The 113,749-nt window shown below is 62.0% G+C and carries 107 protein-coding genes, 1 other RNA gene and 1 pseudogene (2 of these 109 cut by a window edge); 76 read left to right on the top strand and 33 right to left on the bottom strand.

Annotated elements, in window-relative coordinates; all coding sequences use genetic code 11:
* From SFY93_RS26575 to SFY93_RS26540, 8 genes are all read left to right on the top strand, one after another.
* Positions 1 to 93, top strand: partial view of a DUF934 domain-containing protein gene (locus tag SFY93_RS26575; protein WP_120291737.1) — the final stretch only. It extends 420 nt beyond the left edge of the window; the window shows 93 of its 513 coding nt (coding positions 421–513); its start codon lies beyond the left edge, outside the window; it ends in the stop codon at positions 91 to 93.
* 207 nt (positions 94 to 300) lie between these two features.
* Positions 301 to 1,290: a sulfate ABC transporter substrate-binding protein gene (locus tag SFY93_RS26570; protein WP_320445206.1), complete on the top strand. Its 990-nt coding sequence runs from the start codon at positions 301 to 303 to the stop codon at positions 1,288 to 1,290.
* Positions 1,291 to 1,356: 66 nt separating this feature from the next.
* Positions 1,357 to 2,193, top strand: a complete 837-nt coding sequence (cysT, locus tag SFY93_RS26565; protein ID WP_089265418.1) for a sulfate ABC transporter permease subunit CysT — start codon at positions 1,357 to 1,359, stop codon at positions 2,191 to 2,193.
* Positions 2,194 to 2,199: 6 nt separating this feature from the next.
* Positions 2,200 to 3,093, top strand: coding sequence for a sulfate ABC transporter permease subunit CysW (cysW, locus tag SFY93_RS26560; protein ID WP_320445205.1), 894 nt, complete (start codon positions 2,200 to 2,202; stop codon positions 3,091 to 3,093).
* The gene (locus tag SFY93_RS26555; protein WP_089265416.1) at positions 3,083 to 4,123 is read left to right on the top strand and encodes a sulfate/molybdate ABC transporter ATP-binding protein; all 1,041 of its coding nucleotides are present in this window, start codon (positions 3,083 to 3,085) and stop codon (positions 4,121 to 4,123) included. Before cysW ends, SFY93_RS26555 begins: the two co-directional genes overlap by 11 nt.
* An 84-nt stretch (positions 4,124 to 4,207) precedes the next feature.
* Positions 4,208 to 4,717, top strand: coding sequence for a CAP domain-containing protein (locus SFY93_RS26550; RefSeq protein ID WP_093756814.1), 510 nt, complete (start codon positions 4,208 to 4,210; stop codon positions 4,715 to 4,717).
* Positions 4,718 to 4,827: 110 nt separating this feature from the next.
* Complete coding sequence (locus SFY93_RS26545) at positions 4,828 to 6,024, top strand: DUF3734 domain-containing protein (protein WP_320445204.1); 1,197 nt, start codon at positions 4,828 to 4,830, stop codon at positions 6,022 to 6,024.
* Entirely contained in the window at positions 6,024 to 6,812 is a 789-nt protein-coding gene (locus SFY93_RS26540; RefSeq protein ID WP_320445203.1) for a 3-hydroxybutyrate dehydrogenase, read from the top strand. Before SFY93_RS26545 ends, SFY93_RS26540 begins: the two co-directional genes overlap by 1 nt.
* Before the next feature lie 41 nt (positions 6,813 to 6,853).
* Here SFY93_RS26540 and SFY93_RS26535 read toward each other — a convergent pair whose 3' ends face one another.
* Positions 6,854 to 8,230 (bottom strand): flippase, encoded by a 1,377-nt coding sequence (locus SFY93_RS26535; RefSeq protein ID WP_320445202.1) that lies wholly within the window; start codon positions 8,228 to 8,230, stop codon positions 6,854 to 6,856.
* A 114-nt stretch (positions 8,231 to 8,344) separates the two neighbouring features.
* A complete protein-coding gene (locus SFY93_RS26530; protein WP_089265411.1) occupies positions 8,345 to 9,172 on the bottom strand; it encodes a protein-disulfide reductase DsbD domain-containing protein in 828 nt (275 codons plus the stop codon).
* A gap of 154 nt (positions 9,173 to 9,326) precedes the next feature.
* On the opposite strand from SFY93_RS26530, the gene SFY93_RS26525 reads away from it, so the two are divergent.
* Positions 9,327 to 9,965: a YqgE/AlgH family protein gene (locus SFY93_RS26525; protein ID WP_309948454.1), complete on the top strand. Its 639-nt coding sequence runs from the start codon at positions 9,327 to 9,329 to the stop codon at positions 9,963 to 9,965.
* A 40-nt stretch (positions 9,966 to 10,005) separates the two neighbouring features.
* Here SFY93_RS26525 and SFY93_RS26520 read toward each other — a convergent pair whose 3' ends face one another.
* Together SFY93_RS26520 and SFY93_RS26515 are read right to left on the bottom strand one after the other, a co-directional pair.
* Positions 10,006 to 12,882 (bottom strand): EAL domain-containing protein, encoded by a 2,877-nt coding sequence (locus SFY93_RS26520; protein ID WP_309948672.1) that lies wholly within the window; start codon positions 12,880 to 12,882, stop codon positions 10,006 to 10,008.
* 123 nt (positions 12,883 to 13,005) lie between these two features.
* The gene (locus SFY93_RS26515; RefSeq protein ID WP_120291731.1) at positions 13,006 to 14,001 is read right to left on the bottom strand and encodes an NAD(P)H-quinone oxidoreductase; all 996 of its coding nucleotides are present in this window, start codon (positions 13,999 to 14,001) and stop codon (positions 13,006 to 13,008) included.
* A 109-nt stretch (positions 14,002 to 14,110) separates the two neighbouring features.
* Here SFY93_RS26515 and SFY93_RS26510 point away from each other — a divergent pair, with 109 nt between their 5' ends.
* From SFY93_RS26510 to SFY93_RS26495, 4 genes are all read left to right on the top strand, one after another.
* Complete coding sequence (locus SFY93_RS26510; protein WP_089265408.1) at positions 14,111 to 14,302, top strand: DUF1192 domain-containing protein; 192 nt, start codon at positions 14,111 to 14,113, stop codon at positions 14,300 to 14,302.
* Between the two features lie 572 nt (positions 14,303 to 14,874).
* A complete protein-coding gene (locus tag SFY93_RS26505; RefSeq protein WP_089265407.1) occupies positions 14,875 to 15,387 on the top strand; it encodes a protease adaptor protein RcdA in 513 nt (170 codons plus the stop codon).
* A gap of 86 nt (positions 15,388 to 15,473) precedes the next feature.
* Positions 15,474 to 16,559 carry an acyltransferase family protein gene (locus tag SFY93_RS26500; protein WP_320445201.1) on the top strand — a complete coding sequence of 362 codons (1,086 nt, stop codon included), beginning with the start codon at positions 15,474 to 15,476 and terminating at the stop codon, positions 16,557 to 16,559.
* A gap of 323 nt (positions 16,560 to 16,882) precedes the next feature.
* Positions 16,883 to 17,716, top strand: a complete 834-nt coding sequence (locus tag SFY93_RS26495; RefSeq protein ID WP_320445200.1) for a MipA/OmpV family protein — start codon at positions 16,883 to 16,885, stop codon at positions 17,714 to 17,716.
* A 38-nt stretch (positions 17,717 to 17,754) separates the two neighbouring features.
* Here SFY93_RS26495 and SFY93_RS26490 read toward each other — a convergent pair whose 3' ends face one another.
* A complete protein-coding gene (locus SFY93_RS26490) occupies positions 17,755 to 18,378 on the bottom strand; it encodes a TetR/AcrR family transcriptional regulator (protein ID WP_320445199.1) in 624 nt (207 codons plus the stop codon).
* A 178-nt stretch (positions 18,379 to 18,556) separates the two neighbouring features.
* On the bottom strand, positions 18,557 to 18,787 hold the full coding sequence (rpmE, locus tag SFY93_RS26485) for a 50S ribosomal protein L31 (protein WP_089265403.1): 231 nt from the start codon (positions 18,785 to 18,787) through the stop codon (positions 18,557 to 18,559).
* 192 nt (positions 18,788 to 18,979) lie between these two features.
* Between rpmE and SFY93_RS26480 the strand changes: the two genes are divergently transcribed.
* Complete coding sequence (locus SFY93_RS26480) at positions 18,980 to 20,842, top strand: ABC transporter ATP-binding protein/permease (RefSeq protein WP_320445198.1); 1,863 nt, start codon at positions 18,980 to 18,982, stop codon at positions 20,840 to 20,842.
* Positions 20,843 to 20,863: 21 nt separating this feature from the next.
* On the opposite strand, the gene SFY93_RS26475 is transcribed toward SFY93_RS26480, so the two are convergent.
* Genes SFY93_RS26475 through SFY93_RS26465 form a run of 3 tightly spaced genes read right to left on the bottom strand, consistent with a single transcriptional unit; the run spans position 20,864 to position 23,360 of the window.
* Positions 20,864 to 21,310 (bottom strand): GNAT family N-acetyltransferase, encoded by a 447-nt coding sequence (locus tag SFY93_RS26475; RefSeq protein ID WP_320445197.1) that lies wholly within the window; start codon positions 21,308 to 21,310, stop codon positions 20,864 to 20,866.
* Between the two features lie 4 nt (positions 21,311 to 21,314).
* On the bottom strand, positions 21,315 to 22,346 hold the full coding sequence (locus SFY93_RS26470; RefSeq protein ID WP_116662601.1) for a peptidoglycan -binding protein: 1,032 nt from the start codon (positions 22,344 to 22,346) through the stop codon (positions 21,315 to 21,317).
* Positions 22,347 to 22,349: 3 nt separating this feature from the next.
* The gene (locus SFY93_RS26465) at positions 22,350 to 23,360 is read right to left on the bottom strand and encodes a flagellar motor protein MotA (protein WP_068735144.1); all 1,011 of its coding nucleotides are present in this window, start codon (positions 23,358 to 23,360) and stop codon (positions 22,350 to 22,352) included.
* 167 nt (positions 23,361 to 23,527) lie between these two features.
* Here SFY93_RS26465 and SFY93_RS26460 point away from each other — a divergent pair.
* From SFY93_RS26460 to SFY93_RS26450, 3 genes and pseudogenes are all read left to right on the top strand, one after another.
* Positions 23,528 to 23,764, top strand: a pseudogene (locus tag SFY93_RS26460) (class I SAM-dependent methyltransferase); the annotation flags it as partial.
* A gap of 236 nt (positions 23,765 to 24,000) precedes the next feature.
* Positions 24,001 to 25,215, top strand: a complete 1,215-nt coding sequence (locus tag SFY93_RS26455; RefSeq protein WP_089265398.1) for an efflux RND transporter periplasmic adaptor subunit — start codon at positions 24,001 to 24,003, stop codon at positions 25,213 to 25,215.
* 10 nt (positions 25,216 to 25,225) lie between these two features.
* Complete coding sequence (locus SFY93_RS26450) at positions 25,226 to 28,381, top strand: multidrug efflux RND transporter permease subunit (protein WP_320445196.1); 3,156 nt, start codon at positions 25,226 to 25,228, stop codon at positions 28,379 to 28,381.
* Between the two features lie 155 nt (positions 28,382 to 28,536).
* Here the strand turns inward: SFY93_RS26450 and SFY93_RS26445 are convergent, their stop codons facing one another.
* The 9 genes from SFY93_RS26445 to tkt (SFY93_RS26405) form a co-directional block, all read right to left on the bottom strand.
* Positions 28,537 to 29,328, bottom strand: coding sequence for an inositol monophosphatase family protein (locus tag SFY93_RS26445; protein ID WP_320445195.1), 792 nt, complete (start codon positions 29,326 to 29,328; stop codon positions 28,537 to 28,539).
* A gap of 102 nt (positions 29,329 to 29,430) precedes the next feature.
* A complete protein-coding gene (locus SFY93_RS26440) occupies positions 29,431 to 30,501 on the bottom strand; it encodes a tetratricopeptide repeat protein (RefSeq protein WP_320445194.1) in 1,071 nt (356 codons plus the stop codon).
* 7 nt (positions 30,502 to 30,508) lie between these two features.
* Positions 30,509 to 31,192 (bottom strand): thiamine phosphate synthase, encoded by a 684-nt coding sequence (locus tag SFY93_RS26435; RefSeq protein ID WP_320445193.1) that lies wholly within the window; start codon positions 31,190 to 31,192, stop codon positions 30,509 to 30,511.
* A 2-nt stretch (positions 31,193 to 31,194) separates the two neighbouring features.
* Entirely contained in the window at positions 31,195 to 32,220 is a 1,026-nt protein-coding gene (locus SFY93_RS26430) for a class I fructose-bisphosphate aldolase (protein WP_320445192.1), read from the bottom strand.
* A 166-nt stretch (positions 32,221 to 32,386) separates the two neighbouring features.
* The gene (gene fba / locus SFY93_RS26425) at positions 32,387 to 33,454 is read right to left on the bottom strand and encodes a class II fructose-bisphosphate aldolase (protein ID WP_315843266.1); all 1,068 of its coding nucleotides are present in this window, start codon (positions 33,452 to 33,454) and stop codon (positions 32,387 to 32,389) included.
* Between the two features lie 180 nt (positions 33,455 to 33,634).
* Positions 33,635 to 33,892 carry a hypothetical protein gene (locus tag SFY93_RS26420; RefSeq protein WP_320445191.1) on the bottom strand — a complete coding sequence of 86 codons (258 nt, stop codon included), beginning with the start codon at positions 33,890 to 33,892 and terminating at the stop codon, positions 33,635 to 33,637.
* Between the two features lie 62 nt (positions 33,893 to 33,954).
* On the bottom strand, positions 33,955 to 35,148 hold the full coding sequence (locus SFY93_RS26415; RefSeq protein WP_320445190.1) for a phosphoglycerate kinase: 1,194 nt from the start codon (positions 35,146 to 35,148) through the stop codon (positions 33,955 to 33,957).
* A 116-nt stretch (positions 35,149 to 35,264) separates the two neighbouring features.
* On the bottom strand, positions 35,265 to 36,275 hold the full coding sequence (gene gap, locus SFY93_RS26410) for a type I glyceraldehyde-3-phosphate dehydrogenase (protein ID WP_320445189.1): 1,011 nt from the start codon (positions 36,273 to 36,275) through the stop codon (positions 35,265 to 35,267).
* A gap of 128 nt (positions 36,276 to 36,403) precedes the next feature.
* Entirely contained in the window at positions 36,404 to 38,389 is a 1,986-nt protein-coding gene (gene tkt / locus SFY93_RS26405) for a transketolase (RefSeq protein WP_320445188.1), read from the bottom strand.
* 308 nt (positions 38,390 to 38,697) lie between these two features.
* On the opposite strand from tkt (SFY93_RS26405), the gene SFY93_RS26400 reads away from it, so the two are divergent.
* From SFY93_RS26400 to SFY93_RS26380, 5 genes are all read left to right on the top strand, one after another.
* Positions 38,698 to 39,027, top strand: a complete 330-nt coding sequence (locus tag SFY93_RS26400; RefSeq protein ID WP_089265387.1) for a DUF4164 domain-containing protein — start codon at positions 38,698 to 38,700, stop codon at positions 39,025 to 39,027.
* Positions 39,028 to 39,033: 6 nt separating this feature from the next.
* Entirely contained in the window at positions 39,034 to 39,417 is a 384-nt protein-coding gene (locus SFY93_RS26395; protein ID WP_068735170.1) for a cell division protein ZapA, read from the top strand.
* Between the two features lie 61 nt (positions 39,418 to 39,478).
* A non-coding RNA gene (gene ssrS, locus SFY93_RS26390) (6S RNA) lies at positions 39,479 to 39,638 on the top strand.
* 128 nt (positions 39,639 to 39,766) lie between these two features.
* On the top strand, positions 39,767 to 40,354 hold the full coding sequence (locus SFY93_RS26385; RefSeq protein ID WP_320445187.1) for a 5-formyltetrahydrofolate cyclo-ligase: 588 nt from the start codon (positions 39,767 to 39,769) through the stop codon (positions 40,352 to 40,354).
* 1 nt (position 40,355) lies between these two features.
* Positions 40,356 to 41,180, top strand: a complete 825-nt coding sequence (locus SFY93_RS26380) for a TIGR00282 family metallophosphoesterase (protein ID WP_320445186.1) — start codon at positions 40,356 to 40,358, stop codon at positions 41,178 to 41,180.
* 6 nt (positions 41,181 to 41,186) lie between these two features.
* Here the strand turns inward: SFY93_RS26380 and SFY93_RS26375 are convergent, their stop codons facing one another.
* From SFY93_RS26375 to SFY93_RS26355, 5 genes are all read right to left on the bottom strand, one after another.
* Positions 41,187 to 42,533: a c-type cytochrome gene (locus tag SFY93_RS26375; protein ID WP_309948436.1), complete on the bottom strand. Its 1,347-nt coding sequence runs from the start codon at positions 42,531 to 42,533 to the stop codon at positions 41,187 to 41,189.
* Complete coding sequence (locus tag SFY93_RS26370) at positions 42,530 to 44,734, bottom strand: xanthine dehydrogenase family protein molybdopterin-binding subunit (RefSeq protein WP_320445185.1); 2,205 nt, start codon at positions 44,732 to 44,734, stop codon at positions 42,530 to 42,532. The genes SFY93_RS26375 and SFY93_RS26370 overlap by 4 nt, the downstream gene beginning before the upstream one ends.
* A gap of 9 nt (positions 44,735 to 44,743) precedes the next feature.
* On the bottom strand, positions 44,744 to 45,205 hold the full coding sequence (locus SFY93_RS26365; RefSeq protein WP_320445184.1) for a (2Fe-2S)-binding protein: 462 nt from the start codon (positions 45,203 to 45,205) through the stop codon (positions 44,744 to 44,746).
* Positions 45,206 to 45,501: 296 nt separating this feature from the next.
* The gene (gene ppk2, locus SFY93_RS26360) at positions 45,502 to 46,428 is read right to left on the bottom strand and encodes a polyphosphate kinase 2 (RefSeq protein WP_320445183.1); all 927 of its coding nucleotides are present in this window, start codon (positions 46,426 to 46,428) and stop codon (positions 45,502 to 45,504) included.
* A gap of 604 nt (positions 46,429 to 47,032) precedes the next feature.
* Positions 47,033 to 48,733 (bottom strand): methyl-accepting chemotaxis protein, encoded by a 1,701-nt coding sequence (locus SFY93_RS26355; protein ID WP_414717159.1) that lies wholly within the window; start codon positions 48,731 to 48,733, stop codon positions 47,033 to 47,035.
* 62 nt (positions 48,734 to 48,795) lie between these two features.
* Here SFY93_RS26355 and SFY93_RS26350 point away from each other — a divergent pair, with 62 nt between their 5' ends.
* The 7 genes from SFY93_RS26350 (at position 48,796) to SFY93_RS26320 (ending at position 52,895) form a co-directional block, all read left to right on the top strand.
* Entirely contained in the window at positions 48,796 to 48,942 is a 147-nt protein-coding gene (locus tag SFY93_RS26350) for a hypothetical protein (protein ID WP_158596842.1), read from the top strand.
* Positions 48,943 to 48,969: 27 nt separating this feature from the next.
* Positions 48,970 to 49,716: a YebC/PmpR family DNA-binding transcriptional regulator gene (locus SFY93_RS26345; protein WP_068735184.1), complete on the top strand. Its 747-nt coding sequence runs from the start codon at positions 48,970 to 48,972 to the stop codon at positions 49,714 to 49,716.
* Positions 49,717 to 49,801: 85 nt separating this feature from the next.
* Positions 49,802 to 50,329 (top strand): crossover junction endodeoxyribonuclease RuvC, encoded by a 528-nt coding sequence (ruvC, locus tag SFY93_RS26340; protein ID WP_320445181.1) that lies wholly within the window; start codon positions 49,802 to 49,804, stop codon positions 50,327 to 50,329.
* Positions 50,326 to 50,943 (top strand): Holliday junction branch migration protein RuvA, encoded by a 618-nt coding sequence (gene ruvA, locus SFY93_RS26335; RefSeq protein ID WP_320445180.1) that lies wholly within the window; start codon positions 50,326 to 50,328, stop codon positions 50,941 to 50,943. Before ruvC ends, ruvA begins: the two co-directional genes overlap by 4 nt.
* Positions 50,940 to 51,440: a hypothetical protein gene (locus SFY93_RS26330; protein WP_320445179.1), complete on the top strand. Its 501-nt coding sequence runs from the start codon at positions 50,940 to 50,942 to the stop codon at positions 51,438 to 51,440. The genes ruvA and SFY93_RS26330 overlap by 4 nt, the downstream gene beginning before the upstream one ends.
* On the top strand, positions 51,437 to 52,480 hold the full coding sequence (gene ruvB, locus SFY93_RS26325) for a Holliday junction branch migration DNA helicase RuvB (protein ID WP_320445178.1): 1,044 nt from the start codon (positions 51,437 to 51,439) through the stop codon (positions 52,478 to 52,480). The genes SFY93_RS26330 and ruvB overlap by 4 nt, the downstream gene beginning before the upstream one ends.
* Positions 52,481 to 52,484: 4 nt before the next feature.
* On the top strand, positions 52,485 to 52,895 hold the full coding sequence (locus SFY93_RS26320; protein WP_320445177.1) for an NUDIX hydrolase: 411 nt from the start codon (positions 52,485 to 52,487) through the stop codon (positions 52,893 to 52,895).
* 361 nt (positions 52,896 to 53,256) lie between these two features.
* On the opposite strand, the gene SFY93_RS26315 is transcribed toward SFY93_RS26320, so the two are convergent.
* A complete protein-coding gene (locus SFY93_RS26315; protein ID WP_320445176.1) occupies positions 53,257 to 53,388 on the bottom strand; it encodes a hypothetical protein in 132 nt (43 codons plus the stop codon).
* Between the two features lie 423 nt (positions 53,389 to 53,811).
* Here SFY93_RS26315 and SFY93_RS26310 point away from each other — a divergent pair, with 423 nt between their 5' ends.
* Genes SFY93_RS26310 through cbbX form a run of 7 tightly spaced genes read left to right on the top strand, consistent with a single transcriptional unit; the run spans position 53,812 to position 61,766 of the window.
* Positions 53,812 to 54,849: a class 1 fructose-bisphosphatase gene (locus tag SFY93_RS26310; protein WP_320445175.1), complete on the top strand. Its 1,038-nt coding sequence runs from the start codon at positions 53,812 to 53,814 to the stop codon at positions 54,847 to 54,849.
* An 18-nt stretch (positions 54,850 to 54,867) separates the two neighbouring features.
* Positions 54,868 to 55,743 carry a phosphoribulokinase gene (locus SFY93_RS26305; protein ID WP_093757257.1) on the top strand — a complete coding sequence of 292 codons (876 nt, stop codon included), beginning with the start codon at positions 54,868 to 54,870 and terminating at the stop codon, positions 55,741 to 55,743.
* A 53-nt stretch (positions 55,744 to 55,796) separates the two neighbouring features.
* Positions 55,797 to 57,776 (top strand): transketolase, encoded by a 1,980-nt coding sequence (gene tkt, locus SFY93_RS26300; RefSeq protein WP_320445174.1) that lies wholly within the window; start codon positions 55,797 to 55,799, stop codon positions 57,774 to 57,776.
* A gap of 34 nt (positions 57,777 to 57,810) precedes the next feature.
* The gene (gene fba / locus SFY93_RS26295; RefSeq protein ID WP_320445173.1) at positions 57,811 to 58,896 is read left to right on the top strand and encodes a class II fructose-bisphosphate aldolase; all 1,086 of its coding nucleotides are present in this window, start codon (positions 57,811 to 57,813) and stop codon (positions 58,894 to 58,896) included.
* Positions 58,897 to 58,945: 49 nt separating this feature from the next.
* Positions 58,946 to 60,409 (top strand): form I ribulose bisphosphate carboxylase large subunit, encoded by a 1,464-nt coding sequence (locus SFY93_RS26290; RefSeq protein WP_089266271.1) that lies wholly within the window; start codon positions 58,946 to 58,948, stop codon positions 60,407 to 60,409.
* Between the two features lie 11 nt (positions 60,410 to 60,420).
* Entirely contained in the window at positions 60,421 to 60,846 is a 426-nt protein-coding gene (locus tag SFY93_RS26285) for a ribulose bisphosphate carboxylase small subunit (RefSeq protein WP_068729086.1), read from the top strand.
* Between the two features lie 5 nt (positions 60,847 to 60,851).
* On the top strand, positions 60,852 to 61,766 hold the full coding sequence (gene cbbX, locus SFY93_RS26280) for a CbbX protein (protein ID WP_320447859.1): 915 nt from the start codon (positions 60,852 to 60,854) through the stop codon (positions 61,764 to 61,766).
* Positions 61,767 to 61,960: 194 nt separating this feature from the next.
* On the opposite strand, the gene rocD is transcribed toward cbbX, so the two are convergent.
* Positions 61,961 to 63,178, bottom strand: coding sequence for an ornithine--oxo-acid transaminase (rocD, locus tag SFY93_RS26270; RefSeq protein ID WP_320445172.1), 1,218 nt, complete (start codon positions 63,176 to 63,178; stop codon positions 61,961 to 61,963).
* Positions 63,179 to 63,418: 240 nt separating this feature from the next.
* Between rocD and SFY93_RS26265 the strand changes: the two genes are divergently transcribed.
* From SFY93_RS26265 to SFY93_RS26255, 3 genes are all read left to right on the top strand, one after another.
* Positions 63,419 to 66,202, top strand: coding sequence for a UPF0182 family membrane protein (locus tag SFY93_RS26265; RefSeq protein ID WP_320445171.1), 2,784 nt, complete (start codon positions 63,419 to 63,421; stop codon positions 66,200 to 66,202).
* 165 nt (positions 66,203 to 66,367) lie between these two features.
* Positions 66,368 to 66,814, top strand: coding sequence for a tol-pal system-associated acyl-CoA thioesterase (gene ybgC, locus SFY93_RS26260; protein WP_175368336.1), 447 nt, complete (start codon positions 66,368 to 66,370; stop codon positions 66,812 to 66,814).
* 81 nt (positions 66,815 to 66,895) lie between these two features.
* Positions 66,896 to 67,363, top strand: a complete 468-nt coding sequence (locus SFY93_RS26255) for a nuclear transport factor 2 family protein (RefSeq protein ID WP_315843247.1) — start codon at positions 66,896 to 66,898, stop codon at positions 67,361 to 67,363.
* A gap of 30 nt (positions 67,364 to 67,393) precedes the next feature.
* Here the strand turns inward: SFY93_RS26255 and phnF are convergent, their stop codons facing one another.
* Complete coding sequence (gene phnF / locus SFY93_RS26250) at positions 67,394 to 68,128, bottom strand: phosphonate metabolism transcriptional regulator PhnF (protein ID WP_320445170.1); 735 nt, start codon at positions 68,126 to 68,128, stop codon at positions 67,394 to 67,396.
* A gap of 125 nt (positions 68,129 to 68,253) precedes the next feature.
* Between phnF and phnG the strand changes: the two genes are divergently transcribed.
* From phnG to SFY93_RS26200, 10 genes are all read left to right on the top strand, one after another.
* Positions 68,254 to 68,715, top strand: coding sequence for a phosphonate C-P lyase system protein PhnG (gene phnG, locus SFY93_RS26245; protein ID WP_320445169.1), 462 nt, complete (start codon positions 68,254 to 68,256; stop codon positions 68,713 to 68,715).
* Positions 68,716 to 68,717: 2 nt separating this feature from the next.
* Positions 68,718 to 69,326 (top strand): phosphonate C-P lyase system protein PhnH, encoded by a 609-nt coding sequence (gene phnH, locus SFY93_RS26240; protein ID WP_320445168.1) that lies wholly within the window; start codon positions 68,718 to 68,720, stop codon positions 69,324 to 69,326.
* A 2-nt stretch (positions 69,327 to 69,328) separates the two neighbouring features.
* A complete protein-coding gene (locus tag SFY93_RS26235; RefSeq protein WP_184519162.1) occupies positions 69,329 to 70,435 on the top strand; it encodes a carbon-phosphorus lyase complex subunit in 1,107 nt (368 codons plus the stop codon).
* Entirely contained in the window at positions 70,432 to 71,316 is an 885-nt protein-coding gene (locus tag SFY93_RS26230; RefSeq protein WP_320445167.1) for an alpha-D-ribose 1-methylphosphonate 5-phosphate C-P-lyase PhnJ, read from the top strand. The genes SFY93_RS26235 and SFY93_RS26230 overlap by 4 nt, the downstream gene beginning before the upstream one ends.
* Positions 71,309 to 72,133 (top strand): phosphonate C-P lyase system protein PhnK, encoded by an 825-nt coding sequence (phnK, locus tag SFY93_RS26225; protein WP_320445166.1) that lies wholly within the window; start codon positions 71,309 to 71,311, stop codon positions 72,131 to 72,133. The genes SFY93_RS26230 and phnK overlap by 8 nt, the downstream gene beginning before the upstream one ends.
* Before the next feature lie 7 nt (positions 72,134 to 72,140).
* Entirely contained in the window at positions 72,141 to 72,842 is a 702-nt protein-coding gene (gene phnL, locus SFY93_RS26220; RefSeq protein WP_320445165.1) for a phosphonate C-P lyase system protein PhnL, read from the top strand.
* A gap of 11 nt (positions 72,843 to 72,853) precedes the next feature.
* Positions 72,854 to 74,008: an alpha-D-ribose 1-methylphosphonate 5-triphosphate diphosphatase gene (locus SFY93_RS26215; protein WP_320445164.1), complete on the top strand. Its 1,155-nt coding sequence runs from the start codon at positions 72,854 to 72,856 to the stop codon at positions 74,006 to 74,008.
* Positions 74,005 to 74,583 (top strand): phosphonate metabolism protein/1,5-bisphosphokinase (PRPP-forming) PhnN, encoded by a 579-nt coding sequence (gene phnN, locus SFY93_RS26210; protein ID WP_184519150.1) that lies wholly within the window; start codon positions 74,005 to 74,007, stop codon positions 74,581 to 74,583. Before SFY93_RS26215 ends, phnN begins: the two co-directional genes overlap by 4 nt.
* A gap of 23 nt (positions 74,584 to 74,606) precedes the next feature.
* Positions 74,607 to 75,227 carry a pyridoxamine 5'-phosphate oxidase family protein gene (locus SFY93_RS26205; RefSeq protein ID WP_320445163.1) on the top strand — a complete coding sequence of 207 codons (621 nt, stop codon included), beginning with the start codon at positions 74,607 to 74,609 and terminating at the stop codon, positions 75,225 to 75,227.
* Positions 75,228 to 75,479: 252 nt separating this feature from the next.
* Positions 75,480 to 75,779, top strand: a complete 300-nt coding sequence (locus SFY93_RS26200) for an HU family DNA-binding protein (protein ID WP_068735221.1) — start codon at positions 75,480 to 75,482, stop codon at positions 75,777 to 75,779.
* Positions 75,780 to 75,928: 149 nt separating this feature from the next.
* Here the strand turns inward: SFY93_RS26200 and SFY93_RS26195 are convergent, their stop codons facing one another.
* Genes SFY93_RS26195 through SFY93_RS26185 form a run of 3 tightly spaced genes read right to left on the bottom strand, consistent with a single transcriptional unit; the run spans position 75,929 to position 78,318 of the window.
* Positions 75,929 to 76,276: a 5-carboxymethyl-2-hydroxymuconate Delta-isomerase gene (locus SFY93_RS26195; protein ID WP_175368344.1), complete on the bottom strand. Its 348-nt coding sequence runs from the start codon at positions 76,274 to 76,276 to the stop codon at positions 75,929 to 75,931.
* Between the two features lie 19 nt (positions 76,277 to 76,295).
* Positions 76,296 to 77,081 carry an IclR family transcriptional regulator domain-containing protein gene (locus SFY93_RS26190; RefSeq protein WP_320445162.1) on the bottom strand — a complete coding sequence of 262 codons (786 nt, stop codon included), beginning with the start codon at positions 77,079 to 77,081 and terminating at the stop codon, positions 76,296 to 76,298.
* A gap of 16 nt (positions 77,082 to 77,097) precedes the next feature.
* Positions 77,098 to 78,318: an NAD(P)/FAD-dependent oxidoreductase gene (locus SFY93_RS26185; RefSeq protein ID WP_320445161.1), complete on the bottom strand. Its 1,221-nt coding sequence runs from the start codon at positions 78,316 to 78,318 to the stop codon at positions 77,098 to 77,100.
* 243 nt (positions 78,319 to 78,561) lie between these two features.
* On the opposite strand from SFY93_RS26185, the gene SFY93_RS26180 reads away from it, so the two are divergent.
* The 9 genes from SFY93_RS26180 to SFY93_RS26140 all read left to right on the top strand — a co-directional run bounded on the left by SFY93_RS26180 (position 78,562) and on the right by SFY93_RS26140 (position 89,464).
* A complete protein-coding gene (locus SFY93_RS26180) occupies positions 78,562 to 80,262 on the top strand; it encodes an amidohydrolase (protein WP_320445160.1) in 1,701 nt (566 codons plus the stop codon).
* Positions 80,263 to 80,298: 36 nt separating this feature from the next.
* On the top strand, positions 80,299 to 81,666 hold the full coding sequence (locus tag SFY93_RS26175) for an aromatic ring-hydroxylating dioxygenase subunit alpha (protein ID WP_120291654.1): 1,368 nt from the start codon (positions 80,299 to 80,301) through the stop codon (positions 81,664 to 81,666).
* Between the two features lie 31 nt (positions 81,667 to 81,697).
* Positions 81,698 to 83,134 carry a glutamine synthetase family protein gene (locus tag SFY93_RS26170; protein WP_320445159.1) on the top strand — a complete coding sequence of 479 codons (1,437 nt, stop codon included), beginning with the start codon at positions 81,698 to 81,700 and terminating at the stop codon, positions 83,132 to 83,134.
* Between the two features lie 109 nt (positions 83,135 to 83,243).
* Positions 83,244 to 84,419, top strand: a complete 1,176-nt coding sequence (locus SFY93_RS26165) for an ABC transporter substrate-binding protein (RefSeq protein ID WP_320445158.1) — start codon at positions 83,244 to 83,246, stop codon at positions 84,417 to 84,419.
* A gap of 79 nt (positions 84,420 to 84,498) precedes the next feature.
* Positions 84,499 to 86,133, top strand: coding sequence for an amidohydrolase (locus SFY93_RS26160; RefSeq protein WP_320445157.1), 1,635 nt, complete (start codon positions 84,499 to 84,501; stop codon positions 86,131 to 86,133).
* Positions 86,134 to 86,141: 8 nt separating this feature from the next.
* Positions 86,142 to 87,011: a branched-chain amino acid ABC transporter permease gene (locus tag SFY93_RS26155; protein WP_184519134.1), complete on the top strand. Its 870-nt coding sequence runs from the start codon at positions 86,142 to 86,144 to the stop codon at positions 87,009 to 87,011.
* A complete protein-coding gene (locus SFY93_RS26150) occupies positions 87,008 to 88,009 on the top strand; it encodes a branched-chain amino acid ABC transporter permease (protein ID WP_309948418.1) in 1,002 nt (333 codons plus the stop codon). Before SFY93_RS26155 ends, SFY93_RS26150 begins: the two co-directional genes overlap by 4 nt.
* On the top strand, positions 88,006 to 88,770 hold the full coding sequence (locus SFY93_RS26145; protein ID WP_309948416.1) for an ABC transporter ATP-binding protein: 765 nt from the start codon (positions 88,006 to 88,008) through the stop codon (positions 88,768 to 88,770). The genes SFY93_RS26150 and SFY93_RS26145 overlap by 4 nt, the downstream gene beginning before the upstream one ends.
* A complete protein-coding gene (locus SFY93_RS26140) occupies positions 88,751 to 89,464 on the top strand; it encodes an ABC transporter ATP-binding protein (protein WP_089265716.1) in 714 nt (237 codons plus the stop codon). Before SFY93_RS26145 ends, SFY93_RS26140 begins: the two co-directional genes overlap by 20 nt.
* Positions 89,465 to 89,492: 28 nt before the next feature.
* Here the strand turns inward: SFY93_RS26140 and SFY93_RS26135 are convergent, their stop codons facing one another.
* The gene (locus tag SFY93_RS26135) at positions 89,493 to 89,666 is read right to left on the bottom strand and encodes a DUF1328 domain-containing protein (RefSeq protein WP_089265352.1); all 174 of its coding nucleotides are present in this window, start codon (positions 89,664 to 89,666) and stop codon (positions 89,493 to 89,495) included.
* Positions 89,667 to 90,020: 354 nt separating this feature from the next.
* Here SFY93_RS26135 and SFY93_RS26130 point away from each other — a divergent pair, with 354 nt between their 5' ends.
* From SFY93_RS26130 to SFY93_RS26110, 5 genes are all read left to right on the top strand, one after another.
* Entirely contained in the window at positions 90,021 to 92,333 is a 2,313-nt protein-coding gene (locus SFY93_RS26130) for a GumC family protein (protein WP_320445156.1), read from the top strand.
* A complete protein-coding gene (locus SFY93_RS26125; protein WP_320445155.1) occupies positions 92,333 to 93,487 on the top strand; it encodes a glycosyltransferase family 4 protein in 1,155 nt (384 codons plus the stop codon). The genes SFY93_RS26130 and SFY93_RS26125 overlap by 1 nt, the downstream gene beginning before the upstream one ends.
* 70 nt (positions 93,488 to 93,557) lie before the next feature.
* A complete protein-coding gene (locus tag SFY93_RS26120; protein WP_320445154.1) occupies positions 93,558 to 95,057 on the top strand; it encodes a lipid II flippase MurJ in 1,500 nt (499 codons plus the stop codon).
* A gap of 54 nt (positions 95,058 to 95,111) precedes the next feature.
* Entirely contained in the window at positions 95,112 to 96,134 is a 1,023-nt protein-coding gene (locus SFY93_RS26115; protein WP_320445153.1) for a polysaccharide deacetylase family protein, read from the top strand.
* Positions 96,127 to 97,278 (top strand): glycosyltransferase family 4 protein, encoded by a 1,152-nt coding sequence (locus SFY93_RS26110; RefSeq protein ID WP_320445152.1) that lies wholly within the window; start codon positions 96,127 to 96,129, stop codon positions 97,276 to 97,278. Before SFY93_RS26115 ends, SFY93_RS26110 begins: the two co-directional genes overlap by 8 nt.
* 31 nt (positions 97,279 to 97,309) lie before the next feature.
* Here the strand turns inward: SFY93_RS26110 and SFY93_RS26105 are convergent, their stop codons facing one another.
* Positions 97,310 to 98,488: a glycosyltransferase family 4 protein gene (locus tag SFY93_RS26105; protein ID WP_320445151.1), complete on the bottom strand. Its 1,179-nt coding sequence runs from the start codon at positions 98,486 to 98,488 to the stop codon at positions 97,310 to 97,312.
* Between the two features lie 452 nt (positions 98,489 to 98,940).
* The gene (locus SFY93_RS26100; RefSeq protein ID WP_320445150.1) at positions 98,941 to 99,864 is read right to left on the bottom strand and encodes a helix-turn-helix transcriptional regulator; all 924 of its coding nucleotides are present in this window, start codon (positions 99,862 to 99,864) and stop codon (positions 98,941 to 98,943) included.
* A gap of 149 nt (positions 99,865 to 100,013) precedes the next feature.
* Between SFY93_RS26100 and SFY93_RS26095 the strand changes: the two genes are divergently transcribed.
* The 6 genes from SFY93_RS26095 to SFY93_RS26070 are packed head-to-tail and all read left to right on the top strand — an operon-like array spanning position 100,014 to position 106,024.
* Entirely contained in the window at positions 100,014 to 101,240 is a 1,227-nt protein-coding gene (locus tag SFY93_RS26095) for an amino acid ABC transporter substrate-binding protein (protein WP_320445149.1), read from the top strand.
* A gap of 30 nt (positions 101,241 to 101,270) precedes the next feature.
* The gene (locus tag SFY93_RS26090; RefSeq protein ID WP_320445148.1) at positions 101,271 to 102,140 is read left to right on the top strand and encodes a branched-chain amino acid ABC transporter permease; all 870 of its coding nucleotides are present in this window, start codon (positions 101,271 to 101,273) and stop codon (positions 102,138 to 102,140) included.
* Positions 102,137 to 103,084, top strand: coding sequence for a branched-chain amino acid ABC transporter permease (locus SFY93_RS26085; protein WP_320445147.1), 948 nt, complete (start codon positions 102,137 to 102,139; stop codon positions 103,082 to 103,084). The genes SFY93_RS26090 and SFY93_RS26085 overlap by 4 nt, the downstream gene beginning before the upstream one ends.
* On the top strand, positions 103,081 to 103,824 hold the full coding sequence (locus tag SFY93_RS26080; protein WP_320445146.1) for an ABC transporter ATP-binding protein: 744 nt from the start codon (positions 103,081 to 103,083) through the stop codon (positions 103,822 to 103,824). The genes SFY93_RS26085 and SFY93_RS26080 overlap by 4 nt, the downstream gene beginning before the upstream one ends.
* Positions 103,817 to 104,539 carry an ABC transporter ATP-binding protein gene (locus SFY93_RS26075; RefSeq protein ID WP_320445145.1) on the top strand — a complete coding sequence of 241 codons (723 nt, stop codon included), beginning with the start codon at positions 103,817 to 103,819 and terminating at the stop codon, positions 104,537 to 104,539. The genes SFY93_RS26080 and SFY93_RS26075 overlap by 8 nt, the downstream gene beginning before the upstream one ends.
* A 33-nt stretch (positions 104,540 to 104,572) precedes the next feature.
* Positions 104,573 to 106,024, top strand: coding sequence for an aldehyde dehydrogenase (locus SFY93_RS26070; RefSeq protein ID WP_320445144.1), 1,452 nt, complete (start codon positions 104,573 to 104,575; stop codon positions 106,022 to 106,024).
* 22 nt (positions 106,025 to 106,046) lie between these two features.
* On the opposite strand, the gene SFY93_RS26065 is transcribed toward SFY93_RS26070, so the two are convergent.
* Positions 106,047 to 106,853: an IclR family transcriptional regulator gene (locus SFY93_RS26065; RefSeq protein WP_170849559.1), complete on the bottom strand. Its 807-nt coding sequence runs from the start codon at positions 106,851 to 106,853 to the stop codon at positions 106,047 to 106,049.
* 141 nt (positions 106,854 to 106,994) lie between these two features.
* Between SFY93_RS26065 and SFY93_RS26060 the strand changes: the two genes are divergently transcribed.
* The 7 genes in view from SFY93_RS26060 to SFY93_RS26030 are tightly spaced (at most 52 nt apart) and all read left to right on the top strand, a layout consistent with a single transcriptional unit that may run on beyond the window.
* Entirely contained in the window at positions 106,995 to 107,873 is an 879-nt protein-coding gene (locus tag SFY93_RS26060) for an FAD binding domain-containing protein (RefSeq protein WP_320445143.1), read from the top strand.
* Positions 107,870 to 108,367, top strand: coding sequence for a (2Fe-2S)-binding protein (locus tag SFY93_RS26055; RefSeq protein ID WP_320445142.1), 498 nt, complete (start codon positions 107,870 to 107,872; stop codon positions 108,365 to 108,367). The genes SFY93_RS26060 and SFY93_RS26055 overlap by 4 nt, the downstream gene beginning before the upstream one ends.
* Positions 108,364 to 110,658, top strand: coding sequence for a xanthine dehydrogenase family protein molybdopterin-binding subunit (locus tag SFY93_RS26050; protein WP_320445141.1), 2,295 nt, complete (start codon positions 108,364 to 108,366; stop codon positions 110,656 to 110,658). Before SFY93_RS26055 ends, SFY93_RS26050 begins: the two co-directional genes overlap by 4 nt.
* Positions 110,659 to 110,667: 9 nt before the next feature.
* Positions 110,668 to 111,672 carry an amidohydrolase family protein gene (locus SFY93_RS26045; protein ID WP_320445140.1) on the top strand — a complete coding sequence of 335 codons (1,005 nt, stop codon included), beginning with the start codon at positions 110,668 to 110,670 and terminating at the stop codon, positions 111,670 to 111,672.
* A 52-nt stretch (positions 111,673 to 111,724) separates the two neighbouring features.
* Positions 111,725 to 112,753, top strand: coding sequence for an ABC transporter substrate-binding protein (locus SFY93_RS26040; protein WP_320445139.1), 1,029 nt, complete (start codon positions 111,725 to 111,727; stop codon positions 112,751 to 112,753).
* Between the two features lie 34 nt (positions 112,754 to 112,787).
* Positions 112,788 to 113,606, top strand: a complete 819-nt coding sequence (locus tag SFY93_RS26035) for an ABC transporter ATP-binding protein (protein ID WP_320445138.1) — start codon at positions 112,788 to 112,790, stop codon at positions 113,604 to 113,606.
* Positions 113,603 to 113,749: the beginning of an ABC transporter permease gene (locus SFY93_RS26030; RefSeq protein ID WP_120291608.1), read on the top strand. It continues 627 nt past the right edge of the window; 147 of the gene's 774 nt are visible here — the first part of the coding sequence; its start codon is at positions 113,603 to 113,605; its stop codon lies beyond the right edge, outside the window. The genes SFY93_RS26035 and SFY93_RS26030 overlap by 4 nt, the downstream gene beginning before the upstream one ends.

Raw genomic sequence — 113,749 nt, 5'->3', positions numbered from 1 at the left:
CGCTACACGGTGTTCTATCAGCCGACCGGCGATGGTCGCATCACGGCGCTGCATCAGCGCATGCAGTTGCGTCATGCGGAGAACGCGCGCTAATTCGCCGCATGTCGACGGCTTTCGCAGCGTTGGTTGATGACAAATGACCAGCGCGCGATACGGTCTCCATACGAAGGCATATTCATAGCACATTGCTGCCGTCATGCCGCCAACATTGGAATCTGGTTTCGTTGACTTAGCGGTGCTTCTTCAAGATTTTGCCCCCACCTCATGACGATCGTGTTGTGAGGTTGGATGGAGATCAAAATGGTCCGTCGTATTCTTCCCGTCATTGCGGGTCTCTTAATTGCAACATCGGCGCACGCGGCAGACATTTCGCTGCTCAACGTGTCGTATGACCCGACGCGCGAGCTGTATGTCGATTTCAACAAATCGTTCGCTGCTGCGTATCAGAAGGAAACCGGCAAGAGCGTCGAGATCAAGCAGTCGCATGGCGGCTCGGGGGCGCAGGCCCGCTCTGTGATCGATGGTCTGCAAGCCGATGTGGTCACCCTCGCGCTCGCTTACGACATCGACGCAATCGCCAATAAGGGCCTGCTGGCGAAGGACTGGCAGAAGCGCCTGGCGCTGAATTCATCACCCTATACGTCGACCATCGTGTTCTTGGTGCGCAAGGGTAACCCCAAGGCCATTAAGGACTGGGACGATCTGATCAAGAGCGGCGTCAGCGTCATCACGCCAAATCCGAAGACTTCTGGCGGCGCGCGCTGGAACTATCTCGGCGCTTGGGGCTATGCTCTGAAGAAATATGGATCGCAGGACAAGGCAAAGGAATTCGTCGGTAACATCTTCAAGAACGTTCCGGTTCTCGATACCGGCGCGCGTGGCTCGACCATCACCTTCGTCCAGCGCGGTGTCGGCGATGTCTTGCTGGCCTGGGAAAACGAGGCGTATCTGGCAATCCAGGAATTCGGCAAGGACAAGTTCGAGATCGTCGCGCCGTCGCTTTCAATTCTCGCCGAGCCGCCGGTCGCCGTCGTTGATACCGTCACTGATAAAAAGGGTACTAAAGCCGCTGCCGAGGCCTATCTGAAATACTGGTACACCAAGGAAGGTCAGGAGATCGCCGCGCGCAATTTCTATCGTCCGCGTGATGCCGATACTGCCAAAAAGTACGAGGCTTCCTTCGCCAAGGTTGATCTGTTTACGATCGACGACGTGTTCGGAGGTTGGACCAAGGCGCAGAGCGAGCACTTTACCGACGGCGGCGTGTTCGACAAGATCTACAAGAACTGATCGTTCGCAGCGAAACATCCAGACCGGTATGCCGGTCTGGGGCTTTTACCAAAGCAAGGGGACATTGTGAGCGCGGCACCTAAACGAAGTTCGTTGCCGGGGTTCGGCCTGAGCATGGGCCTGACCCTGACATGGCTGTCGCTTTTGATTCTGATCCCGTTGGCCGGGTTGTTCGTCAAGACAGCCGATCTCAGCCTCTCGCAGTTCATCGATACCGTCACCAGCAACCGCACCCTACACGCGCTCAGGATTTCGTTCGGATTGGCCTTCGCGGCTGCGCTGGTCAATCTGGTCGCTGGCCTGATTATCGTCTGGGCCCTGGTGCGTTACCGGTTTCCCGGTCGCCGGCTGTTTGATGCCATTGTCGATATCCCGTTCGCCCTGCCCACTGCAGTGGCAGGCATCGCGCTGACGACGTTGTTTGCGCAGAACGGATGGCTCGGCGCGCCGCTGGCGTCGCTCGGCATCAAGGTGGCGTTTACGCCGCTCGGAATTTTCCTGGCGATGGTCTTCATTGGCATTCCGTTCGTGGTGCGGACGGTGCAGCCGGTGCTGATCGACCTCGATGTCGAGATCGAAGAGGCCGCGGCCTGTCTCGGTGCCTCCCGCTGGCAAACCATCACCCGCGTCATCATTCCCAGCCTCACGCCGGCCATTCTCACCGGCTTCGCGCTGGCGTTCGCCCGAGCCGTTGGCGAATATGGCTCCGTGATCTTCATCGCCGGCAACCTTCCAAATGTGTCGGAGATTGCGCCGCTCTTGATCGTCATCCGGCTGTCGGAATTCCGCTACGCCGATGCGACAGCGATCGCGGTGGTCATGCTGGTCTTCTCATTCCTGATCATCTTCGTGCTCAATCGGCTGCAGCGCTGGGCGCAGACACGCGCGCTGGCCGTGAGTTGACCTGACATGACCATTACAATTATCAATTCGCCAGTCACCGTGGAGCGCGCCCAGTCAGTGGCACGACATGATCCGCATACCGAACCATGGCTCGTGCGCGGCATCATTATCGGTGTCGCAGTGATGTTCCTGACAGTGTTCGTGGTCCTGCCGCTGATTTTGGTATTCTCGGAGGCATTGTCCAAGGGCGTTGGGTTCTATCTGTCGGCCTTGGCAGATTCCGAGGCGCTCTCGGCCATCTGGCTGACGCTGATCACAGCAGTGATCTCGGTCAGCCTCAATCTGGTATTCGGCGTTGCCGCCGCTTGGGCGGTGGCCAAATTCGAATTCAGGGGCAAGACCTTGCTGGTCACCCTGATCGATCTGCCGTTCTCGGTCAGCCCCGTTATCTCCGGTCTGGTATTCGTGCTGCTGTTTGGTGCCCAGGGTTTCTTTGGGCCATGGCTGATGTCGCATGGCATCAACATTCTATTTGCCGTGCCAGCGATCGTGCTGGCGACAACCTTCGTCACCTTCCCATTCGTCGCCCGGGAGCTGATACCGCTAATGCAGGAACAGGGGTCGCAGGAGGAAGAGGCTGCGATTTCGCTGGGAGCGAGTGGTTGGCGTACCTTCATTGTGGTGACGCTCCCTAACATCAAATGGGGTCTGCTCTACGGCGTACTGTTGTGTAATGCACGGGCGATGGGTGAGTTTGGCGCAGTTTCGGTGGTGTCGGGCCATATTCGCGGCGAGACCAACACCATGCCGCTGCTGGTGGAAATCCTGTATAATGAATATCAACTGGTGGCGTCGTTCGCGATCGCGTCATTGCTGGCTCTGCTGGCGCTCTTGACGCTGATCGCAAAGACCATCCTCGAAGGCCAGATTGAAGAAGGACAGCTGCCCCGTGACGATTGAAGTTCGGAATATCGTAAAGCAGTACGGTGCCTTCAAGGCGCTGGATAATGTCGACCTCAGGGTTGCTGATGGTGAGTTGCTCGCGCTGCTCGGACCGTCCGGTTCAGGCAAGACGTCGTTGCTGCGAATTATCGCAGGGCTCGATTGGCCGGATTCCGGAGAAGTCTCGTTCGATGGCGAAAACGCGCTGGCGCGGGGCGCTGGTGAGCGCCACGTCGGTTTCGTGTTCCAGCACTATGCGTTGTTCCGCCATATGAGCGTGTTCGAGAATGTGGCCTTCGGCCTGCGCGTGCAGCCGCGCGCCGTGCGCAAGAGCGAAGCGCAGATCCGCGCGCGGGTGAAGGAGCTTCTCGATCTCGTGCAGCTCGACTGGCTCGCCAATCGCTATCCCAGCCAGCTCTCCGGCGGCCAGCGGCAGCGTATTGCGCTGGCGCGTGCGCTCGCCATCGAGCCGCGCATTCTGCTGCTCGACGAGCCGTTCGGTGCGCTCGATGCCAAGGTCCGCAAGGAGTTGCGGCAGTGGCTGCGCACGTTGCACGAGGAAATCCACGTCACCTCGATCTTCGTCACGCATGACCAGGAGGAGGCGCTCGAAGTCGCCAATCGCGTCGTGGTGATGGACAAGGGCAAGATCGAACAGATCGGCACGCCTGGCGACGTTTACGATAACCCGGCGACGGCTTTCGTGCACTCATTCATAGGTGAATCGATCGTGCTCCCGGTCGATGTAAGCGACGGCCAGGTGAAGCTCGGCCATCGCCCGCTCAACATCGATGCGGGCAGCGCAAGCGGACCGTCGAAATTGTTTGTTCGTCGTCACGACATGCAGATCGGGCCGCTTGGCGAGGGAGCCCTCGAAGGCACCGTGCGCCGCGTCCGCACCTTCGGCCCGATCCAGCGCGCCGACATCGCGTTGTCTGGCGATGATACGCTGGTGGAGATCGATGCCCCGCGCGACCGTCCGCTCACCACGGGCGATGCGATCAGCCTGCAGCCGCGGCGCTACCGGATCTTTGCCGGGCAGGAGTGACTGGCGCTTTCTAAAAATCCCCTGCGTTCACCTTTCAGCCACGGTTGGTGTGCAACAACGGCCCCTTGATTTGGGGGATTGCCGATGAAGCGGGTGGCTCTGGCCAGTCTAGGATTTCTGTTGCTGGCAGGGTGCGCGGGGACCGTCGATACCGTGCCGGACCAGCCCACCATGTATCTCAGCATGGCCAATGGTGGCGCCAAGCTCGATCCGGTGGCCGCAGCCTCGATGATCTCACTGTACCGGCAGAACAATGGCCTCGGTCCGGTAGTGGTCGATCCCGCATTGATGGCGCTGGCGGAAGACCAGTCCACCGCGATGGCGAAACGGAACAAGCTCGATCACGATGTGAAGGCGCCGCTAGCCAAGCGTCTGAATGCCGGCGGTTATCCGGCGAGCTTGGCCGTCGAGAACGTCTCTGCGGGCTACCATACGATGGCGGAGGCCTTCTCGGGCTGGCGGGACTCGCCGCCCCACCGAGCCAATATGCTGAAGTCTGGTGTCACAAAACTGGGCATCGCGGCGATCTATGCTCCCAACACCAAATACAAGGTGTTCTGGACCATGATCCTGGCGTCGACGGATTCCAAATAAGCCTTTCCAGATAGCCGAAGCGTGATGGTGCTCTGCACCATCCGAGATTGACGTCGCCGCAAGGGGACGCCACGGTACGGTTCCCGTCGCCGACAGGATCGAGTGGTCCCATGGATATGTCCGATCAGCCTCAATCCAACGCTGCCAGCAAACCCGCCGAAGCCAAGCGCGTCCTGGTGCTGCAAGGGGGCGGCGCGCTCGGCTCCTATCAGGCTGGCGCCTATGAGGCGCTGTGTCATCACGATTTCGAGCCGGAATGGGTGGCAGGCATCTCCATTGGTGCCATCAACGCGGCGATTATCGCGGGCAACGAGCGCGACAAGCGGATTGGCAAGCTCAAGGAATTCTGGGAGATGGCGGCATCGCCGGTCCCCTGGAGCCCGATGCTGACGGATGATCGCGCGCGCTCTTATTTCTACGAGGCAGGCGCCGCCGTCATTGCTACATTCGGTGTGCCAGGCTTTTTCGTGCCGCGGATTCCGCCAGCACCGCTGTGGCCGCCCGGCAGTCCGCAGTCGCAGAGCTTTTACGACACCGCGCCGCTGAAGGCGACGCTGGAACGGCTGGTCGACTTTGATCGCCTCAACGATTGCAAGACCCGGCTGAGCGTCGGCGCCGTGAGTGTGACCACCGGCAACTTCACTTATTTCGACAACACGCTCTTCAAGAAAGATCGCAAAAGGATCGAGCCCGAGCACATCATGGCCTCCGGTGCGTTGCCGCCGGGGTTTCCCTCGATCGTCATCGATGGCGAGCATTTCTGGGATGGCGGCATCGCCTCAAACACACCGCTGGATTTCGTACTGGATGACGTCACCAGCGATCTGTTGATCTTCCAGGTCGATCTGTTCAGCGCGCGCGGGCCATTGCCGCAGTCGATCCTGGAAGCGCAGGAACGCGAAAAGGACATTCGCTATTCCAGCCGCACCCGCATGAATACCGACAAGAACAAGAAGATCCACAACATCCGCAAGGCGCTGCGTGATCTGATTGGTAAATTGCCGGCAGAACTGAAGCAGGATCCTGGAGTGGCGCTGCTGTCGGAAGCCGCGAAGGAAAATACCGTCACGGTGGTGCATCTGATCTATACGAGCAAGAATTACGAGTCGTCGTCGAAGGACTACAATTTCTCGCGCATCGGGATGGTGGAGCACTGGGGTGCCGGTGAGCGCGATGTATTCCTCTCGATGCGCCACAAGGACTGGTTCGAGCGACCGCAATCCGATGAATCGATGGTGACGCATGCGCTCACCGCCGACGATTACAATGACCTCCCGCAGCATTTGACGTCCAACAGGAGCAAGTAATGGCTAATCTCACAGGCAAGACCGCCGTCGTCACCGGTTCGACCAGCGGCATCGGCCTCGCTTATGCGCGCGCTTTCGCAAGCGCTGGCGCCAATATCGTCATCAACGGCATGGGCGTGCCTGCTGACATCGAGAAGGAACGCGCGGCGATCGAGAGCGATTTCAAGGTCAAGGCGATCCATTCGCCAGCGGACATGACCAAGCCGGCCGAAATTGCCGAAATGGTCGCGCTCGGCGAGAAGACCTATGGATCGGTCGATATTCTCGTCAACAATGCGGGTATCCAGTTTGTGTCTCCGATCGAGGAATTCCCGATCGAGAAGTGGGATGCGATCATCGCCATCAATCTCTCTTCGGCCTTCCATGGCATCCGCGCCGCCGTGCCCGGCATGAAGAAGCGCGGCTGGGGTCGCATCATCAACACCGCCTCGGCGCATTCGCTGGTCGCCTCGCCATTCAAGTCGGCCTATGTCTCTGCCAAGCACGGCATCGCCGGCCTGACCAAGACCGTGGCGCTGGAAGTGGCCACTCACAAAATCACCTGTAATTGTATTTCGCCTGGCTATGTCTGGACGCCGCTGGTCGAGAAACAGATCCCCGACACCATGAAGGCGCGCGGACTAACCAAAGAGCAGGTCATCAACGACGTCCTGCTCGAAGCGCAGCCGACGAAGGAATTCGTGACCTCCGAACAGGTCGCGGCCCTGGCGCTATTCCTGTGCGGTGACGATGCCGCGCAGATCACTGGAACAAACCTGTCGATCGATGGCGGCTGGACGGCTGAATAAGTTTGCTTCCTGACCTCCTCCTGCCTTGCAGGGGGAGGTTGCTAGGCGCCTTGCTTTCCGAAGGCGAGCACGTGCAGTCCAAGCCGCTGTCGCACGATCCAGAACAGTAGAATAGTCTCGAATGTGAGCGCGATCGACGTTGCCGCGGCGGCGCCATGGCCGCCGAATTTCGGCACCAGCACGAGACACAGCACCAGGTTCATCACGAAAGCCGACGCGTAGGCCACGGCGCAAATGTGCTGGTGGCCGAGCATGTTGAGCAGGCGCTCCACCGGACCGATTGCGGCCCGCACCACGAGGCCGACGGCTGCGATGAACATGATATCGTAACCGCCCGTGAATTGCGGACCGAAAAGCCATAGCAGCGGCTTGCCCAGAGCGAGCAGGACCAGCGTCGCCGCGAGCGACGGCCAGAACGTCCACTTGATCGCGTGGGTGACGTAAGCGGCAAGTCGATCCTTGTCGCCGGCCGCGTGATATTCGGTGAAGCGATGCGCCGTTGTCGCCGACATCGCGTAATGAATGAACGACACCAGCGCCAGGGTTTTTACGACGGCGAAATACACACCGACTTCGTCAGATGAGACGAACTGTTGCAGCACCAGCACGTCCGTGTAGGACAGCAGCAGATAGAAGCTCTCGACCAGCAGGATCGGTAGCGATATCGCAAGCCAGCCACGATAGTCATAGGCCTTCGGGCCGGGCTCGATATGGGTGTGAAGCCGGCGGTTGAGCACGATCATCTGGCCGATCATCGCGACCCAGACGGCTGCGACACTGGCTAGCATCGCGATAGTCGCACCAAGCTTGAAGCCGAGGGCGAAGGCGCCGGCGGTGAAGCCGATGATGAGCGCCTGGCGGATGATGAACTGCGGCATCAGGCCAAGGCGCATCCAGTCATGGGAGCGCGCGATACCATCCTGCGTGTTGGCAACGACGAAGGCCGGCAGTGTCAGGCAGCCGAGATAGAGCGGCACCACCGTGTTGGCGTCGATCCACGGCGAGATGAGTTTGACGAGGCCAGCGAGCAGCAGCGAGACCATCACCGAGACGATACCGGTCATCCAGCGGCTGCCGGAGAGAAAGCCGCGCAGCCGCGCGTGGTCGCCGCTGGCGCGATATTCCGGGATGATCTTCTGGGCTGAGGCGGCGATGCCGAAATCCATCATCGAGCCGAGCAGCAGCACCCAGGTCCAGACATAGACGTAGATGCCGTAATCCGACGTGCCCATCCAGCGCGCCAGCAGGATCTGCGAGAAATAAGCGAGGCCGGCCGAGATGACGCGGATGAGGAAGATGGTGCCGGCGAGGCGGCGCGTCAGCGAGGCTTCGCCTGAGCCGGTGAACAGCGCGCGCAGCCTGGCCTTGAGGCCGGTGGGCGCGGTTGCGGGTGCGGAGTTTGCGTCCATCACGGCCACGACAAGGTCCTCAGCCGCAGGCGTGCGGCAGCGGTCTGGCGTAGCAAGCAGTCGTTAACATCCGGTTGGGCGAAGATATACAGGTTGCGCGCAACAGGTCACGCGCCAGCGGTATCAGGGCAGGTTGACGTTGAATTCATAGGCGCGGTCGCTGCCGACCAGCGTCAGTTTCAGGGCCGCGCCATCGGTCGTGGCGCCGGGCGGCACGCCGTCGAGTTCGAAGCTGAAGCGCTTCACGCCCGGCGGGCTCTTGGCCTCGAGTTTGGGGATTGGCAGCGCCCATTCCGGCGTCGGGCCCTCGACGAACAGGTTGGGTTCGCTGCCTTCGGGCGCCACGACGTCAACGAACACATTCTTGCCCTCGCGCTTGAGGTCGCGCACCGTCAGCGGACTGGTGTCGCCCATGGTTGCCGGCTTAGGCACGGTATCGAGCGCCGCGGTCAGCGCGCCGTCTTCAGTGCTGGCCACGCTGGTAAAAGCGAGTTCGGCATTGGCGTCGACCGGAATGCATAGCTTGTCGCAGACCGCGTAATTGATCGCCGCACGGAGAATCACCGGCTTGCCGGGGTCTTTGGCGATCACCCGCATCGGTAGCACCACCTGTTTCACATAGCCTAGCGACAGGCCACCAGCTCCATCCTCGAATTTTTTCGGCGCCGGCCACAGGATGGTGACGGTATCCAGGTTCTCCGATTTGGAAAAATCGAAGCGGGGCGGTACCCCGGAATCACCGGGATTCCGCCAATAGGTGTGCCAGCCGGGCTGCAGCTGGATCGCGATGCCTCCCAGCATTACCGGCCCGCTACGCGAGCCTGCCACAAGCCTGATCTGCGAATGACTGTCTATCTGCCAAGGTGAGGTGTCCTCCGCCTGCGCGCTGCAGGTGAGGAGCAGGCCCGCGGCGCAGACAGCGACAATGTGGTGCGGAACAGATGCGGTCATCGGGCGTCCTTACAGGGTGGGCCTGTCATAAAGCCAAACCTGTCTTAAGCTATTGAACTGCTTGTGATCCGGTTTTCGTATGCGTTGCGGAAGGCTGATTGACAGAACCCAGACCCAATATCAGGATAGGCAACGAAATGAGAGCGGTTTGCTGATGGAACCCACTCGCAAGCGCCCCCGGAAAAGCCGCGTGAAATCCAGCGCTGGCGACACTGGCAACTACCTCGACGGGCAGTTGCTGATCGCCATGCCTGTGATGGAAGACGAGCGCTTCGCCCGTTCGGTGATTTACGTCTGCGCGCATTCGTCGGAAGGTGCCATGGGCATCATCGTCAATCGGCCTGCGGGGAGCATCGATTTTCCCGAATTGCTGGTTCAACTGGACATCATTGAAAAGTCCGACAGCATCAAGCTCCCGGAAAGCGCCGAAAGCATGAAAGTGCTGAAGGGCGGTCCGGTCGAGACCGGCCGAGGTTTCGTGCTGCATTCCAGCGATTTCTTCATCAAGGACGCGACATTGCCGATCGACGATGGTGTCTGCCTCACCGCGACCGTGGATATCCTGCGCGCCATCGCCAATGGCGGTGGACCCAAGCACGCGATTCTCGCGCTGGGCTATGCCGGCTGGGCGCCGGGCCAGCTGGAAGACGAAATCCAGGGCAACGGCTGGCTGCATTGCGCAGCTGATGAGGATCTCATCTTCGGCGGTGATGTTGAGGAGAAGTATCTTCGCGCGCTGCAGAAGATCGGGATCGCCCCGGGGATGTTGTCGGCCGAGGCCGGCCACGCGTAAGCGCTAGTGCGACTCGCAGCAAGCCTAACCGCGGCTCACTTTAGCTCGCCGCTTCCAATCGCTCTTCCGTCAGCATGCGCATCGCCGCATCCGCATCCATCGGCTCGCCGAAGGCAAAGCCCTGGGCGTATTCGCAGCCGAGCTGATACATCTCCACCGCATCCGAATCTGTCTCGACGCCTTCAGCGACGACGTCCATGCCGAGATCGTGGGCCATCGCGATGATGGACTTGAGGATCACCGGGCGGGTGCCGCGCGATGTGGTGCGGACGAAGGACTGGTCGATCTTCAGCGTGTCGAACGGGAAGCGCTGCAGATAGGATAGCGATGAGTGGCCGGTACCGAAATCGTCGAGCGAAAGGCCCGTACCGAGTTCGCGGATCCGGTGCAGCATCTGCGCTGCATGTTCCGGATTTTCCATCACCAGCGATTCCGTGAGTTCGAGCTTCAGCGTGCCACGCGCGACTGACGAGCGTGACAGCACCGTGCGGATGTCATGCAGGAGGTCGTGGCGCAGCAGCTGCCGCGAGGACACGTTGACGCTGGCGAAGATCGGTTCGCGCGAGCGCATCGCGCGCTGCCAGATCGCGAGCTGGCGTGCCGTCTGGTCCATCACGAACATGCCGAGATCGATGATGAGGCCGATCTCTTCCGCGATCGCGATGAATTCCGACGGCGACATCCGGCCGAGCTTGGGATGGTCCCAACGCGCCAGCGCCTCGAAACCGGCGATGGAGCGATCTTCCAGCCGTACGATGGGCTGATACAGGATGGTGATTTCCTGGCGCTCGATGGCGCGGCGCAGTTCGGATTCGAGCGTCAGGCGATCCGTTTTGCGGGCGCGCATCGCCGGTTTGTAGACGTCGATCCGGTCGCCTCCGATCCGCTTCGAATGATACATCGCGAGCTCGGCGTCCTTGATGAGCTCGTCGGTCAGGGGCACAGCTGGATCAGAAAGCGCCAGGCCTATCGATGCCGTCAGGAAAATTTCGCGGTCGTTGAAGGCAATCGGAGCGCGGATGGTCTTGCGGATGGTTTCGGCGAAGGCGGTGATCTTGGCCGCATCTTGTTCGGACATCAGGATCAGGCCGAACTGATCGCCGGCGAGGCGGGCCAGCGTGTCCTGCGGCTTGAGGATGCGGGTGAGGCGGCGGGCCAGCGTCAGAAGGATCGAGTCGCCGACGGCGATGCCAACGGAATCGTTGACCTGTTTGAAGCGATCGAGATCGATCACCATGATGGTCGGCCGCATGGTCGGCACAGTCTTGGAGAAATTCGCGACGGCGTTGAGGCGGTCGATGAACAGCTTGCGGTTCGGCAGACCGGTGAGATTGTCGTGCACCGAGTCGTGCAGCATGCGTTCTTCGGCGTTCTTGATCTCGGTGACGTCGGTGAGGGTGCCGACCACGCGTGACACTTCGCCGTCGGAGCCAACCACCGGACGCGCCTTCAGCGCAAACCACATGAAGTGACCGTCGGGGGTGCGCAGGCGGAAGTCCTGCACGAGGCGGCCGCGACGCTGGTCGAGCACGCTGTCCAGCGCCGCCCGGAAGCGATCCTGATCGAGTGGGTGGAGCACTTCGAGCCAGCTTGCGGCAGGGCCTTCCAGCGTGCCGCGCTTGAGGCCAAGCAGCGCTTCGGTCTCGGGCGAGGTGAACACTTTGTCGGCAGAGACGTCCCAGTCCCAGATCAGGTCGCCGGAGCCGGTCAGTGCCAGCGCGCGGCGCTCGACGTCCGACACGATGCCATTGGTGGCGCCGCCGCCCGCGAAAGCGTGCTGCATGACCGTGAAGCCGATCAGCATCACGATCAGCACGAGGCCGCCGAGCAGCGCAGGCCCGACGATGTCATTGGTGACACTGCCGGCGACGGTCATGCCGGCGGCAACAACCCACACCACAAGCAGGAACCAGGTCGGGATCAGCAACACCGCGCGGTCGAAGCCATGGGTGGAGAGATAGACGATCAGTGCGAAGCCGGCGAAGGCGATCAGCACCAGCGAGATGCGCGCGATGCCCGAGGCGACGGCAGGATCGAACAGCGCCAGACCTACGAGAGAGCCAAGGAAAGCCAGCCAGCCCAGCGTGATGTGCGAGTAGCGCACATGCCATCGACTAAGATTGAGATAGGCAAACAGGAACACCAGCAGCGTCGCCGCCAGTATCGCTTCGCCCGAGGCGCGCCAGACGCGCTCGGCGCCCTGGGACATGTCGAGCACCTTGCCCCAGAAGCCGAAGTCGACGCCGATATAGACCAGCACGGCCCAGGCCAGCGCCGCGGCGGCCGGGAACATGATGCTGCCCTTCACGACGAACAGGATCGTCAGCACCAGCGCCAGTAGGCCGGAGATGCCGATGACGATGCCTTGGTACAGTGTGAAGGAGTTGACCTTGTCCTTGTAGGCTTCCGGCTCCCACAGATAGAGCTGCGGCAGCTTGTTGGTGCGCAGTTCGGCGACGAAGGTGATGACAGCGCCGGGGTCGAGGGTGACGCGGAAGATATCTGCGGTGGCACTATCCTGACGTTCCGGGCGATCCCCGGTTGACGGGGTGATGGTCGCAATGCGCGAGAGGCCAAGATCGGGCCACAAGAGGCCGGACGACACGATGCGATAATGCGGCGCGACGATCAGACGATCGAGCTGATCGTCGGTGTTGTTGGCGAGCGCGAACACCACCCAGTTCTGACCGGCTTCGCGGCCACGCACCTCGATGCGGCGAACGATGCCGTCGGTGCCGGGTGCGGTGGAGACCTGGATGCGGTCGGTGTCGCTATGCTGATATTCGAGGATGCCGGTGAGATCGATCGCAGGCGCGTCACCGCGGACGCTGACAGCGTCAACAGCCTGTGCCGGTGCTGCGGCAACAACAATCATCAGGCCGAGCGCGAGCGGCGCGAGCCACCTGATCAAACGCAATGTCATTCTCCGCGATCAACAAAACATCGACCCTGCGTCACGCAGAAGCAGGGCCATTTCCCGACGCGCGATAAATGACATGAAAGCGAGATAAATCAAAGGGTTTCCGGCTGTTCTCCAGCCCTAAACGACCAACACAATTTTGCCAATATGTGCGCTGGTTTCCATGCGTTTGTGTGCGTCTGCAGCCTTTTCCAGCGGGAAAGTGCTGTCCATCAGGGGCTTAACCTTGCCGGCCTTGAGCAGCGGCAGGACATTGGCCTCGATCGCCCTGACCATGGCGGCCTTGTCGGCATTGGTGCGGGGCCGCAGGGTCGAGCCGGTATAGTGCAGCCGCTTCACCATGATCTTGGCGGCGTTGATGGTGGCTTTCGGGCCGTTCAGCACCGCAATCTGCACAATGCGCCCATCGACGGCGGCGGCATCGAAGTTTTTCTCCACATAATCCGCGCCCACCATATCGAGGATCAGCTCGACGCCGGTCTTGGTGATTTCCTTGACGCGTTCGACGAAGTCCTCGGTCTTGTAGTTGATGGCGTGATCGGCGCCGAGCTTGAGGCAGGCATCGACCTTGTCTTGGGAGCCGACGGTGACGATCACCTTGGAACCTAGCGCCTTGGCGAGCTGGATCGCCATGGTGCCGATGCCGGAAGAGCCGCCATGGATCAGCACGGTCTCGCCGGGCTGCAATCCGCCACGCTCAAACACGTTATGCCAGACGGTCATCAGGGTTTCGGCGGTGGCGCCGGCCTCGGTCATCGAGAAGCCTTCGGGGACCGTCATCGCCTGCGCATCCTGTGCGATGCAATATTGCGCGTAGCCGCCGCCGGCGACCAGCGACATCACCTTGTCACCGAGCTTGTGTTTGGTGGCGCCTTCGCCGAGGGCGACGACTTCACCTGAGATTTCGAGGCCGGGCAGATCGCTGGCGCCAGGGGGCGGCGGATAGGCGCCGGAGCGTTGCGCGACGTCCGGACGGTTCACACCGGCGGCAGCGACCTTGACCAGGATTTCGCCGGGACCGGGCTTCGGAACGGGGCGCGTCTCGGGAATCAGCACCTCGGGGCCACCCGGTTTGCTGATACCAACGACGGTCATTTGCGTGGGCAGCTTTTCCATGATTTGTCCTTGCGGCGTACGGGATGTCGGTTGGCCATCTGATTAAACAGCCGGATCAATGCTGGCAACATCCGGTGCATATTCGAATTTGAGACGGGGAGGGCCCCAAATGGCGATCGACGACGACGACAAACCGAAGAAGAAGGTCAGCCATGAGGTCGGGCAGGACCTCTCGCTGCTATCGGTCGAGGAACTCGCCGAGCGGATCGCGCTGCTCAATGGCGAGATCGCGCGGCTGCAATCGAGCATGACCTTGAAGCGCGCGACGCGCGATGCGGCGGATCGCTTTTTCAAATCGTGACGGGCTATTGAACGGTGCTCTCCCGGCTCTCTGCCGTCATTGCGAGGTGAAGGAAAGCTGTCCTGCAGCTTTCCTCTTAGCGAAGCAACGCGGCAATCCAGAAGGCATACGCGAAGAAAACTGGATTGCTTCGCTCGGCTCGCAATGACGGACGAGAGGCCTGTGCAATACCGCCGACGCTTCCTCAGTCGCGATCCCGACATTGTCTCATTCCGATACAGCTTGCGAGGCGTCGCATGGCAAACGGATCGTGAAGAAAGCCCGCGTATTTACGCGCAATTAAGCTTTCTCGCATATTACTTAAATTGTCCTTGTTTGGACACCGAGTGGCTCCTGTCCACTCTGTTTGACGCCTCCCTGTTATCAACTTTAAAGCCGCCGGAAACGGCGGCTCTTTTTTGGTACTCATGTCTTCTTTTGGGGCGTCCGCGATCGTTAAATCGCGTTGGAAACCATAAATACTTCTTTAATTTTACGCCGCTGGACTCTCACGCACGCACGCGTAATGATTTGTTCATCATAAGCTCGCCGTTCAGAGCTGGCTGCGAAACCATTTGCGTGAGGCGTTAACTATGTCGGATCGTTTGCACAGCGAACCCGCTCTCGTTCAGTTTAGCGAGCGGCTGACCAATTCTGCTGCCTTCGGCGCCTTGTTTCGCGAGGGGATGGATCTGGTCGAAGAGACCGCGGCCTATCTCGACGGCGTCGGCCGTAGCGAGGCCAAGGCACTGGATCGCTCCGTCAGCCTGACTTACGCCACCGAAAGCATGCGCCTCACCACCCGCCTCATGCAGCTTGCCTCATGGTTGCTGCTGCACCGTGCGGTGAAGGAAGGCGAGATGACGTTGACCCAGGCCAATCGTGAAAAGACCAAGGTCAAGCTCAGCGCCGCCGATCCGAGTCCGGAAGAAATGCTGCTCAAGCTGCCCGAGCAGCTGCAGATCCTGATCACGCGTTCGATGGTGCTGCAGACCAAGGTTCGTCGCCTCGATATCTCGATCCATGCCGCGACCACCACGCATGCGCCGATCGGCAATCCGCTGGTGCCGCAGCTCAATCGCCTGAAGGCTGCGTTCGAACGCTGATCGCGCGTCCCTCACATTCCTGAACACTGTTCCTCGCTCGCCGCTCATGCGCTAAACATGAGCTAGGCGCAGCGGGGGCATTTGCGATGGCAGACGATATCAGGGCATTGACCGGGGTGCGCGGCGTCGCAGCCGCTGTCATCGTCGTGTATCATTTCGGTGACGTGCAGCTCGCAACCGGCGGCACGGGCTCATTCTTCCGCATTCCCTACGGCTATTTGCTCGTCGACCTGTTCTTCATGCTGTCAGGCTATGTGATGGCGCTGACCTATCGCGACGCGTTCCTGCATCTCACCGGCAAGGCCTTTGCGCATTTCATGCTGAAGCGGGTCGCGCGGCTGTACCCGGCCTATTTCATTATCGGACTGTTCTATGTGGCCAAGATCGCAGCCGGTCTGTCCGGCGAGAAGCTGGAGATGTATTCGGCCTGGGACTGGACCGGCAACCTGCTGATGATGACCGGCTGGGGTCTCTACATTTTCCCGATCATCGGCGTAGCCTGGGCGGCGAGCGCCGAAATGGGCTCCTATCTGCTGCTGCCGATCCTGATGCCCTTCACTCAGCGCGGCAGTAAGTGGATCGCGGGTCTCGCCGTGATCGTGGCGTTGCTCGGCATCTATGCTGTCAGCATCAGCGGCCGCGGGTCGGGCGGGCCGCTCGATGTCGTCAACGGTAATTCGCTCTATCCACTGCTGCGCGCGGTGGCGGGCTTCACGCTCGGCCTTGCAATCTTTCGCTTTGGGGATGTGGTCGATCGACTGTCGCCGGGCGTGCAGGACATTTTAGTGGTCGCGCTGCCGCTCGCCATCATCGCGGTCGGTCTTGCTGATGCCAGCGATCGTTTGATGTATCTGCTGTACATCCCGTTGGTCGCGGTGCTCTCGCGTGATGGCCGGATGGCACAACTGCTGTTCGGCAACGCGCTGGTCTACCGGCTCGGCATCATCTCGTACTCGATCTATCTGATCCATCCATTGTTCGTCAGTTTCGCTATCAGGACCTGGCGGCATTTAGGCCAGACCGAGGCTGTCTATATCGCCGCATCGCTGGTCTGTTTCGCCATCATCTGGGCGCTGGCGGAAGTGAGCTATCGCTTCGTCGAAATGCCCGGGCGCAACTGGGTTACGCAGCGGTTTATCCCGCGGAGAAGCGATGCGCCCGTGAAGGCGTAAGCCAGCCGGAGATGCTGTGAGCGGTGCGGCGCGATGCCGCAGACACTGGCGGTCCATTCTTTCAGATATCACCGCCAAACTGTCCGCAAATGTGAGCGATGCCACTGCACGAAGGGCTTCATCTTCCGCAAAGTACTGCTGCCATAGGGTTTCCCGACAGGAAGCCAGAGCGTTGGTCCGAGAGCAATGCGAGTTTTGAAGACAGGACGCGCTGGCTATCTTCGCATTGCTGCGGTGACTCCATGTCGCACGGGGCAATCGCAGCGATGTGGCATTGAAGCGCGGCCACACGAAAACTCCGCGCCGATCCAAGTAGGAATCTGATGTCTTTGTCTCCCCGTCTGTTCGGTCTCATTGGTATGTTGGCGTGTCCGGCCGTTGCAGTGGCGGCTGATCCAGTGGTGATGCTGCCATCGGTGCCCTTCGTGCCCTCGGCTTCCGGTGGCTGGACCGTGACCGTCGGGATCGGCGGCGAGATGCAGCCATCCTATGAAGGCGCCGGGAGTTCTGAACTTGCGCCAAAGCCGATCATCTCGATTCGCCGTGCCGGCACGCCGGCCCGCTTCAAGAGCATGCGCGACAATGCAAGCTTCGCCCTGATCGACGTGGGCGGCTTTCGCGCCGGTCCCGTTGGCAACTATAAAGCAGCGCGTAAGGCCGCCGATCACAGCGAGCTGCGTGGCCTGAGGGACGTCGATTTCGCGGTCGAACTCGGTGGTTTCGCCGAATACTACGCCTTCGACTGGCTTCGCCTGCGCTCCGAACTGCGCCGCGGTCTCGGTGGTCACGAAGGTATCGTCGCGGATTTCTCGGCTGACGTGATTGTGCCGATCAACGAGCGGATGACCTTTGCTGCCGGCCCACGCTACCGGGTGACGGATGCGAAATATGCGGAGACTTACTTCAGCGTCAACAATATCGAGGCGCTTGCGTCAGGTTTGCCGGTTTACGACGCCAAGGGCGGTTCGAGTTCGGTCGGTGCGGGCGCGCAATTGCGCTACAAGCTCGATCCGCAATGGGAAGTGCGCGGCTATGTCGAATATGACAAGCTGCTCGGCAGCATCGCCGACAGTCCGCTGGTGAAATTCCGTGGGTCGACCAATCAGGTCACCTACGGCGTCGGCGTGGCCTATTCGTTTGACGTCGGCGTGCGATAGCACAGCGCGGCCAATACGGCACACGCTAGCTCACGCTTCTAGCGCTCCCCGATCAGATAGTACGACAACATCGTATCCAGCTCCTGTTCCAGCTCGCCATTGGCGAAGGCATCCGGACGGAATGCGATCGCCGCATCGAGTGCTGAGCCGACCATTCTCGGAATGAAGAAGCTGCCGGCCTCGCGATTGAAGCCAGGGCGTAGCTCGTCGGCATGGCTGTCAAACATGCCACGCAAGAGGCCTTGCCGCTGCGGAAAGCGGTCGAATGGCCACTGAACAGGGGGACGGCCGGAGGCGGTCTCCATCAAGACTCTCAGCAGCGGCAGGATGCGTGCGTGCTGGCTGATTGCTGTGTTCAGGCCGGAACGGACGAACCCGCGCAGATCCAACCCTTCGAATTCTGAAATGGTCTGCCAGATATTTTCGGACATTTGGGCTTCCGTCCGGCCATGGAGGGCCCCGAACAGCGCGTCCCGGTTTGGAAAATATTGATAGAGCGATCCGATGCTGACCCCGGCGCGCTCCGCAATCCGGTTCGTGGTGGCCCGGTCGTATCCTTCATCGACGAGCACGATGGCAGCGGCGTCCAGAATGATTCCCACGGTCGCAACGGAGCGCGCCTGACGCGGCTTCTTGCGGTGGTGCCCGGTATTGGTCGGCATGGTCTCGTTGCGCCCCCGCGCAAGGTGATGTGGCGCACCTTATTGGGAGGGCAACGGAGGCGGTTTTAAGGTACCGCCGTGGCAATGTCGGCCAGTAACGAAAAACGCCCCTGCTGGCTGCAGAGGCGTTTTGAAAGGCAATCGGATAAGCCTGAAAGGCCGATCTTCCTTGTGAAGATCAATCTTCCTTCTTGAGGAAGCCCGAGAACTTCTTCTGGAAGCGCGACACGCGGCCACCGCGGTCGAGAAGCTGGGTGGTGCCACCGGTCCAGGCTGGGTGCGACCTCGGATCGATGTCGAGGTTCAGCTTGTCGCCTTCCTTGCCCCAGGTGGAACGGGTCTGATACTCCGTACCATCGGTCATAACGACCGTAATGTTATGATAATCCGGGTGAATTTCGGCTTTCATGACGGTTCCTTCGGCGCGCCGGCGCCTGAATCTCTGTGATTTCGATGGCGGATTTGGCCGCTCTATATCGCAGGAACGTGCGGGAGACAAGGACTCCCGTCGTGGATCATTGCCCATGCAATTGACCTAGGTCATTTGCCTCGGGGCCCGCTCCGGCCTATCTCAGGGCAACGACAAGAACGGTTATAAATCATGAGTGCAGTCGAACGGCTTGAGATCCCCCGCGCGGCCAAGCCGACGCTTCCGCAGCCCGATCCGGTGCTTCCGGAGCCGTCGCTGGCGGATACCGTTGTGGAGCCCCAGGTACCACCCAGCCGAGCCAAATTGCGGCCGCTCTTGGCGTTGGCGCCCTATGTGGCGCGGTATCGCGGCCGGGCCCTGCTGGCGCTGGTGTCGTTGACCGTTGCGGCTGTGACCACGCTCGTCGTCCCTGTGGCGGCACGGCGGATGATCGACTTCGGCTTCAGCCCCGAAGGCATCGCGATGATCAACAACTATTTCAGCGTCATGATCGCTGTGGTGGTCGTGCTCGCGCTGGCCAGCGCGGCCCGTTACTACCTCGTCATGACTATCGGCGAGCGCATCGTCGCCGATCTGCGCCGCGATGTGTTCCAGCATCTCACCGCGCTGTCGCCGTCCTTCTTCGATACGTCACGCTCCGGCGAACTGGTGTCACGGCTCACGGCCGATACTACGCAGATCAAGTCAGCGGTCGGCGCGTCCGTATCCATCGCGTTGCGCAACCTCGTGCTGTTTCTCGGCGCGGCAGCCATGATGGTGGTCTCAAGCCCCAAGCTCTCCGGCTTCGTTCTTGCGGCGATCCCGCTGATCGTGATCCCGCTGGTGGCCTTCGGCCGCTGGGTGCGCCGTCTGTCGCGCAACGCGCAGGATACGCTGGCGGAAGCCTCGGCCTATGCCGGCGAACTCGTTGGCTCGATCCGTACCGTGCAGGCCTATACCAACGAGCAGTTGGCGAATGCGCGCTTCGGCAAGGAGGTCGAGCAGGCCTATGACGCTGCGCGCGGCTCCACGCGCGCGCGCGCTGTGCTGACCGCGGTTATCATCTTCATTGTGTTCTCCAGTGTCGTGGGCATTCTCTGGGTCGGCTCGCACGATGTTCTGACGGGCTCGTTGACGCCGGGTCGGCTCGGCCAGTTCGTGCTGTATGCGGCTTTTGCCGCGTCCAGCCTCGGCCAGCTCAGCGAAGTCTGGGGCGAGATTTCGGCGGCGTCGGGCGCGGCGGAACGACTGTTCGAAATTCTGAACGTGAAGTCCGCCGTGGTGGCCCCGGCATCGCCGCGGGCATTGCCGCAGCCCGCACGCGGCGACGTCGTGTTCGACAACGTCTCCTTTGCCTATCCGACGCGTCCGGAGATCCTGTCCGCGGCCGGTGTGTCATTGTCGGTGAAAGCCGGCGAGAAGGTCGCCATCGTTGGCCCGTCCGGCGCCGGCAAGAGCACGCTGTTTCATCTGCTGCTGCGCTTCTACGATCCCAAGGGAGGCGCCATCTCGGTTGATGGCGTGCCGATCCGCGACGCCGATCCGCGTGAGCTCCGCAAGCGTATCGCGCTGGTGCCGCAGGACTCTGTGGTTTTCGCAACAACTGCCCGCGAGAATATCCGCTTCGGTCGTCCCGATGCGACGGACGCTGAAGTCGAGCACGCGGCATCACTGGCGCATGCCACCGAATTCATCCGCCGCCTGCCTGACGGATTCGAGGCGCAACTCGGCGAACGGGGCGTCACGCTCTCGGGCGGCCAGCGTCAGCGCATCGCCATCGCGCGCGCCATCCTGCGCGACGCACCGTTGCTGCTGCTCGATGAAGCAACGTCTGCACTCGATGCCGAATCCGAGACGCTGGTGCAGACTGCTCTGGAAGAGCTGATGAAGCACCGCACCACGCTGGTTATCGCCCATCGCCTCGCCACCGTGCTGTCCTGCGATCGCATCCTCGTCATGGATCATGGCCGCATCGTCGAGCAGGGCACGCACGCCTCACTGGTTGCGGCGAACGGGCTTTATGCACGATTGGCGCGGCTGCAGTTCGGGGTGTGAGTGTCGACGATGGGGAGCTTGCTACGGCTTCCATTCCATCAGGTCGACGGCACGGCCTGACGTGTTCACCTCGTCGCCGATTTTGACAAAGCCGTTACGCATATAGAATTTGATTGCGCGGATATTGTCGGCATTGACCTTCAGCGTCACGCCGGTGGGCGATAGTCGTTTGGTTTCATCGACCAGCGTGCGGCTGACATCGGATCCCCATTGAGCGGGGCTGACCACCAACTGATCGAGATAACCCGTGCCGTCGATGGTGACGAAGCCGACCAGTGCGCCGTTCTGCTCCGCAACCACGATCTGCGCTACGGGTACCAGTTCGGTGCGCCATCGGTTGCGCCACCAGTCCACGCGGGCGTCGAAATTAATCGACGGATAGGCCTGCCGCCATGTCTCCAGCCACAAGGTAATGGACGCGTCTTCATCGCTCTCGCGATAGGGACGCAATTCGAATGCCTTAGGCATGCCCTTAGCGCTCGGTAAGCTTGAGTTCGATGCGGCGGTTGCGCTTGTACGCTTCTTCGGTCTGCGCCGTATCCAGCGGCTGGTTTTCGGCGAAGCCGGCGGCGACGAGGCGCTGTGCGGGCACGCCGAGCGAGATCAGATACTGCACCACCGAGATTGCACGCGCCGATGACAGTTCCCAGTTCGATTTGAACAGCGGGCTGTTGAGGATCGGCCGCGAGTCGGTATGGCCGTCGACGCGCATCACCCAGGCGATCTCGGATGGAATTTGCTTGTCGAGTTCGATCAGGGCACTGGCGACCTTGTCCAGTTCGGCACGGCCTTCGGGAAGCAAAGCCGCTTGGCCGACATCGAAGAATACTTCGGACTGGAACACGAAGCGATCGCCAACAACGCGAATGTCAGGGCGGTTGCCGAGAATGGCGCGCAGGCGTCCGAAGAATTCGGAGCGATAGCGCGACAGCTCCTGAACGCGCTGCGCAAGTGCGACGTTGAGGCGCTGGCCGAGATCCACGATGCGTCCCTGCGATTCCTTGTCTCGTTTCTCGGACGCTTCCAGCGCTTCTTCGAGTGCCGCGAGCTGGCGGCGCAGCGCCGAGATTTGCTGGTTCAGCACCTCGACCTGCGCCAGCGCGCGGGCCGAAAGCTGCTTCTCGGAATCCAGCGCCTTGTTGAGCTCGGTGTTGCGGCCTGCGGCATCGGAGCCCGCACCGGCGAGGCCGTCATACAGGCCCTTGATCCGGTCGCGCTCAGATTCCGCAGCGGACAGCCCGGCGCGCATCTGAGATAGCTGTTCGTCGAGATTGAGTTTGCCGAGCTTCTCCAGCGACAGCAGATCGTTCAGCTGAGCCAGTTTGGCGGTGAGTTGCTCCAGCGCCTTGTCCTTGCCGGTGACTTCTTGCGACAGATAGAATTGCACGACGAGGAAGATCGACAGCAGGAAGACGATTGCGAGCACCAGCGTCGACAGCGCATCGACGAAGCCCGGCCAGTAATTGAATTCGGAAGAGCCGCGGCGATTGCGTGCCAATGCCATGGATCAGTTCTTCTCAGGTTGGCGAGCGATGTGTTCCAGCAGCTTCTTGATCTCGCGGCTCTGCTCGCCCTGGCCATCGGCCCATTCGCGGATCATCTCCTGCTCGCTGCGCATATGCGCCACAAGGCTCTGGATCGCATCGGCGAGATTGGCCATGGCGGTCGTGGTGCCGCGGTTGTTGTTGCCGTCCTCGATGGAGCGACGCAGGCGCTCGATGGCATCCTGCAACTCGGCCGGGGTGCCAGATGAGATAACGGGGGCCGTCTCGCCGGAATATTCCTTCACAGTGGAGGCGAGCCAGTCTTCCAGATCTGTATAGAACCGATTCTGCGCCTGGCTGGATTGCAGGTCGAGGAAGCCGAGGATCAGCGAGCCGGCGAGGCCGAACAGCGATGACGAGAACGAGATGCCCATGCCGGCGAGCGGCGCGGCGAGGCCTTCCTTCAGCGTGTCGAACAGCGAGCCGGCATCGCCGCCGACCTTGAGGCCTTCGATCACCTTGCCGACGGAGCCAACGGTCTCGATCAGGCCCCAGAAGGTGCCGAGCAGCCCGAGAAATACGAGGAGGCCGGTCATATAGCGCGAGATGTCGCGGGATTCGTCGAGGCGCGTCGCGATCGAATCGAGCAGATGCCGCATGGTCTGCTGCGAAATGGTCATACGGCCGGTACGCTCGCCGCCGAGGATCGCAGCCATCGGCGCCAGCAGGGTCGGGCGTCGGTCCAGCGCTAGGCCAGGATCGGAAATCCGAAAGCTGTTGACCCACGAGACTTCCGGATAGAGCCGGATGACCTGTCGGAACGACAGGATAATGCCGATCGCCAATACCGCGCCGATCAGCGCGTTGAGCCCGGGATTGGCAAAGAAAGCGAGAACTATCTGCTTGTAGAGCACGGTCATGATCAGACCGCAGAGCACCAGAAACACCAGCATTCGGACCAGGAAGATCCGGGGCGATGAGAGCTTGGTCAGTTCGATTTCCATCGCGGAGCGGGAGGAGGAGCCAGGCGCCATGTGCTGATCATCTGCATGCGAGGAAAGGTTCGACGCGCAATATGGCACAGCCCCGCGACAAAAAAAGATCGGATACCGCCGGAATCAGCGATGTCACCGGGAACTTCCAGTTGAGACCCGGCGCGATCTGCCGCGTATTTAGAAAAGACCTTTTTGTTGAGCCGTTTGTGGAGAGGGAGTGGCGCTGGAGCGGCACGCGCTACGCGCGCATGGCGAATGACTGGCTCGACAATCGATCGCCATCGCGACGAGATCGAACGCATCCTGCGTCCGGTCTATGGACGCAATACCGCATATGGATGCGGCGCTGGCGCTGGTTCTTTCTGCGAACGCAGGCTTGTTTGTCTATGCGGATGGAAGCGAATGGGGGCGTGAGCCACTATCGAATGGCCGCCGTTAACTAAACGTGAGCTGGTTCCATCCGATTCACGTTCGCGTGAGCCTCGAAAGCCTTTGTGAGTTCAATACGATAGGCCGTGTGGCAATGCGCCGCCTCGATATGTATTGCGCCGCAGCACCGCGGTTTTTATTCTAGGCTATCAAAGAAGTTCGATAAATCCGGCTACGCGCATGAAGACCACAGAGGTCCGGCGTATCCGTTGATGCATGTTCGAATTCGCAACCTGGGATATCAAAGTAAATGACGATGTTGAACGCACGCTCTGCAGGCTTCGCGCTTCTGCTGGCGGGACTAGCGCCCGTGCTCGCAGGATGCAACGAACCCAAGGATGCGGTGGCGTCAGCGCCGCCGCAGGTGAGTGAGCCTGAAGTCAGCATCATTTCCGTCACGCAACAGCGACGTGCACTGGTTCGCGAATTGCCTGGACGTATCGCGCCGACGCGCGTTGCCGATGTGCGCTCGCGTGTGTCGGGCATTATCATCGAGCGCGCGTTTCATCAGGGCACCGAGGTGAAGGCGGGTGACACGTTGTATCGCATCGATCCGAAGCCGTTCGAGGTGGAGTTGCAGTCCGCAAAGGCGTCGCTTCATAAGGCGGAAGCTGCCTATGACCTCGCGTCGATGCAGGCCAAGCGCGTGTCGGGTCTTGCACTGCAGAAAGCAGTCTCCGAAGCGGAAGCCGAGAAAGCAGTCGGTGCGCAGCGTCAGGCTGAAGCCGAGATTGCATCCAAGAAAGCCGACGTCGCGCGTGCGCGCCTCAATCTGGACTATGCAACCATCCGCGCGCCGATCGACGGCATTGTCGGAGCCGCTCTGGTGACCGAAGGTGCCCTGCTTGCGCAGAACGACAATACGAATCTCGCCACCATTCAGCAGCTCGATCCGATCTATGCCGATTTCACGCAGTCGGTGTCCGAACTGAATAACTTGCGCCGCTCGTTTGAGACCGGCGATCTCGAGCGGATCGCGCCTGGCGCGGCCAAGGTGAGACTGATGCTTGACGACGGCACGCTCTATTCGCTGCCGGGCAAGCTGCTGTTCTCCGAAGCCAAGGTCGACACCTTCACGGGCCAGGTGACGCTGCGCGGCGAATTTCCGAACCCGAAGCGTGAGCTGTTACCGGGCATGTATGTCCGCGTGCAGATTGAGCAGGGTATCGACACCGACGCCATTGCCGTTCCGCAGCAGGCAGTCCAGCGCAATGGCGGTGGCGGCGCCGAAGTGTTCGTCGTCAAGGATGACGGCCATGTCGCGGTCCAGATGGTACGAACGGGTGCTGTGCAGGACGGTCAGTGGTTCGTGACTGAAGGCCTGAAGGGCGGCGAGCGTGTTGTCGTCGAGGGCTTCCAGAAATTTGCTGCAGGCGACAAGGTCAAGGCGACCGCCTGGACTGATGCGAATGCCACTGCGGGCCTTCCGCCTGAGGGGCAGAAAACCACTCAAGCGCGTCCCTGAGTAAATCGACATGGCTAGTTTTTTCATCGACAGGCCGATTTTTGCCTGGGTCGTCGCGCTTTTCATTTGTCTTTTCGGCGCCATCGCGATTCCGCAGCTGCCGATTGCGCAGTATCCGATCATCGCGCCGCCATCGATTTCGATCTCGACCAGCTATCCGGGCGCGTCGCCAGAGAATCTCTACAACAGCGTGACGCGGCTGATTGAAGAGGAACTCAACGGCGCTGCGGGCATCCTGAACTTCGAATCGACGAGCGATTCGCTGGGTGCCGTCGAAATCATCGCAAACTTCCAGCCCGGCACCGATACCAGCCAGGCGTCGGTCGAAGTGCAGAACCGCCTGAAGCGCGTGGAAGCGCGTCTGCCGCGTGCCGTGATCCAGCAGGGCATCCTGGTCGAGGAAGCCTCTGCGGCGGTGCTGAACATCATCACGCTGCGCTCCACCGATAACAGCCTCGATGAAGTCGGCCTCGGCGACTTCATGATCCGTAACATCCTCGGTGAAATTCGTCGTATTCCGGGCGTCGGCCGTGCCTCGCTGTATTCCACCGAGCGCTCGCTGCGGGTCTGGGTCGATCCCGCCAAACTCGTTGGCTACAATCTGACCTCCGACGACGTGAACAAGGCCATCACGGCGCAGAACGCCCAGGTTGCCTCCGGCAGCGTCGGTGCCGAGCCGTCGACAGCGACCACCAAGACGTCGTCGTTGGTGCTCGTCAAAGGCCAGCTCTCCACGCCGGAAGAATTCGGCGCCATTGTGCTACGCGCCAATTCCGATGGCTCGACCGTGCGGCTGCGCGACGTCGCCCGTATCGAGATCGGCGGCCTCAGCTACCAATTCACCACGCGCCTGAACGGCCAGCCGACGGCAGGCCTGTCGGTGTTGATGTCCCCGAAGGGCAACGCGCTGGCGACGGCGTCCGCCATCGAAGCCAAGATGAAGGAGCTGTCGAACTTCTTCCCTGCTAACATCGCTTACGACATTCCGTACAATGTCACGCCGGTGGTGAAAGCATCGATCATGAAGGTGGTGATGACGCTGATCGAGGCGGTTGTCCTCGTCTTCATCGTGATGTTCATCTTCCTGCAGAATTTCCGCTACACGCTGATCCCGACCATCGTCGTGCCCATCGCGCTGCTCGGCACCTGCACGATGCTGTTGTTGGTCGGCTATTCGATCAACATGCTGACCATGTTCGGCATGGTGCTGGCTGTCGGCATCCTCGTCGACGATGCCATCGTCGTGGTCGAGAACGTCGAGCGCATCATGAGCGAGGAGGGGCTTCCGCCGAAGGAAGCCACCAAGAAGGCGATGGGCCAGATCTCCGGCGCCATCATCGGTGTCACGCTGGTGATGATCGGCGTGTTCGTGCCGATGGCGTTCTTCCCCGGCTCGGTGGGCATCATCTACCGCCAGTTCTCGGTCACCATGGTCGCCTCGATCGCGTTCTCCGCGCTGCTGGCGCTGTCGCTGACGCCGGCGCTTTGCGCAACCTTCCTGAAGCCGATCAAGGAAGGACACGGCCATGCCAAGAAGGGCGTGTTCGGCTGGTTCAATCGCAAGCTCGATGCCACCCGCGATGGCTATTCAAGGACAGTGGGCTGGTCGATCCAGCGCACCGGACGCTTGCTGATCGTCTACGTCGCGTTGCTGGTGGGACTGACCTGGGGCTTCATGCGGATGCCCGGCGGCTTTCTGCCTATCGACGATCAGGGTTTCATCACCACTGACGTGCAGACGCCGTCGGACTCCTCGTTCGCCCGCACTGAAAGTGCCATCGAAAAGGTCGAGGAATATCTGAAGAAGCGTTCCGGTATCGAGAGCGTCGTGTTCCTCACCGGCTTCAGCTTCCTCGGGCAGGGCATGAACACCGCGCAGGCCTTTATCACCCTGAAGGACTGGGCTGAACGCCCGCCCGGCGATTCCGCCGCGGCGCTTGTCAACGATATCAATCGGGAATTGTCGTCGATCCGCGACGCCAAGATCTCCGCTTTGCAACCGCCGCCGATCGATAACCTCGGCAACTCTTCAGGCTTCAGCTTCCGCCTCCAGGACCGCGGCCAGAAGGGGTTCGTCGCGCTTAATGCTGCATCCGACAAGCTGATTGCTGACGCCAATGCCAGCCCGGTGTTGCAGAAGGTGTTCGTCGAAGGCCTGCCGCCGGCGCCATTGGTCAATCTGATGATCGACCGCGAAAAGGCCGGCGCCTTCGGCGTCACCTTCGAGGACATCAACAGTACAATCTCCACTAATCTCGGTTCGAACTACATCAACGACTTTCCCAACCGGGGCCGCATGCAGCGCGTCGTAGTGCAGTCCGAGGCCGCCAACCGGATGAATGCGGCCGACATCCTGAACTACAACGTCAAGAACAGTCGCGGACAGCTGGTGCCGTTCTCGTCCTTTGCCACTGTGGAATGGGCGAAGGGTCCGACCCAGATCGCTGGCTTCAACTTCTATCCGGCGGTGCGAATCTCCGGCGAGGCACGGCCCGGTTTCACCTCGGGTGATGCGATCAAGGAGATGGAGCGTCTGGCTGGCCTGTTGCCGCGCGGTTTCGGCTTCGAATGGACCGGCCAGTCGCTGCAGGAGAAGCTATCGGGCTCGCAGGCGCCGTTCCTGCTCGCGCTGTCGGCGCTGGTGGTGTTCCTGGTGCTCGCAGCGCTTTATGAGAGCTGGACGATCCCGGTAGCCGTGCTGATGACGGTGCCGCTCGGCATCGTTGGCGCCGTGCTGGCGGCGAATTTGCGAGGCCTGCCGAATGACGTGTATTTCACGGTGGGTCTGATTACGATCATCGGTCTCGCGGCCAAGAACGCGATTCTGATTATCGAATTCGCCAAGGACCTGCGCGCGCAGGGCAAGTCACTCGTGGATGCCACGATGGAAGCGTGCTTCCTGCGCTTCCGCCCGATTGTGATGACCGGTCTCGCCTTTATCTGCGGTGTGTTGCCAATGGTCGTTGCATCGGGCGCCGGCGGTGCCAGCCAGCAGGCGCTTGGTACGTCGGTGACCGGCGGCATGATCGCGGTGGTGATCCTAGCGCTGCTGATGGTGCCGGTGTTCTTCGTGTCGGTGCAGCGGCTGTTCTCGCCGGACAAGGCGCCGAAGACGGAAGAGGCAAAGTCAGGCGAAGAGCCCGCGGTTTCGCCCTCGCATTCTTAAAGAATCGAGGGCGAGCTACACTCGTCATTCCGGGGCGCAGGACAGCGGCGAAGCCGCTGGCAGGCGAACCCGGAATCCCGATGTGTTCAGCCATGTCGAGATTCCGGGTTCGCGCGCGCAGGTGCGCCCGCGCACCGGAATGACAGCGCTGTTGTTTACTTTGTCAGCGGCCGCAGGATCTTCGTGAGAGCGCCGTGGACGAACTCGTTGCCGGCAACGACGTTGCCGGTCGTCAGCACATCACCGCCATTGATATCGCCAACAGTACCGCCGGCTTCCTTGATCAGGATCAGGCCGGCAGCGATGTCCCAAGGCTGCAGGTTGCGCTCCCAATAGCCATCGAGGCGACCGGCTGCGACGAAGGCCAGATCGAGCGAAGCCGCGCCGAAGCGGCGCAGGCCGGCGACCTTCGGCTGCAACGCGGCCATTTCGTTGCGTGACAATTCGAAGTCGCCGCGGCCGATATGCGGCAGGCCGCAGGCGATGACGCATTCGTTGAGCTGCTTGCGGCCGGCGACGCGCAGGCGGGTGTCGTTGAGGAACGCGCCCGAGCCCTTCTCGGCCATATAGAGTTCGTCATTGGCCGGATTGTAGATCAGGCCGGCAATCACCTGACCTTCGCGCGCCAGACCGATCGAGACTGCGAATTGCGGGATGCCGTGCAGGAAGTTGGTGGTGCCATCGAGCGGGTCGACGATCCAGGTATGGCTCTTGTCGGTACCGTCACGGTTGCCACCCTCCTCACCGAGGAAGCCATAGCCCGGGCGGGCCTTGTTGAGGTCCATATAGAGCATCTCTTCGGCCCGCTTGTCGGCGAGGCTGACGAAATTTGCGGGGCCCTTCATGGAGACCTGCAGGTTCTCGATCTCGCCGAGGTCGCGCTTCAGGCTACGGCCGGCGCGGCGCGCGGCTTTCACCATCACGTTCATAAGGGCTGAATTGATCATGCGTTCGTCTCACGACGACCTGACGGCAGGTCTGATTGGGGGTTGCTGAGGCGATGGGTGCCCTGCGGGCGGCATCTCGTCAAGGCAAGATCGCTACAGGGGTCATTTCTGGGTCGTGCCCAGCCACTTCTTGGCGGCTTCCTGGGCCTTGGTCTTTTCCTCGGGGGTAGCCTGGGCCAGAAGCTCGTCGAGCATCAGGTCCCCCTTTCCGGCGGTTTTGGCGACGATGTGCCATTTCAGACCTTCCAGCCGGTCATCTGTATTGGTGCGGAGCGCCAGTACCCGGGCGAGGCGGTTCTGGGCGATCGGGCTGTTCTGTTTGGAGGCCTTGCGGAGCAGGGCGATGGCCGCAGCCTCGTTCTTGGGGGTTCCCGTGCCGTTATAGAGCGCAATGGCATATTCGACCTCGGCGTCGACATTGTCGGCCAGGGATGCCGCCTGGAGCAGGCGGACCGCCTTGTCGATGCTTTTCTCGACGCCGGTGCCTTCCTTGTAGAATGTCGCCAGCGCGTATTGCGCTTCGGGGTTACCGGCGTCGGCCGCGACGCGGAGCAATTCGGCCGAACGCTTGACGTCCTGCGGCAGCGTCTGTCCATCGAGATAGAGCAGCGCCAGATTGTAGGCAGCCTTCGGATTGCCGAGCTTGGCGGAGGATGCCAGCAGTTTCACGGCCTCGTCGCGTTTGCCGACATTGCCGCGATCCGACAGTCGCAGCATCGCCAGCGCGAACATGGCCTCGCGGTCGCCGCGCTCCGACGCGCGCTGATACCATTCTGCAGCTTTCGCATAGTCGCGTTTTACCCCCAGTGCATTGGCGTAGAGTTCGCCAAGCATGGTCATCGCCTTCGGGTCGTTGTTCTCCTGCGCGCGTTTGCTCGCGAGGTCGAAAGCGGTCTTGTACTGACCGCGTTGATAGGCGCCATAGACCAGGTCGGCATTGGGGTCGGTTGGTGGAGCTTCTGCAGGCTGCGCGGGCTTTTCAGCAGGCGGCGTGGGAGCTTTCTTCGCTGCTGTCGGCGCTTTCGCCGGTGCCGGCGCCTTTTTTGGCGCTGCCTTGCTTGCAGCCGGTGGCGGCGTCTGCACGCCCGGCGGCGTCAGCGAAATCTGCGCGGCCGCAGCGGCCGCCCAGGTCAGGCAGCCGGCAATTACAGTGAGGGAACGCAGAACTTTCATTCCGGCGTTATTCCTGTGCGACTTTGGACTGCCCCGAGACGAGCGTCGCATATCCCTGCTGGATTGCCTTCTCTGCGTCCATCAAGGCTGCAGCAGCGCCGCGCGCGTCGTTCCAGATGACGTCGCCGACCAGCACGAAGTCAGCGCCGGCAGCTGCGAATTCCCTGGCCTCATCGAGCGTTGTGGCAAAGCCTACGCAGGGCGGTTCGAACAATTCGGCCCACCACTGAAGGCGCTCGACAATGGCGTCAGCCGATGGGCGCTGGCCGTTCGGGTCGGGCTCGCCGAACAGCACGTAATCGGCGCCGGCTTCGCCCGCTGCCATCGCATTATGGCGCGTCGACAATCCGCCGCAGCCTGCAATGCGATCAGGCTTCAGCGAGGGCAGTGCATCCTGCAGGGGAGCGAGACCGGGCAGATGCGCGCCATCGGCGCCGCCGCGTGCGACGAGCTCGACATTGCCTTCGACCAGCATCGCGGCGCCGTTGGTCTGGATGACAGGCGCCAGCGCCTTGATGCGCGTGATCATGGTGCGCTGGTCGGTCGTCGCCAGTCGCACCAGGACGGCAGCGACATCTGCTTTCTCAAGAAGAGCAGGCAGGTTCGCGGCCAGCGCTGATGGATCCTCGACGACGGGAGTCGCGAGATAGAGGCGCGGCATCGGCGGTGGCGGGACGGGTTTGGAAGCCAAGATTATAGCGCCTTCTGTTCTTGATCAGTCGTCCACTCGCCCTTGCTGGCGAGTGAATTCATGTGTGCACGATGGGTGAAGGCCTGCTGACCGGCGGGCACATTGTTGGCTTTGCCGGACCATGCCTTTTGCGGCGCTGCCTGAAGCGCGCGGCCATAGGAGAATGTCAGTGGCCAGGGCAGGCTGCCGATCCTGTTCATGGCGTCGAGATGCGCGGTCGCATCTTCGTCAGATTGGCCGCCGGAGAGGAATGCGATGCCGGGCACGGATGCGGGCACGCAGTTCTTCAGCATGCGCACGGTCTTCTCGGCCACTTCAGCCACACCAGCCTGCGTCTTCGACTTCTTGCCAGAGACGGCCATGTTCGGCTTCAGGATCATGCCTTCCAGTGCGACCCGCTGGACCCGCAATTCCTGGAACGTCTTGTTGAGCACGCGTTGCGTCACCTCGACGCAGCGGTCGATGTCGTGATCGCCGTCCATCAGCACTTCGGGCTCGACGATCGGGACGATCTGTGCGGCCTGGCATAGCGCTGCATAGCGGGCGAGCGCGTGCGCGTTGACGGAGATTGCGGTCATCGAGGGAATCCCGGCACCGATATCGATTACCGCGCGCCACTTTGCGAAGCGCGCGCCGCGCGCGTAATATTGGGCAAGACGCTCGGCCAGCTTGTCGAGGCCCGCTGTGACGAGCTCACCGGGACAGTTCGGCAAGGCCTGCGTGCCCTCATCGACCTTGATGCCGGGAATGGCGCCGGCTTCCTCGATAAGCCGCACCAGCGGCGTGCCATCCTTGGCGTTTTGCCAGATGGTCTCGTCGTAGAGGATCACGCCGGAAATGTAGCTGCTCATGGCCTCGCGCGAACGAAACAGCATTTCACGATAATCGCGGCGGTTGTCCTCGGTCGACTCGACGCTGATCGCATCGAAGCGCTTCTTGATCGTGCCTGACGATTCATCTGCGGCAAGCAAGCCCTTGCCCGGCGCGGTCATGGCGCGGGCGATTTTGTTGAGTTCGGCGAGATTCATGGGCATGTCCTGAGCGGGCTAGTCCTGCAGGTCAATCTAGACCGTTCTCGGGCAAAATCCGAGCATCTGGCCGGCCAATGAGCCCGTCCGCATCCGATTCCGGCAAAAATTCAGCCTGCCATAGGCTGTATGGCAGGCTGAAACACAGTCAATTGGCAGTTTGGGCTCAGGCGATCTTCGCGTTTAGCTCGCCCGATGCGTAACGCTTGGCCATTTCGGCCGTGGTCAGCACCTTTTTGATCTTGCTGGCCTGGCCGGCGGTATTGAATTCCTGCAGGCGCTGCTTGCAGAGCTTCACCATCGCTTCCATCGCCGGTTTCAGATATTTGCGCGGGTCGAATTCGCTGGGGTTCTCGCTCAGCACCTTGCGGATCTGGCCGGTCATGGCCATCCGGTTGTCGGTGTCGATGTTGATCTTGCGGACGCCATGCTTGATGCCGCGCTGGATTTCCGACACCGGGACGCCCCAGGTCGGCTTCATCTGGCCGCCGAACTTGTTGATGATGTCCTGCAGGTCCTGCGGGACCGAGGATGAGCCGTGCATCACCAGATGGGTGTTCGGCAGCTTGCGGTGGATTTCCTCGATCACGTTCATGGCGAGGATATCGCCGTCCGGCTTGCGGGTGAATTTGTAGGCGCCATGCGAAGTGCCCATGGCAATCGCCAGCGCGTCGACCTGCGTCTCCTTGACGAACTTCACAGCCTCGTCGGGATTGGTCAGCAACTGGTCGTGGCTGAGCTGGCCCTCGGCGCCGTGGCCGTCTTCGGCTTCGCCCATGCCGCTCTCCAGCGAGCCGAGCACGCCGAGTTCGCCTTCCACTGAAATGCCGCCGAGATGCGCCATATCAGTGACGGTCTTGGTCACGCCGACATTGTAGTCCCAGTCCGCCGCCGTCTTGCCGTCCGCTTTCAGCGAACCATCCATCATCACCGAGGTGAATCCGGCCTGGATTGCGGTCATGCAGGTTGCAGCTTCATTGCCGTGATCGAGATGCACGCAGACGGGAATGTGCGGATAGATTTCGGTGACTGCGTCCATCATGTGCTTGAGCATGATGTCGTTGGCATAGGAGCGGGCGCCGCGCGAGGCCTGGATGATGACCGGTGCATCGACACCCGATGCGGCTTCCATGATCGCCAGCGCCTGTTCCATATTGTTGATATTGAAGGCCGGCACTCCGTAATCGTGTTCTGCCGCGTGATCGAGCAGTTGACGCAACGTAATACGGGCCATGCAGGAAGCTCCTTGTAAATTGGGACAGGCGCAAACGCCGCGCCGAGGGATATATGGCTCTTAGCGCGAGGAGACGGCGAATCCAAGACGCCATCAGTCGCGCATACAGCCAACGTTAATCGCCACGATGGCCCAGCGTTCCAGCTAATGGAATTCCCAACGCGTTAGTATTTCCGAACGTCAGTGCTCGCTGGCGTCTAGCAAAGCGATCTGCTGCTCTACGGCTGCAAGCCGCTCTTCGAAATCACCGGCTGCTGAACGCATCATGACCAGCATCGCAGCGCCATCGCGACGTTGTTTGCGCACTAACGTCTCGACGCGCTCCAGACGGCTGTCGACTTGCTCGAAACGTTTATCGGCCGCCCCGCGAAACGCAGCGACATCACCCTGAATTTTCTTCAGGATCTCGAACGTTGCTGTTTGCACATTCTCGCTCATGGAAAGAACGTACCATAAACATTGCGGCGCCCACAAGTATTGCGGGCAAAAATTTACCTCTGCTACTTCTTCAATACTTCCACACCCGGCAGCGGCTTGCCTTCCATCCATTCGAGGAAAGCGCCGCCGGCGGTCGAGATGTAGGAGAAGTCATCGGCGACGCCGGCGTGATTGAGCGCAGCCACCGTATCGCCGCCGCCGGCTACTGAAATCAGCTTTTTCGCCTTGGTGCGCGCTGCGGCGTATTTGGCGCCGGCAACCGTGCCGCGGTCGAACGGTGTCATTTCAAATGCGCCGACCGGGCCATTCCAGACCAGCGTGGCGGCATCGTCGATCGCTGCGTTGATGCGTTCGATCGACTGCGGACCAACGTCGAGGATCATGCCCTCATCGGGGATCGCATCGAGGCCGTAGGCGTGAGACGGTGTGTTGGCGGCGAAGTGGAATGCGACGATGGCGTCCACCGGCAGGATGATGGCACAGCCCGACGCTTCAGCTTTGTCGATGATCCGCAGCGCGGTGGCGGCAAGGTCTTTCTCGCACAGCGACTTGCCGACCTTGACACCCTGCGCATGCAGGAAGGTATTGGCCATGCCGCCACCGATCACGAGCGCATCGACCTTGGTGACGAGATTTTCGAGGAGATCGATCTTCGACGAGACCTTGGCGCCGCCGACGATGGCGATCACCGGCTTGGTCGGTGCGTCCAGCGCCTTGCCGAGCGCGTCCAACTCGGCCTGCATGGTGCGGCCGGCATAAGCGGGCAGCTTGTGGCCGAGACCTTCGGTGGAGGCGTGGGCGCGATGCGCCGCCGAGAATGCGTCATTGACCCAGATGTCGCCGAGCTTGGCGAGTTCGGCGACGAAAGCCGGATCGTTCTTCTCCTCAGCGGAATGGAAGCGCGTATTCTCAAGGCAGAGAATGTCGCCGTCCTTCATGGCGCCAACGGCCTTGGCTGCGACGTCGCCGACGCAGTCGTCGGCAAAGGCGACCGGCTTCTTGATTACATCGGCAAGTGCTGCAGCAACGGGCTTCAGCGAGTTCTTGTCGTCGCGGCCCTTGGGGCGGCCGAAATGCGCGAGCAGGATGACCTTGCCGCCCTTGTCGGAAATTTCCGTGATGGTCGACGCGATGCGTTCAAGCCGCGTTGCGTCGGTAACCTTGTCACCATCCATGGGCACGTTGAGATCGACGCGCACGAGAACGCGTTTGCCCTTCATATCGACGTCGTCGAGGGTGCGGAAAGAATTGGTCATGATGTTGTGTCCCAAACGCAGATCAGCGCACAGCGGCGCGCCTCGAAGCGGGGACCGCTATAGTCGTTGGCTCCCGGACGCGGCGTTTTGCGCTGCGCCCGGGATAAGCTCTTGCCTTAGAGCAGCTTGCCCATCGCAACGGCGGTATCGGCCATGCGGTTGGAGAAGCCCCACTCGTTGTCGTACCAGGAGAGCACGCGCACAAGCGTGCCGTTCTGCACCTTGGTCTGGTCGAAGGCGAAGGTCGACGAATGCGGATCGTGATTGAAGTCGATCGACACGTTCGGGTGCGAAGTGGTGCCGAGCACGCCCTTCAGCTCGCCGGCGGCAGCCTTCTTGATCGCTTCGTTGATCTCTTCTTTGGTGGTGCTCTTCTTGGCGATGATCTTGAGATCGACCACGGAGACGTTCGGGGTCGGCACGCGGATCGAGACGCCATCGAGCTTGCCGGCCAGTTCGGGCATCACGAGGCCGATGGCCTTCGCAGCGCCGGTCGAGGTCGGAATCATCGACATCGCAGCGGCGCGACCGCGATAGAGATCGCTATGCAGCGTGTCCAGCGTCGGCTGGTCGCCGGTGTAAGCGTGGATCGTGGTCATGAAGCCGGTTTCGATACCGACGGTCTCGTTCAGCACCTTGGCGACAGGTGCCAGACAGTTGGTGGTGCACGAACCGTTAGAAACGACCAGATGCTCCTTGGTCAGGGTCTTGTGGTTGACGCCGTAGACGATCGTGGCATCAGCACCATCGGACGGAGCCGAAACCAGCACGCGCTTGGCGCCTGCGGTCAGATGCGACGTCGCCTTCGCCTTGGCGCTGAAGATGCCGGTGCATTCGAGCGCGATATCGATGCCGAGATCCTTCCACGGCAGCGTGTTCGGATCGCGCACCGCAGTGACTTTGATCTTGTTGCCGTTGCCAAGCTGGATGCTGTCGCCGTCGACGGTGACGTCGCCGGGGAAGCGGCCATGCACGCTGTCGAAGCGCAACAGGTGGGCGTTGGTTTCAACCGGACCCAGATCGTTGATGGCGACGACTTCGATGTCGGTGCGCTTGGACTCGTAGATCGCCCGCAGGACGTTGCGGCCGATGCGGCCAAAACCGTTGATCGAAACCCGGACTGCCATTCAACTTCTCCCTTTTATTAGGCTCAAACCTCGCGTGAGGGCCTTCATATAGTGACGTGTGACGGGCGTTTCATGCCCTGAATGGAACGCTGGTGCAATGTGTCAAATTTACCAGCGTTCCGATAGAGTTAAGCCGCGTTGTGTTTGCTGGTTGCGGCCTCGACCACGGCCTCGGCCGTGATGCCGAACAGCTTGTAAAGCTCCTTGGCCGGCGCGCTCGAGCCGAAGCCCTTCATGCCGATGAAGGTGCCGTCGTGTCCGATCACGGCATCCCAGCCGAACCGGACCGCGGCTTCGACGGCGATCTTGATCGGCGCGTCGCCAATGATCGCTTTCTGGCGCTCTTCAGGCTGCTCCAGCAGTAGTTCGAGCGAGGGGACCGATACGACCCGCGTCGCGATGCCCTTGTCGGCCAGTTGCTTCTGCGCAGCGACTGCGATCTCGACTTCCGAACCCGAGGCGAAGATCGACACGGCGGCTTTGCCCTTGGCCGCGATCAACTCATAGCCGCCAGCGGCGCAGAGATTGTCGTCGTGATGGGTGGTGCGCACCGGCGTCAGGTTCTGGCGCGACAGGGCCAGCATGGTTGGGCCGTTGGTCTTCTCCATGGCGAGCTGCCAGCATTCGGCAGTCTCGACCGTGTCCGCGGGGCGGAACACGCGCATGTTCGGCATCGCGCGCATCGCGGCCAGATGCTCCACCGGCTGGTGGGTCGGGCCGTCTTCGCCGAGGCCGATCGAGTCGTGGGTCATGATGTAGATGACCGGGATCTGCGCCAGCGCCGAGATGCGCATCGCCGGTCGCGCATAGTCGGTGAAGCACATGAAGGTCGCGCCGGCCGGGATGAAGCCGCCATGCAGCGCGATGCCGTTCATGGCTGCGGCCATGCCCATTTCGCGAATGCCGTAGTGAATGTAGCGACCCTTGAATTCGCCGGGCTTCACTTCGATGGCGCCCTTGGTGCGGGTGTTATTCGATGGCGTGAGATCGGCCGAACCGATCACCATTTCCGGCACGACCTGCACCAGCGCTTCGAGCGCGAGTTCGCTCGCCTTGCGGGTCGCGACGGTCTGCGGCTCGGCAATCAGCTTCTTCTTCAGCGTGAGGATCGCGTCCGCCATGGCTGTCGGTCGAACGTGATCGTTGCGGCGGGTGAATTCGCTGCGCTTGTCGTCCGGAAGGGCATCAAAACGCTTTTGCCAGTCCGCGTGCGCCGATGCGCCCTGCTTGCCGACGTTGCGCCAGGCATGCAGGATATCATCGGGCACCTCGAACGGGCCGTAATTCCAGTCCAGTGCCTTCTTGGCGCCTGCGAGTTCTTCCGCGCCGAGCGGTTCGCCGTGGGCCTTCGAGGTACCGGCGCGGGTTGGTGCGCCAAAGCCAATCTTGGTCTTGCAGGCGATCATCGACGGACGGTCGGACGCCTGCGCCTGCTTGATAGCGGCAGCGATGGCGACCTGGTCGTGGCCATCGACATGCACGGCATTCCAGCCATGGGCCTTGAAGCGTGCGACCTGATCGACGCTGTCGGCAAGCGACAGCGGACCGTCGATGGAAATGCCGTTGTCATCATAGAGGAAGATCAGCTTCGACAGCTTGAGATGACCGGCCATGGCCAGAGCTTCGTGGCTGACACCTTCCATCAGGTCACCGTCGGAGCACAGCACGTAAGTGTAGTGATCGACGATATCGCCGTATTCGGCGGCCAGCATGCGCTCGGCAAGCGCGAAGCCAACGGAGGTGGCGATGCCCTGACCGAGCGGACCCGTGGTGGTCTCGACGCCTGAGGTGTGGAAATTCTCGGGATGACCCGGAGTTTTGGAATGCAACTGGCGGAAGTTCTTCAGCTGGTCGAGCGTCATCTCCTTGTTGCCCGTCAGATAGAGCAGGGCATAGAGCAGCATCGAGCCGTGACCGGCCGAGAGGATGAAGCGATCGCGATCCGGCCACTTCGGATCGGCTGCGTCAAATTTGAGGAACTGTGTGAACAGCACGGTTGCGACGTCGGCGGCGCCCATCGGCAGCCCAGGGTGACCGGATTTGGCCTTTTCCACGCCGTCCATGGCGAGGGCACGAATCGCGTTGGCCATTTTCGAGTGATCAACCTGCGCCATGTCGGTTTCCGTCTAAATTGAAGGGAATGGAATATTCTGCGTCCGCAAGAGGGGCGGTCTGCAGCGAGATGTTGGGATCGCTTAGGAGAAACTGGTGGATAGCATCTGGGTTCCTGGGAGTCCAAGGTCTCCCGGACAGTTCTGGTCTGTGGATATCTACCGGCGGTTTTTGTCGGCTTTGCGGTGCATAGCTTTTAAGCTTTGTTGCGTCCGGCTCGCTTGCAACCTAAATTTCAGGGCCTAAAGGCTTGCGGAGCCGTGGTTTTTGAGCTCCGGTCGCATCACACCCAAGGTCCGCGTAACCCAGTATGATCGAACGACCCGCCCATCTCACAGCCTCCGATCCCGCCAATGGCGGTGCGGCCGAGATCGACTCTGCCACGCGGCGGTTGATGGCAGCGCTGGATGCTCTGGAAAGTGCGGTCGAGCGCCGTCGTGAGGCGGATCGCGACGAGGATGAGCTGGCCACCCGCATTCAGGCGCTTGGCGCCGATCGGTCCCGGCTGGCGGATGAGCTTGATGGCACGCTGGTGAAATCGCGCCGGCTGGAGCGCGCCAATCGCGACATCGCCGACAAGCTCGACACCGCCATCGGTACCATCCGCGCGGTGCTGGCGACTGACAACGCGCATGAGTAAAGCGAGATGAGCCACGTCAACGTTACAATCAATGGCCGGCAATACCGCATGGCCTGCGAGGAGGGGCAAGAAACTCGCCTGCTGCGGCTGGCGGAAAGTCTTGAATCCCGCGTCGAAAACCTGCGCGGCAAATTCGGTGAGATCGGCGATGCGCGGCTGACGGTGATGGCGGCGCTGACCATTGCCGACGAACTGGTCGATGCCAATCAGCAGATCCGTGCTCTGCAGGAAGAACTCGCCGCATTGCGCGATGTGCGCGTTGTCGCCGCAGATCGCGCGCGGGCGACGCAGACGGCGGTTGCCGCGGCCCTGAATGCTGCGGCAGAGCGGATCGAGAAGACCACCCAGGTGCTCAACCGCACCATCGGCGGCGGCGTTGCTATTGGATAATGCAGGCTTTGATGCCAAGCGGGCACTGGCGCATCCGTCTCATAACCCCTACATTGCTCAGGCGAGGCTGCGTCGCGCGTCAGGAGCCATATATCCCCGGGGCCTTATCGATCCTTCAGGGAACTGTCCCTGACCAGGTCCGTGGACCTGGTCACATGGTGCCCACCTACTTTCGTAGGTGCTCCGGGATCGAGTGCTTCAACGGCCATCGTGGCTTCGCACTTTCACTTTCTTGATGGCTGCGGCCCTTTGCGTGGCGTTTGCCGTGCAATCTAGCTCGCTCGCCAAAGATGATCACGAAGACCGGTCCTGCGCTTCCGCAGGCTCTGCGGACAGCATATCGTATGGCATGTCCGACACGCCGCCTACTCCGACAAAGATTGAGCTCCGCATCGCCGCGCTGGCACGCCGCACGGCGCTGAGCGAGGCCGAACGGTCGGCAGCAGCGCAGGCGATCGCAGCGCGGGGTCTGCCTTTCCCGGTCAGGGCCGGTAGCATCGTCGCCGGCTATTCTCCCATCCGCAGCGAGATCGATCCGATCCCGCTGATGCAGCATCTCGCCGCCCAGGGTGCGCGACTGGCGCTGCCGGTGATCATCGCCCGTGATGAGCCCCTGATGTTCCGGCTCTGGAGCCCGAGCGATGCGCTGGTGCGCGGCTCGCTTGGCATTCCGGAACCGGCACTGGAAGCGCCGCCACTGATCCCTGATATCTTGCTGGTGCCACTCGCGGCATTTGACCGCGCCGGCCACCGAATTGGCTATGGCGCGGGGCATTACGATCGCACCTTCGCGCAACTGCACGCTATCAAGCCATTTATCGCCGTGGGCGTGGCCTTCGACACCCAGGAAATCGAGGCCATTCCCATGCAACCGCACGACGTGGCGCTAGATTATGTGCTAACCGAGACCCGGACGATCGATTTTCGGAGCATCTGACTTGCGTATTCTCTTCATCGGCGACGTGGTCGGCAAAACCGGCCGCGTGGTGATCCTCGAAAAACTGCCGGGCCTGATCCGCGACTGGAAACTCGATCTTGTCATCATCAATGGCGAGAACGCCGCTGGCGGCTTCGGTATCACCGAGACGATCTATAATGATCTTATCGACGCCGGCGCCGATGCGGTGACCCTCGGCAATCACGCCTGGAATCAGAAAGAGGCGCTGGTGTTCATCGAACGCGCGCCGCGTCTGATCCGTCCATTGAACTTCCCGCGCCACACCCCGGGCCGTGGTGCTGCGCTGATCGACACCAAGAACGGTGCGCGTGCGCTGGTGATCAATGCCATGGGCCGCGTCTTCATGGAGCCGCTCAACGATCCGTTCAGCGCTGTCGGCAAGGAGATCGATGCCTGTCCGCTGGTGGAAGCCGCGGACGCCATCGTGGTGGATTTCCATGGCGAAGCCTCGAGCGAAAAGCAGGGCATGGGTTACTTCTGCGATGGCCGCGTGAGCCTCGTCGTCGGCACGCATACGCATGTGCCGACCGCCGATCATCAAATACTGTCCGGCGGCACGGCTTACATGACCGATGCCGGCATGACCGGCGACTATGATTCCGTGATCGGCATGCAGAAGGAAGAGCCTGTCAGGCGCTTCACGACCGGCATTCCCTCCGGCCGTTTCGAGCCCGCCTTCGGCCCGGCAACCTTGTCGGGCGTTGCGGTCGAAACCGATGACAAGACCGGCCTCGCGTCACGCATCGCGCCTGTGCGGCTCGGTGGCCGGCTGTCGCAGGCGGTGCCTGAGTTCTGGCTGACCTAGTTCGGCCTACTGCTCCGTCTGCTTGCGCAAATCCGCGACATCGCTTGCCGTGATCTGCGATCCCTTGCTGCCGAAGCGCGCGGTCACGTAATTCGCGACAGCCGCGATCTCCGTATCTGAATGGCTCTTGCCGAAAGCTGGCATCGACAGCGCGCCTTGCGGCGTATGCCGCTTGGTGCCGGAGATCACGATCTGCGCCACGTTCGTCGCGCCGGGATCGTTAACGGCCCACGCGCCAGTCAGCGTGGCCATGGGCGAGAGTGCGCTCTCGCCTGTCCAGCCATGGCAGCTCACGCAGGCGCCCTGGAAGACCGTCTTGCCAAGCGCGTTCGCCGTCATGCCGTCCCTGTGCGAGGGCGGTGCGGGTGGCGCGAGTTTCGCGGGCAGATCAGGTGAGGGCACCGCCGGCACCGTGCGCAGGAATGCGACCATCGCCTTGATATCCGTCGGCGCCATCTTGCTGAAACTGTGGTCCACCGCTTCGCCCATCGGCCCCGACGCGGTGCCGTGACCCTTGGCATGCCCGATCGACAGATAGGAAACGACATCGTCGTCGCTCCAGCTGCCAAGGCCTGTCGTCTTGTCCGAGGTGATATTGAAGGCCCGCCATCCGGCGGTCAGGGCGCCAGCAAATTTCTTGCGGTTGTCGAGCGCGAAGCCGAGATTGCGCGGGGTATGGCATTCGCCGCAATGCGCCAGCGCCTCGACGAGATAGGCGCCCCTGTTCCATTCCGGGCTTTGCGACCTATCGGGTTCGAAGCGCGTATCGGGATTGAACAATGCCGACCAGAACGTCATTGCCCAGCGCTGATTGAACGGAAAGGCAAGCGTATTCTCAGGCGGCGCTGCGCGCACCGGTGCGAGGCTGAACAGATAGGCCTTGACCGCGAGCGTGTCCGCATCGGTCATGTAAGTGTAGGACGTATAGGGCATCGCGGGATAGAGCCGGGCGCCGTCGTGGCGCTTGCCGCTTCGAACGGCGTCGAGAAACTGCTGATCGGTGTAGTTGCCGATGCCTGTCTCTTTGTCCGGTGTGATGTTGGTCGAGTAAAGCGTGCCGAACGGCAGCTTGAATGCGAAGCCGCCGGCATATTCCTTGCCCCCGGGCGCAGTGTGGCAGACCATGCAATCCGCCGCACGCGCAAGATATTCGCCGCGCTCGATCAGGCTGGCGTTGGCCATGTTGGCGGGAACGCCCGTGGGATTGGGACCCTTGTAATCGGCCAGCGCCACCTTCGGGCCGCCCGAGAAGGCCATCGGTCCGGGACCGCGAACATAGAGCGCGGCGCCGGCTGCAGCCACGACACCGATCACAATGACGCTGCCGAGAATGCGACGTGCGGCGGGCGTCATGACTTCTTCCTTTCGGCGATCGCATCGCGGTCGATCGGCATCCTCCGCAGCGCAACGCCAGTCGCAGCATAAATTGCATTGCGCAGTGCCGGCGGTCCGCCGATCACGCCGCACTCGCCTATGCCGCCGGGCGCTTCGCCGCTCTTGATGAGGTGGACATTGATTTTCGGCATCTGGTCGATCCGAAGCATGCGGTAGTCATGGAAATTGGACTGCTGCACGCGCCCCTTCTCGATGGTGATGTCGCCATATAGCGCGGCGGTGAGGCCGAACACGATGCCGCCTTCGATCTGCGCCACGATGGTGTCGGGATTGACAGCGATGCCGGTGTCGACCGCCACGTTGACCTGACGCAGACGGATCTCGCCCTGAGAATCCACCTCCGCTTCGACCACAGTCGCGATCGAAGTATCGAAGGTGGGCTGGATGCTCACGCCGCGTCCGACGCGCGCTGGCAGCGGCTGACCCCAGTTGGCCTTCTCCGCCGCGAGATTGAGGGCCGCCAGCATCCGTGGTGCCTTGCCGAGCAATTCACGCCGGAACACGACGGGATCCTTGCCGGCCTTGCGAGCGAGCTCATCCATGAAGCTCTCGATCGCGAACACGTTATTGTTCGGGCCGACGCCGCGCCAGAAGCCGGTCGGCACCGCCGGTGGTTCGACACGGACATATTCACACTGGAAATGCGGGAAGTCGTAGGGCTGGTCCGCGGCACTATCGATGGCGTCGATGTCAATGCCCTTCTGGAACGCAGGCGGCAGCCAACGCGCGATCACGGCCGAGCCTGCGATCTTGTACTTGAAGCCGACCACTTTGCCGTTGGACAGTGTCGCCGAAATGTTGTCGCGATAGACGGGGCGATAAATGTCGTGCTGGATGTCCTCTTCGCGGGTCCACACCACCTTGACCGGTCCATTGACCTGTTTGGCGATGCGCACCGCCGCCACGACCATGTCGGGCTCAAGCCTGCGGCCGAAGCCGCCGCCAATCATGTGCTGATTTACTGTGACCTTGTCGATCGGCAGGCCCGCGGCCTTGGCGGCTTCGGATTGCACCCGCGACATGATCTGCGTGCCCGTCCAGACCTCGCAGGAATCACCCTTGAAGTGCACCGTGCAATTCAAGGGCTCCATGGTCGCGTGCGCAAGGAACGGCATCTCGTAGGACGCGTCGATCCGTTCGCCGGTCGCGAGACCCTTGGCGATGTCGCCGACGGATTTGGCGATTACGCCGTCCGTCTCGCTGGCCGTGCGCAAATGCGCCCAGATGTCCTTCGAACTGATCTTCGCGTTGGGCCCTTCGTCCCAGGTGATGTCGAGTGCTTCGAGCCCAGACTTGGCGGCCCACATGTGGTCGCCGACCACGGCCACGAGGTCGTCGAGCACCACGATCTGCCGCACGCCCGGAATCTTCTTCGCCGCGCGGTCATCGACCTTGGCGAGTTTGCCGCCGAACACCGGGCATTGTGCCAGCGTCGCGAATGTCATGCCCGGTATCATTGCGTCGATACCGTAGATCGTTTTGCCGTTGACCTTGTCCGGTGTATCGAAGCGCTTCAGCGGCTTGCCGATCACCGAGAAGTCTTTCGGGTCCTTGAGCGCGACGTCCTTCGGCGGCGTGAGTTTGCCGGCGGCGTCGCACAACTCGCCATAAGACAGTTTGCGCCCGCTGGCCGTATGCATCACTTGCCCGTTCGACGCCGTGCAGCTCGCAGGTTCGACCTGCCACTGTTCAGCTGCGGCTTGCACCAGCATCGCACGCGCGGTTGCGCCGGCATTGCGTAGAGGTTTCCAGAATGCACGCACCGAAGTCGATCCGCCGGTCGCCTGGATGATGAAAATTGGATTGCCGTAGAGCTTGTCGCTGGGCGGCGCATGTTCCAGCGTGATCTGCGCATAGTCGGCGTCGAGCTCTTCGGCGAGGATCATGGCGATGGCGGTATAGATGCCTTGCCCCATCTCGACTTGCGGCATCACCAGCGTCGTCTTGCCGGTAGTGTCGATGCGGATGAAGGCGTTGGGGGCGAATTTGCCCTCCGTCGTATCGGGAGGCTGCGTCGGCTCATTGGCCGCGCGGACCGGAAGCTGGAAGGCGAACATAAAGCCGCCCGCAAAGGCGCCAGCGAGCAGATTGCGCCGTGACAGGCCAGAAGGCTTGTTTGCAGGACTGGCCGCGACAAGCATGTTGTCTGCAAGTTTCATGACCGACTCCTAGGTTTGCCGTTCGGAGGCAGCATGCTTGATGGCTTCACGCACCCGGACATAGGTGCCGCAGCGACAGATATTTCCGGCCATGGCGGCATCGATGTCAGAATCGTCGGGGGTCGGCGTAGAAGCGAGGAGCGCCGCCGCCGACATGATCTGCCCGGACTGGCAGTAGCCGCATTGAATGACTTCGAGATCGAGCCAGGCCTTCTGCACCTTGGCGCCGACCGGTGTCGCGCCAACGCCTTCGATCGTTGTGATGGCGCGTCCGCTCACCGCACTGACCGGCAGCAGACAGGAGCGCACGGCCTTGCCGTCGATATGCACGGTGCATGCTCCGCATAGCGCAACGCCGCAGCCGAATTTTGTGCCGGTCATGCCGAGAATATCGCGCAGCACCCAGAGCAGAGGCATGTCGTCTGGTGCGTCGAAGGACTTCTGCTCGCCGTTGATATTGAGATTTGCCACAGTGAGACCCCCGTTTGCTCGACTCGATGATGCAATGGCGAATGGTTCGTCATCGATCAACGACGGTACTATAGGCGTACGGTCATCATTTCAAAAGCAGCAATAAGATGCAGCAGGACTATACATTGGTTTGTATGTCGCGCGAGCGTGTCTGTCGGATAAATCGCGGTAAAATCTGCGCGACGTCATCCGACGCCCTCTTCGTGGGCGTCGGATGACTTTTATTCAAAAAAATATTGCGGTTGCGTTAGGCTCGGCCTGCCCGAAAAACGGCACGCGATCTGCCGACTGTGGGGCTAGTACCGCTCCGGCACATACATTTCGGCTCGCACCGGCGTGCGGTGATAGTCGGGATTGCGCACGCGTGCAGGCAGGACCACGGGCGGATGCTCGACCTCCTGATAGGGAAGCTGTTCGAGCAGATGCGCGATGCAGTTCAGGCGCGCCTTCTTCTTGTCGACGGCCTGCACCACATGCCATGGGGCTTCCGGAATATGCGTATGCTCGAGCATCGCTTCCTTGGCCTTGGTGTATTGCTCCCAGCGGGTGCGGGCCTCGACATCCATCGGGCTGAGCTTCCATTGTTTGAGCGGGTCGGCGATACGCATCGAGAAGCGCAAGTGCTGCGCTTCGTCGGTGATCGAGAACCAGTATTTGATCAGGATAATGCCCGAGCGCACCAGCATGCGTTCGAATTCTGGCACCGAGCGGAAGAATTCCTCCACGTCATCCTCGGTGCAGAAACCCATCACGCGCTCGACGCCGGCGCGGTTGTACCAGCTACGATCGAACAGTACGATCTCGCCGCCGGCGGGGAGATGCGAGACGTAACGCTGGAAGTACCATTGGGTGCGTTCGCGCTCATTCGGCGCGGGGAGTGCGGCAACGCGGCAGACGCGCGGATTGAGCCGCTGGGTGATCCGCTTGATGACGCCACCCTTGCCAGCGGAATCGCGACCCTCGAAGATCACCACGACCTTGAGCTTGTTCTGCTGCACCCAGCTCTGTAACTTCACCAATTCGCCCTGCAGGCGGAACAGTTCCTTGAAATAGAGGCGTCGCTCGATGGTCTCCGCCGGGCTGTGGTCGGACATTTCGTTGGTCAGGGCGTCGAGACGATCGTCATCGATCTCGAGCTCGAGTTCTTCGTCGAAGCCGTCCAGCATCTCTGCACGAATGCGGTCGTGGATTGCTTGCGCGTCGTCGAGGGAATGTTCGGTCATGGCAGCTCCGCTTGTATCGAATGGGTTCATGGTTATGGACCGATGCAAATGTCAGCGGTGTGACACGGCCCCCCAGGCCCGGGGCGAATGGGCAAATGGCCCCAATGGGTCTCGCCGCCGCTGTCCATGCAAGACGGGGTACCGCAAGCCGAAATTCAACTACGCGTGATTGGCGCTACCTTGAGAGCCAAGCGTGCGCATCTGAGGTCGCGGGGCTCGTTGACCAAGGAAAAATGTGATGAATAAATTCATTCTGTTGGGCGCCGCTTTACTGATCGCCGGCACTGCGAGCTGGACCGCGCAGGCCAAAGACGGGCATAGCGCTGCCAGCAAGCATCGACGGATCATGTCCTCTCACGCGCGGTATGAGGGAAGCGCCCCCGTAACGGTCTATCGCGGATTTGGTGCCGGCCCCGGTTCATATGGATACAGCGCGCCATATGGATATGGCGGCGGTTCATACGGCGGAGATGACAATGCGGAAGGCCGAACGAGCGGCGGCTAGGACGCCTTGGCAGTTTCGGCTGCTAGCCCACTCGCAGACGGAATATGCGGCGCTGCGCCAGGTCTCGGGTAGCAGCGCAGCGCCGTTTACAAACCCAAATCATAATTTGTACGCCGTGCGGAAGCCGCCCCAATGGCGTCCCTGTATGCGCACAGGCACGTCGATCTCGCGCATCATCACGGTCTGGCCGTTGCCCATGTCGCGGGCATAGCTCTGGATCAGATAGGAACGGGTGTTGCGACCGGCGGCCAATCCAGCCGGATCGTTGAAGATGCGGCGGTTGCGGCAGTTGGCAGTGTTCCAGCTCGCATCGCCCGGGCGCTGCGGCTTCGAATAGATGCTGTTATGCACCGGTAGATAGCCGTTGCGGTCGATCATGGCGCAGAACGCCATGCGGCTGTCCTTGGCCAGAAACGCGTCCTGGAATTCGGGCAGTGCGCGGTCGGCCCAGCCGAGAATCTTTGTCCGGTACTGTACCGGATTGGAGCCGGGGATCTCGACGTAGTTGTCGTCGAACATGTCGTCGATGCTGATGGCGCCGGATGCGATACCGTCGGCAAAGATCTTGTTGAGCGCGGCGCCGGCATCAATGGCGCGGGTGACGAATTCGGTGTTCTCGTCATGGATCGCCCAAAGCCGGTCTTCGATCCGGCTGATGAGAGCCCCGTCGGGCGTGACGAACAGTGCCTGTGCGCCGGCGGGGGAATGTTCGGCAATGCGCAGGCGGCAGGGGCCGACCTCGCTGAGTTCAGCAGCAACGATGTAGTGCAACGGAAGCCGGTTCGCGTCCGGTCCGCCGATGAGAATGCCGTCCATCGAGATTTCATAGACCGGCGCGCTGATCTGGCCGCCGCGCGCCTGAAAAGCGACATTGAGGTGACATGGCAGCTTTTCGCGCCGTCGCTCGTCTTCGCGCTCGCTCTGTTTGAGCAGCACCGCGCAACGCGACTTCAGCCGTGAGGCAAACATCGTCACAGCCTGGCCAGCCTGCGCGACGTGCTCGCCATGGGCAGCCGCTTCCTTCGCAGCGCTATCGATTTCCGCGGCACTGTTCCCAACCGAGACGATGAACTGCGAGGCGGTGGCGGCGTTATGCGACATCTCGCTGGTCGTTGCGTTCTGTTCGGCGACCGCGCCGTTGACATTGGCAAAAACCGGGCGGATCGCGTCGATGGCGGTGGAGATGCGATGCACCGCATCGACCGAACTCGCTGCGTCGCGCTGCAGGGTGTCGATCTTCTTCCTGATCTCTTCGGTGGCGTTCTGCGTCTGTACCGCCAGCGCCTTGACCTCGGTGGCGACGACCGAGAAGCCGCGGCCTGCAGCGCCTGCGCGTGCTGCCTCGATGGTCGCGTTCAGTGCCAGCATCGTTGTCTGGCGGGCGATCTGCGCGATCAGCTCCAGCACATTGCTGATCGCGGCCGAGGAGTCGCGCAGCCGGTCCACATTGGCGCTGGCTTCATGGGCGGCGGCGCCGGCCTCGTCCGCAAGCCGGCTGGCATCGCGCACCTGGGCGCCGATGCCCTCGGCCGAATGGGTGAATTTATCGGCAGCCTGCGCAAAGGTGGTGGCCGTGGATTGCGCGGCGCTGCTGCGGTCGGCCAGCACGTCGGTGCGGGCGCGGATGGCGGAGAGGGTCGTAGCGGTCGATTCGGCGCCGCCGGCGACGGATGTCGCGGCACGCTCGAGCTGGCGGATAAGCGCGCCCAGCTCGAGTTCCAGCAACTCAAGGATGTCCCGAGCGGTATCTGGTTCAGGATGCTGCGGTGCCACAGAAGGTGCTGTGTTTTCAGCAATCATCACCACTTCAGCCGCTTCCGGCTGTCGCTTGCGGAACAGTCCAAACGCCATCGGTGACCCCAATGAATACAATCTATGCGGGTAACCTTGCACCTCGGCGTGAAGTGATGGTTAAGGTCGGTCGCGGTATTGCGAAGATCTGCCGGATTCGGCTGCAAATTTTTGATTTTGCCGATTTCGCGGCCTATAACCCCGCGCCGCAGCCCTAAATACCCTGACGCTTCAAGAGAGACCGCATGGCCGGACATTCCCAATTCAAGAACATCATGCACCGCAAGGGCCGGCAGGATGCCCAGAAGTCCAAGCTGTTCAGCAAGCTGGCGCGCGAAATCACCGTCGCTGCCAAGATGGGGACGCCCGACCCGTCGATGAATGCCCGGCTGCGCTCCGCCGTGATCGCCGCCCGGCAGGAGAACATGCCGCGCGACAACATCGAGCGCGCCATCAAGAAGGCGATCGGCAGCGACGGCGAGAACTACGATGAAATCCGCTACGAGGGCTACGGCCCCGGCGGCGTCGCCGTCATCGTCGAGGCGCTGACCGACAACCGCAATCGCGCCGCCTCCGACATCCGTTCTTACTTCACCAAATCCGGCGGCAATTTGGGCGAAACCGGCTCAGTTTCCTTCATGTTCGACCATGTCGGCGTGATCGAATATGACGCCGACAAGGCCTCTGCCGACGACATGCTGGAAGCTGCCATCGAGGCCGGTGCGGATGACGTGGTGTCGGGCGAGGGCGGCCACGAGGTCTACGCGTCGCAGGAGACGTTCCGCGAGGTTGCCAAGGGACTGGAAGGCAAGTTCGGCGAAGCCCGCAAGGCCGCGGTGATCTGGAAGCCGCAGAACACGCTCTCGGTCGATGACGAGACCGGCGAGAAGCTGATCAAGCTGATGGACCTGTTGAACGAGCATGACGACGTGCAGAACGTCTATGCCAACTTCGAGGTGTCGGACGCGCTGATGGCCAAGATGGGCGGCTGAGCAGGGGCTCGGCTTCCCTCTCTTTCCTTTGGGACGGCTCCGCGTTTCTATTTCGTTCCCTGCCGTCCGGCGTTATCCCTGTGGGATGACAAACCCTCCGATTCGCCCTCCTGTCCGTATCATCGGCATCGATCCGGGCCTGCGCCGCACCGGCTGGGGCGTGATCGAAATCGACGGCAACCGGCTGACCTATATCGGCTGCGGTTCGGTGGAACCGCCGGACAATCTGCCGCTGGCGAGCCGGCTGCTCGGCATTCATGAAGGGCTCGCCAAGGTGCTCGGCGACTTCCAGCCCGCCGAAGCTGCGGTCGAGCAGACCTTCGTCAACAAGGACGGCGTCGCCACGCTGAAGCTCGGCCAGGCGCGCGGTATCGCCATGATGACGCCGGCGATGTTCGGTATTGCCGTCGCCGAATACGCGCCCAATCAGGTCAAGAAGACCGTGGTCGGTGCGGGCCACGCCGACAAGAACCAGATCCAGGTGATGCTGAAGATCCTGCTGCCGAAGGCCGAGCCGAAATCGGCCGATGCGGCCGACGCGCTGGCCATCGCCATTACCCATGCGCATCATCGACAGAGCACGGCACTTCGTCTGAAAGTCGTCGGCGCGTGATCGGCAAGCTCAAAGGCCTGATCGACAGCTATGGCGAGGACTATGTGATCCTCGATGTACAGGGCGTCGGTTATCAGGTGCATTGTTCCGCTCGCATGCTGCAGGCACTGCCGCAGGCGGGCGAAGCTGCGGTGCTCGCCATCGAAACCTATGTCCGCGAAGACCAGATCAAGCTGTTCGGATTCCGCAGCGATATGGAGCGCGAATGGTTTCGCCTGCTGCAGACCGTGCAGGGTGTCGGCGCCAAGGTCGCACTCGCCGTGCTTAGCACGCTGCCGCCGGCCGACCTCGCCAATGCCATCGCGCTGCGCGACAAGACGGCCGTGGCGCGCACGCCGGGCGTCGGCCCTAAAGTGGCCGAGCGCATCGTCAGCGAATTAAAGGACAAGGCGCCGGCCTTTGCGTCCGTCGATCCGGTGGTCGCGCAACTCGCCGGCGCGATGGACGACAACCGCGCACCAGGCGCCGTCAGGGATGCGATCTCCGCGCTGGTCAATCTCGGCTATGGCCAGCCACAGGCGGCGGCCGCCGTCGCAGCCGTGTCGCGCAGCGCAGGCGAGGGTGCGGAAACGGCGCAACTCATCAAGCTCGGGCTGAAGGAATTGGCGAAGTGAGCCTTGCCAGAATCGCCCGTGTGATCGGCATTGTCGCGATCTTCTGTATTGTCGGTTCGCTATCCGTGGCTGCGCTCGTATCATTACTCGTCGTCGGTCTGGGTGCTTCGATCCTGCAATTGATCTTCTCTGTCGCCGATCTCGATGGTTTCAGATCGCTTGTCTCGATTGCGCTGTGGTTGCTGGCATTCGTTGCTGCATTGGCCGCGCTGCTGCCGTCGCTCGGTGCCGGCGTCGTCTTTGCGCTGTCCGCCGTCTATGCCGGGCAAAACACGATCTGGATGGCGTGGCTCGCTGCGGCCGTCGGCATTGCCGGCTTCATCGGTTTTGGAATGTTCGTTCAGCCCTCGGAATCGTCGGCGGTGATTTTGCCCGGCGTTCGATCGCTCACGCAAGCGCTGTCGCTCTCGATATTGCTCGCGGGTATTGCCGTGATTCCAGCCAGCCTGTGCTGGTGGTTCGCGCGGCCGTTGCACCGTGGTAACGTCGCATCATGAATACGCCACCCGATCGCATGATTACACCTGAGCGCCGCTCTGACGATGTCGGTGACACCACGCTGCGCCCGCAGTCGCTGTCCGATTTCGTCGGCCAGGCACAGGCGCGCGCGAATCTGCAGATCTTCATCGATGCAGCTCGTAAGCGCGGTGAGGCACTGGATCACACATTGTTTGTGGGCCCGCCCGGCCTCGGCAAGACCACGCTGGCGCAGATCGTGGCGCGCGAGCTCGGCGTCGGATTTCGTGCGACATCCGGTCCCGTCATCGCCAAGGCCGGCGATCTCGCGGCATTGCTGACCAATCTGGAAGAGCGCGATGTGCTGTTCATCGACGAGATCCACCGTCTCAGCCCTGCAGTAGAGGAAGTGCTCTATCCCGCGATGGAGGACTTCCAGCTCGATCTCATCATCGGCGAAGGCCCTGCGGCACGCTCGGTGAAAATCGAACTGTCGAAATTCACGCTGGTCGGCGCGACCACCCGTGCGGGTCTGCTGACGAATCCGCTGCGTGATCGTTTCGGCATTCCGCTGCGGCTGAATTTCTACACGATCGACGAGCTCGAAAAGATCGTCACCCGCGGCGCCCGCGTGCTGGACATCGGTATGACCCCTGAAGGCTCTAACGAGATTGCGCGCCGCGCCCGCGGCACGCCGCGCATCGCCGGGCGTCTGTTGCGCCGTGTGCGTGACTTTGCCTCCGCTGCGGATGCGTCAGCGATCGATCGCAAAATCGCCGACCACGCGCTGTCCGCATTGGAAGTTGACAGTGCGGGTCTTGATGCGATGGATCGCCGCTATCTCACCACCATCGCGATGAACTATGCCGGTGGTCCCGTTGGTGTCGAGACCATGGCGGCCGCGCTATCCGAGCCGCGTGATGCCATCGAGGACATCATCGAGCCCTATCTGATCCAGTGCGGCTATCTGCAGCGCACCCCGCGTGGGCGTCTGCTCACCTCGCATGCGTTCAAACATCTGGGACTCCAGGAGCCGAAACGTGATGCGAGCCAGATCGGATTGTTTGGCGAGGAGGAGTAGCGCGATGACCGAAAAGATTATCGGCGTGGTAGCCGCGCTGATCCGTGACGATTGCGGGCGCATGCTGGTGGTGCGAAAGCGTGGCACCGAGGCCTTCATGCAGCCGGGTGGCAAACGCGATGCTGGCGAAGACGATCTGGCCGCGCTGGAGCGCGAGATCAGCGAGGAGCTCGGCTGCCGGATGGTGCCGGGCTCTGCGCAAGCGCTCGGGCAGTTCAACAGCGTCGCCGCCAATGAGCCGGGATGGCAGGTGCAGGCCAGTGTCTATGCGGTGAAGGTGGATGGCGCGATCGCGCCGCAGGCCGAGATTGCGGAAGCGCTCTGGATCGATCCAATTGCGCCTCAGGCCATCGTCCTCGCACCATTGACGCGCGATCACGTATTGCCACTCGCAGCTCACGGCTTTTCGTTATGACGGATTCTACCACCTTCCATCTCGACGGCGCCATCGCCGACAGCCTGCATCGCATGCAGGTGCGGGTTTATTACGAGGACGCCGATTTGGCGGGGAGCTTGTAATTGCCTTTCGGGGACAGACCTTAACGCGCTGATTCTAAAGACCGGACTAATGCAAATCTTTCGCTTGGTTTAGGCAATCCTCAGGCAACTCAGTTGCTGACCGCAGACCGGGATAGACCCGAAGTATCATACAGCCGCCTTCACAGCACTCCACGATCAAATTGTAGCACGGATTCCGAATCGATACCTATCTCCGCGGGCGGGCGGCCCGTGATCGCGAAGCCGAGACCGTAACCGCGGAGCGCGTTGCCGATTTCCTAGGGGTTGCCGATCGACAGCTTGACGCCGACGTTCGGGTAGAGCTTCGAAAATTCGGAGATCGTGAATGGTGCAGAATATTTCGAGGTGTTGACAGCGCCGATCGAGATCCGGCCGGCGATCTTGCCCATCATCATTTCCAGCGAGTTGCAGTCCGCGATCGCGGCCTGGATACGCTCGGAGAGCGACTAGCACCTCGCGCCCGGCGTCGGTCAGTATGCCGTCGCTGCGGCGCTGAAATCAGCGGCAGGCCTTCCAATGTCAGCAGATTGCGCATTTGCGGCGTGACCGCGGCGGGCTGTGTCAGATGCAGTTTTTAGCCGCAGCCGGGACCGAGCGCGGTGAACGACGGTCAACGCGCAACTGGCGAAGGGTCCATTCCCCCAGAAGCCGTCTTAACATCGTCGCCACCCTTTATAAGGGAAACTTTGCCGCGACCAAAGATAAGAATATTTCACTAATTCTGCAAACTGGGATGTTGTTGGTGCGCGGACGGCCGAACGGCACGACGCTTTGAAAATGGCCCCGCAGAGGGCAGCGATGAGGGAACGGCTATGGATGAACGCGTGACATTGCGTTCGCATCTCGATCGCGCGGGGGCGAAGACGCCGAACCGGCTTGCGATCGCCGCCGTGATCGAGGGAATCGCCGCTGCATCCATCGACCTTGCCGACGTCATTGCCGACGGCCCGCTGGCCGGCATTACGGGTCGTCTCAGCGGCGTGAATTCCGACGGCGACGCGCAGAAGGACATCGATCTTGTCGCGGACAGGATGATGCGCCGCGCGCTGCTCGTGACCCCCGTCGCCGCCATTCTGTCGGAAGAGGCAGAATTGCCCGAAATCCTCGATGTCGCCGCGCCGCTCTGTGTCGCGATCGATCCGCTGGATGGCTCCGCCAATCTTGAGAACAACATCTCGGTCGGCACCATCTTCTCGATCCGTCCGCGCGGTAACGATGTGGTTTCCACCTTCTTCGAGCCCGGCACAGCCCAATGCGCCGCGGGCTTCGTGGTCTACGGTCCCCAGACCACGTTGGTGCTGGCGCACAACGGGCGCGTCGACATCTTCATTCTCGACCGCCGCGCGCGTGAATTCCTGCTTGTCGCACAAGGCGTCAGGATTGCGCCCAATACGCCGGAATTCGCCATCAACGCGTCGAACCGGCGGCACTGGCACGGTCCGGTACGGACCTATATCGACGAATGCCTGGCCGGCATTGGCGGCAACGGCGGTGCTGATTTCAACATGCGCTGGATCGGCTCGCTGGTCGCCGAGTCACTTCGCATTCTCGTCCGTGGCGGCGTGTTCCTTTATCCGGCCGACGCGCGCCCTGGATACCGCGAAGGGCGCCTACGCCTTTTATACGAAGCACATCCGATGGCGTTGGTCATGGAATGGGCCGGAGGCTCCGCGACCACCGGCCGTCGCCGCATCCTCGAACTCTCGGCGCGAACGCCGCACCAGCGCGTGCCGTTGATTATGGGCTCGATGCGCGGCGTTCGCGACGTCGCCGCCATTCACGAAGGGATCGAGCCGATGTTCGACAATAGCGACGCGCCGCTGTTTGCGCGGCGCGGCCTGTTTCGCTGAGCCGGAGATAGAGCAAAAATGTCGCGCAGCTATCCCATCATATCGATCACGGGTTCGTCGGGCGCCGGCACCACCTCGGTGAAAAAGACGTTCGAGAACATTTTCCGTCGCGAGAAAGTCGCGGCCGCCTATATCGAGGGCGATGCGTTTCATCGCTACAACCGCGTCGAAATGCGCACGAAGATGCTGGAGGAAGGCGAGAAGGGCAACAAGCACTTCAGTCACTTCAGCCCGGAAACCAACCTGTTCGAGGAGCTGGAGAAAGTCTTCCGCGACTACGGCGAATCCGGCACCGGCACCGCCCGTCATTACGTGCACGACGAGGACGAAGCCAAATTATACGGGGCGGCACCGGGGACCTTTACCGAATGGGGGCCGCTGCCGGACAAGTCCGACCTGCTATTTTACGAAGGCCTGCATGGCGCTGTGGTGACCGACAAGGTCAATATCGCCCAGCATGCTGACCTCAAGGTTGGCGTCGTTCCCGTCATCAATCTGGAGTGGATCCAGAAGCTGCATCGCGACCGCAAGGATCGCGGTTACACGCAGGAAGCCGTCACCGACACCATCCTGCGACGGATGCCGGACTATGTGAACTACATCTGCCCGCAATTCGCCGAGACCGACATCAATTTCCAGCGCGTGCCGACGGTCGACACCTCGAACCCTTTCATCGCGCGGTGGATTCCGACGCCGGATGAATCGATGGTGGTGATCCGGTTGAAGAATCCGCGCGGCATCGATTTTCCCTATCTGCTGTCGATGATCCCCAACAGCTTCATGTCGCGTGCCAACTCGATCGTGATCCACGGCTCGAAGCTGGATCTGGCGATGCAGCTCATCCTCACCCCGCTGATCCTGCAATTGATGGAACGCAAAAGGCGCACGGTATGAATATTCAGAGTCCCGCTCCCCAAATGGATCAAGCGACCGTTCCGCACGCGGATATGGCGAATGCGATTCGCTTTCTCGCGATCGACGCGGTGGAAAAGGCGAAGTCGGGCCATCCCGGCATGCCGATGGGTATGGCCGACGCAGCGACAGTGCTGTTCTCACGCTTCCTCAAATTCGATGCCGCCGATCCGTCCTGGCCAGACCGCGACCGCTTCATCTTGTCCGCCGGCCACGGCTCGATGTTGCTCTACGCGCTGCTGCATCTGACCGGATCGGCGGAGGTGACGCTCGATCAGTTACAGTCGTTCCGGCAATGGGGCTCGAAGACACCCGGCCATCCCGAATACGGTCACACCGCGGGCGTCGAGACGACCACCGGCCCGCTCGGCCAGGGTTTAGCCACGGCGGTCGGCATGGCCTTGGCCGAGCGCTTGATGAATGCGCGCTTCGGCGACGGTCTCGTCGATCACTACACTTACGTGATCGCCGGCGATGGCTGCTTGATGGAGGGCCTCAGCCACGAGGCGATCTCGCTGGCGGGACATCTGCGGCTCAATCGTCTGATCGTGCTGTTCGACGATAACCAGATATCGATCGACGGCGCGACCTCGCTGTCGTGTTCGGACGATCAGCTTGCGCGCTTCGCTGCATCGGGATGGTCGGCCAGCCGCGTCAACGGCCATGATCCCGAGGCCGTGGCCGCGGCCATTGCACGGGCGCGCGACAACGACCGCCCGTCGCTGATAGCGTGCCGCACGGTGATCGGCTTCGGCGCGCCAAATCGGCAAGGCAGTGAGAAGGCGCATGGCGCGCCGCTGGGCGCGGACGAGATCGCGAAGACGCGCGACGCGCTGCACTGGCCACACGCACCGTTCCACGTTCCCGACGCGGTGGCGCGACAATGGCGCGCGGTCGGCGCGCGCGGACAGACGGCGCATGCGGAATGGGCGGGGCGCGTTGCGCGTCTGGACAGCGCTGTGCGGGACTACTTTCAGGACGCGCTGAAGGGCCGGCTTTCCGGCGGATACGACGATACGCTGGCCAAGATTCGCGCCCATTTCTTGCTGGAGCGACCGAAGATCGCCACCCGGCAGGCCTCGCAACTCGTCATCGATGTCATTGCCGATGTCCTGCCGAATCTGCTCGGCGGATCGGCTGACCTCACCCATTCGAACCTCACTCGCGCCAGGATGCAGGCGCCGATCCAGCACGATGCCTTCGACGGCAGCTACGTTCATTACGGTGTGCGCGAGCACGCCATGGCGGCAGCGATGAACGGCGTCGCTTTGCATGGCGGCTTCATTCCCTATGGCGGCACCTTCCTGTGCTTTGCCGATTACAGCCGTCCCGCGATCCGGCTGGCCGCGTTGATGGGCATCCGCGTCATTCACGTGATGACGCATGACTCGATCGGGCTTGGCGAGGATGGTCCGACCCATCAGCCGGTCGAACACCTGGCTTCCCTGCGCGCGATTCCGAATTTGCTGGTGTTCCGCCCCGGCGACGCGGTCGAGACCGCCGAGGCCTGGGATTGCGCGTTGCGGACGCCGCATACTCCGTCGGTGCTCTGCCTGTCGCGCCAGGCGCTGCCTGTGTTCCGCGATGGCATCGTTTCCACCAATCGGGTCGCGCGCGGTGCCTATGTCGTCATCGAGCCGGAAGGTGGCCGCGACGTCACCCTGATCGCGACCGGCTCCGAAGTGTCGATTGCGATTGTTGCGGCAAAGCTGCTTGCCGATGACGGCATTCGCGCCGCGGTGGTATCGGCGCCGTGTTTCGATTTGTTCCGGCAACAGCCCGGCGACTATCGGGCCGCAATTCTCGGCAGCGCTCCGCGCGTCGGTGTCGAGGCCGCGATCGAGGGCGATTGGGCGCGCTGGCTCGGCGATGGCGGTGAGTTCGTTGGCATGATCGGATTCGGGGCCTCGGCGCCTGCGGACGATCTGTATCGCGAATTCGGTATCACCGCCGCGGCGGTCGCAACGGCGGCGATGCGCTGCATTGCCCGCTCGCGCATCGCTGCCGCCGAATGAGTTGTTCGGGACAAGACAACGAAATGGAGGACCTATGGCACGCATTACACTGAGGCAACTGCTCGATCACGCCGCCGAACATGGCTACGGCGTGCCGGCCTTCAATATCAACAACATGGAGCAGGGTCTGGCGATCATGGAGGCCGCCGCCGAGGTTGACGCGCCGGTCATCATCCAGGCTTCGCGCGGCGCGCGCTCCTACGCCAACGACATCATGCTGGCGAGGATGATCGATGCGCTGGAAGAGATGCATCCGCAGATCCCGCTGTGCCTGCACCAGGACCACGGCAACGAAGAGTCCACCTGCGCCACCGCGCTACAGTACGGCTTCACGTCGGTCATGATGGACGGTTCGCTGAAGGCCGACGCCAAGACTGCCGCTGACTACGATTACAACGTCGACATCACGCGTCGCGTGGTCGATATCGCGCACTGGATCGGCGCCTCCGTCGAAGGCGAGCTCGGCGTACTCGGTTCATTGGAGCATGGCGGCGGCGAGCAGGAGGACGGCCACGGCGTCGAGGGCAAGGTCAGTCGTGACCAGTTGCTCACCGATCCGGATCAAGCCGTCGATTTCGTCCGCGCCACCAAGGTTGATGCGCTGGCGATCGCGATGGGGACTTCACACGGCGCCTACAAATTCTCGCGCAAACCGGACGGCGACATTCTCGCCATGACGGTCGTCGAAGAAATTCACCGCCGGCTGCCGAATACGCATCTGGTGATGCACGGATCGTCATCGGTGCCGCAGCCTCTGCAGGACATCTTCAATCAATTCGGCGGCGAGATGCCGCAGACTTGGGGCGTGCCGGTTGAGGAAATCGTGCGCGGCATCAAACACGGCGTCCGCAAGGTCAATATCGACACTGACTGCCGCCTCGCAATGACCTCCGCCTTCCGGAAGGTTGCCGCGCAAACCAGAGGCGAATTCGATCCACGAAAATTCCTGAAACCGGCGATGGACGCGATGCGCGATCTCTGCCGCGAACGCTTCGAACAATTCGGCACCGCGGGGCACGCCGCACAGATCAAGGTGATTCCGCTGGCCGAAATGGCGAAGCGTTATCGCAGTGGCGCGCTCGACCCGAAGATCGGCAACATCGCGCAAGCTGCCGAGTGAACAGACCTTATTCCATCCGGTGACGCCGGATCCAAACGAGGAGGCCAACATGAATGAGCATGCTTCGATCACGATCCGCGGCAAGGATCGCTACAAGTCCGGCGTCATGGAATACAAGAAGATGGGCTATTGGGAGCCCGATTATGTACCCAAGGACACCGACATCATCGCATTGTTCCGGGTGACGCCGCAGGATGGCGTCGATCCGATCGAGGCTTCGGCAGCAGTGGCCGGCGAATCCTCGACCGCGACCTGGACCGTGGTGTGGACCGACCGCCTCACGGCTGCGGAAAAATACCGCGCCAAGTGTTTTCGAGTCGATCCGGTGCCGAATTCGCCCGGCCAGTACTTTGCCTATATCGCCTACGATCTCGACCTGTTCGAGAACGGCTCGATCGCCAATCTGTCGGCCTCGATCATTGGCAATGTGTTCGGCTTCAAGCCGCTGAAGGCTCTGCGGTTGGAAGACATGCGGCTTCCGGTCGCCTATGTGAAGACGTTCCAGGGCCCGGCCACCGGCATCGTAGTCGAGCGAGAGCGTATGGATAAGTTCGGCCGCCCACTACTTGGCGCGACTGTGAAGCCGAAGTTGGGTCTGTCCGGTCGTAACTACGGCCGCGTCGTCTATGAGGCGCTGAAGGGCGGGCTCGACTTCACAAAGGACGACGAGAACATCAACTCGCAGCCCTTCATGCATTGGCGCGAGCGTTTTCTCTATTGCATGGAGGCGGTTAACAAGGCGCAGGCGGCGTCCGGTGAGATCAAGGGCACCTATCTCAACGTCACCGCCGGCACCATGGAGGACATGTACGAACGCGCCGAATTCGCCAAGCAGCTCGGCTCCGTCATCATCATGATCGACCTCGTGATCGGCTACACTGCGATTCAGTCGATGGCGAAATGGGCGCGCAAGAACGACATGATCCTGCATCTGCACCGCGCGGGGCATTCGACCTATACGCGGCAGCGCAATCATGGCGTCTCGTTCCGCGTCATTGCCAAATGGATGCGGCTCGCCGGCGTCGATCATATCCATGCCGGGACGGTCGTCGGCAAGCTCGAAGGCGATCCGGCAACGACGCGCGGCTATTACGACATCTGCCGCGAAGACTACAATCCGATGCGGCTCGAACACGGCGTGTTCTTCGAGCAGAACTGGGCCAGCCTCAACAAGATGATGCCGGTCGCATCGGGCGGCATCCATGCCGGCCAGATGCATCAGTTGCTCGATCACCTTGGCGAAGACGTCATCCTGCAGTTCGGTGGCGGCACCATCGGCCATCCGATGGGTATCCAGGCCGGCGCCACCGCCAACCGTGTCGCGTTGGAAGCGATGATCCTCGCTCGCAACGAAGGTCGCGACTACCTGCATGAAGGCGAGGAGATTCTTGCCAAGGCGGCGATGACCTGCACACCGCTGAAGGCGGCGCTGGAGACATGGAAGAACGTCACCTTCAACTACGAATCCACTGACATGCCCGACTACGCCCCCACCGCCAGCGTCTCGCTGTAAGGAGCACGATCATGCGCATTACCCAGGGCTGCTTCTCGTTCCTGCCCGATCTCACTGATGAGCAGATTTCAAAGCAGGTGCAGTATTGCCTCGCCAATGGCTGGGCCGTGAACATCGAATTCACCGACGATCCGCATCCTCGCAACAATTTCTGGGAAATGTGGGGGCTGCCGATGTTCGATCTGCGCGATGCCGCCGGCGTGCTGATGGAATTGACCGAATGCCGCAAGGTGTATGGCGATCGCTACATCCGGCTGTCGGCGTTCGACTCGAGCCATGGTTGGGAATCGGTGCGGCTCTCCTTTATCGTCAATCGTCCGAAGGAAGAGCCAGGTTTCCGGCTCGAGCGGCATGAGGTGGAAGGCCGCAACATCCGCTATACGACCAAATCCTATGCCGTCGATCGACCCGAAGGCCAGCGCTACGGTGGGTCGTGAGCACGCTGACGGTGGTCGATAGCGCCGGGGACGCACCGCCGGCGACGCAGGTCGATCTGCGCCGTGAGTTCGACGAGGTCGGCATCGGCGAGGTGCTCGATCAGCTCGATCGCGAATTGATCGGGCTGAAGCCGGTGAAAACGCGGATTCGCGAGATCGCTTCGCTGCTGCTGATCGAGCGCATCCGCAAGCGCATGGACCTGGCGTCGGGCAACCCGACGCTGCATATGTCGTTCACCGGCAATCCCGGCACCGGCAAGACGACGGTGGCGCTGCGCATCGCCAGCATCCTGCATAAACTGGGTTTCGTGCGGCGAGGGCAGGTGGTGTCGGTGACGCGCGACGAATTGGTCGGGCAATATATCGGCCATACCGCGCCGAAGACGAAGGAGATCCTGAAGAAGGCGATGGGCGGCGTGTTGTTCATTGACGAGGCCTATTACCTGCATCGGCCTGATAACGAGCGCGATTACGGCCAGGAGGCGATCGAGATCCTGCTGCAAGTGATGGAATCCCAGCGCGAGGATCTGGTGGTGATCCTCGCCGGCTACGGCGACCGCATGGACAAGTTCTTCGGCAGCAATCCCGGCTTCCGCTCGCGCATCGCCCACCACATCGATTTCCCCGACTATGCCGACGACGAATTGCTCGCCATTTCCGAATTGATGCTTGGGGATATGAACTACAAATTCAGCGCTGATGCGCGTGCGGCGTTCGTTCGCTACATCGCGCTGCGCAAGGCCCAGCCGCTATTCTCCAACGCCCGTTCGATCCGCAACGCGCTCGATCGCATGCGGTTGCGTCAGGCCAATCGGCTTGTCGCCGATCTCGACCGCGTACTGAGCGTCGATGACATCATGTCACTAGAGGCTTCGGATGTGCTCGCGAGCCGGGTGTTCTCGAACGGTTCTGGCGGGTAATGGCGCCCGACCGAACACGCTGCCGACTAGGTCTATTTTTGTGACCCTCGGTCTCCCTAGCAGTGCGGCTCAAACGAAACACCAACAGATTGCTGCGCCAATATCTTCCGCGTGGCACTGATTTGTCCTGCATAGCCAGACTAAGCTCAGCGCAACCACGGGATCGGATCAGCCTTGCCCAACATTGGCGGCCGCTAGGTCTGAACCGTCGATGCAGCGATCTCGTTCAGTACTTCGGTCAATCGGTCTACGGCCCAATCCACCTGTGACTCGTCGATAATCAAGGGGGGCGCAAAGCGTATCGTGTTCCGGTGAGTATCTTTGGTCAGTACGCCCGCCTGAAGCAAGCGGCTGATCACCGTGCCTGCACTAGCCATGCTGCGGTGTAACTCGACCCCCGCAAACAAACCGCGACCGCGCACCTCGCGGATGATCGGATTTTTAATCGCAGAGAGCCGATTGAGGAGATGCGCGCCGACAGTCGCGGCACGTTCAATCAATCGCTCGTCGATCAGTGTGTCGAGGGCGGCTAATCCAACCGCCGATGCAATCGGGTTGCCTCCGAACGTGCTGCCGTGGTCACCCGGAGTGAAAACCTGCATGACCTCGCGACGGGCGAGGAAAAGCGAAACCGGCAACATCCCGCCGCCGAGCGCCTTGCCGAGCATCAGACCGTCGGGCGTTACCCCTTCATGCTGACACGCGAGCAGACGTCCGGTGCGTCCCAGACCGCTCTGTATCTCGTCGCAAAGCAGCAGCACGTTGTTCGCCTTGCAAATGCGCGCGACCTCAGCGAGATATCCAGGGGGCGGCACATTGATCCCGCCTTCGCCTTGAATTGGTTCGACCAGAAAGGCCGCGGTGTCGGGGGTAATGGCTGCGGCGAGCGCCGAGGCATCGCCGAACGGTACGCACGTGAAGCCGGGCGGGAACGGCCCGAAGCCGTCGCGATATTGGGTTTGCGAAGAAAAGCCGATGATCGAAATGGTACGGCCGTGGAAATTTCCCTCCGCGGCAATGATTCCGGCCCGGTCAGTCGGCACACCCTTGACCTTGTAGGCCCATTTACGTGCCGCCTTGAGCGCCGTCTCGACGGCTTCCGCGCCGCTGTTCATCGGCAACGCGGCGTCCATACCGGTAAGCGCACAAGCCTTCGCGAGGAAAGGCCCCAACCGATCACTGAAATAAGCGCGCGAGATCGTATCCAGGCGCTGTGCCTGTTCTGTCAGGGCGTTGACGAGGCGCGGATGGCAATGGCCGAAGCTCGCCGCCGAATATGCGCCCATCATGTCGATGTAGCGTCTGCCAGCCTCGTCCCACACGTAGACTCCAGCCCCGCGGACGATCGTGACCGGCAACGGTGCATAGTTTCCTGCGCCAAAGCGGGATTCAAGAGCGGCGAAATCGGTCATGACAAGCGCTCCTGCCGCGTTCCTCCCCCGCGCCGGCTCGGCATGCCATCCCGACCGTTGGTGAAGGCGCACAACCACAACTACATCGTGAGACCGCCGCTCATTGCGCGCGCTCTCCCGACCCGGCGCGCGTAAGGCGATGCGCACCTCAATTGTCATGTAGGAAGACCGACGAAAAAAAACAGATGCGAGGGCTCACGACAGACACCGCCACCTTTCTCGTTCTGCTATAATCCGTTCATGACGATCGGGATTACCGGGCCCGAACGGAAGACGCCAGGGCGAAACGCCGTGGTCGGGGTGGTTGTGACTGCCATCTTCTCCGGAATTTGCCTGATCCTTTTCGCGATTGTCGGCGAGTTCCTGGTCGACTGGATGTGGTTCTCCGCGGTCGGCTATTCGCAGGTTTTTTGGACCTCGATTGGCGCCAAAGTCGCAGTCTTTTCCGTCGTCTTTGCGGCAACTGCCGTCATCGTGTGGGCGAACGCGCGGTTGGCACTTTTTCTTGCCCGACGGCGGCGAGGCGGGCTTCCCGTCGGCTTCGACTGGAAGCTCGCGGCCGCTGCGGTGTCGCCCGATCCGTTCGAATTCATACGCGATCGGTTGCCATGGCCCCGCGCCATCGCTGGCGGCGCCGGACTCCTCGCTCTGCTTGTCGCATGGGGGGAGGTCGGCAACTGGAGCATCATTCTGCAGTTCCTCTATCACGTGCCATATGGTGCGAATGATCCGCTGTATGACAAAGATATTGGATTTTATCTGTTTTCTCTGCCCGCCTATGTCGCCATCAGGAATTGGGCATTGCTAACGCTGTTCATGAGCGCGCTTTTTGCCGCAGTGATCTATTGGCTGCATGGACAGATTGAATACCGGGGCCAGCGGTGGTCGATATCGCCGACAGCGGTTGCTCACGGCTCGGCGCTGCTCGGCTTGCTCTTTGCGGTGAAGGCATGGTCCTACGGGCTCGACCGCTATTTGTTGCTCTACGGAGACAATGGCGTAGTGGTTGGCGCGAGCTACACCGATGTCCAGGTGCAGCTACCCGTTCTCGGGTTGCTGATCGGGCTTTCGATCGTCGCGGCATGCGCCGCGTGGGCGAACTTGTGGGTGCGTACCTACTGGCTCCCAACCGCCGCGATGTTGCTCGTCTTCGGAGGCGCTTTCCTGCTGTCCGGCGTGATACCGATGCTGTTTCAGCGGTTCTACGTGAAACCGAACGAACTGGAACTGGAGCGGCCCTATATCGAACGCAGCATTCGCCTGACCAGGGAAGCCTATAATCTCAACCGGATCGCCGCCAAGCCCTTTCCTGCCGAACAGGACCTTACCTTCGCGACACTCGAGGCTAACAAGGCGACCATCGAGAACATCAGATTGTGGGACGGGCAGCCGCTGGCGGATACCTACGCCCAGCTGCAGGAGATACGCACCTATTACAAATTAAGCGACCTGGATGTAGACCGCTACTGGCTTCGCGGCACCTACCAGAGCGTGATCCTGTCGGCGCGCGAGCTCAGATCCTCACTGCTGCCGCCGAACGCCCAGACATGGGTCAACCTCCACCTGCTGTTCACCCACGGCAATGGAGCGGTGATGAGCCCGGTAATGCACAAGAGCGCTGAAGGACTTCCGCTGCTTTACCTGCGGGATATTCCTCCTGTTGCGGACGGTGGTCCCGAAATCCGCGAACCGCGCATTTATTATGGACAAGAGGAGAGCAACTACGTTGTCGTCAGGACCACCACGCCGGAGTTCGACTATCCGAAGGGAAGTGAAAACGTATACGCGGTCTACGACGGTGCCGGTGGCATACCGCTGACGGGGATGGTGCGAAAAATCATCTTCGCTCACCACTTTAACGACATGAACCTGCTACTCTCCAGCTATATCACTGACGACAGCCGGATCATGATCCGGCGCAATATCGGGGAACGGCTACGCATGATCGCCCCGTTCCTCACCCTCGACCACGATCCCTATCTGGTCGTCAGCGAGGGGCGGATGTTCTGGATCCACGACGCCTATACAACCAGCGACTATTTCCCCTCTGCGCAGCCTGCGCCCGGCCGCAATCTGAACTACATCCGCAATTCCGTGAAGGCCGTCGTCGACGCCTATAACGGCAGCGTCGACTTTTATCTGATGGACCAGGCGGACCCGATCGCGGCCACCTACCAGCGAATCTTTCCGGGGCTATTCAAGCCGTTTGCGGCAATGCCGTCCGATCTGCAAAAGCACATTCGCTATCCCGAGGACCTCTTCCTGATTCAGGCGCAGCTTTACCAGACCTATCACATGGCATCTGCCGACGTTTTCTATAACCGGGAGGACCTTTGGCAGTTTCCGCGCCAGCCGGCCGGCGACGGCGTCGCGCCGATGGTCCCTTACTACATCGTGATGCGGCTGCCTGGAGAAACCCAGGCCGAGTTCTTTATCATGATCCCCATGGTGCCAAGCCGACGCGACAACATGATCGCATGGCTGGCAGCGCGCTGCGACGCTCCCGACTATGGAAAATTGATTGTCTACGAATTTCCCAAGGAGAAGCTCGTCTACGGACCGTTCCAGATTGAGGCGCGCATTCATCAGAACACGGAGATCTCGCAGCAAATATCGTTGTGGAACCAGATGGGTTCGCGGGTGATCCGCGGAAACCTGCTGGTGATCCCGATCGAGAATTCGATCCTGTACGTATCGCCGCTGTACCTGCGCGCGGTCCACGGGCACTTGCCGGAGCTCAAGCGTGTGATCGCCGCCTATGGCGAGCATGTCGTCATGAAAGAGACGCTTGCCGAGGCCTTGTCCGCGCTCTTCATCGAAACTAACGCGTCGCCGACATCGCTGAGTGCTGCAACGGAAATGCCACGTGCGAGCCCTGCGGAAAACAGGGCGCAGGAGGCGCTCGATCGCTACAACGAGGCAATGAAGCTGTTGAGGTCTGGGGATTGGGCAGGCTTCGGCACGCAGATCGACGCGATGCGCGGTCTTTTGGAGAAAATGAGCCGGGAATCGGCCGGACACTGACCAACGCTGGCTAATTGCCATTCGACAAAGAGATGCGCGTCCCGGCAACCAAGATTCCAGGTGCATCCCAAGCAAGGTTCAAGCCCAAAGCGATTGGCACTTGCTGGGGAAGGTGCCTCTGTGCAAGACGGTTACTCTCCGAAGTGTGATAAGAGGAATCTCCCCGTGACAGCCTCTCTTGATGGCGAAATTCGCGACGGTCGTCATCATATGCGGGTCCGCGTTTATTTCGAAGATACTGACGCCGGCCAGATTGTTTATCACGCAAACTTTCTGCGTTTCATGGAACGCGGCAGAACGAATTACTTGCGTTTGCTCGGAACCAGTCAACAAGAGCTGCTGAAAGAAGCGCGAGAGGATGCGCCCGGCTTTGCCTTCGTTGTTCGTTCGATGAAAATTGATTTTCTAAAACCGGCAGTCCTGGACGATCTGCTTGACGTCGTCACGGTTCCACAAGAGGTGAGGGGCGCCTCGATCATGCTGGGTCAGGAAGTGCGCCGCGGCGATGAGTTGCTGCTTGAGGCCAAGGTCAAGGTGGCCTTTGTCTCCGGCGGCCGCGCCAAGCCGATTCCGAAGGCGCTGCGGATCGCCATGAAGGCCGATCAGATTTAGCAATCGCCCCATAGGTGAAACGGCATCGACTCCGCATGCGGCAAGGCTACAATCCTGGCATATCGCAAAGCCGAGGGTCCCATGTCGCGTCCACCGTTCCCGCCCTTCACCCGAGAGACCGCCGCCCAGAAGGCCCGCATGGCCGAGGACGCCTGGAATTCACGCGATCCGGTGAAAGTGTCGCTCGCCTATACCGAGGACTCGACCTGGCGCAACCGCGGCGAGTTCTTTCAGGGGCGCCCGGCGATCGTCGAATTCCTCACCCGCAAGTGGGCCAAGGAGCATGAATATCGGTTGATCAAGGATCTGTGGGCGTTCGACGGCAATCACATTGCCGTGCGCTTTCAATATGAGTGGCACGATGACGCCGGCAACTGGCATCGTTCCTACGGCAACGAGCAATGGGAATTTGACGAGGCCGGCCTGATGCGCCGCCGCGAGGCAAGTATCAACGATGTTGCCATTGCAGAGAAGGATCGCCGTTTTCTGTGGCCAGCACCAGGGCCGCGTCCGGCCGATGTGCCGGGTCTCGGCACTGATCCGTTCTGATTAGGTCCAGCAGGACCTCATCCATACGGATCAGAGCGAGCCGCTATCGACCACGAATTCGACGCGCTCCGCGACGAAACGTGAATGCGTGGCGCTCAGCGGCGTGCCGTCGGCATCCACATCGATGGAATCGACAATCAAAATCGGACGCCCGAGTGCGACACCAAGCCGTGTCGCATCGGTGGCGTCGATGATCCCCGCGGTGACCCTCGTCGAGGCGCGGCGATAGTCCTTGATGCCGTAATGCGCCAGTGCCTTTGTCATCGAGCGCACGCGCTCATAGACCTTGCCGAAATCGGGAAAGCGTTCGGCCGACAGCCAGTTGGTGCCGACGCAGATCGGCGTCTTGTCAGCGAGGCGCAGCGCCTCGATGCGGATCAGCGGAGCGCCGGCTTTGAGGCCAAGCTGCTTGGCGAGATCACGTGTTGCCACATCATCCCAGGCTCCGATCAATTGCGCTTGCGGCTCGCGTCCGCCGGCACCGGCAATTTCCGAGAAGCGCGTGCGTGACCGCAGGGGATATGCAAGCTTTGGCGATTCCACATAGGTGCCGCTGCCACGCTCGGCGCGCACCAGGCCACGTTCGGCCAGAGTTGCGAGGGCGCGGCGTACGGTGTGGCGGTTGACGCGGTAGATGTCAGCCAGTTCGGTCTCGCCGGGCAGCTTTTCGCCAGCGTCATAGCGGCCATCGGCAATGCCGCGTTCGATGCCGTCGGCGACATGTCGCCACAATGCAACGCCTGTTGGCTTGTCCTGAATGGTCACAAAATCGGTCCCGGAATGATGTCGACCACGCATTAGCGAAAAATCGTGCCGCTGTCACGAAACGGTCATTGCCCCCGCCTATAAAGTTGTCTAGTAAATCATACAACTTGTTGAGCGACGGCGACATGACTTCATCCTCCCTGAACCACCAGCAGGCCCGGCGCCGTGAGGCGATGGGGGTGCTTGGACACTCCGCCACGGCGGATATCGCTGGATATCTCGATGCGGTGGCCGTTCCCGCCCATGAACATCTGCGTCAGCCGGAAAACGGGCTGGTGATGTTGCGCGGCCGGATCGGCGGAGATGGCGCGCCGTTCAATCTCGGCGAGGCAACCGTGTCGCGTGCCGCTGTACGGCTGGCTAGCGGTGAGATCGGCTTCGGCTACACGCTGGGCCGTGACGGCACGAAGGCGCACCTGATCGCACTCTGCGACGCACTCATCCAAACCAGTGAATTTTCAGATGCTCTCGAAACCAAGGTGCTTACGCCGCTGCGTGCGCGCGTCGTCGCCGATAGCAAGCGCAAGGCTGCGGAGACCGCAGCGACCAAAGTCGATTTCTACACACTCGTGCGCGGGGAGGGCTGATCATGACGACAGTTGCGGAAATGCCGGCCGGTTTCGCGGATAAGGTCCTCGCAGCGCAATCGACCTTTCGTTCGGTGATGGATGCGATGGCGCGTCCGGGTACCGTGCAGCGCATTCAGGCTGTTTCGGGCGTGCCCGCGCCGATGATGCGCGGCGCGGCCGCCATCGCGCTGACGCTGTTCGATCAGGACACGCCGGTGTGGCTCGATGCCAAGCTGGCGGCGACCATGGATGTCGCCAGGTGGATCAAGTTTCATACGAGTGCGCCCGTGATTGCCGATCCTGCGATATGTGCCTTTGCCGTGGTGGCTGATACTGCCGCGCTGCCGGCGTTCGGCAGCTTTGCTTTCGGCTCTGCCGAATATCCGGATCGCTCCACCACCATTGTCCTGCAGGTGGCGAGCCTGACCGAAGGTCCGGCCTATGAACTGCGGGGTCCCGGTATCGACGGCGCCACCATCCTGCGCGCCGCGATCGGCGTGCCGGATCTGCTGGATCGTCTTGCGCTGAATGCCTCGCTGTTTCCCCGCGGCATCGATCTCGTGCTGGTCTCCGGCGAATCCATCGTCGCGCTGCCGCGCACCACGCGCCTTGTCGCGAAGGAGGGCTGAGCATGTATGTCGCCGTCAAGGGTGGCGAACGCGCCATCGAGAATGCGCATCGTCTGCTGGCTCATGAACGCCGCGGCGATCGCGACGTGCCGGAAGTATCGCTGGCACAGATCTCCAATCAGCTCGGTCTCGCCGTCGATCGCGTGATGACCGAAGGCTCGCTCTATGACCGCGAGCTCGCGGCGCTGGCCATCAAGCAGGCACGCGGCGACATGATCGAGGCGATCTTCCTGCTGCGCGCCTTCCGCGCGACGCTGCCGCGGTTCGGCTCGAGTGAGCCCGTCGATACGTCGCAGATGCAGGTGCGTCGCCGCGTGTCCTCGACCTTCAAGGACATGCCGGGCGGCCAGGTGCTTGGCCCGACCTTCGACTATACGCATCGTCTGCTCGATCCGGTATTGACCGGCGAGTCCTCGCCCGATCAGCCCGTCATGACCGATGCAGAGCCGGGCGTGATGCCGCGCGTAACGGACATTCTCGGCCGCGATGGCCTGATCGAAACGTCGCCTGCGGAAGATCCCGAGAAGCCGGTCGGCGATCTCACTCGCGATGCGCTGAGCTTCCCGGCAGATCGCGATCTGCGGCTGCAGAATCTGGCGCGGGCCGATGAAGGGTTTCTTCTGTCGCTTGGTTACTCGTCGCAGCGCGGCTATGGCCGCAACCATCCTTTCGCCGGTGAAATCCGCCTCGGCGAGGTCGAGGTTGAATTCATGGCCGAGGATGTTGGCTTCGCGGTGCCGCTGGGGTCGATCACGCTGACCGAGTGTCAGATGGTCAATCAGTTCAAGGGCTCGGATACCGAGGCGCCTTGCTTTACCCGCGGTTACGGTCTCGCCTTCGGCCAGTCTGAGCGCAAGGTGATGTCGATGGCGCTGGTCGATCGCACGCTACGTGCACGCGAACTCGGCGAGGACATCAAGGCGCCGGCACAGGACGAGGAATTCGTCATGTCGCATTCCGACAATGTGCAGGCGACCGGCTTCGTCGAGCATCTGAAGCTGCCGCATTATGTCGACTTCCAGTCCGAGCTCGGCTTGCTCCGCAAGCTGCGCAAGGAATTCGCCGATGCCAACGAGACGCCCGTTGCTCTTCAGGAGGCCGCGGAATGAACGCGCCGACATATAACTTCGCCTATCTGGACGAGCAGACCAAGCGGATGATCCGCCGCGCCATTCTCAAGGCGATCGCGATCCCCGGCTATCAGGTGCCGTTCGCCAGCAGGGAAATGCCGATGCCCTATGGCTGGGGCACCGGCGGCGTGCAGGTCACGGCGGCGATTCTCGGCCCCGTCGACAAGCTCAAGGTGATCGACCAGGGCTCCGACGACACCACCAACGCGATCTCGATCCGCAAGTTCTTCGAGAAAACTGCCGGCGTCGCGGTGACCACGAGCACAGGCGATGCGACGGTGATCCAGACACGGCATCGCATTCCCGAAGCGACGCTACAGGCGCATCAGGTGCTGGTCTATCAGGTGCCGATCCCCGAGCCGCTGCGCTTCCTCGAGCCACGCGAGACAGAGACGCGGCGTATGCATGCACTCGCCGAATACGGCTTGATGCATGTAAAGCTGTATGAAGACATCGCGCGCTTCGGCCATATCGCCACGTCCTATGCCTATCCGGTGAAGGTTAATGCGCGTTATGTGATGGACCCGTCGCCGACGCCGAAATTCGACAATCCGAAGATGGACAACTGCGCAGCCCTGCAGCTGTTCGGCGCCGGCCGCGAGAAGCGAATCTATGCGATCCCGCCTTACACATCGGTGGTGTCGCTGGATTTCGAGGATCATCCATTCGAGCCCTACAAGCACAAGGCCTGTTGTGCACTGTGCAACGCCGAGGATAGCTATCTCGACGAGATCGTCATCGACAACAAGGGCAGCCGGATGTTCGTCTGCTCTGACACCGATTATTGCGAAACGCGGCAATCACAGGGGCATCGCGGCAGCGAGAATGCTGCGCCCTATGCGGAGAGCGCAAATGCTTGATGTGACAGCGAATTCAACTCAACACGCTGCGCCGGTGCCGGCCAGCGACGAGCCATTGCTAGTTGCGGCAAACCTGGGAAAATCTTATGGCCGTCTTGCGGCATGTCGCGACGTGACGTTCGAACTCTATTCCGGCGAAGTGCTGGCCATCGTCGGCGAGTCCGGGTCCGGCAAATCGACACTGCTGCAGATTCTCTCCGCCCAGTTAGCGCCGACCACCGGCAGCGTCTCCTACCGGATGCGCGACGGCGTGACCCGCGATCTCGCGGCGATGGGCGAAGCCGAGCGCCGGTTCCTGTTTCGCACCGACTGGGGCTTTGTGCATCAGGACCCGGCGATGGGGCTGCGCATGGCGGTCTCGGCCGGCGCCAATGTCGGCGAGCGGTTGATGGCTGTGGGCCAGAACCACTACGGCAAGATTCGTGACACGGCGACCTCGTGGCTCGAACGGGTGGAAATTTCGCCCGAGCGAATCGACGATGCGCCGCGGACCTATTCCGGCGGCATGCGGCAGCGGCTGCAGATCGCGCGCAACCTCGTCACCGAACCGCGTCTCGTCTTCATGGACGAACCGACCGGCGGTCTCGACGTGTCGGTGCAAGCGCGTTTGCTGGACATGATGCGTACGCTGGTCAGCGAGCTTGGCCTTAGCGCGATCGTTGTGACGCATGATCTCGCAGTGGCGCGGTTGCTGTCGCATCGCGTGATGGTGATGCAGGGTGGACGCGTAATCGAGACGGGGCTCACCGATCAGGTGCTCGACGATCCCCGCGAGCCCTATACGCAACTGCTCGTTTCCTCGATCCTGCCGGCGTGAGGTCAACATGATTCCGATGATCGATATCCGCAACGCCGAAAAGACCTTCGTGATGCATCTGCAGGACGGCATCCGCCTGCCTGTGGTACGCAACGTCTCGTTCCATGTCGCGCCCGGCGAATGCGTGGTGCTGTCCGGTCCCTCGGGGGCGGGCAAGTCGTCGATTCTGAAGATGATCTTCGGCAATTATCGTTGCGACGGCGGCACCATCGGCGTGCGCCACAACGGTGACGTCATCGATATCGCCACCGCCGAGCCGCGCGAGATCCTGGGTGTGCGCCGCGACACCATCGGGTATGTCAGCCAGTTCCTGCGCGCGGTGCCGCGTGTCGCCGCCATCGATGTCGTGGCCGAGCCGCTGCTCGCTGCCGGCGTAACGCGCGAGGAGGCGCGTGCGCGTGCGGGGGCGTTACTTAAACGTCTCAACATTCCCGAGCGGCTGTGGAAGCTGCCGCCCTCGACCTTCTCCGGCGGTGAGCAGCAGCGCGTCAATATCGCGCGCGGCTTTATCTCCGATCTGCCGATCCTGTTGCTGGACGAACCGACTGCGTCGCTCGATGCCGCCAACCGAGCCGTGGTCGTTGAACTGGTCGCCGAGAAAAAACGTGCCGGCGTCGCCATGGTTGCCATTGTGCATGACGACGAAGTACGGCACTTGATCGCCGACCGGCTGGTGGACGTCGCATCCTTCGCCGCTGCTGCTGCCTGAGAAAGAGAACCATGACCGCATCATCGACCGAAACCGTCATCGGCAACGCCCGGATCGTTCTCGCCGACCGCGTCATCGACAAGGGCTGGATTGCCTTCGCTGGTGGACGCATCGCCGAATTCGGCGAGGGTGATGCGCCACGTGGTAGCGACGATGCGCGCGGCGATCTGATTATGCCCGGCCTGATCGAATTGCACACCGATCATCTCGAAGCCCATTTCATGCCGCGGCCGAAGGTGTTCTGGGATCCCATCGCTGCCGTCGTTTCCTACGACGGCCAGCTTGCTACGTCGGGCATCACCACGGTGCTCGACTCGGTGCGGGTCGGGTGTGAGGACTCAAGCCAGGGCATCGACAGCTATGCCGGCGTGCTGGTGGATTCCATTGCTTCTGCCGGCGAAGCCAGGCTCCTGCGGGTCGATCACTTCCTGCACCTGCGCTGTGAGATTCCGATGCCAACCGTGGTCGAGGAAGCGAAGGCGCTATTGGCGAAGCCGAACGTTCGGCTGATGTCGCTGATGGACCACACGCCCGGCCAGCGCCAGTTCCGCGACGAGGAGAAGCTGCGTACCTATTATCGCGGCAAGGGCGGCAAGTCCGATGCCGAGCTCGATGTGATGTTCGCGCAACGCCTGGCTTGCCAGCAGCAATATGCGGCAGGCAATATGCGGGCGATCGTGGCGCTGGCTCACGGGCGCAATATTCCGCTGGCGAGCCATGACGACACTACGGAAGACAACGTGACCGAAGCCGTTGGAGACAAGGTCTCGGTGGCCGAATTCCCGACGACGCTGGAAGCGGCCCAAGGACTGCACAAGGCTGGCATCGGCATCCTGATGGGGGCGCCGAATGTCGTCCGCAACGGTTCGCATTCCGGCAATATCGCGGCGATCGATCTCGCCCGCGAAGGCATGCTGGATATTCTGTCGTCGGACTATGTGCCGTCGAGCCTTCTGATGGGAGCCCTGCAGCTCTCGAGCAAGGTGCCATCCATCGATCTCGCGAGCGCGATCCGCACCGTGACCAAGCGGCCCGCAGAAGCAGTCGGGCTCATGGACCGCGGTGAGATCGCGGTCGGCAAGCGCGCCGACGTGATCCGCGTCCATGTGGCGCATGAAGTGCCGGTGGTGCGCAATGTCTGGCGCGAAGGACATCGCGTGGCATGACCGACACTGCGGCGATATCCGAAGCGCAGGCAGGTCGGATCGGCCCCGGCCGGTTGGTGCTGGTGGTCGGCCCGTCGGGTGCCGGCAAGGATACGCTGATCGGTCTGGCGCAGGCAGCCTGCGCGGATGACGACAATGTGGTGTTCACGCGCCGCGTGGTGACGCGCGAGGCGTCGGAATTCGAGAATAATGCGCAGGTCACGCCGGAGGCGTTCCGTCAGGCACAGGCCAGCGGCGCTTTCGCCGTCCACTGGGAAGCGCATGGTCTTTCTTATGCACTTCCGCGCTCGATCGATGATGCGCTTCGCGCCGGCCGCAATGTCGTTGCCAATATCTCACGAACGGTTATCCCGGCGCTACGTGCCGCTTATGAAGATGTCGTCGTAGTGTCGATCACGGCGCCGCCGGACGTGCTTGCGGCGCGACTTGCGGCGCGGGGACGCTCAACCGATGGCCCGATCGGCGATCGGCTCAAGCGCAGCGTCGAGACATCAGGTGCCGACGTCACGATCAACAATATCGGTGTCGCGGAAGATCATGCGGATGACCTGATACGGGTCATCAGGGGTCAATAGATACGGCAGAGGGGAGTGCGGCCATGTCGGTGATCGAAACCATCGAGCAGCTCGAGGAGATCTACGGCCGTCTCGATGACATCGGCGAAGCATCCACCGCCAAGGTCGCGGACTGTGTAACGGCGCAATATCGCCGGCTGATCGAGGTCTCGCCCTTCGCCGCTCTGGCGACCACCGGCCCGGAGGGGCTGGATTGCTCACCGCGCGGCGACCTGCCGGGCTTCGTCCGCATCCATGATGAGAAGACCCTGATGATGCCCGACCGCCGCGGCAACAACCGCGTCGACAGCCTGCGCAACATCGTGCGTGATCCGCGGATCGCGCTGATGTTCCTGATTCCGGGCTCGGGCACGACGCTGCGCATCAACGGAGAGGCATATCTGTCGGCGGATCCCGCATTGCTTGAATCCTTTGCGGTGACAGAGAAGGCTCCCCGCACGGTGATCGTGATGACGGTCGGGGAGATCTATTTCCAATGCGCCCGCGCCATCGTGCGGTCCGATCTCTGGAACCCTGATAAACGCGTCGATCCGAAGACCCTGCCGACGCCCGGCGAGATCCTGGCGGAGATGAGCGAGCGCCGGGTCGGCGGTCCGGAATACGATCGGCAATGGCCGGAAAGGGCGCGCCAGACCATGTGGTGAGGGGGCGAATCTGGGGGTGATTTTTGCAGTGCGCTTCTGTCGCCTGCCGCGACTCCGTAGGCCCCTTAATCTAAGTATTTTGCGCTTGCGAGGGTCCTGAAACCCTGCCGTACAAGTCGAATCGGGGTTTGATGGTCAAAAAACATCATTTTTCCCGGCAAAATCTGTGAAAATTTCATTGAGCACGGGTTTTTTCCCGTAATTCCTCATAGTGTCTGTCTCACCGAATCACGGCAAACCAAAAGGTGCAAAATGGCAGACCAAATGACGAAGTCGCAGCTCATCGAGAAAATCGCTGAGACCACTGAGCTCTCGAAGAAGGACGTCAAGGGCGTTATCGAGACCATGGCGACCCTCGGCTATAAAGAGCTGAAGAAGAGCGGCGTGTTCCTCGTTCCCGGCTTCGCCAAGTTCGTCGTCATCAAGAAGCCCGCCACCAAGGCACGCAAGGGCACCAACCCCTTCACCGGCGAAGCAATGACCTTCAAGGCCAAGCCGGCCCGCAAGATCGTGCGCGCCCGCCCGGTCAAGGCTGCGAAGGACGCGGTCTAAGCGGACCTCCGGCGCGGTCGCCTATGAGGTGACCGCAGCCGACGTGAATTGAGGACGGCGCGGCATTCCCCAGGGGATGCCGCGCTGTTTTCGTTTGGGGGAGTGCCTGATCTCTCCCCGCCTGCGGGGAGAAGGCAGTCAGCGCGGCTCTAATCGTTCACGCGCTTCTTGTAGGCGACCGCGTCCATATCCCTGATATCGACGCTGAGGCTTTTGGTATGCGGCAGCAGCAAAACCATTGCCGCGCGCAACGCCTCGCTCACGGCGACTTTCTGCTCGGGTGTGCGGCCCTCGAGCATGGAGACCGACAGGTGGCAGAAGCCTTCGGCCCGGCCGGCCATCAGGTGATGCGCATACGGGATCGCGCGCACCTTGATGTCGGCGGCCTTCATTACCCCGGTGGCGGCGCCGGCATTGTGCAACGCCTGCATCAGGCTGGCGACGTCGAGCGCGTCGCCATGGCCGTCGGTGGAATGTTCGATGACGATATGGGGCATGGAGGCATTTCCAGTTGGATCAAAGAAGCAGCGGCTTTACCGAGTCGGCGGCATCGCGCAGCAGCGGCAGGAAGCGGTCGATCATTTCGCCGGTGGAGATGCGGTCGACATGGGCGCCCATATTGATGGCGGCGACGATGGCGCCATCGTAGCGCCGCACCGGCACCGAGATCGAGCGGAAGCCCGGTTCGGCCTCGCGGTCGACCAGCGAATAGCCTTTCTCGCGGTCGGTGATGATGGTGGCCTTCAGCAGTTCCTTGTCGATGACCGTGAACGGCGTCATTGCCACGAGGTCCATGGCATCCAGCGTCGCGGTGAGGTCGTCGTTGGAATACTTGCCGAGCATGGCGCGGCCCACCGATGAACAGAAGGCGGGCAGCCGGTAGCCAAGATCGATGCCGGCGGAGAACACGCGCGCGGGGCTGGCGCGGGCGACGAAGATCACCTCGTGGCCCTCAAGCACCGCGAGCGACGAAATCTCCTGCGCGTCGCTGGAGATGCTGTCGAGCACCGGCTGCAGGATGGTGACGACCTGATTGGACGTCATGTAAGAACCAGCCAGCGCCAGGACGCGCGGCGATAGCGCGAATAGCTTGCCGTCGCTGGTCACATAGCCTTTGCGTTCCAAGGTAAACAGGATGCGGCGCGCAGTGGCACGCGGCAGATCGGCGGCCTTGGCGACGTCGCTCAGCGTCATCGGGCGCGATTGCGTGCCGAACAGTTCGAACACCCGCAACCCCCGATCGAGGCTCTCGATGAAGTCGGTATTGCCGCGTTCGTCGTCGGGGCGCTTGATCTTGGGCATAAGCCGTGGGTCCGCCCTATTTGCCTGCTTCGAATTTTTTCAGATCGAATGACAGGTCGGCGGCCTGTTCTGGTGTCGGCGACAGTGCCGCGGTGATCAGGCGACGCGCGATCATCTGGTCGCCCGGCCGGTTGATACTGTCGACGGCGGTGAGCTTGCCGTCGCGATAATAAAACACCGAGAACTTGCCATCATCCATCGACCCGCGGATCACCGCGCTGTCGGTCGGCGCGGAGAGGCCGACGATCTGCAGCTTGGCGTCATATTGATCCGACCAGAAACGCGGCACCGCGTCATAGGCTTCCGGCTTGCCGGCGATCATCGCACCCACAGCCTTGCCCTGATCGGTGGCGTTCTGCACGGCTTCCAGCCGCACGCGGCGGCCGGCGAAGCCGTTGTGGTGATTGCTGACGTCGCCGGCCGCATAGATGTTCGGCGCGCTGGTCAGGCCATGTTCATCGACATCGATGCCATTGGTGCAGGTGATATCGGCCTGCGCGGCCAACTCGTCATTGGCGATGCCGCCAATGCCCGCGACGATCAGGTCGGCGCGCACCCGCAGGCCGCTGGAGCAGACGACCTCATGCGCGGCGCTGTTGCCTTCGATGGCAACGACAGATTCGTTGAAGCGGATGTCGAGGCCATGGGAACGATGGCTATCCAGAAGGAATTGCGAGATCAGCGGCGATACTGCGCGCTCCAACAGGCGCGACTGCGCCTCGATCAGCGTCACCTTCTTGCCGGCCTTGGCAGCAGTCGACGCCACTTCGAGGCCGATGAAGCCGCCGCCGACGATGACGACATCGTTGGCTGCTTCGAGCCGGGGCTTGAGATGCAGCGCGTCATCGAGTGTGCGCAGATAGACGATGCCGTCGCGCTCATGGCCGGGCACGCTGAGCCGTCGCGCCCGTGAGCCGGTGGCGATGACGAGTTGATCGAAGGGCAGGCTGTCGCCGCCGTCCAGTGCGATCCGGCCGGCTGCACGATCGAGCCCGATGGCGCGATGGCCGAGCACCAGTTCGATGCCCTGGGTCTTGAAATAGTCCTCGCCGCGGAGGAAAAGACTGTTGTGCGCGACGTCGCCGGACAGAAATGCCTTGGACAGCGGCGGTCGCTGATAGGGCAGATGGATTTCATCGGCGACGATGCGGATCGGCGCCTGATAGCCCTTCTCGCGCGCGCTGATGCCGGCCTGGACGCCCGCATAAGAGGCGCCGATGATCACGAGGCCGCTCACGAGCGCACTCCCTGGGTCCGATCCACACGCGAATTCAAAGTCTTCGACATCATCAACTCCCGAATTGCGTCCGTATATTGAACAAGTGTTCGTTCTGCGCAAGGTGATGCTTTAGGCGTGAATTGCTGCGTTTGCTCACTAAGGCGTCAAATCATGCTGCAAAATTCTGCTTGCCTGGAATTAGTCTAACGATAATATTCGCACATTCGTTCGTCTATTGAACATTGTTGATGGAGCGGCGAGATGCATCTGGGTGCGAAATGTCTGATTGCAGGAGCCATTGCAATTGGCGCCTCCGTCTTGCCGGCGGTGGCGCAGCAATCTGACCCGAACGCGCCCCAGGTCGTCCTGACGGGCGGCAAGATCCTCACCCTCGACGGCCAATCGACGATCGCGCAAGCGCTGGCCATCCGCGACGGCAAGATCCTCGCGGTCGGCAGTGAGGTCGCGATCAAGCCGCTGGCCGGTCCGCAGACCCGGGTCATCGATCTCGCCGGCAAGTCGGTTGTCCCCGGCCTGATCGACACCCACGCGCATTTCAAGGCGGCCGGGCTCGGCGACTATGTGGTCAATCTCGGCGGCGCCAAGGACGTGGCCGGCGCGCTCGATCTCATTCGGGCGTTCGTTGCGAAGAAGCAGCCCGGCGCGTGGATCACGACCGGCGGCTGGCATCCGCCGTCGCAGTTGGCGGAAAAGCGCTACCTGACCCGCCAGGAACTCGACAGCGTGTCCCCCAACAATCCGGTCTATCTGCGGACCGTCGGTCATTTTTCGATGGCCAATTCGCTGGCGTTGCAGAAGGCGGGCATCAGCAAGAGCACGCCGGATCCAGCCGGCGGCGCGTTCGAGCGGGACGCGAGCGGCGACATCAATGGCGTGCTCGTCGAGACGGCGATCCCGCTGGTTGAGAACATCGTGCCGCCCTACACCGAAGACGAGGAGTTGCGGCAATATCGTCTCGCCCAGGCCGCGCTCAACCGCCTCGGTATCACCAGCGTCGTCGAGGGGGCGACAAGCGCGCGCGACACGCAGATTCTGCAGAAGCTCGCTCTGGCCGGCGATGCGACGGTGCGGGTCGGAACCATGTTTCGACCGGAGCCGCCCGCAGATTCGGCCGGGTGGGACGCCATCATGAGCGGCAACGGCGCCACGTCGGGTTTCGGCGACGATTGGTTGAAGCTCGGCGGCATCAAGATCTTCTACGACGGCGGCATGACCCTGAAGACGGCCATGATGCGCGACGCCTATCCGGACTCGCATGACGATTATCATGGAATCGCGCAGGTTACGCCCGAACGGCTGAAGCAGCTGGTATCGATCGCCAACCTTCGCGGCTGGCGGGTCGGCGTTCACGTCGTTGGCGACCTCGGCGTCGATCAGGTGCTGGATGCGTTCGAAGCCGCCGACAAGGAAAAGTCGATCAAGGATCGCCGCTTCGTTTTGATCCATGCCAGCCTGATCCGCCCCGAACAGATGGAGCGGGCACGCCGCGTCGGGGCGCGGATCGATTTCCAGAACGCCTTCATGTGGGACAAGGCGGCGACGGTCGCGCGTTTCCTCGGCAGGCCGACCGCGGATCGTGCGGTCCCGACGCGCACTTTAATCGAGAAAATGGGACTGGAGAATCTCGGCGCCGGCACCGATTTCCCGGTCAATCCGCTGAACCCGTTCCTCACGATGTATATCATGGTGACGCGGAAGGACCCGGCCGGCCAGGTCTACGGCGCATCCGAAGCGATCGGGCGCGAACAGGCGCTTCGCCTCTATACTAGCGCGGCATCGCGCTACATGTTTGAGGAAACGCGGAAGGGGACGCTGGAGGCCGGCAAGCTGGCCGACCTCGTGGTGCTCTCCGCCGACTTCATGACGGTGCCGGACGACCAGATCAAGGACATCACCGCCGATATGACGATGGTCGGCGGCAAGATTGTATTTCAGCGATAAGCGGCGCATCGCCAGAGTTATAAAGGACATTTTGCCATGATGAGCCAAGAGCAGAACGACCTGATCACCCGTATCGGGCCCAAGGCGCCCGCGGGCAAGCTGATGCGTCAGTACTGGCAGCCGGCGGCGCTGGTCGATGAGCTCGAAGGGGATCGTCCGATCCGTCCGGTCAAATTGCTCGGCGAAGATTTTGTCCTGTTCCGCGACGAGCAGGGCCGCTACGGCCTTTTGGATCGCGACTGCCCGCATCGCGGCGCAGATCTGGCGTTCGGCCGTCTCGAAGGCGGCGGTGTGCGCTGCGCGTTTCACGGCTGGCTGTTCGACGTCGAGGGCAAGTGCCTGGAGACACCTGCCGAGCCGAAGACCTCCAAGCTCTGCGCCGGCATCAAGCAGCGCGCATATCCCGTGGTCGAGAAGGGCGGCATCCTCTGGGCCTATCTGGGCGAGGGCGAGCCGCCGGCATTCCCCGAGCTCGACTGTTTCGCCGCACCCGGCCAATACACCTTCGCCTTCAAGGGCCTGTTCGAATGCAACTGGCTGCAAGCGCTGGAAGTCGGCATCGATCCCGCCCACGCGTCGTTCCTGCACCGCTTCTTCGAGGACGAGGACGTCAAGGCATCTTATGGCAAGCAGTTCCGCGGCGCCTCCGCGGGCACCGAACTGCCGATGACCAAGATCCTGCGCGAATATGATCGCCCGATCATCAATGTGGAATCGACCGAATACGGCCTGCGCCTGATTGCGCTGCGCGAGCTCGACGAGGAGCGTACCCATGTGCGCGTCACCAACCAGCTATTCCCGCATGGCTTCGTCATCCCCATGAGCACGGAGATGACGATCACCCAGTGGCACGTGCCGGTCGATGACGAGAACTGCTACTGGTATGCGATCTTCACCAGCTACACGACGCCGGTCGACAAGAAGAAGATGACCGACCAGCGGCTCGAACTTTACGAGCTGCCGAACTACACCTCGCGCAAGAACAAGACCAACGACTACGGCTTCAATCCGCACGAGCAGAAGCACGAGACCTATACGGGCATGGGCGCCGACATCAACGTCCACGACCAGTGGGCGGTGGAGTCGATGGGCAAGATCCAGGATCGTACCCGCGAGCATCTCGGCTCCAGCGACAAGGCGATCATCGCCTATCGCAAGCTGCTGCGTGCGGAGATCGAGAAAGTTGCCGGCGGCCAGAGGCCGATGATGTCGCTCGATGCGGACACCGCGCGCAGCATTCAGGGCCCGGGCACCATGGACGGCATCGGGCCGACCAAGGGCTGGGAAACCTATTGGATGGAAGTCGACGTCGCCCGTCGCCGTGGTGCGCCATGGATGGCAGCTGCTCCGGCCGATCAGACCGAGCCGGGGTCCAATGTCATCCACCTGCCGGCGGCAGAGTGAAGATCGATCAGAACAGCCGCGGGAGAGTGCGTTGAGTTTCGTTGAACGTCACGGTTTGTGGTCCGCGGAGCAAAAAGAAGCAGCCGTCCGGCTGCGCAGCATGGTCGAAGAGCATAAGCTCGAAGTGATCCGGCTGTCGTTTCCGGATCAGCACGGCATCCTGCGCGGCAAGACGCTGATCGCCAGCGAGGCATTGCGCTGTCTTGAAAGCGGCTGCTCGATCACCACGACCATGTTCGCCAAGGACACGTCGCACAAGACGGTGTTTCCGGTGTTCACCGCCGGTGGCGGCTTCGGGATTCCCGAAATGCAGGGCGCGGCCGACGTGTTGATGATCCCGGATCCGACCACGTTCCGAATCCTGCCATGGGCGCCGGAAACCGGCTGGGTGCTGTGCGACGTGCATTTCGCCGATGGCCGCCCGGTGCCGTTCGCGACGCGCAATCTCTACAAGAAGGTGCTCGGCGATCTCGGCAGCCGTGGTTACGATTTCGTCGCCGGTCTCGAAGTTGAATTTCATATCTTCAATGTCGAGAACAACCGCATGAAGCCGGAGGATGCCGGCCAGCCCGGCAATCCGCCGGAAGTCAGCCTGCTCTCGCACGGCTACAACTATCTCACCGAGCAGCGCTACGACCAGATGGAGCCGGTGCTCGAAATCATCCGGCGCGACGTGATTGCGCTCGGTCTGCCGCTGCGGTCTGTCGAAGTCGAATACGGCCCGAGCCAGTGCGAATTCACCTTTGCGCCGACTGTCGGCCTGACACCGGCCGACAGCATGGTGCTGTTCCGCTCGGCCGTGAAACAGATCGCGCATCGCCACGGCTACCACGCCACCTTCATGTGCCGGCCGAAGATTCCGAACGTCGTGTCGTCTGGCTGGCATTTGCATCAGTCGATCGTATCGCGTGCAAACGGCGCAAATGCGTTCATGCCGACCGAGGGCACGCAGCCGCTGTCATCGTTCGGGCAGGGCTATCTCGCGGGGCTCCTTACGCATGCGCGTGCGGCGACCGTGTTCACGACACCGACCATCAACGGCTACAAGCGCTATCGCTCCTATTCGCTGGCGCCGGATCGGGCGATCTGGGGCCGCGACAATCGTGGCGCGATGCTGCGCGTCCTCGGCGGTGCCGGCGATTCCGCGACGCGTATCGAAAATCGCGTCGGCGAACCCGCCGCCAATCCCTATCTCTATATGTCGTCGCAGATCCTGTCGGGTCTCGACGGCGTCGATCGCAAGCTCGATCCGGGGCCATCAGCCGACACGCCTTACGAGACCAATGCCGATCTGTTGCCAAAGTCGCTGCGCGAGGCGACCTTCGCGCTCAAGGAAGATCCTTTCTTCCGCGAGAAGATGGGCGCGACCATGGTTGACTATTATACGCATATCAAGAATGCCGAGATCGATCGCTTCCAGGCGGAAGTCTCCGACTGGGAGCAGCGCGAATATTTCGAGATGTTTTGACGCGTCATTTCGGCGCGCTGATGCCGGATCAAACGGGCCATCTCGGCACGTTTATTGAATACAGGTTTGCCGAATAGTTTTCTTAACTTTCCAACGGGGACAACCGCAAATGAACAGACGCAGCCAATCCATTCTTGCACTGGCCGTTCTCGGCCTGATGACCGGCACGGCCTCCGCCGACACCATCAAGATCGGCGTGATCGGCACCATGTCGGGTCCTTACGCGCTGTTTGGCAAGAACTTCAAGATGGGCATCGACGCCTGGGTCGCCGAGCATGGCACCAAAGCAGGCAAGCATGATGTCGAATTCATCTATCGCGATGAAGAGAGCCCGAATCCCGCCAAGTCGAAGGCGCTGGCGCAGGAGCTGCTGGTCAAGGACAAGGTGCAATATCTCGCTGGCGTCTATTTCACGCCGAACGCGATGGCCATCGCGCCGTTGCTGGAAGAATCCAAGACGCCGCTGATCGTGATGAATGCGGCGACCTCGTCGATCGTCGAGAAGAGCCCCTATATCGTCCGCACCTCGTTCACAATGTGGCAGAACACCGTGCCTGCCGCGAAAATTGCGTTGAAGAACGGCGCCAAGAAAGTGGCCATCGCGGTCAGCGATTACGGTCCGGGTGTGGATGCTGAAGCGGCATTCAAGAAGACGTTCGAAGGTGAGGGCGGCGCGGTGGTCGAAGCGGTTCGCATTCCGCTCGCCACCACCGACTTCAGCCCGATCATGCAGCGCATCAAGGATTCCGGCGCGGACACCATCTTCACCTTCCTGCCATCCGGCCCGCCGACGCTGGGTTTCGTCAAGGCCTATATCGACAACGGGTTGAAGGCAGGCGGCGTCAAGCTGATGTCGACCGGTGACGTCGTCACCGAGCCGGATCTGCCGAATATCGGCGATGCCGGCATCGGTATCCTCTCGACCTATCACTATTCGGTGTCGCACGACTCCAAGGAAAACGCGGCCTTCCTTGCCACCATCAAGAAGGGCGGCGGCAACCTCGACGAAGTCACCATGACGTCGGTCGCAGCCTATGACGGCGCGCGCCTGATCTACAAGATGATCGAGGCCACTGACGGCAAGCGCGATGCCGCCAAGGCGGTCGATGCCGTCAAGGACATGAAGTGGGTCTCGCCGCGCGGTCCGGTGTCGATCGATCCCACCACGCGTCATATTCGCCAGAACGTCTATCTGCGCAGTGTGGAGAAGGTGGACGGCAAGCTGATCAACAAGGAAAGCCAGACCTTCGCCGATCAGCCGGACTGGGCACTGAGCACGAAGTAGGCAATGCCGGGGATTCCGCCTCGTTGCGGAATCCCCCTCTTTCTGCGACATCGTCGCGCGACATGAGATTTCCCTCGACATGACCAGCCGCGCGCGCTCGCTTCGACTGATCAATGCCCGCATCTATCGCTCTGCCTGGGATGAAACCCCCGCGGACAGCATCGTCGTCAGCGATGGCAAGGTGGTTTGGATTGGTGCAGCAGATGTTGCGCCAGCTGCCGACGAGACGATCGATCTCGCGGGCGCCACCGTCATTCCCGGCCTCACCGACGCGCATATTCATCTGTTCGCCATCGCCCATGCGCGACTGCAGGTGCCGGTGACGCCGCGCGATGCGCCCACGATATCCGATGTGCTTGATTTGCTGGTTGCGCGCGCGCGCGCCATTCCAAGTGATAAATGGGTCTACGGTGCGGGCTTCGATGAGAACGGACTGGCCGAGCATCGGCTGCCGACACGGGTCGAGATCGATGCCGTCATTCCCGATCATCCGGTGCTGATCCGCCGCTTCTGCGGTCATGTTGCCGTCGTCAACAGTGCCGCGCTGCGACTGCTGGGCATCGACGATGCCACTGCCGACCCGGAAGGCGGGACGTTCGGGCGCTCCGAGGATGGCCGACTGGACGGCAGCGCCAAAGAAAGCGCAGCCGAACTGATATTCCGTGCTGCGCCGCCGATGGATCGCAATGAACTCACCACGGCTCTGCGCGCGACAATTGCCGATAGCGCCAGGTTAGGTCTTGTTGCTGTCGTAGAAGCCGCGGTCGGATTCACCGTCGGCTTCGATGATGAATTCGCTATCTGGAACGAGATCCGCGAAAATGGCGATGTGCTGCCAATGCGGCTCGGCTTCATGAACCAGCTCGACCCGGCTGAAGCGGCGGCGCGTGGGCTGGTGCCGACGCAAGACGCCGACTGGCAGTCGATGACGCTGAAATATTTCGCCGATGGCATTGTCGGCGCGAGAACTTCGGCGGTGAGCGAGGATTTCTTCGATACGCCGTCCCGCGGCATGTTCATGCGCGATACAACCGAACTGCAGCGCGTGATCGCCGAGGCCCATGCGGACGGCTGGCAGGTTGCCGTTCATTGTACCGGCGATCGCGGTATCGACTGTATCATCGAAGCCTATGAGACGGCGCAGGCGGCACATCCCCGAGCCGATGTCCGGCACCGCATTGAACATTACTTCGTGCCGCCCGCCGGTGGGCTGGCGCGGATGAAGGCATTGGGCGCGCTCGTCGTCACCCAGCCAAGTTTTCTCACCCGGATGCGGCGCTCGATTGCCGGCGCCTTCGGTCCGCGCGCCGATCGTTGCTATCCGGGCCGTTCGGTGATCGACGCGGGTGTCACTTACATCGCAAGCTCAGATGCGCCGACCGGGTCGTGGTCGCCGTGGGATGGCATCGCCGATGCGGTGAGCCGCGCCTCGGACAGCGGTGCGCCGATCGGGCAGGGGGAAGCCATCAGCGTCCGCGAAGCCATTCACAGCTATACGGTCGGTGGCGCTATCGCGATGAGGCAGGAAGACTGGCGCGGCACGCTGATGCCGGGCATGGCGGCCGATCTGATCGCCCTTGATCGCGATCCCTTCGCCGCCGACTGCCTCCCTCTGAAAGAGACGAAGGTGTTACTCACCATGGTGCGCGGCGCTGTCGTCCATGACGCGATGCCGCAGTTTCCGGAATGGCGCTCGGGCGCTGCTTCGGCATAGGATCAATCATGCGTACCGTCTTCAGCATCATGACCGACGCCGTCGCCTACGGGATGGTGCTGTTCATCATTTCCATCGGCCTGTCCATCATGATGGGGCTGATGCGCGTCGTGAACCTCGCCCATGGCGCTTTCGCCATGATTGGCGGCTATCTGGCCTCCTATGCGATCCGCGACCTGCATGTGCATTACAGCGTCGCGATCCTGATGGCGGTGGTCGGCACCATCATTGTTTCGATCCCGTTCGAGATTCTGCTGTACCGCCGGATCTACCGGAAGTCCGATCCGCTGATTCAGGTGCTGATGACCATCGGCATCACGTTCTTCATCATCGGCATCGTCAATTTCATCTTCGGCCCGTCGTTGAAATCGATTCCACTGCCGCAGACCCTCAGTGGTCCGCTCGATATCGGTTTCCGCATGCTGCCAACCCATCGCATCTTTGTCATCGCCTGCGGTGTGGTTACGGCTCTGGCGCTGTGGCTTCTGATCGAGAAGACGGAGTTCGGAATCAAGCTGCGCGCCTCGGTCGATCATAGTGGTATGGCGGACGCCTTGGGCATCCGCACGGAAATCATCTATGCGGTGACCTTCGCGCTGGCGATCGGGCTCGGCGCATTCGGTGGCGTGGTCGGCGCGGAGATCCTGCCGATCGAACCGTTCTATGCACTGCGTTATATGGTGACGTTCCTTGTCGTCGTCTCTGTCGGCGGCGCAGGCTCGATCCTTGGCGCTCTGTCGGCGTCGCTCCTGCTCGGCCTCGCCGACACCACCGGCAAATATCTCGCGCCGGAGTTCGGCGACTTCTTCTTCTATCTGTCGGTGATCTTCGTCGTGTTCCTGTTTCCGCATGGCCTATTTGGCAGGTCGCACGCATGAGCGAGATCGTCGCGACCCATGTTCCGCACAAGCGCAGCATTCCCTTCGGTCAGGAGGCGGCAGGTGCGCTGAGTATCATCGTGCTCGGTGCCATCGGCTACTTTCTGTATCCGGACGATCTGGCGTTCCTGACGCGGCTGATCGGCATCGCATTCCTGGTGCTGTCGCTCGATCTGGTCACAGGTTATTGCGGCGTCGCCACTCTCGGCCATGCCGCGCAATTCGGCGTCGGCGCCTATGCCGCCGGCATTGCTTGCGTGCGTGGCATCACCGATCCCATTGCGTTGCTGGCGATCGGTGTATTCGCGGGAACGGTCATGGGGCTGATCTCCGGTGCGCTGATCACGCGGTTTCGCGGGCTCCCACAACTGGTGCTGTCGATTGCCGTGGGGCAATTGGTCGCCGCACTTGCCAACAAGCTGTCGTGGCTGACGGGCGGCAGCGACGGCCTGTCAGGCATCACACCGGGCAAGGTGTTCGGCATCTTCAATTTCGACATGTACAGCCGCACGGCATTTTTGTTCTCGCTGGGCGTGCTGGTCATTGTGTTCGTGCTGCTGCAGCGTTTCGTGCGCTCGCCGTTTGGTCTGATGTGCCGTGGCATCAAGGATGACGATCTGCGCGCCAAGATGATCGGCGTCTCGATCTATCCGCGCCTTGTCGTGATGTATGGCGTCGCTGGTGCCGTTGCCGGGATCGGTGGAGCGCTGACGGCGATTAGCACCGGCGTCGTCGGTCTCGATAGCGTCAGCTTCGAACGCTCGGCCGAAGTTCTGGTGATGCTGGTGCTTGGCGGTGCAGGGCATCTGTGGGGCGCGCTGGCGGGGACGATCATCTTCATGATCTTCGAGCATATCGTGGCCGCCGCCAATCCGTTCCACTGGATGACGCTGGTCGGCCTGCTGCTGATCCTGATTGTGGTGTTCGCGCCGCGCGGGCTGATCGAACCGGTGCTGTCGCTGGCCTCCCGCTTCAAGCGCAAGGGAGAGGCGGCATGACCAATCTCCTCGAAGCCCGCGGCGTGTCGTGCTCGTTCGGCGGTCTGCACGTGACGCGCGACGTCAATTTCAAATTGACTGCCGGCGACCGCGTCGCGCTGATCGGCCCGAACGGTGCTGGCAAGACCACGCTGGTCAATCTGATCACCGGCGACATCGCGCCGAGTGAAGGCCAGTTCTTCATGGGCGGCGATGAGATCACCGGTCTCAGCATTCCGGATCGCGTGCGTCGCGGTCTGGTGCGCACGTTCCAGACCACGCGGCTGTTTGCCAATCTCACCGTCGCCGACAATGTCGCGCTGGCGATCATGCAGCGCAAGCGAATCACGCGCAGGTTTTTCTCGAGCTCGACGGAGCTGCCGGAAGTGCGTGCCGAGTGGAGCGAGATTCTCAGCCATCTAGGTCTCGACAGGCTGGCCTATCGCAAGGTGGTCGAGCTCGCTTACGGCCAGCAGCGCCTGATCGAGCTAGCTATCGGCCTTGCGCTGCATCCGAAGGTGCTCCTGCTCGACGAGCCCGCCGCGGGCGTGCCGCATGACGAGGCGCCCAAAATCCTCGAGGCGATCAATCGGCTGCCACCTGATATCGCCGTGTTGATGATCGAGCACGACATGGATCTGGTGTTCAAGTTTGCCACGCGCGTACTGGTGCTGGCGGCCGGGCGGTTGATCTTCGAGGGATCGCCCGATGAGGTCACCGCCGATCACGAAGTGCGCCGCGCGTATTTGGGGAGCTATGCCGATGCCCGCCGCGCCACTTGATATCCAGAACCTGAGCGCCGGCTACGGCCCGACGCGGATCATCGAGGGCATTTCGTTCTCGGTGAAAGCAGGTGATCGTCTCGCCGTGCTCGGCCGCAACGGTATGGGCAAGACTACACTGCTGGCGACGCTGATGGGCCTGACGACGCGTCACGGCGGCGAGATCAGGATCGGCGACCAGGACGTCACGGCCAAGCGGACCTCGGCGCGCGCCGATCTTGGTATCGGCTATGTGCCGCAGACCCGCGACATTTTCGCCTCGCTGACGGTGGAGGAGAATCTGCGCACCGGGCTGAAGGGGCGGCCGGCGTCGGCGCTCGATGAAGCCTATGCGATGTTTCCGCGGCTACGCGAACGCCGCGGCAATTACGGCAAGCAGCTGTCAGGCGGTGAGCAGCAGATGCTGTCGATGGCCCGGACACTGCTGGGCAAGCCGTCGATCCTGTTGCTGGACGAGCCGCTGGAAGGCCTCGCGCCCGTGATCTGCGACGAGTTGATGGCATTGTTGGCGAAGCTGGCCGCCACCAGTGAAGTCACCATCATTCTGGTCGAGCAGCAGATCGAGCGCGCGCTGGATTTCGCGAGCAGCGTCATGGTGATGGAGCGTGGCCGCACCAGCTGGAGCGGGGCGCCGGATGTGCTGACCGCCGACCGCGCGCTGGTCGATCGGCTGGTCGGTGTCGGCATTCACTAGATTCCGGAATGGCGCGCCGGCTGGCGCGTCAAGCCCGAAAGATCGTGATCCCCAATACCAGCAGCACGATGCAGATCACGAGGAAGATATAAAAAAGTACGCGTGCGACATCCGCCGTGGCGGCGGAAATGCCGGTAAAGCCGAACAGGCCGGCGGCGACGGAAATCAGGAAGAAGATCAGCGCCCATTTCAGAAGGCTCATCGGGGAACTCCGGTTGCAGCAGTTCCGGAACGCCCCGCTGCGAGATTTGGTTCCGGCTCGCAACCAAAGCTGCCATACGTACCTAGCTCGCTAATGCGGCACCGGCCCGGGGAGATGCGTAACAGCCTACTAATTGGGCAACGCAAAGGTATTGATTAGCATTTTAAACCCGCCCTTAACCAAAACATCCCTAATGAATGGATAGTAGACCTGCTCCCCGCAGTGGATTTGTGGTTCGGGGGACAAAGGGTTCAGTATGCGTGTCGCGGTCGGTCATGGGTGGTTGCGCTGGGTGAGCACCGTTACGGCGCAGGGATGTGCGGTGCCAGCGCCCCGTAGTAAAGTCTGACGCGCATGTTCACCAAACGCGCCATCGTTACGAATACGGAAGCCGCCGATGGCGCGGCGGGAGACAGCCCGCTGCTCAGGGTTTGGCGCAATCGTAGCCTGTTCGGCGCGGTGTTTCTCGGCGTGATGATCCTGACAGTCATTGCGCTGGTTGTGCTGCCCGTGCGCTATCTCGCCACAGGTTCGGTGATCGTCGCCGAGCAGGAGCCCAGCAACAGCAACGCCTCGGCCGCCTGGGCGCAGAAGATCGGCGATCCCGCCGACGTCGAGAGCCAGCTCTTGATCGCGCGCTCGCCGCGGGTGATGCGGCTCGCCATGCAGCAGCCGGGCGTCACGGAAGCCGCGATTGAAGAGTGTCAGAGCAGGAGCAGCAGCTCCACCTGCGAAAAGATGAAGACCGATACGGCGGCGCTGATCGACTATGTGTCGGGAAATTTCGCGATCGGTGCTGTCGGACGTTCGCGCGTCATCAATATCTCCTACACTTCGTCGATCCCCGAAGTCGCGCAGAAGATGGCGAATGCGCTGACCAATGCGTTTCTCGACGAGCAGCGGACATCGGGGGCTAGCAGCCGCGAGGTTGCCGCGTCCTATCTTTGGAAGGAAGCCAAGCAGCTGGATGCAGAGTTGCGGGATGCCGATGCCAAGATCCAGGCATTTCGCCGCAACAAAGGCCTGATGCGCGGATCGCTGGCGCCGATCAGCTCGGAGCGGCTGAGCAGCATCAGCCAGCAGCTGTCGACCGCCGAGACCGCGCGTGCCGACGCGCTCGCGCGCCTGCAGGAAATCAAGACCAATCAGGCGCGCGCTGCCGACTCGCCGTCTGTGCTGTCGAACCGTTCGATCGCCGATCTCAAGCAGCAGCTCACGGTCGTCACCGCCCAGCTCGCCAGCCAGGCCAATGTGCTGGGGCCGCGGCATCCGTCGCTGCGTGCGCTGGAGCAGGAGCAGTCCGCGATCAAGGAGCGCATGGCCACGGAAGTGGCCAGCATTGCCGCCAGCGCGCAGAAGGCGTTCGACGCCAATGATGCCCTCGTGAACGCGCTTAAAAAGCAGATGGATGCCGTGAAGGCTGAAGTCGGCTCGGCGACATCGGACGAAGCCTCGATCGAGAGCATGGTGCGCAGCACCGAGATCAAGCGCCAGCAATATGCCGATCTCTACAAGCGCGCCAGCGAACTCGAAACCGAGCGGCGCGTGCTGATTGGCAATACACGACTGGTCAGCCTTGCCGAACTGCCGACCAAGCCGTTTTTCCCGAAGAAAATTCCGTTCCTGGCCGCTGGCGGCACGCTCGGCCTGCTGCTCGCATTCGTCGCAGCTTTCTTCGGCGATCGCGTCAATCTTGCGGGTCTGTCCCGGCTGCGGACGGCAACTATTCGCCCGGTGCGTGCAGCCGCGCCTGCCGCCGCTGCGTCTGCCGCCGTAGCTGCACCTGTCGCAGTCGCTGCGCCGGTCGCTCCGGCCCCTGTTCAGGCGACTGCCCCCGTGACGCCGCGTCCCGGACCGCCACTGCCGACGTCGTCATCGGAATTGGCCGTCGTCACCGGCGCGCCCGTTCTGGCACGATTGCCGACCGTCAAGCGCGATCCATCGGAATCGCCGATCGGTGCGATCCTCACGGCGCAGTCCGGCGCCTCGCTGGCGCGTGCGCTGCCGCTCGCGCTGCAGGATCCGCACTATCAGGATGCAGTCCGCGATTTGGCGACGGGCCTGCTCGCGTCGAACGACGCCAGGGTACGCCGCAAGATTCTGGTCGCGTCGCCGACGACGGCCGAGGGCAAAACGTTTCTGACCCTGACCCTGGCGCAATATCTCGCAACGGCTGGCCGCAGCGTGCTGGTGATCGAATGCGATTTCGGCGCGCCGAAGTTCGAAACAGCCCTGGGCTTGCGCAGCAGCATGGGGCTGCAGGGAATTCTGCGCGGCGACATCACGCCGCGCGAAGCGGTGGTCCGCACCGCGACTCCCAATCTCGACGTCATTCCTGCCGGGCCGTTCTCGGCATCCGCCGAATTGCTGATGCGTAAACCGCTCGGCGATCTCCTGCTCTGGAGCCAGATCTACGACGTTGTCCTGATCGACGCGCCGTCGCCGGGCATCCAGACGGATCTGGGCGTGCTGGCCAGACAGGTCGATGGCGTGCTGCTCTGCATGCGTTCCGGCCGCTCGTCGATCGGGCAGGCAGTGGCGACATCCAGCGCGATCCGTGTCGCGGGCGGCAGCGTCTTCGGCATTGCCGTCACGATGATGCCGGACGCCAATACGCCGAGTGGCACAGACCGGGTTTCGAATAATGCCTATGCCGGAGCGACGTGATGCCCGCTCCCAGCGTTCTGTTCGTCTGCCATACGGGCTCGATCTCCGGCGCTGAGCTCGTTCTGATCGATCTTGTTCAGCCATGGGCGGGCGAGGCGGCCTTCCTGTTCGAGGATGGCCCGCTGCATCAGGCGCTTGCAGCCAAGGGCCTGAAGGTGCGTGTGTCGCGCTGGGGCGAGGGGCTCTCGGATGTCAGGCGCGACAGCTCAATCCTGAAAGCCTTTCCGCTGATTGGTCGGCTCGGGGCCATTATTGCCGAATTGACGCGCGAGGCACGCCGTCATGACGTTGTCTATGCGAATTCGCAGAAGGCCTTTGTGTTATCGGCCGTCGCCGCCACGCTGGCGCGGCGTCCGCTGATCTGGCACCTGCACGATATCATCAGCAGTGAGCATTTCGGCGCCACGCAGCGCCGCGTGCAGGTGGCGCTGGCGAATTATTGTACGGCAAAGGTGGTCGTTCCTTCGCAAGCTGCTGCAGATGCCTTCATTGCCCAAGGCGGCCGCAAGGAGCTGGTCGCGATCGTGCCTAACGGTCTTGATGTGCCGCCGGACGCCAGCACGCCGCTCGAGATCCGGCGCGAGTTGAAATTGCCCGAAGGACCGCTCGTCGGCGTCTTCAGCCGCCTCGCGGCCTGGAAGGGGCAGCATATCGTGTTGCAGGCTCTCGCAAAGACGCCGGGCGTCAGCTGTATTATTGCAGGAGCTGCGCTGTTTGGCGAAGAGCCTTATGCCGAGAAGCTCAACCGGATGGTGGCGGATCTCGGTCTTGGCGATCGCGTGCATTTCCTCGGCCAGCGCGGCGACGTGCCGAGGCTGATGCGCGCCGTCGATGCGATGATCCATCCGTCGATTGATCCCGAGCCCTTCGGTCGCACGCTCGTCGAAGCCATGCTCGCCGATGTGCCTGTGATTGCGACGGATGCCGGTGCGGCGTCTGATATTCTCGAAGCCGGCAAGGCCGGGACGCTGGTGCCGCCAGGGGACGCCGATGCGCTGGCCGCCGCTATTACCAAGGTCATGTCGCGCCCGCCTGAACTGGCGGGCCAGTTGCAATATGCCGAAGCGCGGGCTCGGTCGCATTACAGCGTCGATCAGATGCTGCAGACGGTTTCAAACCTGATCGGGCGAGCGGCCGCGGGAGCGCCCGTGTGACCACGCATCGCTGCTCAGTTTGCAATTTGAGTTCTCGGACGGTCCCTGATCGGACCGCAGCGGCGCGCTTATGAGCGGCGCCCGGCACTCGACGCGGAAATTTACAGCCATTCTCATCAGCGGTGCGCTGACCAGCAAGCTGCTGGGCTTCGGCCGCGAGATTCTGATGGCGCAAGTGCTCGGCGCCTCGCTGGTCGCCGACGGCTTTCGTGGCGCGATCACGGCGGTGATGCTGCCGCTGGCTTTCCTGCAGAACGAAACTGTACCCGCCGTGATGATCCCGATGCATCGGGATGCGTTGAAGGATGGCAACGGACCTCAGCGCCTCGGTGCCATGACGGTGGCAATCACCGGCATCGCCATGATTTTGATGGTTGGACTACAGGCGCTCGGCGAGCGGGCTGTGGATGCGCTGGTCGGTGGCTTTTCGGCGGAGGGGCGTAGCCTCACTCTCGACTTCATTCGCATCATGGCGCTGGGCATGCCGGCCTCGGCGATGATCAACGTACTGGCTGCGGGTGAAATCGCACTCGGCCGGACACGCCTGACGAATATCCGCGCCAGCATCCTGAACATCGCCGTGCTGATGGGCATCGCACTGGTCGCTGTGTCCGGCAACTTCCATACGCTGGCCTGGTCGTTCTCGGCTGCCTTCAACGCGCTTGGCGCCTGGGGGCTCTACACGATGTGGCGCGAAGGGGTGCTCAGCTTCAAGGGCCTGTCGCTGTCATCGGTACTGGCATCGGGCCGCGAATTCTTCCGTCGGCTGCGACCGCTGCTCGCGCTACCGGTCGCCGAACAGGCCAATGTCTGGATCGAACGCCTGCTGGCATCGCGGGTCGGGACCGGTGCGGTGGCCTCGCTGGATTATGCGCGGACATTGACCGAAAGCGCGCTGCTGCTGATCAGTCAGCCAGTCGGGCTGGCAGTGTTGTCCAGCCACCCGCCGAAGGATGTCGGCGCGCAGATCGAAGGGATCGCGCGACCTATTCTCGCACTGGCGGTGCCGGCGTCGGTCTTTCTCGCGATGTTCGCGCCGGAGATCGTGCGACTGGTGTTTCTGCGTGGCGCTTTCAACGAGCAGGCATTGTTTCTGACCAGCGAAGCTTTGCGCGGTATTGCACTTGGCCTATGGGCCGCGACGCTTGGCTGGATCCTGATCCGCATTCTCAATGGCGCAGGCCGGAACTTTGCGGCCGCTGCCATCATCGTCAGTGCCTATCTGGTTAATATCGTAGTTAACCTTCTCACCTCATACCTGCCCACGGCGCACGAATGGGGCACCTTGTTGCTTGGACTGGGTGAAGCCGCCCGTGGTATCGTTCTTCTGGCTGGCGTCATGATCGTCCTGGGGTCCCGGCGCAAGCTGCTCTACCTGATGTTTCTCGCGTGTTTCCCGGCAGCGCTGATGGCACTCTTCAGCTGGCAAATTCATGAGGTTCTGACGGGGCCGTGGCAGCGGCTTTTCGCCGGTGGCTTTGCCTATCTGGTCTGCCTTGCGCTGTCTGTCGCGATGCTGATGCCGGGCGTTTACATTGCGGCATTTGCGCGCGTCCGGGGGCGCTTGTGATTTTGATATGTGTTTTTGTATTAGAGAGTGCCTTGATCGTCTGAGGACTTTTCGATGAAGCACCTGTTATCCAGCGCCGCCCGACGCATGGCGTCTTCCGAAGCGCTGGTTCGCCCGATCAGCATGGCTGCCGATATGTTCATGGGCACGCGTGGCTGCCTGATGACCTTTCATCGCGGCGCCTCCGCTCGGGCCTGGGAAAAACTGCCGAACCGCGACTTCTATCTCGATACGAATTTTCTCGATCAGTTCCTGTCGCATCTGAAGCAGCGGGGCTGGGATGTCGTGACGATGGAAGAAGCGATCCAGCGCTCGAAGGCTGGAAAGTCCAACGATCGCTTCGTCAACTTCTCCGTCGACGATTGCTATCGCGATACCTATGAGGGGATCGTGCCGCTGTTTCGCCGTCACAATGTGCCGGTGACGCTGTTTGTCACGACGGGCATTCCTGACGGTACGCTTCCGCTGTGGGCCGCAGGTCTGGAAGATGCGCTGCTCAACAACGACCGCGTCATCCTTGAGGATGGCGCGATTGACGTGCCGACGTCTGATGCCAAGCGTGCGGCATTCTATCGTATTGCAGATCGTTGGGACGGTCCGCAGGCGTCAGCCTCTTACAAGAAGTTTTGCGAGCTCAATGGTGTCGACATCGACGCGATGCACTGGAAGCATGCGATCACCTGGGAGATGCTCGAAGAGTTGCGCGACGATCCGTTGGTGGAGATCGGCGGCCACACCGTGACGCATGCCCGTATTTCGTCGTTGTCGCCGGATGGTGCACGCTTCGAACTCAAGGGTAGCCGTGACCGGTTGGTCGAGCGCCTTGGTATTCCCGCCAGGCATTTCGCATTTCCCTATGGACGTTCGGGCGATTGCGGTCCGCGCGATTTCGCGATCGCGCGCGATGCCGGTTATGCGAGTGCAGCGACGACCCGCAAGGGCCTCGTACGCAACGGCCAGGATGCCTACAACTTGCCACGCTGCACGATCAACGGCGCGGATCGCAGTCTCGCGACCATGGAGCTCCATCTGTCTGGCCTGACGGGTGTGGCCGCGAGGATGACGGGGCGTGTCTAGCAGTCGTCGTCTCAAGGTTCTTTCCATCGCCCATTCCGCTGTCAGCCGCGATGCGGGGCGTCTGCGATACTATCCACTCGTCGGACGCGATGACGTCGACATGCATCTCGTCGTCCCGGCTACCTGGTACCAGTTCGGCCGTACGATCATTGCAGATCCGTCCGACGATCCCGGCATGACCGTGCATGTGATGCCGATCCGCCTGCCGCGCGCCGGCCCGATGAGCTGGTATCTGCATTTCTATCCGGGCTTGCGGCGTCTCATCCGCGAGGTCGATCCCGATGTGATCCATCTCTGGGAAGAGCCGTGGAGCGTCGTCGCGATGCAGGCGCGTATCCTCAAGGGCCGGGCCGCGATGGTCCTGGAAGTCGATCAGAACATCCTGAAGCGCTTGCCACCGCCATTCGAGTTCATCCGCAAGGACGTGTTGCGGAACACGGATCATATCCTCTCGCGCAGTCCGGAGGCGACAGCAGTCGTCCGCGCGCGCGGTTATACCGGGCCGACGTCGCCGATTGGCTATGGCGTCGATCTCGCGACCTTCAATCAGACCGGCGCGCGCCAGGCGCCGATTGCGCCCGGGCGGGGACTACGCATCGGCTATGTCGGGCGTCTCGTCGAGGAGAAGGGTCTCGACGACGCGCTCGACGCAATGAAACGCGCCACGGCGGATGTGACATTGGCGATCATGGGCGAAGGTCCGCATGAGCCTGCGTTGAAGCTGCGCGTCAACGAACTAGGACTGACCGACCGCGTCACATTCCGGGGCTGGGGCAAACCGGCCGATGTCGCGTCATTCCTGAGCGGTCTCGATGCAATGATCCTGCTGACGCGCACCACCAGCGCCGTGCGTGAGCAGTTCGGCCGGGTGATCGTCGAGGCGCAGGCTTGCGGCGTGCCGGTGATCGGATCGACGGGCGGCGCTATTCCCGATGTTGTCGGCAAGGGCGGCTGGATCATTCCCGAACGGGATCCCGATGCACTGGCGACACTGCTGGATCGGCTTACTGCCGACCCGCAGCAGTTGCTGGACCGCGGCGCGGCCGCGCGCGACAACGTGCTGACGCGTTTCACTTACGAGGTGGTGGCGAATGCGCTGGTGTCGGCCTGCCAGCAGGCCGCCGATGCAAAGCGGGGGGGCTGATCGGCCGCGCCCTTGAAGCAGGCGCTTGCGATCAGGCGCCGACCGCCATGGCGCCCGGCGCAAATTCGTTCTTCGAAGCCTGCACCTGCTCCAGCAGCTCGATGTAGCGCGAACCGACATAGTCCCAGCCGTAATTCAGTGCCGTGGCATGCGCTCCTTCGCACAGCCGGGCCAGTGTCGCCGGATCGGAGAAGGCCATCGCGATCTTCTCGGCGATATCTGCGCCGTCCATCTTGATCTGATAGCCGTTTACGCCATCGACGAGATAATCTTCGATGCCGCCAACCGGCGTTGCAAAAACCGGCGTCGAGCAGGCCATGGCTTCCATGCAGACCAGCGAGAAAGTTTCATAGGCAGTTGGCAGTACAAAGGCGTCGGCCGCAGCGTAGAGGGCCGGCATATCGGTACGCGATCCCGTAAAGACCAGCCGATCGGCAGAGGTTGTCGCCAGTTTGCGGTAGGGCATGGGATTATCCGAGCCCACCACAAGCATCCAGACGTCCGGGCCGAGGCGTTCGAGCGCGCCGATGGCATGCGCCAGACCCTTGCGGCGGAATTCATGGCCGGCGAACAGAAGCAGCTTTGCGTCCACCGGGATGCCGAATTCCTGACGGATCCTGAGGCCGGCCGCGGTGTCGCGGGCGAAGCGATTGAGGTCGATGCCGTTGGGGATCACGCGGATGCGCGACGCTGGCACCTTGTAGATCTGTTGCAGTTCGGTTGCGACGCGCGGCGAGACCGCGACATACATGCGATAGCGCAGGCCGCCGATCATCCAGCGATCACGCAGGGCCACCCACAGATGCATGGGATTCAGCATCCATGACCAGGAGCCAGCGTTGCGCTTTTCGGCGAGGCTCTGCGCATTGACCGCGTGCACGACCAGTACGTCGCCCGTCAGGCTGTCACCGTGACTGATGATGACGGCCTTGGGATGATGATAGGCGGCGCGCGTCGCCAGCAATGTGAAGGTGGGAACGACAAAGGCGCGACCAAGATAGCGCAGGATGCCGCGGGTCTTGATGTGCGAAAGCCAAGCACCGACGCGCTCGATGCGCGTACCTGGCGTTGCCTTTTCGCCGACGGCGCTGGCGAGAACTGTGTTGGCGATTTTAGCGCGACTGAATGCGCATGCGAGTTCGCTGGCCACGCTTTCAACGCCGCCGACCGAACTCAATTCCTGGACGATCTGGACGATCTCGATGGTCATGGGCCGACACTATGAAAACGGGTGAACGCCAATACCGTAGGTGCGCTGATAAGTCGCAATTTCATCAATATCCTGCTTTCGCAGGCTTTTGTCACCAGCACAACGTCTAAGATTTCACCTTCGCGATAAGGCATATCGGCGGAAACACTCGGACACAGTCGAGCAGATGCAGCCTTGCCGCGCCAAGTAGTATTCCGCTCCACCTGGAGTCGGTAATTGGCGCCGTCGCATGCGTCTTATGGGTGCGATCCTACGTCGACGACGATCTCGTAGGCACCTTTCACCAGCGCTTCGGGCCGAATGGTGAACGGCGTCTTGAAGGGACATCTGAAACAGAGCGCGGAAATGGATGTTGTGACCCCGATTCAATATCGAGTCATGCTTAACGCGCGCTGTTCCAAATTGATCACGCAGGTTTCAAAGAGACACAGCACTGATCGAGCGTGGGACAGTTACGGCCAGGCCGCATAGGACGGACCGTGCTGACTTGAATCGAGCCGCGCGCGACGCCGATAGGCGCCTGGCGACGCATTCTGATACTTGCGGAAGAAGCGATTGAAATAGCCGGGATCGCGGAAGCCGAGGCCATAGCCGATCTGCTCGACCGGCAGATCGAGCTGCCGCAACCGCATGCAGGCTTCGTGGATCAGGCGCTGATGCACGATGGCGCGCGGGCTGTAACCTTTCTCGCGCTTGCAATGCGCGTGCAGCTTGTCGTCAGTGACGCCGAGTGCAGCCGCATACCGTGCGATGGGCCAGCCGTCGCGATAATGCAGTTCGACCATCTGCAGGAAATTGCCGACGAGGCGCGGGCCGTCGCCGCGCTGTGCAGCATCGTCGGGGGCTTCCTCCGAAATCACCGATCGCCAGATGTGCAGGCACAGTAACAACACATGCGTCGATGTCATCGTCGCGCTGCCGCGGCCCGGCGTATTCAATTCACGCACCAGCGTGCTGCAGGATTCCGTGATGGCCGCAAAAGTCGTCGCGAGTTGCGCGCCTTCGCGCAGGACCAGCCGGTCGATGGTTCGCCGCAGATGCAGCGCCTCGGCACTGCCGGCGACGGTGCGGGTGAGGACATCGTCCGACACTGAAATCAGATAGCCTTGCGCGCCGGCTTCGACCTCCAACGTGCCTTCGTGATCGCCGGGAAGCCACAACAGGCCGGGGGACTGAATGGCAACCGTGGCGCCGCGCATCGTGGCGGTGCCGCGTCGGGTTTCGATCACCAGCAGATGCGAGCGCCTAGCAACCGACTGCCGGATGATCCAGCTGCGCGGCGCCAGTCCGGGTGCGAATCTTTCCGCATGCAGCGCCGGAAGCGGCTTCTCCGCGAAGCCGGTGGGACCCGAAACGATGTGCGCGGTCTCAAGCACTGGGACAATCCGTCGCGTGAAATAGCTCGCCTACACGGATCAATACAATCTTTCCCCGGATGCGTCCAATTCCCAGCCCCAAACGCTGGACTAGTCTCCGGCCATCGAACGCCACAAGGCGTCGGTGAAAAGAATTCGGGGAGGATATCATGGTGTCAGCAGTCAAGCGCCTTGCGGCGGGACTACTCGCAGTTACCGGTGCGGCGGCCGTCGGATGGGGCGGCGGAGCCGAGGCCCAGACGTCGGTCAAGATCGGTTATGCCATCTCGCGCACCGGCCCCGCCGCCGGCGGCGCCGCGGTAACGACGATTCCCAACTACGAGCTGTGGGTGAAGGAAGTGAACGCCGCCGGCGGGCTCAAGCTCGGCGACAAGCGCGTCCCAATCGAGGTCGTCCAGTATGACGACCGGTCGAGCGCCGAGGAAGCCGCCAAGGCGCTGGAGCGCCTGATCACACAGGACAAGGTCGATTTTATCCTGCCGCCCTGGGGCACCGGTCTGAATCTCGCGGTCGGACCGATCCTGAACAAGGCCGGCTACCCGCACATCGCCTCGACGGCCGTGACCGACCGTGCGCCCGAACTGGCGAAGCGCTGGCCCAACAGTTTCTGGCTGCTCGGCACCAGCGCCGATGCCGCCAAGACGCTGGTTGAGCTGCTGGTGAAGCTCCGCACCGAAGGCAAGATTGGCGATACGGTGGCAATGGCCAGCATCGCCGACGGCTTCGGCATCGATCTCTCTGGTGCGGCACGTCCTGCGCTGACGGCGGCCAAATTCAAGTTGGCGTATGACAAGACCTATCCGGTCGGCACACAGGATCTCAGCCCGATCATCAATGAGGTGAAGGCGCTGAACCCCGACGTGTTCATCGCCTTCAGCTATCCGCCGGACACGATCGCCATCACCGAACAGTCACGCATCTCCGGATTCAATCCGAAGATCTTCTACACCGGTGTCGGCACGGCCTTCCCGCTGTTCAAGCAGAAATTCGGCGCCAACGCGGAAGGCGTGATGGGCATCGGCGGCTGGAATGGCGACAGCCCGGCCATCAAGGACTATCTGGCGCGGCACAAGGCGTCGGCGGCGAATGGCGCGGAGCCGGATCGCTGGGCCAGCGCGGTCACCTATGCCGGTCTGCAGATGCTGCAGCAGGCGATCGAGCGGGTTGGCAAGGTCGATCGCGCTGCGGTCATCAAGGATCTGCAGAGTGGCACCTTCGATACCGTGATCGGCAAGGTGAAGCTCGAGAACAACATGCCGACCAAATACTGGTGGGTCGGGCAGTGGCAGGACGGCGAGTTCTACGGCGTCGGCCCGTCGGGTAACGAGGGTGCGCGTGCGCCGGTCGTGCCGAAGCCGGCATGGAAGGCGCAGTGATCGCGTCCCTCCTGTATCTGGTCTGACAGAATGACAAACGCGGTTCTCACCGGCCTCGTGCTGGGCGGCATGTATGCGCTGATCGCCATGGGGCTCACCCTGCAATATGGCGTGGCGCGGATCATGAACCTGTCCTATGGCGAGTTCCTAATCGGCGCGGCCTTTGCGTCCTATTGGCTGTTCACCGGCTGGGCGCTCAATCCGCTCGCAGGACTGGCGTTTGTCATTCCGATCAGTTTCGGCATCAGCTATCTGCTGTACCGGGTGTTGCTCACGCCGCTGGTGCGCCGCGCGCGCACCCGCGATGCGCTCGAAGTCGACAGCATTCTCGCCACCTTCGGCATGATGTTCATCGTGCAAGGCATCATGCTGACCATGTTTGGCGGCGCCTACTTTAGTTACTCGTTCCTCGCTGTGCCGGTGACAGTCGTCGGCGAGGTGCTGGCACTCAATCGCCTGATTGCCTTCGGGCTTGCGGTCGTCGTCGGCCTTGCGCTCTATCTGACGCTGACCCGCACACGGATCGGGACGTCCATCCGCGCCGTAGCCGTCGATCCCATCGCGGCGCAGCTCGTCGCCATCGATGTCACCAGGACATCGGCACTGGCCTTTGCGCTCGGCGGCGCGCTGGTGGCGTCTGCCGGCGTGCTGATCAGCATGTTTCTGACCTTCAGCGCCACCTCTGGCGTGGTGTTCACCATGAAGGCGCTGATCGTGGTCGTGATGGGCGGCGTCGGCAATCTGCTGGGCTGTCTCGTCGCCGGGCTGGCGCTGGGATTGAGCGAAGCGCTGGTGGCGACCTTCATCGATCCCGGCCTAACGCTTGCGGTGAATTTCGCGCTGTTCCTCGGTGTGCTGCTGGTGAAGCCGGCCGGTATTTTCGGGAGGGCGCAGCGATGAGCCGTACCCAAATCACGACCGGCGCGATCTGTCTCGCAGCCGTGGTTGCGCTCGCATTCGTCCCGATGATTGTCGATGCCTATCACCTCGCGCTCGCGATCAGTCTCCTGCAATTCACGGTACTGGCGACGGCATGGGGCATGTTCTCCGGCCCGACGCGCTATGTGTCGCTGGCGACCACAGCCTTCTTCGGTGTTGGCGCCTATACGGTCGCGGTGCTGGGCGAGCAACTGCCGTGGTCGCTGGTGCTGCTGATCGCGGCCGCGATCGGGGCTGTCATGGCCGTCATTGTTGGCCTGTCGACGCTGCGGCTGAGCGGTGTGCATTTCGTCATCTTCACTTTCGGCCTCGCCGAGCTCGTGCGCCAGATCGTGGTCTGGTACGAGGTCAACAAGACCCGCGTGCTCGGCCGTTACGTCTTTGTCGATATCACCCAGAACGACATTTACTGGCAGCTGCTGGCGCTTGCCGTCATCGTGTTCGGTGCCGGCTGGCTGATTGCCCGCTCGCGCTTCGGCTTCGCGCTGCGGATCATCGGTGAAGACGAGGCCGTAGCACGACACTGCGGCATCAATGTCACCATCGCCAAGGTCGCGCTGTTCACCATCACCGCGACCTTCATGACGCTGGTCGGTGCGATCATGGCGCCGCGCTTCACCTATATCGAGCCATCGATCGCCTTCAACGCCACCATCTCCTTCGAAGTGGTGATCATGGCACTGCTTGGCGGCGCCCACCGTCTGTGGGGGCCGGCGCTCGGCGCCATTCCGCTGACGTTGCTGTTCGACTTTCTGTCGGCGCGCTTTCCCAGTACGTCGACCTTGATCATGGGCGTGGTCTTCCTCCTGATCGTCTATGCGCTGCCATCAGGCGTGGTCGGCCTCTGGGAGAGGTTGAAAACCTGGCGACCCACGGCCTCAAAAATGCGGGGAGCGCAGGCATGACCCCCAGTGCAACGCCAGTCCTGCGCATCGAAGGCCTGACCCGCGCGTTCGGCGGTCTCATCGCTGTCAACGGCATCGACCTGACGGTGCATGCCGGCGAGATCGTCGGGCTGCTCGGTCCCAACGGGTCTGGCAAGACGACGGCGCTCAACCTGATCTCCGGCGTGCTGTCGCCGAATGCTGGCGTGATTGCCTTCGCCGGCCACGACATCGCGGGCTGGCCGACCCATCGCATCGCGCGTCTCGGTCTGGCACGCACCTTCCAATTGGTCCGCGTGCTCGACGGCATGACCTGCGGGGAGAATGTGGAGGCCGGCCTGGCCTTTCATCATGCGCCGCTTGCGCGCGACGCGATGGCGGCAGCTGCGGCCGGCCTGCTCGCGCGGGTCGGTCTCGCCGGATTTGGCGGACGGCGCGCATCGGAGCTTACTTATATCGACCGCAAGCGGCTCGAACTGGCACGCGCGCTGGCACTGCAGCCGCGCGTGCTGCTGCTCGATGAATGGCTCGCCGGTCTGAACCCGTCCGAATTGCTGATCGGGATCGAGCTAATCAGATCGCTCAAACAGGAGGGGCTGTCGATCCTGCTGGTCGAGCATGTGATGGATGCGATCCGTTCGCTCTGCGATCGCTGCGTGGTCATGAGCAGCGGCCGCAAGATTGCAGAAGGGCCTGTAGCTGCTGTGCTGAGCGACCCCGCGGTGATCGAAGCCTATCTGGGAGTGCCGGCGGATGCTTGAGGTCTCCAACATCAGCGTCACCTATGGCCAGCATCACGCGCTGAGCGATGCGGCGCTCCATGTGGAGCGCGGCGAGATCATCGTCATTCTCGGCGCCAATGGCGCCGGCAAGTCGTCGTTGCTCAAGGCCATTGCCGGTTTGCTGCCGTCACCAGCCAAGATCGTCAAACTCGCCGGTCGTGATCTGTCCCGTCTGCCGCCTCATGAGATCGTGGAAGCCGGACTCGCGCTGGTACCGGAAGGGCGCGGCGTGTTCGGAGAGTTGACCGTGGCCGAAAATCTGTTGCTCGGCGCCAATCCAAGGCGTGCGCGGGCGGTCGAGGCAACGCAGCGTGCCAAGGTGATGACGCTGTTTCCTCGACTCGGCGAACGCCTGGCGCAGACGGTGCGCACCATGAGCGGCGGCGAGCAGCAGATGGTGGCAATCGGCCGCGCGCTGATGTCGAACCCGGACATTCTTCTGCTCGACGAGCCGTCGCTCGGTCTGTCGCCACTGCTGGTCCGCGAATTGTTCGCCGCCTTGCGCAAAGTGCGTGAGACGGGTGTCGGGCTGTTGCTGGTCGAGCAGAACGCGCGCGAGAGTCTCGCCATCGCGGATCGCGGCTATCTGATCGAGAACGGCAAGATCACCGGCAGCGGCACCGCTGCAGCCCTTCAATCCGACGACGCCGTGCGCCGCGCCTATCTTGGTGGGCTCGCCAGCGGCGCTGCCTGAGCATTTCAAAAACAGTCAACGGAGGACGTCGCCATGAACCAGATCAATCTGCTGCTCGAGAACCAGGATGTGCAGGCCATCGACGGCGCGACATTCGATCGTCTCAATCCGATGACCGGCGATATCGCCTCGCGCGCCGCGGCGGCCCAAATCGCCGATGCCAAGCGCGCTGCCGATGCCGCCGCTGCTGCTTTCCCTGCGTGGTCGGCGACCGGCCCGGGCGCACGCCGCGCCGTCCTGCTGAAGGCGGCCGATATCCTTGCCAGCAAGGCGCCTGATTTCATTGCCTTGATGGCGTCGGAAACCGGCGCGACTGCCGGCTGGGCCGGCTTCAATGTTCATCTCGCCTCCAACATGCTGCGCGAAGCGGCATCGATGACGACGCAGATTTCCGGGGAGGTGATCCCGTCCGACAAGCCCGGCTGCATCTCGATGGCGATCCGCCAGCCCGCAGGCGTGGTGCTCAGCATCGCGCCGTGGAATGCGCCGGTCATTCTGGGCGTACGGGCTGTGGCGTTGCCGCTGGCCTGCGGCAACACTGTCATTCTCAAGGCATCGGAAATCTGCCCGGGTACACATCGGTTGATCGGCGAGTGCCTGCGCGAGGCCGGTCTGCCGCCTGGCGTACTTAATGTGATCACTAACGCGCCGGAAGATGCGCCCGCGCTGATCGATGCACTGATCTCGCATCCCGCCGTGCGCCGGATCAACTTTACCGGTTCGACCCGCGTCGGCCGCATCATCGCAGAGACCGCCGCCAAATATCTCAAGCCAGTGCTACTCGAACTCGGCGGCAAGGCGCCGCTGGTGGTGCTCGACGATGCTGATCTCGATGCAGCAGTGGCGGCCGCGGCCTTTGGAGCATTCATGAACCAGGGGCAGATCTGCATGTCCACCGAGCGGCTTGTTGTCGATCAGAAGATCGCCGACACCTTCGTGGCTAAGCTCGCGGCCAAGGCGGGTAGCCTAGTCGCCGGCGATCCGCGCAAGGGCGATACACCGCTCGGTTCACTGATCGGCAAGGATGCTGCGGATCGCATGCAGGCGCTGATCAAGGACGCCGTGGGCAAGGGTGCCCGTGTTGTGGCGGGTGGCAGCGTCGATGGCACGCTGATGTCGGCTACAGTGCTCGATCACGTCACCTCGGCGATGCGGATCTACAATGAGGAGTCATTCGGGTCGATCGTGAGTGTCGTGCGCGTCGATGGCGTGGACGAAGCCGTGCGCGTTGCCAACGATACCGAATACGGACTATCGGCGGCGGTGTTCGGCCGCGATATCGCCCGGGCGCTGGAAGTCGCCAAGCGGATCGAGTCCGGCATTTGCCACATTAACGGCGCGACCGTGCATGACGAGGCGCAGATGCCGTTCGGCGGGGTGAAGGCGTCGGGCTACGGTCGGTTCGGCGGCAAGGCCGGCATTGCCGAATTCACCGAACTGCGCTGGATCACCATCGAGACCGGCCCGCAGCACTATCCGATCTGATCGTGTCCGTTACACGCGGCCGTCAGAAGCTGACGGCAGCGTAGGCCTTGCTGATATCTGCGGCCGCGTGCTGCAGATGCTCGCGCAACCTGATCTGGCTGGCTTTCGGCGTGCGGAATGCCGGCGTCACGAAAGAGATTGCGGCGATCACGCCACCGGAATCGCGGACGGGAACGGAGACGGCATAAACATGCGGTGTGATTTCCGCGCGCGACTCCGACCATCCCTGCTCGCGGATCACGGCGAGCTCGCGCACCAGCAGCCTGCGATGTGGTGCGAAGCCGGGATCGCGCCGAACGGCGTCGTCGAGGATTGTCTCGCATTCAGCTTCGGGCATGTGCGCGAGCAGCATTTTCGGTCCGGCGCCACGGTGCAGCGGCAACGCCGTTCCGACCTCGAAGGTCAGGCGAATGCGTGACGATGACTCGGCGCGCTCGATGCACACGGCGCGATCGGCCGAGCGGCGCAGCAAGATGATGGTTTCGCCGACTTCCTGAGAGACGCGCTTCATGAAGGGGCGCGCAATGGAGGCAAGGTCGGTGCCGGCGCGGGCCGCCTGCGCAAGGCCGATCACGCGCGGCGCGAGCACGAACGAGCCGCGGCCATCTTCGTCGATGAGGTCGGCTTCGCGCAAGATGCCAATGTACCGATAGGTCGACGACAGTGGCACCCCGATCTGTTCAGACAGGCTTTCTGCGGAATGCCGCGGACGATCGGTGGAGAAGGCCAGCAACGCGCGAAGTATCTTTCGAGAACTGCCATCTGCAGCAGCAGGACGGTCCGTCTGGTCGACGCGTTTCGACGCAGTTGCGGCTCTCTTGATGGCCAACGGAACCTCCATTCGGTAATGCTTGCCAATGGAAACGGCAGCATGTGGATATCATTTGCGCACCAACAAACATTGCCGTGCGCGTACCTTCTTATAAGATAAGATAGTGTTCTCAGCAATTGAGAAGTAGCAAATCAGCCCATGAAGCTTCCGCCGCTGGACTATATTTGCCCTGCTACGCTGCCCGAGGCGATTGCCGCGCTCGCGGTTCATGGCGGCAATGCCAAGGTGATCGCGGGTGGGCAGAGCCTGATGCCGATGCTTGCTTTCCGGCTGGCGGCGCCAAGCGTGCTGGTCGATATCGGACGGCTGCCAGCTCTCAAAAGTATCAGTATTTCCGCTGAGGGCATCGACTTTGGCGCCCTCGTGACCTGGCGGGATATCGAGCGTGATGCGCGGCTCGCACAGGCGCATCCGCTACTGGCGGCTGCCATCGCCCATGTCGCGCATTACCAGGTCCGTAACCGCGGCACCGTCGGGGGGAGCATGGCCCATGCCGATCCGGCGGCCGAAATGCCGGGCATTGCGGTGACCTGCGATGCGATGCTGACGATCGTCGGACCGACCGGGACGCGCATCGTGCGCGCAGATGAATTCATCACCGGCGGCCTCAGCACGGTTCTGGGGGCCGACGAAATCTTGACCAGCATACGCCTGCCGCTCTGGAAGAAGGCGCGGCGCTGGGCCTTCGAGGAATTTGCTCGCCGCCGCGGAGATTTTGCGCTGGCGGGTGTTGCCGCATTCTACGACATCGACGCGCAGGGCCTGGCGTATAATGCGCATATCGGGGTGATCGGCGTTGCCGATCGTCCGATGCGGCTGCCCGGTGTCGAGGCGATCATCGATGGCCGCCGGATCGATGCCGACGTGATTTTGCAGGCTGCGGCTGTCGCACGGGATGCGCTCGATCCCGCCGATGATATCCACGCGGAAGCCGCCTATCGCCGCGATCTTCTCGGCGTGTTGCTGGAGCGGGCGCTGGCGCGCGCAGCCAATATCACTCTGCCGGAGGCCGCATGACGTCGGCCCGTCCCGTCCATTTCACCGTCAACGGTGCCGCGGCGACCGTCACGGTCGAACCTCGCACCACGCTGGCGGATGCGCTGCGCAACGAGCTCCGCCTGACCGGCACGCATCTGGGCTGCGAGCACGGTGTCTGCGGTGCCTGCACGGTCATCGTCGATGGTGCCGCGGTGCGCGGCTGCCTGATGCTGGCGGCGCAGGCAGAAGGACGCGAGATAACCACCGTCGAGGGTCTTGGCAGCGCCGCGCATCTCAGTGCGTTGCAGCTTGCGTTCCGCAAGCATCACGCTTTGCAATGCGGGTTCTGCACCGCCGGCATCCTCACGACGGCCCATGCATTGCTGACCGAAGAGCCGCATGCGGACGAGGACCGCATCCGCGAGGTGATTTCCGGAAACCTATGTCGCTGCACCGGTTATCTGCCGATCATCGCGGCGATCATGGAAGCCCGTATTGCCTATGGCGACGTGCAATGCGAGGCGGCGCAATGAGCGATGTGGCCAAACTCCTGGTCGGCAGCGCGGTCGAGCGCATGGAGGATGCGCGCTTCCTGTCGGGATCCGGCTATTTCGCTGATGATCTTGCCGTCGAGGGGATGCTGCATGCCGCGATCCTGCGCAGCCCGATCGCGCATGCGCGGATCATGGCGATCGATGCATCGGCTGCGCTGGCGATGCCGGGCATTCACGCCGTACTTACGGCGCAGGATATCGGCGACACCATCCCCATCATCCCGCTTCGCCTGGCGCCGTTGCCCGAATTCGAGCCGTTCCGTCAGCCTGTCATCGCCAGCGACAAGGTGCGCTATGTCGGTGAGCCCATCGCTGTCGTGGTCGCCGACAGCCGCGCTTTGGCCGAGGACGCGCTGGAGAGGATCGGCATCGAATTTGAAGCGCTGTCCGCAGTCACTGAGCGCGGCGCAAGTGAAACCCCGCTGTTCGACTTCGCCGAAGATAACGTCGCGCTACGCTACGATGCCGGGTTTGGCGATGCCGATGCGGCCTTCGCGTCCGCGGACTATGTGCGCACGGAGCGCTTCAGCGTGCAGCGCCATACGGCGCTGCCCATGGAGACGCGGGGGCTCCTGGCAGAATGGAATTCATCGGCGGGTCGACTCGTCGTCACAGGCGCGACAAAGGTCACGTTCTATAACCGCCGCGCGCTGGCGCAAATGCTGGGCCTTCGCGAGGATGATATCGACCTGATCGAGATCGATGTGGGCGGCGGCTTCGGCGTACGCGGCGAATTCTATCCCGAGGACTTCCTGATCCCCTTCGCTGCCCGCAAACTGGCACGTCCGGTCAAATGGATCGAGGATCGCCGCGAGCATCTGATGGCGATCAATCACTCCCGCGATGTCGCCTGCGAATTGTCGCTCGCCTGCCGCGGTGACGGATTGATGCTGGGTCTGCGCGGCTGGGTGTTCGCTGATATGGGGGCCTATATCCGCACCAATGGCGGCGTGGTGCCGGCCAAGGCGGCGCAGTTTCTGCCTGGTCCTTATCGCATCCCCCATGTCAGCGTGTCGGTGGAAGCCTTCATGACCAGCAAAACGCCGGTCGGCACCTATCGCGGGCCGGGCCGCTTCGAGGCGAATTTCTTTCGCGAGCGGCTGATCGACATGGCCGCGACCGATCTCGGCATCGACATCGCCGAATTCCGGCGCAAGAACCTGATCACCGAACAGGAATTGCCTTATCCGATCGATGGGCTCGTACCCTATGAAGGGCCGACATCCTACGACACCGGCGACTATGTCGAGGTGTTCGAGCGCGCCTTGAAGGAGATCGGCTGGCACGAGAAACGTCATTTGCAGGGAAAACTGATCGATGGCGTACGTCATGGCATCGGGCTCGGCTGTTTCGTCGAAAGCGGCGGCGCCGGCCCGAAGGAGAACGCTGCGCTCACCCTTGAAAAGGACGGCTCGCTGACGGTTGCCGTGGGCTCGTCCGTGCTGGGGCAGGGTCTGGAGACAGTGCTCGGCCAGATCGTATCGGATACGCTGTCGATCCCGTTCGAGCGCATCCGCGTGTTGCACGGCTCGACCACACTGCTCGATGAGGGCTTCGGCACCTATCATTCGCGTGCGGTGGTGATGGGCGGCTCGGCCGTGCTCGACGCCGCCACCCGGCTGCGCGAGAAGATCCTGCAGCAGGCGTCCAATCACCTGGGCAGGCCGAACAGCGAATTGAAGATCGTGAATGCGAACGTCGTCGCCGATAACGGCGCGTCGGTGTCGTTTGCGGCGCTCGCAGCCGGGCGCGAATTGCAGGCAGACGGCACGTTCGCCAACGATGTGCGAACCTACAGCTACGGCACCCATGCGGCGCATGTCACCGTCGATCCGCGCACGGGCGCGGTGAAAGTTCTCGATTACATCGCGGTCGAAGATGTCGGTCGCGCCATCAATCCGGCCATCGTGCACGGACAGGCGATCGGCGCGATCGTGCAGGGACTGGGTGGCGTTTTCCTCGATCATCTGATCTATGACGATCAGGGACAGCTTTTGAACGCCTCTCTGGCCGATTATCTGGTGCCGACCGCGAGCGACTTTCCGGTCCTGCGCGCGGTGACGCTGGAGCTGCGGCCGTCGCCGAGCAATCCGCTGGGCGCCAAGGGCGCGGGCGAGGGCGGTATCGTTGCTGTGGCCGCAGCGACGGCCAATGCGGTGGCGGCAGCGCTGGCGCCGCTCAATGTCGAGATTCATCACCTGCCGCTGACGCCACCGCGTCTGTGGCGCCTCATCAAGAATGCGCGCGAGCGCACGACCAATGCCGCATAGGGACTGATTGTGCCGATCGATATCCATGCCCATTATGTGCCGCCGCAGTTGCTGTCCGCCATCGATGGCCGCGGCGCCTACTGCGGCGTCAGGCTGCTGCCATCAGGGAATGGCAAGCCGCCGGCCCTCGGCTTCGATTATGGTTTCAGGGTTCGGCCGTTCTTCCCGCAACTGGTCGAGTCGGTCGAACAACGCCGTGCCAGCCTCGACCGCCAGGGCCTCGACCGGCAGCTCGTCGCCACATGGCCTGATATCTACGGCTACGGTCTGGCGAAAGATGCCTGCGCGCATTGGCACCGCATGCTCAACGATACGCTGGGCGAGTGGTGCCATACGAACAATGACCGCTTTTCCTTTGTCGCGTCGGTACCTTTAGCCGACGCCGCCGATGCCGCGGCTGAACTCGATCGCGCCGTTGGCCTTGGCGCTGTTGCGGTCATGGTCCCGGCCAATGTTGAAGGCGTCAATATCGGCGAGAAGCCGCTCGATCCGTTCTGGGCCAAGGCGGAAGCGCTGGGACTGCCAGTCATCCTGCATCCCGTTCTGGTGGATGCTGCGCCGCGTGCCGCGAAATTCGCGCTGACGCAGATTGCGCAATATACGTTCGATACCACGCTCGGCATCGGCTCGATCATCTTCTCAGGTGTGCTCGATCGCTTCCCGGCGCTCTCGATCGTCCTCAGCCATGGCGGCGGCACATTTCCTTATCTGCTGGGTCGCTTCGATGTGATGCATGCGCGGATGGACCGCGCGGGACAGGGCGATGTCGCGCAATGCGATCCGTCGGTCTACGCCTCGCGCATCGGCTATGACAGCATCGTGCATGCGCCGAAAGCGTTGCGTTTTCTCGCCGATACCGCGGGTATCGAACGTGTCGCGCTCGGTACTGACGAGTCCTTCCCGCCGGCGGATCGCGATCCTCTCACCAGCGTCAAGGCTGCGGGCTTTTCCGCTGCCGATATAGAACTGATTACTGAAACTAATCCGAGGCGTCTGTTTCCACGTTTGCCCTGAGCTGCGGTGCGTTCTGCCGTATCATCTTCATGCGAGATAAAGAGGACCGATCATGCTGAAACGTCTGCTTGTTGCCGCCGGTGTTGCGATGTCGATGCTGGGCCTTGCGAACGCCCAGGAGATGAAGACGGTCAAGGTCGGGACGACCAATCTGTCGTCGGATATCGGTCTGTTCCTCGCCGAGAAGCGCGGCTACTTCAAGGAAGAGGGTGTCAAGGTTGAACTGATACCGTTCGACTCCGGCGCCAAGATGGTGGCGCCGCTCGGCGCAGGCGATCTCGACGCATCGGCAGGCGCGGCCTCCGCCGGGCTCTATAATGCTGTCAATCGCGGCCTGAAGCTGAAGATGGTAGCCGACAAGGGCACCAATATCGCGGGCTATAGCTACAAGGCGCTGATGGTGCGCAAGGATCTGATCGAGTCAGGTGCGTTCAAGTCGCTTGCGGATCTCAAGGGCAAGAAGGTCGCGATCATTGCCAATGGGGCGGCCGATGAGTCCGTCATCAATCAGGCGCTGAAAAAGGCCGGGCTGAAGGACGAGGATATCGAAAAGGTCTTCCTGCCATTCCCGCAGCATCTCACCGCCTTCGCCAACAAGGCGATCGACGCAGCGATCTCGGCCGAGCCGGGCGTGACGGCGATGGTGCGCAATGGCGTTGCTGTGCGCTTCACCGGCCTCGACGATTTTTATCCGGTGCAGCAGACAGCCATGCTGTTGATCAACGGCAAGTTCGCCGAGGACCGCAAAACAGTGACTGCGTTTCTCAAGGCCTATCTGCGCGGCGTGCGCGCCTATGCCGCGACCCTCAAGGACGGCAAGATCGCGGGGCCCGGCGCCGAGGACATGATCAAGGACATCGCCGAGATGACGGGGATCAAGGATATGGCACTGCTGCATCAGATGGTGCCGGTGTTCATCGATCCCGACGGTCAGATCAATCTTCCCAGCGTCGAGACCGATCTTGCTTATTTCAAGTCGCGCGGGCTGGTCACCAGCGACATCGAGGCAGCCAAGGTCGTCGACATGTCCTATGTCGATGCACTGAAGCCAGTCCTGGGGCCGTTCGCACGGCCCAAGTGAAACGGTGAAGAGAAGTGTGGCGATGACGGTGCAGATGTCGACAGCAGCAATCGGGGATAGCGGGCCGGTGCCCGCGCCGAAGATCAGCCTGCGCGACGTCACCAAGCGGCACGATACACAACTGGCGCTGGACCGGATCACGCTCGATATCCCGGCCAGCACCTTCTTCGTGGTGGTTGGCCCGAGCGGCTGCGGCAAGACCACGTTGTTGCGCATGCTTGCCGGGCTGGATGCACCGTCGGAGGGCCGGATCGACATCGCCAATCCGCAGCCCGGTCATCCGCAGAACGCCATGGTGTTCCAGGGGGACTCATTGTTTCCCTGGATGACCGTCTGGGACAACGCGGCCTATGGCCTGACGATGCGCAATGTTCCGAAGGTGCGGATCGATGAGGTGGTTGGGCATTATCTGAACAAGACCGGCATGTATGGCGCGCGGACGCTCTATCCGCATCAGCTGTCCGGCGGCATGCGCCAGCGCGTCTCCATCGCGCGCGCCTTTGCCAACGATCCCGACATTCTCTTGATGGACGAGCCGTTTTCGGCGCTCGACGAACAGAACAAGACATTGCTGCATGAAGAGCTGCTGCGGATCTGGGAGGAGACCCGCAAGACCGTGGTCTTCATCACCCACAGTGTCGATGAAGCCGTGACGCTGGGCGATCGCATCATGGTGATGACGGCTGGCCCCGGCCGCATCAAGACCATCGTGTCGGTCGACCTGCCGCGGCCGCGCAATGTCGTAGAACTCCGGCACACACCGGCCTATGGCGAGCTGGTCTATGATATCTGGGCGCAGCTGCGTGAAGAGGTCGATCGCGCGCGCAGCCGCGAGCCGGGGAGCAAGGCATGAGTTCGGTTCGCACCCGTTCACTGTGGAGCGACCGCGCCATCAGCATCCTGTCGCCGCTGGTGCTGCTGGGCCTATGGGAAATCTGCGCGCGCACCGGCATCGTGGATGTCAGGTTCTTTCCGGCGCCCTCTAACATCATTGGG

This window comes from Tardiphaga sp. 42S5, from assembly GCF_034044155.1.
Taxonomy (GTDB): domain Bacteria; phylum Pseudomonadota; class Alphaproteobacteria; order Rhizobiales; family Xanthobacteraceae; genus Tardiphaga; species Tardiphaga robiniae.
The sequence above is the reverse complement of the archived record's forward strand: the minus strand, read 5'-3'. Positions and strand labels throughout refer to the sequence as shown.

What these genes read in the sequence shown, in the direction of transcription:
- SFY93_RS26570 (WP_320445206.1), top strand. Translation starts at nt 301, where the DNA reads ATGGTCCGTCGTATTCTTCCCGTCATTGCGGGTCTCTTAATTGCAACA.
- cysW (WP_320445205.1), top strand. Translation starts at nt 2,200, where the DNA reads ATGACCATTACAATTATCAATTCGCCAGTCACCGTGGAGCGCGCCCAG.
- SFY93_RS26550 (WP_093756814.1), top strand. Translation starts at nt 4,208, where the DNA reads ATGAAGCGGGTGGCTCTGGCCAGTCTAGGATTTCTGTTGCTGGCAGGG.
- SFY93_RS26545 (WP_320445204.1), top strand. Translation starts at nt 4,828, where the DNA reads ATGGATATGTCCGATCAGCCTCAATCCAACGCTGCCAGCAAACCCGCC.
- SFY93_RS26540 (WP_320445203.1), top strand. Translation starts at nt 6,024, where the DNA reads ATGGCTAATCTCACAGGCAAGACCGCCGTCGTCACCGGTTCGACCAGC.
- SFY93_RS26530 (WP_089265411.1), bottom strand. Translation starts at nt 9,172, where the DNA reads ATGACCGCATCTGTTCCGCACCACATTGTCGCTGTCTGCGCCGCGGGC.
- SFY93_RS26525 (WP_309948454.1), top strand. Translation starts at nt 9,327, where the DNA reads ATGGAACCCACTCGCAAGCGCCCCCGGAAAAGCCGCGTGAAATCCAGC.
- SFY93_RS26515 (WP_120291731.1), bottom strand. Translation starts at nt 14,001, where the DNA reads ATGGAAAAGCTGCCCACGCAAATGACCGTCGTTGGTATCAGCAAACCG.
- SFY93_RS26510 (WP_089265408.1), top strand. Translation starts at nt 14,111, where the DNA reads ATGGCGATCGACGACGACGACAAACCGAAGAAGAAGGTCAGCCATGAG.
- SFY93_RS26505 (WP_089265407.1), top strand. Translation starts at nt 14,875, where the DNA reads ATGTCGGATCGTTTGCACAGCGAACCCGCTCTCGTTCAGTTTAGCGAG.
- SFY93_RS26500 (WP_320445201.1), top strand. Translation starts at nt 15,474, where the DNA reads ATGGCAGACGATATCAGGGCATTGACCGGGGTGCGCGGCGTCGCAGCC.
- SFY93_RS26495 (WP_320445200.1), top strand. Translation starts at nt 16,883, where the DNA reads ATGTCTTTGTCTCCCCGTCTGTTCGGTCTCATTGGTATGTTGGCGTGT.
- SFY93_RS26490 (WP_320445199.1), bottom strand. Translation starts at nt 18,378, where the DNA reads ATGCCGACCAATACCGGGCACCACCGCAAGAAGCCGCGTCAGGCGCGC.
- rpmE (WP_089265403.1), bottom strand. Translation starts at nt 18,787, where the DNA reads ATGAAAGCCGAAATTCACCCGGATTATCATAACATTACGGTCGTTATG.
- SFY93_RS26480 (WP_320445198.1), top strand. Translation starts at nt 18,980, where the DNA reads ATGAGTGCAGTCGAACGGCTTGAGATCCCCCGCGCGGCCAAGCCGACG.
- SFY93_RS26475 (WP_320445197.1), bottom strand. Translation starts at nt 21,310, where the DNA reads ATGCCTAAGGCATTCGAATTGCGTCCCTATCGCGAGAGCGATGAAGAC.
- SFY93_RS26470 (WP_116662601.1), bottom strand. Translation starts at nt 22,346, where the DNA reads ATGGCATTGGCACGCAATCGCCGCGGCTCTTCCGAATTCAATTACTGG.
- SFY93_RS26465 (WP_068735144.1), bottom strand. Translation starts at nt 23,360, where the DNA reads ATGGCGCCTGGCTCCTCCTCCCGCTCCGCGATGGAAATCGAACTGACC.
- SFY93_RS26455 (WP_089265398.1), top strand. Translation starts at nt 24,001, where the DNA reads ATGACGATGTTGAACGCACGCTCTGCAGGCTTCGCGCTTCTGCTGGCG.
- SFY93_RS26450 (WP_320445196.1), top strand. Translation starts at nt 25,226, where the DNA reads ATGGCTAGTTTTTTCATCGACAGGCCGATTTTTGCCTGGGTCGTCGCG.
- SFY93_RS26445 (WP_320445195.1), bottom strand. Translation starts at nt 29,328, where the DNA reads ATGATCAATTCAGCCCTTATGAACGTGATGGTGAAAGCCGCGCGCCGC.
- SFY93_RS26440 (WP_320445194.1), bottom strand. Translation starts at nt 30,501, where the DNA reads ATGAAAGTTCTGCGTTCCCTCACTGTAATTGCCGGCTGCCTGACCTGG.
- SFY93_RS26430 (WP_320445192.1), bottom strand. Translation starts at nt 32,220, where the DNA reads ATGAATCTCGCCGAACTCAACAAAATCGCCCGCGCCATGACCGCGCCG.
- fba (WP_315843266.1), bottom strand. Translation starts at nt 33,454, where the DNA reads ATGGCCCGTATTACGTTGCGTCAACTGCTCGATCACGCGGCAGAACAC.
- SFY93_RS26420 (WP_320445191.1), bottom strand. Translation starts at nt 33,892, where the DNA reads ATGAGCGAGAATGTGCAAACAGCAACGTTCGAGATCCTGAAGAAAATT.
- SFY93_RS26415 (WP_320445190.1), bottom strand. Translation starts at nt 35,148, where the DNA reads ATGACCAATTCTTTCCGCACCCTCGACGACGTCGATATGAAGGGCAAA.
- gap (WP_320445189.1), bottom strand. Translation starts at nt 36,275, where the DNA reads ATGGCAGTCCGGGTTTCGATCAACGGTTTTGGCCGCATCGGCCGCAAC.
- tkt (WP_320445188.1), bottom strand. Translation starts at nt 38,389, where the DNA reads ATGGCGCAGGTTGATCACTCGAAAATGGCCAACGCGATTCGTGCCCTC.
- SFY93_RS26400 (WP_089265387.1), top strand. Translation starts at nt 38,698, where the DNA reads ATGATCGAACGACCCGCCCATCTCACAGCCTCCGATCCCGCCAATGGC.
- SFY93_RS26395 (WP_068735170.1), top strand. Translation starts at nt 39,034, where the DNA reads ATGAGCCACGTCAACGTTACAATCAATGGCCGGCAATACCGCATGGCC.
- SFY93_RS26385 (WP_320445187.1), top strand. Translation starts at nt 39,767, where the DNA reads ATGTCCGACACGCCGCCTACTCCGACAAAGATTGAGCTCCGCATCGCC.
- SFY93_RS26375 (WP_309948436.1), bottom strand. Translation starts at nt 42,533, where the DNA reads ATGACGCCCGCCGCACGTCGCATTCTCGGCAGCGTCATTGTGATCGGT.
- SFY93_RS26370 (WP_320445185.1), bottom strand. Translation starts at nt 44,734, where the DNA reads ATGAAACTTGCAGACAACATGCTTGTCGCGGCCAGTCCTGCAAACAAG.
- ppk2 (WP_320445183.1), bottom strand. Translation starts at nt 46,428, where the DNA reads ATGACCGAACATTCCCTCGACGACGCGCAAGCAATCCACGACCGCATT.
- SFY93_RS26355 (WP_414717159.1), bottom strand. Translation starts at nt 48,733, where the DNA reads ATGATTGCTGAAAACACAGCACCTTCTGTGGCACCGCAGCATCCTGAA.
- SFY93_RS26350 (WP_158596842.1), top strand. Translation starts at nt 48,796, where the DNA reads ATGAATACAATCTATGCGGGTAACCTTGCACCTCGGCGTGAAGTGATG.
- SFY93_RS26345 (WP_068735184.1), top strand. Translation starts at nt 48,970, where the DNA reads ATGGCCGGACATTCCCAATTCAAGAACATCATGCACCGCAAGGGCCGG.
- ruvC (WP_320445181.1), top strand. Translation starts at nt 49,802, where the DNA reads ATGACAAACCCTCCGATTCGCCCTCCTGTCCGTATCATCGGCATCGAT.
- ruvB (WP_320445178.1), top strand. Translation starts at nt 51,437, where the DNA reads ATGAATACGCCACCCGATCGCATGATTACACCTGAGCGCCGCTCTGAC.
- SFY93_RS26320 (WP_320445177.1), top strand. Translation starts at nt 52,485, where the DNA reads ATGACCGAAAAGATTATCGGCGTGGTAGCCGCGCTGATCCGTGACGAT.
- SFY93_RS26315 (WP_320445176.1), bottom strand. Translation starts at nt 53,388, where the DNA reads ATGGGCAAGATCGCCGGCCGGATCTCGATCGGCGCTGTCAACACCTCG.
- SFY93_RS26310 (WP_320445175.1), top strand. Translation starts at nt 53,812, where the DNA reads ATGGATGAACGCGTGACATTGCGTTCGCATCTCGATCGCGCGGGGGCG.
- SFY93_RS26305 (WP_093757257.1), top strand. Translation starts at nt 54,868, where the DNA reads ATGTCGCGCAGCTATCCCATCATATCGATCACGGGTTCGTCGGGCGCC.
- tkt (WP_320445174.1), top strand. Translation starts at nt 55,797, where the DNA reads ATGGCGAATGCGATTCGCTTTCTCGCGATCGACGCGGTGGAAAAGGCG.
- fba (WP_320445173.1), top strand. Translation starts at nt 57,811, where the DNA reads ATGGCACGCATTACACTGAGGCAACTGCTCGATCACGCCGCCGAACAT.
- SFY93_RS26290 (WP_089266271.1), top strand. Translation starts at nt 58,946, where the DNA reads ATGAATGAGCATGCTTCGATCACGATCCGCGGCAAGGATCGCTACAAG.
- SFY93_RS26285 (WP_068729086.1), top strand. Translation starts at nt 60,421, where the DNA reads ATGCGCATTACCCAGGGCTGCTTCTCGTTCCTGCCCGATCTCACTGAT.
- rocD (WP_320445172.1), bottom strand. Translation starts at nt 63,178, where the DNA reads ATGACCGATTTCGCCGCTCTTGAATCCCGCTTTGGCGCAGGAAACTAT.
- SFY93_RS26265 (WP_320445171.1), top strand. Translation starts at nt 63,419, where the DNA reads ATGACGATCGGGATTACCGGGCCCGAACGGAAGACGCCAGGGCGAAAC.
- SFY93_RS26255 (WP_315843247.1), top strand. Translation starts at nt 66,896, where the DNA reads ATGTCGCGTCCACCGTTCCCGCCCTTCACCCGAGAGACCGCCGCCCAG.
- phnG (WP_320445169.1), top strand. Translation starts at nt 68,254, where the DNA reads ATGACTTCATCCTCCCTGAACCACCAGCAGGCCCGGCGCCGTGAGGCG.
- phnH (WP_320445168.1), top strand. Translation starts at nt 68,718, where the DNA reads ATGACGACAGTTGCGGAAATGCCGGCCGGTTTCGCGGATAAGGTCCTC.
- SFY93_RS26235 (WP_184519162.1), top strand. Translation starts at nt 69,329, where the DNA reads ATGTATGTCGCCGTCAAGGGTGGCGAACGCGCCATCGAGAATGCGCAT.
- SFY93_RS26230 (WP_320445167.1), top strand. Translation starts at nt 70,432, where the DNA reads ATGAACGCGCCGACATATAACTTCGCCTATCTGGACGAGCAGACCAAG.
- phnK (WP_320445166.1), top strand. Translation starts at nt 71,309, where the DNA reads ATGCTTGATGTGACAGCGAATTCAACTCAACACGCTGCGCCGGTGCCG.
- phnL (WP_320445165.1), top strand. Translation starts at nt 72,141, where the DNA reads ATGATTCCGATGATCGATATCCGCAACGCCGAAAAGACCTTCGTGATG.
- SFY93_RS26215 (WP_320445164.1), top strand. Translation starts at nt 72,854, where the DNA reads ATGACCGCATCATCGACCGAAACCGTCATCGGCAACGCCCGGATCGTT.
- phnN (WP_184519150.1), top strand. Translation starts at nt 74,005, where the DNA reads ATGACCGACACTGCGGCGATATCCGAAGCGCAGGCAGGTCGGATCGGC.
- SFY93_RS26205 (WP_320445163.1), top strand. Translation starts at nt 74,607, where the DNA reads ATGTCGGTGATCGAAACCATCGAGCAGCTCGAGGAGATCTACGGCCGT.
- SFY93_RS26200 (WP_068735221.1), top strand. Translation starts at nt 75,480, where the DNA reads ATGGCAGACCAAATGACGAAGTCGCAGCTCATCGAGAAAATCGCTGAG.
- SFY93_RS26195 (WP_175368344.1), bottom strand. Translation starts at nt 76,276, where the DNA reads ATGCCCCATATCGTCATCGAACATTCCACCGACGGCCATGGCGACGCG.
- SFY93_RS26190 (WP_320445162.1), bottom strand. Translation starts at nt 77,081, where the DNA reads ATGCCCAAGATCAAGCGCCCCGACGACGAACGCGGCAATACCGACTTC.
- SFY93_RS26180 (WP_320445160.1), top strand. Translation starts at nt 78,562, where the DNA reads ATGCATCTGGGTGCGAAATGTCTGATTGCAGGAGCCATTGCAATTGGC.
- SFY93_RS26175 (WP_120291654.1), top strand. Translation starts at nt 80,299, where the DNA reads ATGATGAGCCAAGAGCAGAACGACCTGATCACCCGTATCGGGCCCAAG.
- SFY93_RS26165 (WP_320445158.1), top strand. Translation starts at nt 83,244, where the DNA reads ATGAACAGACGCAGCCAATCCATTCTTGCACTGGCCGTTCTCGGCCTG.
- SFY93_RS26160 (WP_320445157.1), top strand. Translation starts at nt 84,499, where the DNA reads ATGACCAGCCGCGCGCGCTCGCTTCGACTGATCAATGCCCGCATCTAT.
- SFY93_RS26155 (WP_184519134.1), top strand. Translation starts at nt 86,142, where the DNA reads ATGCGTACCGTCTTCAGCATCATGACCGACGCCGTCGCCTACGGGATG.
- SFY93_RS26150 (WP_309948418.1), top strand. Translation starts at nt 87,008, where the DNA reads ATGAGCGAGATCGTCGCGACCCATGTTCCGCACAAGCGCAGCATTCCC.
- SFY93_RS26145 (WP_309948416.1), top strand. Translation starts at nt 88,006, where the DNA reads ATGACCAATCTCCTCGAAGCCCGCGGCGTGTCGTGCTCGTTCGGCGGT.
- SFY93_RS26140 (WP_089265716.1), top strand. Translation starts at nt 88,751, where the DNA reads ATGCCCGCCGCGCCACTTGATATCCAGAACCTGAGCGCCGGCTACGGC.
- SFY93_RS26135 (WP_089265352.1), bottom strand. Translation starts at nt 89,666, where the DNA reads ATGAGCCTTCTGAAATGGGCGCTGATCTTCTTCCTGATTTCCGTCGCC.
- SFY93_RS26130 (WP_320445156.1), top strand. Translation starts at nt 90,021, where the DNA reads ATGTTCACCAAACGCGCCATCGTTACGAATACGGAAGCCGCCGATGGC.
- SFY93_RS26125 (WP_320445155.1), top strand. Translation starts at nt 92,333, where the DNA reads ATGCCCGCTCCCAGCGTTCTGTTCGTCTGCCATACGGGCTCGATCTCC.
- SFY93_RS26120 (WP_320445154.1), top strand. Translation starts at nt 93,558, where the DNA reads ATGAGCGGCGCCCGGCACTCGACGCGGAAATTTACAGCCATTCTCATC.
- SFY93_RS26115 (WP_320445153.1), top strand. Translation starts at nt 95,112, where the DNA reads ATGAAGCACCTGTTATCCAGCGCCGCCCGACGCATGGCGTCTTCCGAA.
- SFY93_RS26105 (WP_320445151.1), bottom strand. Translation starts at nt 98,488, where the DNA reads ATGACCATCGAGATCGTCCAGATCGTCCAGGAATTGAGTTCGGTCGGC.
- SFY93_RS26095 (WP_320445149.1), top strand. Translation starts at nt 100,014, where the DNA reads ATGGTGTCAGCAGTCAAGCGCCTTGCGGCGGGACTACTCGCAGTTACC.
- SFY93_RS26090 (WP_320445148.1), top strand. Translation starts at nt 101,271, where the DNA reads ATGACAAACGCGGTTCTCACCGGCCTCGTGCTGGGCGGCATGTATGCG.
- SFY93_RS26085 (WP_320445147.1), top strand. Translation starts at nt 102,137, where the DNA reads ATGAGCCGTACCCAAATCACGACCGGCGCGATCTGTCTCGCAGCCGTG.
- SFY93_RS26080 (WP_320445146.1), top strand. Translation starts at nt 103,081, where the DNA reads ATGACCCCCAGTGCAACGCCAGTCCTGCGCATCGAAGGCCTGACCCGC.
- SFY93_RS26075 (WP_320445145.1), top strand. Translation starts at nt 103,817, where the DNA reads ATGCTTGAGGTCTCCAACATCAGCGTCACCTATGGCCAGCATCACGCG.
- SFY93_RS26070 (WP_320445144.1), top strand. Translation starts at nt 104,573, where the DNA reads ATGAACCAGATCAATCTGCTGCTCGAGAACCAGGATGTGCAGGCCATC.
- SFY93_RS26060 (WP_320445143.1), top strand. Translation starts at nt 106,995, where the DNA reads ATGAAGCTTCCGCCGCTGGACTATATTTGCCCTGCTACGCTGCCCGAG.
- SFY93_RS26055 (WP_320445142.1), top strand. Translation starts at nt 107,870, where the DNA reads ATGACGTCGGCCCGTCCCGTCCATTTCACCGTCAACGGTGCCGCGGCG.
- SFY93_RS26050 (WP_320445141.1), top strand. Translation starts at nt 108,364, where the DNA reads ATGAGCGATGTGGCCAAACTCCTGGTCGGCAGCGCGGTCGAGCGCATG.
- SFY93_RS26040 (WP_320445139.1), top strand. Translation starts at nt 111,725, where the DNA reads ATGCTGAAACGTCTGCTTGTTGCCGCCGGTGTTGCGATGTCGATGCTG.
- SFY93_RS26035 (WP_320445138.1), top strand. Translation starts at nt 112,788, where the DNA reads ATGTCGACAGCAGCAATCGGGGATAGCGGGCCGGTGCCCGCGCCGAAG.